This is a genomic window from Salmonella sp. SAL03688 (assembly GCF_046551895.1).
Lineage (GTDB): Bacteria > Pseudomonadota > Gammaproteobacteria > Enterobacterales > Enterobacteriaceae > Salmonella > Salmonella enterica.
Genome location: NZ_JBGDVI010000003.1, coordinates 230,686 through 330,753 on the forward strand (window position 1 = coordinate 230,686; position 100,068 = coordinate 330,753).

Sequence of the window (100,068 nt, forward strand, 5' to 3'; positions counted from 1 at the left end):
GCGCTGGCTACCTCTGGCAGCAACGTTCCGGTAATGTCACTACCTTCAAATAACGCTGGCATCTGCTGTCGGGTTAAATGACAGGCGTTGAGCATAACGTCGCTCCAGTCGCGCTTTTTCACGTCCAGCCACATCGTTCCCGCCGCATCCGACATATCGCTGGCAAAGACGCCCGTCATTCGCAGCCGCAGAAAATCTTTCGGCAGCAGAACTTTGTCTATCTGGCGGAAAATATCCGGTTCGTGGCGCTGCACCCAGACTAATTTGGGCGCGGTAAAACCGGGCATCATCAGATTACCGGTTATCGCACGCGACTGCGGCACCTGTTTTTCCAGCCAGGCGCACTCTTCGCTACAGCGTCCGTCATTCCATAAAATCGCTGGTCGCAGAACCTGCTGACGGCTATCAAGCAATGTCGCGCCATGCATTTGTCCGGCGATGCCCAACGCCCGGACGCCACTTAACGACTGTTGCCGACCTAAACCTTTAACCGCACGATCCGTCGCCTGCCACCACTGCTCTGGTTCCTGCTCCGACCATAAGGGATGCGGACGCAATACGGTCAGTTTTTCAGTATGCGTAGCCAGCACATCGCCCTGCTCATTCAACAGGATAGCTTTTACACCCGATGTACCAAGATCGATCCCGATATACATAGTGTGGGTTCCTTTACTGAAAGCGCCCGGCAGCGCTACGCTTACCGGGCTAATCACGACTACAGGCCGGGCTAACGCGGAGTCGCCCGGTAGATAGGGTTATTTATCAAACAGATAACGGTTAACCAGATTTTCTAACAGCTCCTGATGACCGCTTTGATGTACTGGCGCCAGATTATGCTGCTCCGCATACTGCGCCAGTTCGCCTAAGGAGAGTTGTCCTTTCAGAATCTGCTGCCCCAGCTCGCCATTCCAGCCGGCATAGCGCTTCGCCACGCGTTTATCCAGCTCGCCGTCTTCAACCATACGCGCGGCGATTTTCAGCGACAACGCCATCGTATCCATCGCGCCGATATGACCGTAGAACAGATCGTATTTATCGGTGCTCTGGCGACGAACTTTGGCGTCGAAGTTGAGACCGCCCGTTGTGAATCCGCCCGCTTTCAGGATTTCGTACATCACCAGCGCGTTCTCTTCAACGCTAATCGGGAACTGATCGGTATCCCAGCCCAGTTGCGCATCGCCGCGGTTGGCGTCAACGGAGCCAAAAATACCCAGCGCGATAGCGGTCGCGATTTCATGGTGGAACGAATGGCCCGCCAGCGTCGCGTGGTTCGCCTCAATGTTCACTTTGATCTCTTTTTCCAGGCCGAACTGTTTGAGGAAGCCATAGACCGTTGCAACGTCATAATCATACTGATGTTTTGTCGGTTCCTGCGGTTTCGGTTCAATCAGCAGCGTGCCCTGGAAACCCATTTTATGTTTGTGCTCGACCACCATTTGCATAAAGCGGCCAATCTGTTCGCGTTCCTGGCGCAGATCGGTATTCAGCAACGTTTCATAACCTTCGCGCCCGCCCCACAGCACGTAATTTTCGCCGCCCAGTTTATGCGTGGCGTTCATTGCCGTAACCACTTGCGTCGCTGCCCAGCTAAAGACTTCCGGATCCGGGTTAGTGGCGGCGCCTGCGCCATAGCGCGGGTTGGTAAAGCAGTTCGCCGTTCCCCACAGCAGTTTTACGCCGCTCTGCTCCTGTTTCGCCGCCAGCACATCCACCATCTGCGCGAAGTTGTTTTTATATTCTTTCAGCGACGCGCCTTCCGGCGACACATCCACGTCATGGAAGCAATAAAAAGGCACATTCAGTTTGTGGAAAAATTCAAACGCCACGTCCGCTTTGCGTTTCGCCAGCTCCAGCGCTTCGCCCGGTTGCTGCCACGGACGATTAAACGCGCCTACACCAAACATATCCGCGCCGTTCCAGCAGAAGGTATGCCAGTAACAGGCCGCGAAACGCAGGTGATCTTCCATACGTTTACCTAAAACCAGCTCGTCGGGATTGTAATGACGAAATGCCAGCGGGTTAGTCGATTGAGGGCCTTCATAGCGAACACGATCGAGTTGGTCAAAATAAGCCTGCATAGTGAGCTCCATAATCAGATAAGACGGCAAGTAAACGACATAACGTCATACTGGAATTTCCTGATTTATTGCTCAATTACGTTATTTCACACCGCTATTAAGAGAATCCCCAAATGTGCGCTGGCTCTCAAAAAAACGCTGAAAACCACAGAAGAAAAAAGCGATCGCGATCGAATCCTGGCAAATAAACAAAAAACCGTAATATATAGATAAGAAATGACAATTGTCATCCGCCGTTTGCTGTGATGAATTTCGCATAACGTTTCAGGCGCAAAATAATTTGTCATCATTCGCCAGACCGTTATGTCAGCCGTTTTGATAGTATCCATGAGTCCAGGTTCACTTTTGCAGGATATATCCTCATGTTTGATAAACGTCACCGCATCACTCTGTTATTTAACGCGAATAAAGCCTATGACCGTCAGGTAGTGGAGGGGGTGGGTGAATATTTACAAGCCTCGCAATCCGAATGGGATATATTTATTGAGGAAGATTTCCGTGCCCGTATCGATAACATTAAAGAGTGGTTAGGCGACGGCGTTATTGCCGATTACGATGATGACGATATCGCGCAATTATTAGCCGATGTCGACGTACCCATTGTCGGGGTCGGCGGTTCTTACCATCTTGCTGAAAATTATCCCGCCGTTCATTACATCGCCACCGATAATCATGCGCTCGTTGAAAGCGCTTTCCTGCATTTAAAAGAAAAAGGCGTTAACCGCTTCGCGTTTTACGGTTTGCCCGACTCCAGCCGCAAACATTGGGCGGCGGAACGGGAATACGCCTTTCGCCAGCTGGTCGCCGAGGAAAAATACCGCGGCGTAGTCTATCAGGGACTGGAAACCGCGCCGGAAAACTGGCAGCACGCGCAAAATCGCCTCGCCGACTGGCTTCAGACGCTGCCGCCGCAAACCGGCATCATTGCCGTAACGGATGCCCGCGCCCGTCACGTATTGCAGGCCTGTGAACACCTGCATATTCCGGTGCCGGAAAAACTTTGCGTTATCGGTATTGATAACGAAGAGTTAACCCGTTACCTGTCGCGCGTCGCGCTTTCCTCCGTCGCGCAGGGGGCGCGGCAAATGGGCTATCAGGCGGCGAAACTGCTGCACCGTTTGCTGGCGCGCGAAGAAATGCCGTTACAGCGCATTCTGGTGCCGCCGGTGCGCGTCATTGCGCGCCGCTCGACAGACTATCGCTCCCTGACCGATCCGGCGGTTATCCAGGCGATGCACTTTATTCGTAACCATGCCTGTAAGGGCATTAAAGTCGAGCAGGTGCTGGACGCGGTTGGGATTTCACGTTCAAACCTGGAAAAACGTTTTAAGGAAGAAGTTGGCGAGACGATACATGCGCTGATCCACGCCGAAAAGCTGGAAAAAGCGCGTAGTTTGTTGATTTCTACCACGTTGGCGATAAACGAAATTTCGCAAATGTGCGGCTACCCGTCGCTGCAATATTTCTATTCGGTGTTTAAAAAGGAGTACGTCACTACGCCTAAGGAGTATCGCGACCAGCATAGTGAAGCGTTGTTGTAGTTTATCCAGCCTACAGACGCCTTGTAAGCCGGATAGCGTAGCGCCATCCGGCACACAGAATTACATATGCGCGGCGATCAGACGCTGGTTGTCCTGGTACATCGCGAACAAGTAGTTGTTATAGCGCGACCCCTGGGTAGAGTAACCCTTCAGCTTATGAATCATCGCCGTGGCGGTGACTTCCTGATCCGCCTTACGCAGTTGGGCGCGCGACTTGCGGAAAGAAGAATAAGCCGGATGCGTGTTCAGGTTGGCGACATACGCGCTCACCGACTCCTCAACCGACGCGAATTGCGAGTAACCTTTCACCTTACCCGGCGTATTGGTACAACGCCCTTTCGTGCACTTCATGCCGAACAGGTTATTGTTACTACGCGCCAGTTTAGAGGTTCCCCAGCCGCTTTCCGCCGCCGCCATCGTCGCCACCATGCTGGTTGGGATAATGTCGACGCGCTCCAGCAACGTATTCCACGGAATACGACGCGTGTTGCCGGACCAGCTCACTTTATAGCGCTTCGCGATATCTTTCATACGCGCGCGTTCAGACGGCGACCAGCGGTTCTGGTACTGTTTTGAGATCAGCCAATTACGGTCCGCGGTAATCGCGGCATTTTGGCTGGTGATGTAAGGCATAACGGTCCGGAGAAACGCTTTTTTTCTGGGGGTTCCGGAAGGGTATTTTCGCAAATCAGGAAGTGAACTGCTCTTTGCACTATTGCGAGAATACTCTTGTTTACTGCTAACCTGTTTATAACTTGTCTCAGTTATGTGGGACTTTTGACTCGTTTGTGTTGCGTGCGTCTTTGCCAGCACCTCACCCGAAAATGCGATGGTGAGTAACATAAGAATCATTGCCCCATATCGTCGCATGGGAGTCAATATCATTAGGTCTCCTGGTCGGATTGATACATTCCAACACCTTTTATTTTTCACGAAGTTGAGGTTTGAACCCCAAATTCTAGCAAAAATAGGCTTAAAAAGCACCTCAGGGAATAGTCTTAATCCGAAACTATGTCAACTATTAACGATAACAGGCAGCAATAATGCCAATAAAATGTGGTGCTTATCGCAAATAGAGGCGTTTTTTTGCGCCTCGTCGCTCACCCTCGCGCCTCCTCCTGCGCGACTCTCTGCTGAGGAGGAGTTCATTCGCCTAAAAACCAGGCAAGCTGATGAATATTGCCCACAAAGGATAGCGTGATGAAACTTGCCGCCTTCGCTCTGACGCTGATACCCGGTATCGCGATCGCCTCATCATGGACCTCACCCGGTTTTCCGACGTTCTCGACGCAGGAAACCGGGCGCTTTACCAGCCATGCTGCATTAACAAAAGGTACACGCGCGTTAACGCTCCATATTGACCAGCAGTGCTGGCAGCCCTCCGGCGCCATAAAACTCAACCAAATGTTGTCGTTAAAACCCTGCGAAGGCGCGCCACCGCAATGGCGTTTGTTTAAAGATGGCGACTATACGATAACGGTAGATACCCGCTCCGGTACGCCGACCCTGTTGTTATCGATAAAAACTGAACCTGAACGCACCGCGCAGCTCGCCCGCCAGTGTCCCGTCTGGGATGGTTCGCCGCTCACGCTGGATGTTCGCCAGACCTTTCCGGAAGGGACGGTAGTGCGCGATTATTACAGTGGTCAAACCGATACCGTCCAAAACGGGCAAATCACGCTGCAACCTGCCGACAGCCACGGGCTTTTATTGCTGGAACGCGCGGAAACCCATGCATCAGCGCCTTTTAACTGGCGCAACGCCACCGTTTATTTTGTGCTTACGGATCGCTTTCGCAATGGCGATGCAACCAACGACCACAGCTATGGTCGCCATAAGGATGGTATGCAAGAGATTGGCACTTTCCACGGCGGCGATTTGCGCGGGTTGACGAGTCAACTGGACTATCTACAGCAATTAGGCGTGAACGCCTTGTGGATAAGCTCGCCGTTTGAACAGATCCACGGCTGGGTCGGCGGCGGAACAAAAGGCGATTTTCCTCATTACGCCTATCACGGCTATTACACTCAGGACTGGACGACGCTGGATGCCAATATGGGCAGCGAAGCCGATCTCCGCGCGCTGGTCGACGGCGCGCACCAGCGCGGCATCCGTATTTTATTTGACGTAGTAATGAATCATGCCGGTTACGCCACGCTGGCGGATATGCAGGAGTATCAGTTCGGCGCGCTCTATTTATCCGGCGCGGAACGGCAAAAAATTCTCGGCGATCGCTGGACAAACTGGCGACCCGCCGCCGGACAAAGCTGGCACAGCTTTAACGACTACATCAACTTCAGCGACAGCGCCGCCTGGGAAAAATGGTGGGGGAAAAAGTGGATTCGTACCGATATTGGCGACTACGACAGTCCGGGATTTGACGATTTAACCCTGTCGCTGGCCTTCCTGCCGGATATAAAAACGGAATCTACCACGCCTTCCGGTCTACCCGCGTTCTATGCCAACAAACCCGATACTAAAGCAAAGTTCATTGAAGGCTATACGCCACGGGATTATCTGACTCACTGGTTAAGCCAGTGGGTGCATGATTACGGCATTGACGGGTTCCGGGTCGATACCGCCAAAAACGTTGAGCTTCCTGCCTGGCAACAGCTAAAAACCCAGGCCAGCGCGGCGTTACATGAATGGAAGCAGGCCAATCCGGACAAAGCGCTGGATGATAGCCCGTTCTGGATGACTGGCGAAGCGTGGGGCCACGGCGTCATGAAAAGTGATTATTATCGCTATGGTTTCGACGCGATGATCAATTTTGATTATCAGGAGCAGGCGGCGAAAGCGGTCGATTGCCTGGCGGAAATGGGGCCAGTCTGGCAGCAGATGGCGGATAAAATGCACGATTTCAACGTATTAAGTTACCTCTCCTCGCATGATACGCGCCTTTTCCGTGAGGGCGGTGATAAGGCGGCGGAACTGCTGCTGCTTTCACCGGGCGCGGTGCAGATCTTTTACGGCGATGAATCCGCTCGTCCCTTCGGCCCCACCGGCTCCGACCCGCTGCAAGGCACCCGTTCAGATATGAACTGGCAGGACGTGAGCGGAAAGTCAGCCGCAGCCGTCGCGCACTGGCAGCGTATTAGCCAGTTCCGCGCCAGACATCCCGCCATCGGCGCAGGCCAACAAACCACGCTGACGCTAAAACACGGGTACGGTTTTGTACGCCAGTACGGCGACGATACGGTGATGGTCGTCTGGGCGGGCCGCCGCTAATCGTGGCGCTACCGGTTCCCTTGCGTACCGGTAGCCCCTTCAAAATAAAAAACTAACCTGATAAAAATTTGTAGCATAAAACATCAACACCACCGCCTGACCCCCATTTGCGCCCCGCCATTTGTAGCGTTATGGTTATCCACTTTGACAGACAGTTCGATAGATCACCCGTTATGACATTTTCACTTTTCGGCGATAAATTTACCCGCCATTCAGGCATTACCCGCCTGATGGAGGATCTCAACGACGGCTTACGCACGCCAGGCGCCATCATGCTTGGCGGCGGTAACCCGGCACATATCCCTGCAATGCAGGATTATTTCCAGACGCTACTGACAGATATGGTAGAAAGCGGCAAAGCCGCTGATGCGCTTTGTAATTATGACGGTCCCCAGGGAAAAACGGCGTTACTGAATGCACTGGCCGTACTGCTACGTGAAACGCTGGGATGGGATATCGAACCACAGAATATTGCGCTGACAAATGGCAGTCAGAGCGCGTTTTTCTACTTATTTAATCTCTTCGCCGGACGTCGCGCCGATGGCAGTACGAAAAAGGTACTATTCCCGCTTGCGCCGGAATACATCGGCTATGCGGATTCCGGTCTGGAAGACGACCTCTTCGTTTCGGCGCGCCCAAATATTGAGCTGCTGCCGGAAGGCCAGTTTAAGTATCACGTCGATTTTGAGCATCTGCACATCGGCGAAGAAACGGGGATGATTTGCGTCTCGCGCCCGACCAACCCAACCGGTAACGTTATCACCGACGAAGAGCTGATGAAGCTGGACAGACTGGCGAATCAGCACAACATCCCACTGGTGATTGATAACGCTTACGGTGTACCGTTTCCGGGCATTATCTTTAGCGAGGCGCGCCCGCTGTGGAACCCCAATATTATCCTATGCATGAGCCTCTCGAAGCTGGGGCTGCCCGGTTCCCGCTGCGGGATTATCATCGCCAATGATAAGACGATTTCCGCCATTGCCAACATGAACGGCATTATCAGCCTTGCGCCCGGCGGCATGGGTCCGGCGATGATGTGCGAAATGATTAAGCGTAACGATCTGCTGCGGCTGTCGGAAACGGTTATCAAACCTTTCTACTATCAGCGCGTTCAACAGACTATCGCGATCATTCGTCGCTATTTATCCGAAGAACGCTGCCTGATTCATAAACCGGAAGGCGCAATATTTTTGTGGCTGTGGTTTAAAGATCTGCCGATTACCACCGAGCTACTCTATCAGCGCTTGAAAGCGCGCGGCGTGCTGATGGTGCCAGGCCACTATTTCTTTCCCGGACTGGATAAACCCTGGCCGCACACACACCAGTGTATGCGGATGAACTACGTGCCTGAACCGGACAAAATCGAGGCGGGCGTAAAAATTCTGGCAGAAGAGATAGAACGCGCCTGGCGTGAAGGCTGACGGCTATTCCGGCCATCATGCAGGCCGGAACGACGTTCAGAAAGGTTGAGAATAGAGGCGCTGGCGCTGCACGTGTGCTGCGTCAACGCACTGTAACGCACTGGTCGGGCAGGCTTCCACGCACGCCGGCCCCGCTTCACGATGCCAGCAAAGATCGCATTTAATCGCCTGCGCGCCTGACGCGGACGCCACCACGGTCATCGCACCAAACGGGCAAGCCAGCATACAGCTTTTACAACCAATGCAGCGCGATGGCGTCACGAAGATATGCCCCCGATCACGGCGAATCGCCTGTACCGGGCAGACATTCGCGCACGGCGCGTCCTCACACTGATGGCAGACCGTGGCCGTGGTGAAGCTATCCTCTTTTATCACCCGGATACGCGGCACAAAGTCCGCCGTCGTCACCGCCGCGCTATTCTGCTGTTCCTGGTGCGACACCACGCAGGCGACCTCGCAGGTACGACACCCGATACACGCCGACGCATCCGCCATAATAAACCGGTTCATTGTTCTCCCCCTGCGTTAAAACGCCAGAATGCCAGAGAGCCATTCCCCGCCGCTTTGATCCCACTATGCAAACGGACAAATTTTGTCAGATGCCTGATAAAACCTGGTGAGCTGTCTTATTCGCGAACGGTAAATCCCAGCTCATTAGAGATAGCCTGTGCGGTTTCACGCAACGGTTTGAGCAGATTTTTCTCGCCGATCTGTTTTAGCCGTGACGTCGACAGTGAAATAGAAATGGCGTAAGGCACTCGATGGTGAATATCAAACACAGGCACAGCAATACAGGAAACGCCCAGTTCATTTTCTTCGCGATCCATCGCCATGCTGGTTTCACGAATTTGCGCCAGCTCATCGTACATTGCTGGTAAATCGGTAATGGTATTACGAGTCAGCGGCTGGATCTGATCTTTATGGCTTTCCCAGTAAGACGCCACATAATCCGGCTGACCAAACGCCATATAAATTTTCCCCATCGCCGAGCAGTACAGCGGCATATGCTGGCCAATGTAGGCACGCGTGCGCAGCATACCGGTGGTCGGTTCCAGCTTATAAATCAGGATAGCGTGATCATCTTCACGGCTGGAAAAATTCACCGTCTCGCCGGTGGCCAGGTTGAGCGCCTCAAGGTGCGGTGCCGCAACGTGGATGATATTCAGCGATGACAGGGCTTTTTGGCCGACGGCAATAAACTTTGTCGTCAGACGGTAGCTTCCGGCCGCCGGCGCTGGCGTCACGTATCCGCAGGATTGAAGCCCCTGCAACAACCGATGGACGGTACTCTTGTTCAACCCCGCCAGCTCCGACAGGTGCGCCAGCGGGCAACCGTTCGGGTAGTTACTCAAAATTTCTATCAACATCAGGCCACGAAACAGGCTCTGACTCCCCGCAGGCTTCTCTTTATCGTTGTTCTGGCTCATCAGAAAACTCTCTCCTTTCTTGGGCGATCAGATGGTAGCTCAAAGTGTGTTGCAGTTCACGATATCAGCATAAAAAACATAACCCAATGATTTTAATCGTTTTTAAAAACCTTATCTGGCGTTGCCATGTCAATTTTTGATCTATATATTTGGAACTAGATTTCGCATTATGAAATTTATCGACAAAAAAACATACTAAAATTTCTAACAATCGACCAGGAGAACAGGGATGAAAGTAACTTTCGAAGAGTTAAAAGGGGCCTTCTACCGCGTCTTGCGGTCGCGGAATATTGCGGAAGATACCGCCGACGAGTGCGCGGAAATGTTCGCTCGCACCACCGAGTCCGGTGTCTATTCCCACGGCGTGAACCGCTTTCCTCGCTTCATCCAGCAACTGGATAACGGCGACATTATTCCTGATGCTAAACCGCAGCGGGTTACCAGCCTCGGCGCCATCGAACAGTGGGATGCTCAGCGCGCTATCGGCAACCTGACGGCGAAAAAGATGATGGACCGGGCCATCGAGCTGGCTTCCGATCATGGTATTGGCCTGGTGGCGTTACGTAATGCTAACCACTGGATGCGCGGCGGCAGCTACGGCTGGCAGGCGGCGGAAAAAGGCTATATCGGCATTTGCTGGACCAACTCCATCGCCGTCATGCCGCCGTGGGGGGCGAAAGAGTGCCGTATCGGTACCAATCCGCTGATCGTCGCCATCCCGTCTACGCCGATCACGATGGTGGATATGTCGATGTCGATGTTCTCCTACGGAATGTTAGAAGTTAACCGTCTGGCGGGCCGCGAACTGCCGGTGGATGGCGGTTTCGACGATAACGGTCAGTTGACCAAAGAACCGGGCGTTATCGAGAAAAATCGCCGCATTTTACCAATGGGTTACTGGAAAGGATCTGGTCTGTCGATTGTGCTGGACATGATTGCCACCCTGCTTTCCAACGGCTCTTCCGTTGCCGAAGTGACCCAGGAAAACAGCGATGAATATGGCGTTTCGCAGATCTTCATCGCCATAGAAGTGGATAAGCTGATCGATGGCGCAACCCGCGATGCCAAACTGCAGCGGATTATGGATTTCATCACCACTGCTGAACGCGCCGACGACAACGTCGCGATTCGGCTGCCCGGCCACGAATTTACCAAATTGCTGGATGACAACCGCCGTCACGGTATCACCATTGACGACAGCGTCTGGGCCAAAATTCAGGCGCTGTAAGGAGCCACATCATGATTTTTGGACATATTGCGCAGCCTAATCCGTGCCGGCTACCGTCGGCCATAGAGCAGGCGCTCGATTTCCTGCGCAATACGGACTTTCGCACGCTGGAACCTGGCGTAGTGGAAATCGACGGCAAAAATATCTTCGCGCAGATTATCGATATGACCACCCGCGATGCTGCTGAAAATCGTCCGGAAGTCCATCGCCGCTATCTGGATATTCAGTTTCTGGCATGGGGTGAAGAGAAAATTGGGGTTGCCATTGATACCGGTAATAATCAAATCAGCGAGTCATTATTAGAACAGCGCGATATTATTTTTTATCACGACAGTGAACATGAATCATTCATTGAAATGATACCGGGAAGTTATGCCCTGTTTTTCCCGCAGGATGTTCATCGTCCCGGTTGTAATAAAAGCATTGCTACGCCGATACGGAAAATAGTCGTAAAAGTCGCCATAGACGTTTTATAAAATAGAGTTTACTGGAGCACAAAATGAAGAATAATACCGGTTATATTATCGGTGCGTACCCTTGTGCACCCTCATTTCACCAGAAGAGTGAAGAGGAAGAGACGGAATTCTGGCGGCAACTCTCTGATACTCCGGATATCCGGGGGCTGGAGCAGCCTTGTCTTGAACATCTTCACCCGCTCGGCGACGAGTGGTTATTGCGCCATACACCGGGAAACTGGCAAATCGTGGTCACCGCGATAATGGAAACCATGCGTCGCCGTAGCGAAAACGGCGGTTTTGGATTAGCGTCCAGTGACGAGGAACAGCGTAAAGCCTGCGTGGAATACTACCGTCATCTTTATCAGAAGATAAATAAACTCAATGCGAAAACCCCCGGCAAAGTTATAGCCCTTGAGCTTCATGCCGCCCCGCTGGCGGGCAATCCGAACGTGGCGCAAGCAACCGACGCCTTTGCGCGCTCATTAAAAAAGATTGCCAACTGGGACTGGTCCTGCGACCTGGTGCTTGAACACTGCGACGCGATGACCGGCCCCGCACCGCGCAAAGGATTCTTACCGTTGGTAAACGTACTGGAAACTATTGCCGACTATGACATAAGCGTCTGCATTAACTGGGCGCGCTCGGCTATTGAAGGGCGGGATACCTCTCTACCGCTGATCCACACGCAGCAGGCCAAACAGGCTGGAAAACTCGGGGCGCTGATGTTCTCCGGTACAACGCTGGATGGAGAATACGGCGAATGGCAGGACCTCCATGCTCCGTTTGCACCTTTCTGTCCACAAAGCCTGATGACGGAGAAACATGTTAAAGAACTGATTACCGCCGCAGCTCCCGAACTGTTGCAGTTTACCGGTATTAAATTGTTGGAAATCAATGCCAGCGCCGATATTAATCACCGCATCAATATATTACGCGATGGTATTAACATGATGAAAAAGGCCACACGCCGCTAACCTGAATTAAACATCATCACCTTAATTCTCGGCCTGCAACTCAACGTTGCGCCGACCTAATATAAACCAAACATAAGAAATTAAGTTCCACTATTCAGCATCGAAAGAAATAAGTTTCTATAACCTGATGGAGTCGTTATGAAGCGGGTACTTGAGGGCATACTTGCGGTATTAATTGCCGTACTTTCCTGCATTGTATTTATTAACGTTATTTTACGTTACGGTTTTGAGAGCAGTATTTTGTCGGTAGATGAACTATCACGTTATCTATTTGTATGGCTGACGTTTATTGGCGCCATCGTTGCATTTATGGATAACGCTCACGTTCAGGTCACTTTTGTGGTGGAAAAACTTTCGCCAGCGAATCAGCGTCGACTCTCGCTGCTGACACATTCGCTGATTTTATTGTTATGCCTCGCATTAGGCTGGGGCAGCCTGCAAAAAGCGTTGCAGGACTGGAGCGATCACTCGCCAATCCTCGGTTTACCGATCGGCCTGATGTATATCGCCTGTCTGCCCACAAGCGTTGCTATCGCGTTAATCAAGCTGCGTCGGCTTTATCACTTAATAACGCGTAACGATTCCTTTCAACAACCACAGCAAGGAGCCTAATCATGGCCGTGGTGATATTTCTCTGCTGCCTGCTCGGCGGGATCGCGATAGGTTTACCCATCGCCTGGTCGCTGCTGCTTTGCGGCGCTGCTCTGATGGCATACCTGGATATGTTTGACGTGCAGATTATGGCGCAAACCCTGGTTAACGGCGCGGACAGTTTCTCCCTGCTGGCCATTCCCTTTTTTGTTTTGGCCGGTGAAATCATGAACGCGGGCGGCCTGTCAAAGCGAATTGTCGACCTGCCGATGAAGCTGGTCGGCCATAAGCCCGGCGGCCTGGGCTACGTGGGCGTTATTGCGGCAATGATTATGGCCAGCCTTTCCGGCTCTGCGGTAGCAGATACCGCTGCGGTCGCCGCGCTGCTGGTGCCGATGATGCGCTCCGCAAACTACCCGATCAACCGCTCCGTTGGGTTAATCGCTTCCGGCGGGATCATTGCGCCAATTATTCCCCCCTCGATTCCTTTTATTATCTTCGGCGTTTCCAGCGGCTTGTCGATCAGCAAGCTGTTTATGGCCGGGATCGCACCGGGCATCATGATGGGCGCGGCGCTTATGCTCACCTGGTGGTGGCAGGCCGGGCGATTAAATCTCCCTTCTCAGCCCAAAGCAACACCGCGTGAAATCTGGCAATCATTGGTTTCAGGTATCTGGGCGCTGTTTTTACCGGTGATTATTATCGGCGGCTTCCGTTCCGGACTTTTCACGCCAACGGAGGCAGGGGCGGTCGCCGCGTTTTACGCCCTCTTTGTCGCCGTGGTTATCTATCGGGAATTAACGTTTTCCAGTCTCTACCACGTGCTGGTCAATGCCGCCAAAACGACGTCAGTCGTCATGTTTCTGGTGGCCGCGGCCCAGGTATCCGCCTGGCTGATTACGATCGCGGAATTACCCATGATGGTGTCAGATTTGCTGCAGCCGCTGGTCGACTCTCCGCGACTCTTATTTATCGTCATTATGATCTCAATTATGGTCGTCGGTATGGTGATGGACTTAACGCCAACGGTGTTAATTCTTACCCCTGTATTATTGCCATTAGTTAAAGAAGCCAATATTGATCCGATTTATTTCGGCGTCATGTTCATTATTAACTGCTCTATTGGATTAATCACACCGCCCGTTGGCAACGTCCTCAACGTTATTTCCGGGGTAGCAAAATTGAAATTTGATGACGCGGTAAGAGGCGTATTCCCTTACGTTGTCGTACTGATGTCGCTGCTGGTTTTATTTATTTTTATTCCCGAGCTAATTATCACACCGCTTAAATGGATTAATTAAAGGATAATATTATGAAATTACACGTTATTGCTCGTTCATTATTGATAGCTGGTCTGACGGTTTTCAGCGTGTCGTCTCTGGCGGCGCAATCTTTACGTTTTGGTTATGAAACACCGCAAACTGACTCCCAACATATTGCCGCGAAAAAATTTAACGAATTATTAAAAGAAAAAACCAACGGCGAATTAACGCTAAAACTCTTTCCTGACAGCACATTAGGTAACGCCCAGGCAATGATCAGCGGGGTGCGCGGCGGAACCATTGATATGGAAATGTCCGGTTCGAACAATTTCACCGGTCTGGCCCCTGTATTCAACTTACTTGATGTCCCCTTCCTGTTTCGCGATACCGCGCATGCGCATAAAACGCTCGACGGTAAAGTCGGCGATGAACTGAAAAAATCACTCGATTCAAAAGGGTTAAAAGTCCTCGCCTACTGGGAAAACGGCTGGCGCGACGTCACCAACTCCCGCGCGCCGGTAAAAACGCCGGGCGATTTGAAAGGCTTAAAAATCCGCACTAACAACAGCCCAATGAATATCGCGGCCTTTAAAATCTTCGGCGCGAACCCTATTCCGATGCCATTCTCCGAAGTCTATACCGGCCTCGAAACCCGTACGATTGATGCCCAGGAACACCCTATCAACGTCGTGTGGTCAGCGAAATTCTATGAGGTACAGAAATATCTCTCCCTCACTCATCACGCCTATTCGCCTCTGCTGCTGGTGATCAATAAAGCCAAATTCGACGCTTTAAGCCCGCAGCTCCAGGAGGCACTGCTGAGTTCCGCCAAAGAAGCGGGTGACTACCAGCGCAAACTGGTCGCCGAAGATCAGCAAAAAATTATCGATGGCATGAAAGAAGCCGGAGTTGAAGTCCTGACCGATATCGACCGTAAAGCCTTCAGCGATGCGCTGGGCAGCCAGGTGCGCGATATGTTCCTGAAAGACAACCCGCAGGGCGCTGACCTCCTGAAAGCCGTGGACGAGGTGCAATAAGTCATGAGCAATTACTGGCTGGGGTTAGATTGTGGTGGGAGTTGGCTAAAAGCCGGGTTGTACGATGGCGCAGGCCGGGAAGTAGCGGTGCAACGCCTGCCGCTGCACGCTTTAAGCCCGCAGCCAGGCTGGGTTGAACGCGATATGACCGAACTGTGGCAACAGTGCGGCTCGGTCATCAGCAAACTGCTGGCGCACACGGGGGTGAGCGGCTCACAAATCCGCGGTCTGGGTATTTCCGCTCAGGGTAAGGGCCTGTTCCTGTTAGATAAAAGCGATCGGCCATTAGGTAAAGCGATACTCTCTTCCGACCGTCGCGCCATGGAAATTGTCCAGCGCTGGCAAAAAGAAGCGGTTCCGCAAAAACTCTACCCGCTGACCCGACAAACTCTATGGACCGGGCATCCGGTCTCCCTTTTACGCTGGGTAAAAGAGAATGAGCCGCAGCGCTACGCGCAGATAGGCTGCGTAATGATGACGCATGACTATCTGCGCTGGTGCTTAACCGGCGTGAAAGGCTGTGAGGAGAGCAACATCTCCGAGTCCAACCTCTACAACATGGCGACGGGCCAGTACGACCCGCGTCTGACCGAGTGGCTGGGCATCAGTGAAATCGACAGCGCGCTGCCCCCCGTGGTGGGTTCAGCCGAAATATGCGGGGAGATCACCGCTCAGGCAGCCGCCATCACCGGTCTGGCGGCGGGTACCCCCGTCGTCGGCGGCCTGTTTGACGTGGTTTCCACCGCCCTTTGCGCCGGTATTGAGGATGAATCGACCCTCAATGCGGTGATGGGTACCTGGGCCGTCACCAGCGGCATCGCTCACGGCCTGCGCGACCATGAGGCCCACCCTTACGTCTATGGCCGCTACGTCAATGACGGGCAGTATATCGTTCACGAAGCCAGCCCGACCTCTTCCGGCAACCTTGAATGGTTCACCGCCCAGTGGGGCGACCTCTCTTTTGATGAGATCAACCAGGCGGTTGCCAGCCTGCCGAAAGCCGGTAGCGACCTCTTTTTTCTGCCGTTTCTCTACGGCAGCAATGCCGGGCTGGAGATGACCTGCGGCTTTTACGGCATGCAGGCGCTGCACAACCGCGCGCACCTGCTACAGGCGCTCTATGAAGGCGTGGTCTTCAGCCATATGACCCACCTCAACCGCATGCGTGAACGCTTTACCGAGGTTTGCGCCCTGCGCGTTACCGGCGGACCGGCCCACTCCGACGTCTGGATGCAGATGCTGGCGGACGTCAGCGGCCTGCGCATCGAGCTGCCGCAGGTTGAGGAGACCGGCTGCTTCGGCGCGGCGCTGGCTGCCCGCGTCGGCACCGGCGTATATCGCAATTTCCGCGAGGCCCAACGCGACCTCCGGCACCCGGTGCGCACGCTGCTGCCGGACATGGCCGCGCACGCCCTCTATCAGCGTAAATACCGCCAATACCAGGATTTGATTACCGCACTACAGGGCTATCACGCCCGTATTAAGGAGCACGCATTATGAGCCGACCATTACTGCAACTGGCGCTTGACCACACCAGCCTGGAAGCAGCCCAGCGCGATGTCGCCCTGCTACAGGATCATGTCGATATTGTCGAAGCTGGCACAATCCTCTGTTTAACCGAAGGCCTTAGCGCGGTGAAAGCCCTGCGCGCCCAGTGCCCGGATAAAATCATCGTCGCCGACTGGAAGGTGGCCGATGCCGGTGAAACCCTGGCGCAGCAGGCCTTTGGAGCAGGTGCCAATTGGATGACTATTATCTGTGCTGCTCCGCTCGCCACGGTCGAGAAAGGCCACGCCGTTGCGCAGGCCTGCGGCGGTGAAATTCAGATAGAGCTGTTCGGCAACTGGACGCTGGACGATGCCCGAGACTGGTATCGCGTCGGGGTTCGCCAGGCGATTTACCACCGCGGACGCGACGCGCAGGCCAGCGGGCAGCAGTGGGGCGAGGCGGATCTGGCGCGCATGAAGGCGTTGTCCGACATCGGCCTTGAGCTATCGATTACCGGCGGCATTACCCCTGCCGATCTGCCGCTGTTCCGCGACATTAACGTCAAGGCATTTATCGCCGGACGCGCGCTGGCAGGTGCCGCCCATCCGGCGCAGGTCGCCGCCGAATTCCACGCCCAAATTGACGCCATTTGGGGAGAAAAGCATGCGTAATCATCCATTAGGTATTTACGAGAAAGCACTGGCGAAAGATCTCAGTTGGCCAGAGCGGTTGGTGCTGGCAAAAAGCTGCGGTTTTGATTTTGTCGAGATGTCGGTGGATGAAACGGATGAACGCCTTTCGCGCCTCGAATGGACCTCGGCTCAGCGCGCATCTCTGGTGAGCGCGATGCTGGAAAGCGGCGTCGCCATCCCGTCGATGTGCCTCTCCGCCCATCGTCGATTCCCTTTTGGCAGCCGCGACGAAGCGGTACGCGAGCGGGCGCGTGAAATCATGACCAAAGCCATTCGCCTGGCGCGCGACCTGGGGATCCGCACCATCCAGCTGGCAGGTTACGACGTCTATTACGAAGAGCACGACGAAGGCACCCAGCAGCGTTTCGCCGAAGGGCTGGCGTGGGCGGTGGAACAGGCCGCAGCGGCGCAGGTGATGCTGGCAGTGGAGATCATGGATACCGCGTTTATGAACTCCATCAGCAAGTGGAAAAAGTGGGACGAGATGCTTTCGTCACCGTGGTTCACCGTTTATCCAGACGTCGGCAACCTCAGCGCCTGGGGGAACGACGTGACCGCCGAGCTGAAGCTGGGTATCGACCGTATCGCCGCTATCCACCTGAAAGACACGCTGCCAGTGACCGGTGACAGCCCCGGCCAGTTCCGCGACGTGCCGTTTGGCGAAGGATGCGTTGATTTTGTCGGCATCTTCAAAACGCTGCATGAGCTGAACTATCGCGGTTCATTTCTGATTGAGATGTGGACAGAGAAAGCCAGCGAGCCGGTGCTGGAAATTATCCAGGCCCGCCGCTGGATTGAATCACGGATGCAGGAAGGAGGTTTCACATGTTAGAGCAACTGAAAGCCGAGGTGCTGGCGGCCAACCTGGCCCTCCCGGCGCACGGGCTGGTCACCTTTACCTGGGGCAACGTCAGCGCGATCGATGAGACGCGCAAACTGATGGTCATCAAGCCTTCCGGCGTTGAATATGAGGTGATGACCGCCGACGATATGGTGGTGGTAGAGATCGCCAGCGGTAAGGTCGTTGAAGGCAACAAAAAACCGTCGTCCGATACCGCGACCCATCTGGCGCTCTATCGCCGCTATCCGCAGATCGGCGGGATCGTTCATACCCATTCCCGCCATGCGACGATCTGGTCGCAGGCCGGGCTCGATCTGCCCGCCTGGGGCACCACCCACGCCGACTATTTCTATGGCGCGATCCCCTGTACCCGACTGATGACCGTTGAGGAAATTAACGGCGAGTACGAGTATCAGACCGGCGAGGTGATTATTAAAACCTTTGAAGAGCGCGGTCTGGATCCGGCGCAAATCCCGGTGGTATTGGTTCATTCGCACGGCCCGTTTGCCTGGGGTAAAAATGCCGCCGATGCCGTCCACAACGCCGTGGTGCTTGAGGAGTGCGCCTATATGGGGCTGTTCTCGCGCCAGCTGGCCCCGCAGCTACCGGATATGCAGCCTGAACTGCTCGATAAACACTATCTGCGTAAACACGGCGCGAATGCCTATTACGGGCAGTAATGCCGACAGTCACAGCCTGTGTCGGATGGCGGCTGCGCCTTATCCGACCTACAAGATTTTCAATATCAATACGTTGTGATGAACTCTTGTAGGACCGATAAGCAAAGCGCCATCGGACATTCAGTTTGCAACCGCGTTGTCAGAGGGCCAAAGATTATACTCAAGAATTAACGTGTTCCTTACTGTAGCGCCGCTTCCAGGCGGTAGGCGTCAGGCCGGTGTGCTTGCGGAAGATCTGGCGAAAGTAACCAACGTCATTAAAACCGCACCGCTCCGCCACCTCTTTTAACGAACGCGCGTCGCTAATCAGCAACTTTTCCGCCTCGCGCACCCGCTGGCGGTGGATGGCTTCCGTTAGCGTAAGGTGAAATACCCGCCGATAAACGCGTCCCAGATAATCCACATTGCAATGCAGTTCTTTCGCCAGAACCGAGCTGGAAAGCGGCAGGTGATAGTGCGTTCGAATCAACTGCTGTACTTTCCAGGCCAGCGACACGCCAGCGGCCTCGGCGTTTTCATTCTGCCGGGCATCAACGGTGAGCTGCTGCAAAATCAGCAGCACGATGAACTCCAGCGCCGGGCTGCGCTGGTGCTTTTCCTGCTCGTTCATAAACTGGCGAAAAAGCGCAATCAGCGCCTGCGGATCGGCAACCTGGGTATGCTGCGGCACGGAAAGATGCGTCAGCCAGCGCGGGTCGCTGTCCGGCGCTTTGACCTCAAAATGGAGCCAGTAAAATTTAAGATCGGCGGGAAACTCCTCAACGCCAATATGGCGGCGATGCGGCCAAAGCAACAGGCTTTCCCCGGCTTCGACACAGAAAACACATTCTTCTTCCTGAATTTTCAGGCAGCCTTTTTCCACAAATATAATTTCCCACGATTGCAGACGCCTGGCAGGATGACGCCCAATGCCGCGAGAAATAAATAATCCGCCGTTTTGGACTTTAATCGGTAATGTTATGGATAATTCGAGCATTAATAGGTCATTTCCCGCTCATTCAGCACCGTATTTCATATTAGCTTTTGATTATTAACTAAAAATAGTCATTTCACTCGATCCATCTCACATTTTTAAATACGGGTCGGAATCGTCATCTTTTTTTACTCTTTTATCGCCTTGTCGCTCACCGCTATCCGGGCAAAATGAATCAAGTCATAACGCGAAAATAAAAATTACTGCCATAAAATACCCCGTCAGCGAGGAATATCTATGACCTCTACAGCCTTAAGGAGCACGAAATGAACGTACTGGAAGTCGATCTGCATAAACTGACGGTCAGCGATCCGTTCCTCGGACAGTATCAACAACTGGTTCGCGATGTGGTTATTCCTTACCAGTGGGATGCGTTAAACGATCGTATTCCAGAGGCTGAACCCAGCCATGCCATTGAAAATTTCCGCATTGCCGCAGGCCAGCAGACGGGCGACTTTTACGGCATGGTCTTTCAGGACAGCGACGTGGCGAAATGGCTGGAAGCGGTTGCCTGGTCACTGTGCCAGAAGCCCGATCCCGCGCTTGAGAAAACCGCCGATGAGGTGATTGAACTGGTGGCCGCCGCGCAGTGTGACGATGGCTATCTCAATACGTACTTTACGGCAAAAGCCCCGCAAGAACGCTGGAGCAACCTGGCGGAGTGCCACGAGCTTTATTGCGCCGGACATCTGATTGAAGCGGGCGTCGCCTTCTTTCAGGCCACCGGTAAGCGTCGGCTGCTAGACGTCGTTTGTCGCCTGGCCGATCATATCGACAGCACTTTCGGCCCTGGCGAAAATCAGCTGCACGGCTATCCGGGCCACCCGGAAATTGAGCTGGCGCTGATGCGTCTGTATGAGGTAACAGAGCAGCCGCGCTATATGATGCTGGCAAGCTACTTTATCGGACAGCGCGGCACCCAACCGCACTTCTACGACGAAGAGTACGAAAAACGCGGCCAAACCTCGTACTGGCATACCTACGGCCCGGCGTGGATGGTCAAAGACAAAGCCTACAGCCAGGCGCATCTGCCAATTTCGCAGCAGCAGACGGCCATTGGCCACGCGGTACGTTTTGTCTATCTGATGACTGGCGTGGCGCATCTCGCTCGCCTGAGCAACGATGAAGGCAAACGCCAGGACTGCCTGCGCCTGTGGAAAAATATGGCGCAGCGTCAGCTATATATCACCGGAGGCATCGGTTCCCAGAGCAGCGGCGAAGCCTTTAGCAGCGATTACGATTTACCGAATGATTCGGTCTATGCGGAAAGTTGCGCTTCAATCGGCCTGATGATGTTCGCCCGCCGGATGCTGGAAATGGAAGCCGATAGCCAGTACGCCGACGTGATGGAGCGCGCGCTGTACAACACCGTCCTCGGCGGTATGGCGCTGGATGGCAAGCATTTCTTCTACGTCAACCCGCTGGAAGTGCATCCAAAATCGTTAAAATTCAACCATATTTACGATCACGTTAAGCCCATCCGCCAGCGCTGGTTTGGCTGCGCCTGCTGCCCGCCGAACATCGCCCGCGTGCTCACCTCTCTTGGTCACTACATCTACACGCCGCGTGCGGATGCGCTGTACATCAATATGTACGTGGGTAACAGCATGGAAATACCCGTTGAAAATGGCGCGCTCAAACTGCGAATCAGCGGGAACTACCCGTGGCATGAGCAGGTGAAGATTGCCATCGACTCTGTGCAGCCGGTACGTCACACGCTGGCGCTACGTCTGCCGGACTGGTGCCCTGCGGCAAAAGTGACGCTCAACGGGCTGGAAGTGGAGCAGGATATTCGCAAAGGTTATCTGCATATCCGTCGAACCTGGCAGGAGGGCGATACGATAACCCTGACGCTGCCGATGCCGGTTCGCCGCGTGTATGGCAATCCGCTGGCGCGTCACGTCGCCGGTAAGGTTGCCATTCAGCGCGGGCCGCTGGTCTATTGCCTTGAGCAGGCCGATAACGGCGAAGAACTGCATAATCTGTGGCTACCGAAAGAGAGTGAGTTCCGGGTCTTTGAGGGCAAAGGGCTTTTTGCGCATAAGATGCTGATTCAGGCTGAAGGCGAGAAGCAAAGCGCCCCAGATGCGCAGCATCAGGCGTTGTGGCACTACGATAACGCGCCGTCATCGCGCCAGCCGCAGACGCTAACGTTCATTCCGTGGTTTAGCTGGGCCAACCGTGGCGAGGGAGAAATGCGGATTTGGGTTAACGAGCGGTAATACTGTGCCGGATGGCGGCTGCGCCTTATCCGGCCTACAAGATTTGCAATATCAGTATATTGCGATGAATTTTTGTAGGCCCGATAAGCGAAGCGTCATCAGACATGACCACCAGGCTAATATCAACGCGGTAGGCCCGATAAGCGCAGCGCCATCGGGCATTACCACCAGGCTAATATCAATGCGGTAGGCCTGATAAGCGAAGCGCCATCAGACATGACCACCAGGCTGATATCAATGCGGTAGGCCCGATAAGCGCAGCGCCATCGGGCATTACCTCTTGCGTCAGAACAGCCCCAGCGGCTTATCGGAATAGCTCACCAGCAGGCACTTGGTTTGCTGGTAGTGTTCCAGCATCATCTTATGAGTTTCGCGCCCGATGCCCGACTGCTTATAGCCGCCGAACGCAGCATGTGCCGGATAGGCGTGATAGCAGTTGGTCCATACGCGCCCGGCCTGAATGCCGCGCCCCATCTTATAGGCCAGATTGCCGTTGCGGCTCCAGACGCCAGCGCCCAGGCCGTATTGGGTATCGTTAGCGATTTCCAGCGCCTCCTCCATGGTTTTAAAGGTGGTTACCGCCAGCACCGGGCCAAAGATCTCCTCCTGAAAGACGCGCATATTATTCTTACCAAACAGAATGGTAGGCTCAAGGTAATAGCCCTCTTTAAGTTCGCCATCCAGTTCCTTGCGTCGCCCACCGGTCAGAATATCGGCCCCCTCTTTTTTACCGATATCGATATAATTGAGGATAGTCTCAAGCTGGCCGTGGGAGACCTGCGCCCCCATCTGTGTACCGCTATCTAGCGGGTTCCCGCTGCGAATGCTCTCTACCCGGCGAATAGCGCGCTCCATAAAGCGCTCATAGATGGACTCCTGGACCAGCGCACGGCTTGGACAGGTACACACCTCGCCCTGGTTAAAGGCAAACAGGGCAAATCCCTCCAGCGCTTTATCAAAGAACGCATCTTCCTCATCCATCACGTCGGCGAAGAAGATATTGGGCGACTTGCCGCCTAACTCCAGCGTCACCGGAATAATGTTCTGCGTGGCGTACTGCATGATCTGTTGACCCACTTCCGTCGAACCGGTAAACGCCACCTTCGCGATACGTTTCGAGGTCGCCAGATATTCGCCGATCTCGCCGCCCGCGCCGTTCACGACGTTGACGACGCCCGGCGGTAACAGATCGCCAATGACTTCCATTAACAGCAGAACGGAAAGCGGCGTCAGGCGTGCCGGTTTAAGCACCACGCAGTTACCCGCCGCCAGCGCTGGCGCCATTTTCCAGCTTGCCATCAACAACGGAAAGTTCCACGGGATTATCTGTCCCACGACGCCAAGCGGTTCGTGAAAATGGTAGGCCACGGTTTCGCTATCAACTTCGCTGATCCCGCCCTCCTGCGCACGTATACAGGAGGCGAAATAGCGGAAATGATCGATCGCCAGCGGTACGTCGGCGGCGCTGGTTTCACGAATCGGTTTACCGTTATCCCAGGTTTCCGCTGTCGCCAACAGCTCGAGGTTTTGTTCCATCCGATCGGCGATCTTAAACAAGATAGCGGCACGGTCTTGTACTGACGTATGCGCCCACTTATCTTTCGCCTTATGCGCGGCGTCGAGCGCTAAATCGATATCTTTTTTACCGGAGGAAGCGACTTCACATAGCGGCTGGCCGGTCACTGGCGTCAGGTTTTGATAATATTCGCCGTCGGCGGGCGCAACCCAGTCACCGCCAATAAAATTGTCATAGCGGGCTTTTAACTTCAGTGGGTACCCGTATTCACCTGGCTGAATACGTGTTGAAGGGGGATTGTTCGTCATGACCAACTCCTTATTGTAAAGGTACTCCACAAGGGTAGACGGTACTGGTGAATTTTTCGCCAATGGTTTCCCGCTTTACGACAGCAATCACGAATTACTTTCCTTTACGTTTCTCCGTCTGGTTTTAGCCATACTAAACAGGTGCCTGTTTAACGTACGGAGAACACTATGCAGCAATATATCGGCATTGATGTGGGAGGAACTCACGTCAAATATGGCGTGATTAACAGTGACGGCGAAGAATTAACCCATTATCAATTCGATACGCCAGAGGACGCCTCCACGTTTACCCGCAAATGGCAGGATGTGGTGGCGCGTTGCCAACAGGACTATGACATTGCGGCAATCGGGGTCAGTTTCCCCGGCCATATTAATCCCCATAACGGTCATGCGGCAAAAGCGGGCGCGCTGGCTTACCTGGATGACGTCAACCTGATGGAGTTGTTCAGCGGGCTAACCGATCTGCCGCTGGTCGTGGAGAACGACGCGAACTGCGCGGCGCTGGGCGAAATGTGGCGAGGCGCCGGGCAGCATTATGAAAACATGGTCTGTATCACCATTGGAACCGGCATTGGCGGCGGTATTATCGTCGGACGAGAACTGTATCGCGGCGCACATTTCCATGCCGGTGAATTCGGCGTCATGCCGGTCGGGAATAATGGCGAAAGTATGCATAAAATCGCGTCAACCAGCGGATTAATGGCGTCGTGCCGCCAGGCGCTGGCGCTGCCCGCCGAAGAGATGCCGCCTGCGGATGTGATCTTCGAACGAATGGCGACCGATGTTCATCTGCGTGAGGCGGTCAATGACTGGGCGCGTTATCTGTCACGCGGCGTTTACAGCGTGATCTCTATGTTTGATCCGGGCGTGGTGCTGATCGGCGGAGGAATAAGCGAACAGGAAAAGCTCTACCCGCTCCTGACGCGGCATCTTGAAACGTTTGAAATGTGGGAGGCGCTCCAGGTGCCGATTCAGCCCTGCCAACTGGGAAATCAGGCGGGCAGGCTGGGCGCCGTCTGGCTGGCGCAGCAAAAGCTCGCCCGAAGCTAACGAGTTACGCCTTATCCGGCCTGCATCGTCTACGCAGGCCCGGTAAGCGTCCGCGCCACCGGGCAAAGGCGTTACATTCCCGCGCGATAAATTTCCACAATCTCGTCGTGAGTCGCCTGAGTAAGGCGCATAGAATATGGGTGAAATTATCCTGATAACAGGTTCACGCTGGCTATTTTAAGAAGCCAGAAAAATAAAAAGCAACGCAATAATTGTATTGCTTCATTTGTTATTTAATTTAACCATTTCATTCTTTTTGCGGAAATAATAACGCATCACGTAATAAATGATCATTCCCACGACGTCGTGTAAATCCAATCCGGTCAAAATATTCAAGGATCTGAATGGCCAGTTTCCGCCCTACATTCAGCCTGTCGCGAAAATCCGCCGCACACGTTGATCCTCTCTCTTGATCCAGCTCGCGGATCATATTGGCGAAAGCGACTATCCGATCGTTACGATAGTACCGATCTTTTACGATCGCGGTAATGATGCCTTGCTGTGCCGCCTGCCGCAGCACCAGCCGCATCAATTGTTCTTCCGTTCCGGTCTCTTTCGCCAGATCGCGTACCCACCAGGGCTCATCGCCAAATAGCGGTTCGACTTTTTGCCAGACGGCCTGCTGCTCATCGCTAAATCCTGCTTTATGATCCGGCAGATGCAACCAACCGTGATGGCTATGAATCAGGCCGTCGTCGCGCATCCGCTCGATCAGCATCAGGACCAGCGCTTCATCCTCCATTGGCAGGGCCATGCGGCGTAAACGCTCGCGTCCCGGCCCCGGTTCATCGCGGTGCTGTTCGTGGTAGGTCGCCAGCGTATCAAGAATCTTACGCTGCCAGCGGGCGGCGACGGGCGCGCTTAACAGATTGTCTCCGGCCTGGATAAAACCATGTTGCTCAATAAGCTGACGCATACCGACAGGATTAAGCTGACGCGCCCAACCGAAATCCGGCAGGTTGACGGCGCCGCGTTCCAGATGAATGGCCAACGCCGCGCTATCGTCCTGTGCGGCGGCAAGCGTTGAAAGCCAGTGCAAATAATCTGGCTTACGTTTACCGCGACGCGGCGCGTTAAGCGTCACCACGCGTGCGCCGGCAAGGGTGGCGCGTGCGGAAATATCACGCAGCACCAGTCTGTCATTATCGGCCAGCCACAACGGCGTATCAAAGATCAGCTCGGCCAGTCCGCCTTCCAGCAAAGAGACGCGACCGGTCACATGGCTGGCGGCATGGTGAATATGTAGCGGCTGCCATTGGGAAAGCGGCGCATGAAGCGCCAGAGAAACGATCACCCGGGAAAAAGCCTCCCCCACCGGCGCATCCGAAAGCAGCCAGTCGCCGCGGTTAAGCTGCTCCTTCTCCGCATCGCCCGCAATATTGAGCGCAATACGTTGCCCGGCATACGCATGGTCGGTGGGCTGATTTTGCGCGTGTAGACTTCGTACGCGCATCGGCGTATTAACGCCGGTCAACCATAGCGTATCGCCCACGTTTACCTCTCCGCTCAGCGCCGTTCCGGTCACCACCAGTCCCGCCCCTTTCACCGTAAACGCACGGTCGATAGCCAGACGGAAGCGATGCTGCGCGGCGTGCGAACGTGCAGGAAGCTGCTGTAAATGAGCGCGAAGTTCTGCAATACCGCGTCCTTCATTGGCGGCGGTGACAAATAAAACGGTATCGGCGAAGCCATAGTTGTCGAGCGCCGCCAGTACCTCTTCACGTACTTCACCGATACGCGCCTCGTCCACGCGATCGGCTTTGGTCAGCGCGACGGTGAGCTGGAGATTGCCCGTCAGTTGCAGGATCTGTAAATGCTCGCGCGTTTGCGCCATGACGCCGTCATCACAGGCGACCACCAGCAAAGCGTGATCGATACCGCCTACGCCCGCCAGCATGTTAGAGAGGAATTTTTCATGCCCAGGCACATCGATAAAGCCCAGCACACGACCATCCGGCTGCGGCCAATAGGCGTAGCCCAGATCGATAGTCATCCCGCGTTTTTTCTCTTCCGGCAGACGGTCGGCATTAATGCCGGTAATCGCCTGGAGCAACGTCGTTTTACCGTGGTCTACGTGTCCGGCAGTTGCAATAATCATTTCAGCATCATCTCCATAAACCGGCTTTCGTCTTCAAGACAGCGCATATCCAGCCATAAACGGCCATCATAAATTCGGCCAATGACCGGTACAGGCAGCATGCGCCAGCGGGCCGCCAGCGCCTCCAGCCGACTACCGCGCCCGTCGTGCGGGGTAAAGGTCATGGCGGCGCTGGGAAGGCGGTCTACCGGTAATGAACCGCTGCCGATTTGCGACAGGCAGGGTTTAACCTCCAGCGCAAATTCATCGCCGTAACGTGCCGCCAGCCGCGCCTGTAACCGCTGCGCTTGTTCGCGAATCGACGCTTCACTGCGAGTTAACAGACGCAGCGTGGGTAATTTCTCCGCCAACGCTTCCGGGTGCAGATACAGACGTAACGTTGCCTCCAGCGCCGCCAGCGTCATTTTATCCGCGCGCAGAGCGCGTTTCAGCGGATGGCTTTGCAGTTGGGCAATCATCGCTTTTTTGCCGACGATGATCCCGGCCTGCGGCCCGCCCAGCAACTTATCGCCGGAGAAGCTTACCAGGCTGACGCCTGCGGCAATGAGCTGCTGCGGCATCGGCTCTTTGGGTAAGCCATATTGACTTAAATCCACCAGCGAACCGCTGCCCAGATCCGCCACCACCGGAATATCCAGCTCTCGCCCGATTTCCGCCAGTTCCGCTTCCTCTACCGTTTTGGTAAAGCCCTCAATGCTGTAATTACTGGTATGCACCTTCATCAACAGCCCGGTATTTTCATTTACCGCCTGACGGTAATCTTTCGCGTGCGTCCGGTTGGTGGTGCCCACTTCATGCAACGTACAGCCCGCCTGGCGCATAACATCCGGAATACGAAACGCGCCGCCGATTTCGACCAGTTCGCCACGCGAAACCACTACCTCTTTGCCGCTGGCTGTCGCCGCCAGCATCAGCAATACCGCCGCCGCATTGTTATTGACGATACAGGCGTCCTCCGCCCCGGTGATACGGCATAACAGCGTCGCCAGCGCCCGGTCGCGATGCCCCCGCCCGGCGCCATCTAAATCGTATTCCAGCGTCACCGGCGCGCGCATCGCCTGCGTTACCGCCTCAATCGCTTCTTGCGCCTGCAATGCGCGGCCAAGGTTGGTGTGCAGCACCGTCCCCGTCAGGTTAATCACCGGGCGCAGCGCGCTTTGCGCCGCATTTTCCAGCCGGAGTTTCGCCTCTTGCGCCCAGTCTGCGTACCAGTCGGGAAGCGTTTGCGTATTCCGGATGACGTCGCGCGCGTCGTCAAGCATCCGCCTAAGCAGATCAACCACCTGGGTATGGCCATACCGATCGCGCAGAGAAAGAAAAGCGCTATCGTGCAATAAGCGATCGATAGCAGGAAGCTGGCTGTAGAGTGTACGCGTTTCGCTTGTCATGAAAATGCCTGGCTGTTGGTGGCCCTCTCCTGGCGGGAGAGGGATATCGACATAAGGGGGATTGTAACGTGAGTTTGCTCAGGCGGACATAACGCGCGTCAAGCCTTTGGCGCTTCGGTGCGGGCAAAGCTTTCGCGTTGAAAAAGCGTTTCGACCAGTTTAACCAGGTGGGGGCGGCTAACGCACCAGCCAGGCGCGACCCGGCGGAAGTTGAGATAGCCTACCGCACAGGCAATCGCGATAGTCGCCAGATTGACCGTATCCGTTTTTAGTGTCCCGTCGCTCAGATAACTTTCGAGCATATCCAGGCTGCGGTTGATTTTTTCCCGCTGGCGCAGCAGTTCCGTTTCCGATTGTTGCGCCGCCGGGCGCGCCTGTTCGCGTACAGAAACCAACGCTGCATCCATAATGCCGTCAGCCAACGCTTCAAGCTGGCGAACTTTAAGCGCCGCCATCGGGTCACGCGGGAGCATCGCTGGCGCGATATCCAGCAGCTCAATATATTCCGCGATGATCGGCGAATCGAACCAATACTCGCCCGCATCGGTGACCAACGCGGGTACTTTACCTAACGGGTTATAGCGCGCCACCCCGCTATCCGCGTTGTAGGGAAGTTCATTCACAAATTCGAAGGTGATGCCCTTTTCCAGTAACAGAATCGAAATTTTACGCACAAAAGGGCTGGTATAGCTGCCAATGAGTTTCATGCCGGGTCCTTTTTGCCAACAAAAAAGCGGTGCCCAATGATAGTGGGGCACCGCTTAGTATGGCTCAGGTCACTGAAAATGGCAGGTGATGACGGTCTCAATGATCCAAATAAAGGTAATGCATCCAACTGGTCATGCGCAGCAGTACTTTACGCATTACCGACACGTGGGCGAAATGGTCGGAATAGACTGCGACCTGGGCATAGATACCGTCCGGCAGCGCATCCACATCGGCATTCGGATCCAGCTCAATCGTGGCCAGCACGCCATCGGTACCCGGCACCACCGTTAAGGACTGTAATGCGCCCTGCGCCTGATAAGAACCACCCGGAACGACAGGAAGAATACTGGTCAGCTTGCCGGTGAAAATCTGACCAGGCAGCGCGTTAAACACCACTTCCGCTTCATCGCCTGGTTTAAGGCGCAACAGCGAGTTCTGGCGGAATTGCGCCACGATTTGCCGTTTTTGTTCAGGAATAAACACCATTACCGGACGCAAAGGTAATGCTGCTGCGTAAGTCCCCGGACGAATTAAAATCTGCGTGGCATAACCGTTGCTGGGGGCACGAACTACCGTCTGTTCAAGATTGTATTTAGCCTCGGCAAGCTGGGCACGTAGGGACGCAACCTGAGATTGCTCACCGTTGACCATACTGTCTAATTGGCTCTGAATCTGCGTCTGTTCTGCAACCGAGCCTTTGACCAGCGCATCCTGTGCCAGATAGTTTTGCCGAGCGTTATCGATATCGCTTTCAGAGAACGGGTTAACTTTCGCCTGACTGCCTTTCAAATAGCGTTGATAATCTTTATACAGACGGTCACGTTCAGCAGATACACGGGTGGTATTGGCGACCGCTTCCGACAACTGTGCTTTCAGGTTGTCGATGTTGTGCGTAGCGGTAACCAGATCAGCCTGCAGCCTGTCGACACGCGCCTGATACCGTACCGGATCGAGCTTAAACAGCACATCACCTTTTTTAATTAGCTGATTATTTTTATCTGTTACCTCACTAACAATTCCCGTGACTTGCGGAGTGACCGGAATTGAAATAACCGCTTTTTGCGCCGTAAAAGTATACGGGTGGTTATAGTTCATTAATAAAATCAATCCCGCAACAATGAACACCCCACCTAATGCAGCGGTAGCAAGCGTCCATTGGTTTACCGGAATACGGAATATTTTAAAGATGGCCCAGGCAAAGGCCACATAGGTCAGGACTATCAACAAATCCATGATTAAATCTCCGGAAAGGTGGAGTTATCGTTTTTTTTCTCCCCATCCAGTCTTTTTTCCAACTGGGTGATTCGCGCTGCCAGCGCGGCAATCTCAGGGTCTGACTCCTTTCCGGTCGGTGTGATGTGTGACTGCATTCCCCATCCCTTTTCAGGCTGGTAGAGCGTGGCCCAGATCCACAGGAACGGCCAAATAACATGAAGAGTGAACAGGCTCACCCATCCCGCAGTATGGATGGCATCGGCATGGGGATGGTTACGTTTTTTAGCCATGTTATAGGGAATATCGTGAATGGCGATGATTCCGTAAAACAGAACCAGAAAAACGAAGATCAGCACGCCCAACGCGAAATAATTTAGAAACATGCCTGCCTCGAATTCACGCTAATTAGAGTTTTTTATGCCGGCAGCCGTATGCACCCTGGCTGATGTTTTGAACATAACTGCAGTTTGGGGTTTTCGCCATACCACAAAATAAATATTTTTTCTGGTGAGAAATTGCTTTGTTTTGCAATAAAAAATGTCGGGGGTAGAACCTGCCGCAGATCACATCTGCTCAAATCCAGATGAAAATAATTTGCGATCCACATCACAAAAATTCAACAAACAGCAAAACCAAAAATGTGAATCAGTTCACATTTAATCCTCATTTGCAGCGAATTATTGCACTGTGATGTTTTTTTGTACCGTTATTTTGTGATTAAAATCACATTAACTAACGCCATACACCCTATATTTACGTGACGAATATCACATAAAAGACCGTCGACTGGACAGTTGAACGATTCAGTGCCAGATTGCGCAGTATCTACACTACAGGGTCCGGCTACCTCTGCCGCTACATTAACAAACCTCGGGCTTTCAGCCTGCGCGACAGCAACATAAGAAGGGGTGTTTTTATGTCATCCGATATTAAGATCAAAGTGCAAAGCTTTGGTCGATTCCTCAGCAATATGGTGATGCCTAATATCGGCGCGTTTATCGCGTGGGGTATTATCACCGCATTATTTATTCCAACAGGGTGGTTGCCTAACGAAACGCTGGCGAAACTGGTTGGTCCGATGATCACCTACCTGCTGCCGCTGCTCATCGGTTATACCGGCGGTCGTCTGGTTGGCGGCGAACGCGGCGGCGTGGTGGGCGCTATCACTACCATGGGCGTTATTGTCGGCGCGGATATGCCGATGTTCCTCGGCTCAATGATCGCCGGTCCATTAGGCGGCTACTGCATTAAGAAATTCGACAGTTGGGTAGACGGTAAGATCAAATCCGGTTTTGAGATGCTGGTGAACAACTTCTCCGCTGGCATCATCGGTATGATCCTCGCCATCCTGGCGTTCCTCGGTATTGGTCCGGCGGTTGAAGTCCTGTCCAAAATTCTGGCGGCGGGCGTTAACTTCATGGTGGCGCACGATATGCTGCCGCTGGCGTCCATTTTTGTTGAACCGGCGAAAATCCTGTTCCTTAATAACGCGATTAACCACGGCATCTTCTCACCACTGGGTATCCAGCAGTCCCATGAGATGGGTAAATCCATCTTCTTCCTGATTGAAGCTAACCCGGGTCCAGGGATGGGCGTCCTGCTGGCGTACATGTTCTTCGGTCGCGGCAGCGCTAAACAGTCTGCGGGCGGCGCGGCAATTATCCACTTCCTGGGCGGTATCCATGAGATCTACTTCCCGTACGTGCTGATGAACCCACGCCTGATTCTGGCGGTGATTCTCGGCGGTATGACCGGCGTATTCACCCTGACCATCCTGAACGGCGGTCTGGTTTCTCCGGCTTCTCCTGGCTCGATTCTGGCGGTACTGGCGATGACGCCAAAAGGCGCTTACTTCGCTAACATCGCTGCCATCGTGGCGGCAATGGCGGTCTCCTTCGTGGTTTCTGCAATTCTGCTGAAAACCAGCAAAGTGAAAGAAGAAGATGACATTGAGGCGGCCACCCGTCGTATGCATGACATGAAAGCGGAATCTAAAGGCGCCTCTCCGCTGGCGGCTGGCGACGTGACCAACGACCTGAGCCATGTGCGTAAAATCATCGTAGCTTGCGATGCCGGTATGGGTTCCAGCGCGATGGGCGCAGGGGTACTGCGTAAGAAAGTACAGGATGCGGGCCTGAGCCAGATCTCCGTCACCAACAGCGCCATTAACAATCTGCCGCCGGATGTGGATCTGGTCATTACTCACCGTGACCTTACCGAGCGCGCGATGCGTCAGGTACCGCAGGCGCAGCATATTTCGCTAACCAACTTCCTGGATAGCGGCCTGTACACCAGCCTGACCGAACGTCTGGTTGCTGCACAGCGCCACAATACTAATGAAGAGAAAGTACGCGACCATCTGAAAGACAGCTTTGAAGAGGGTGATAACAACCTGTTCAAACTGGGTGCGGAGAATATCTTCCTGGGCCGTAAAGCCGCTAACAAAGAAGAGGCGATTCGCTTTGCCGGTGAACAACTGGTGAAAGGCGGCTATGTTGAGCCGGAATACGTCGAGGCGATGCTGGACCGCGAAAAGCTGACGCCGACTTACCTCGGTGAATCCATCGCAGTACCGCACGGTACAGTGGAAGCGAAAGATCGCGTGCTGAAAACCGGCGTGGTGTTCTGCCAGTATCCGGAAGGCGTACGCTTCGGTGAAGAAGAAGACGATATTGCCCGTCTGGTCATTGGTATCGCCGCACGTAACAATGAGCACATCCAGGTCATCACCAGCCTGACCAACGCGCTGGATGATGAATCCGTGATCGAACGTCTGGCGCACACCACCAGCGTGGATGAAGTGCTGGAACTGCTGGCAGGTAAAAAAGCTTAACAGTTAAGTATCCCCAAAATAGTTCGAGCTGCAGGAAGGCGGCAACGCAGTGAATCCCCAGGAGCGTACATAAGTACGTGACTGGGGTGAGCGAGGAGAGCCAACGCATCTGCAGTTCGAAATATGAAGGCGATATCCTCTCCCTTGTGGAGAGGGTTAGGTTGAGGGGAAATCTATGCAGTCCCTCACCCCAGCCCTCTCGGGTAAAAACATTAATGAAGGTTAATACTATGAAAGCATTACATTTTGGCGCAGGTAATATCGGTCGTGGCTTTATCGGCAAACTGCTGGCTGACGCGGGGATACAACTGACGTTTGCGGATGTAAACCAGGTCGTACTCGATGCCCTGAATGCCCGTCATAGCTATCAGGTTCATGTTGTGGGTGAAAATGAGCAGGTGGATACGGTTTCCGGCGTCAACGCTGTCAGCAGCATCGGCGATGATGTTGTCGACCTGATTGCCCACGTTGATTTAATCACTACTGCCGTGGGTCCGGTTGTGCTTGAGCGTATCGCTCCGGCCATCGCTAAAGGGCTGGTAAAACGTAAGGCGCAGGGCGTGGATGCCCCGCTGAATATCATCGCTTGTGAAAACATGGTACGCGGCACAACGCAGTTGAAAGGCCATGTGATGAATGCCCTACCGGAAGACGCCAAAGCATGGGTAGAAGAACATGTTGGCTTTGTCGATTCCGCCGTTGACCGTATTGTGCCGCCATCTGCTTCTGCGACCAACGATCCGCTGGAAGTGACGGTAGAAACGTTCAGCGAGTGGATTGTCGATAAAACCCAGTTTAAAGGCGCGTTGCCAAACATTCCGGGGATGGAGTTAACGGATAACCTGATGGCATTTGTCGAACGTAAACTCTTCACGCTGAACACAGGTCATGCTATAACCGCGTACCTCGGCAAATTAGCCGGTCATCAAACCATTCGCGACGCTATTCTCGATGAGAGTATTCGCGCGGTGGTGAAAGGCGCGATGGAAGAAAGCGGCGCGGTGCTGATCAAACGCTACGGTTTTGATGCCGACAAACATGCGGCATACATTCAGAAAATCCTCGGTCGTTTTGAAAACCCGTATCTGAAAGATGACGTCGAACGCGTAGGTCGTCAGCCGCTACGCAAACTCAGCGCGGGCGACCGTCTGATCAAACCGCTGCTTGGCACCCTGGAATATGGTCTGCCGCATGTGAATCTGGTCAAAGGGATCGCGGCGGCGATGCATTTCCGTAGTGATGAAGATCCGCAGGCGCAGGAGTTGGCGGCTCTGATTACCGAAAAAGGCCCGCAGGCCGCGCTGGCGCAAATTTCCGGGCTGGATGCCAATAGCGATGTGGTGGCGGAGGCGGTTAACGCATATAACGCGACCAAATGACGCAGAATCCGGCGCAGGTTAGCCTGCGCCCAAATAACAGATTGTCAGATATGCAGGCAATAATGGAACAAACCCAGGCCTTTGAAAATCGTGTGCTTGAGCGTCTGAATGCTGGCAAAACCGTACGGAGCTTCCTGATTACCGCCGTCGAGTTATTGACCGAGGCGGTGAATATTCTGGTGCTCCAGGTGTTTCGCAAAGACGACTATGCGGTGAAATACGCTGTGGAACCGTTGCTGGACGGCGACGGGCCGCTGGGCGATCTTTCGGTACGTCTGAAACTTATCTATGGTCTGGGCGTACTCAGCCGCACCGAATATGAAGATGCGGAGCTGTTAATGGCGCTGCGCGAAGAGCTGAATCACGACGGCAATGAGTACGCCTTTACCGACGATGAAATCCTCGGGCCGTTTGGCGAACTGCACTGCGTCATGGCGCTACCGCCGCCGCCGCATTTTGATACGTCCGACGCGGCGCTATACGCCATGCAAATTCAGCGATACCAGCAGGCGGTGCGTTCGACGATGGTCCTCTCTCTGACCGAGCTGATTTCTAAAATCAGCTTAAAAAAGGCCTTTCAAAAGTAAATCCCGCCGTTAACCTCTTTCTTCTTCTTTTGGTCGGTACAGCCGTCGGTAATATTCCAGACGCTGCAAATAAATGGGCGCGCTCTCCGACGGCACTTCGGAAGGAACATAATCACGCGGCGGCGTTTTATTCAGGTATTCACGGAACGCCTGGCTGGACGCCATAAAATCGACGGCTTTATCAATAAGAAGTGGTACGTTCTCACCTATTTTTGCCATGATAGATCCTCCATGTGGGACCCGCGTCTGACTCCCGCGGTCGCTTATTTGAGTTTAGGATCAATTTAGCGTTGTCATTGAGGAAAATGTGCTTAATCGCTTTTCTTGCCGACAAAAGGGCGCTTCATCTTTTCTTTCGACAAAAAGGATTTTATTCTCAACGAGATAATTAAATAATGAGCAGTGTAATACTTGCCATAATTGATTATCTTTACGTCATGAGTTGTGAAGAATCACTCACTGCGCGCATACTATAAGGTATCTATCCCATTTCTATCAGAAGCTATCCCATGAAAGAAGTCGAAAAAAACGAAATTAAACGCCTGAGCGATCGTCTTGACGCTATTCGCCACCAGCAGGCAGGTCTCTCTCTGGTTGAATCCGCCGATAAATACGCGGAGCTGGAAAAAGAAAAAGAGACGCTGGAAGCAGAAATTATCCGTCTGCGCGAAGTACACAGCCAGAAACTGAGTAAAGAAGCGCAGAAGCTGATGAACCTGCCGTTTCGCCGCGCGATCACTAAAAAAGAGCAGGCCGATATGGGCAAACTCAAAAAAAGCGTACGCGGCCTGATCGTGGTCCACCCGATGACGGCGCTGGGCCGGGAAATGGGGCTCAAAGAGATGACAGGCTTTAATAAAACAGAATTCTAAAAGTTGACCGGGCGGCACTTTCGCTTACCCGGTTCTTCCTTTCTGACTGACTAAATTATTGGTCCTACCAATTCCCGCTGGATCCGACCACAGGTTCACATTTCATTAAATTAACTCTACAATACCGTTGCCAATAAATAACATCTGGTTAACTATTTGTTGTCATTATCCATACACAACAATATTGGCAGGACCACTTTTACACATAATGTGACCCCAACGAGATGAGCAAAGATTCATCCCATTATGCGTGTGGTTCTCAGGAGACCTGCAATGAACCTCTGGCAACAAAACTATGACCCGGCGGGTAATATCTGGCTTTCCAGCCTGATCGCATCGCTCCCAATCCTGTTCTTCTTTTTCGCCCTGATTAAACTCAAGCTGAAAGGCTATGTTGCCGCTTCGTGGACGGTGGTTATCGCGCTCGCCGTCGCGCTGCTGTTCTATAAAATGCCGGTCGATCACGCGCTGGCATCGGTCGTGTATGGCTTCTTCTACGGGCTATGGCCGATTGCCTGGATAATCATCGCCGCGGTCTTCGTCTATAAAATTTCGGTCAAGACCGGGCAGTTTGACATTATTCGCTCGTCAATTCTGTCGATTACCCCCGACCAACGTCTGCAAATGCTGATTGTCGGCTTCTGCTTCGGCGCGTTCCTTGAAGGCGCGGCGGGTTTCGGCGCGCCGGTGGCGATAACCGCCGCGCTGCTGGTGGGTCTGGGCTTTAATCCGCTGTATTCGGCAGGGCTGTGCCTGATTGTAAACACCGCGCCTGTCGCCTTTGGCGCGATGGGGATCCCGATTCTGGTTGCCGGACAGGTCACGGGCCTGGACAGCTTTGAAATCGGTCAGATGGTCGGTCGTCAGCTACCGTTCCTGACCATTATCGTGCTGTTCTGGATTATGGCGATTATGGACGGCTGGCGCGGCGTGAAAGAAACCTGGCCTGCGGTGATGGTCGCTGGCGGCTCGTTTGCTATCGCCCAGTATCTCAGCTCCAACTTTATCGGGCCGGAACTGCCGGACATCATCTCTTCACTGGTGTCTCTGGTGTGTCTGACGCTGTTCCTCAAACGCTGGCAGCCGGTACGCATCTTCCGCTTCGGCGATATGGGCGCGTCACAGGTCGATCAGACGCTGGCCCGTACCCGCTATACGACAGGGCAAATTGTTCGCGCCTGGTCGCCGTTCCTGTTCCTGACCGCCACGGTCACTCTCTGGAGCATACCGCCGTTCAAAGCGCTGTTTGCCCCCGGCGGCGCGCTGTATGACTGGGTAATTAACGTTCCGGTACCGTATCTCGATAAACTGGTCGCCCGTATGCCGCCGGTTGTACACGAAGCGACCGCTTACGCGGCGGTGTATAAATTTGACTGGTTCTCCGCCACCGGCACGGCGATCCTGTTTGCCGCGCTGTTGTCTATCGTCTGGCTGAAAATGAAACCCTCAGCCGCAATCCAGACCTTTGGCAGCACGCTGAAAGAGCTGGCGTTGCCGATTTACTCCATCGGCATGGTGCTGGCGTTCGCGTTTATCTCGAACTATTCCGGGCTTTCCTCCACGCTGGCGTTAGCGCTGGCGCACACCGGCAGCGCCTTCACGTTCTTCTCGCCGTTCCTCGGCTGGCTGGGCGTCTTCCTGACCGGCTCGGATACCTCATCTAACGCGCTGTTTGCCTCTCTACAGGCTACCGCGGCGCAGCAAATCGGCGTCTCTGATGTGCTGATGGTGGCGGCGAATACCACTGGAGGCGTAACCGGGAAGATGATCTCGCCGCAGTCTATCGCCATCGCCTGCGCGGCGGTGGGACTGGTAGGAAAAGAGTCCGATCTGTTCCGTTTTACCGTCAAACACAGCCTGATCTTCACCTGTATGGTGGGCGTGATCACTACGCTTCAGGCCTATGTTTTAACCTGGATGATTCCGTGATTGTGATGCCAAAACGCCTGTCAGACGAGATTGCCTCTCGCGTGCGGGCGCTGATTGAAGAACAAAACCTGGAAGCGGGCATGAAATTGCCCGCCGAGCGCCAGTTGGCTCTACAGCTTGGCGTATCACGCAACTCTTTACGCGAAGCGCTGGCGAAGCTGGTCAGCGAAGGCGTGCTGGTGAGCCGTCGCGGCGGCGGGACATTTGTCCGCTGGCAGCACGAAACCTGGTCTGAACAGAATATCGTGCAACCGCTGAAAATGCTGATGGCGAACGATCCGGACTACAGTTTCGACATTCTGGAAGCCCGCCACGCCATTGAAGCCAGTACGGCCTGGCACGCCGCCATGCGTGCCACCGCCGCCGACAAAGAGAAAATCAGACTCTGCTTTGATGCGACGCTCAGCGAAGACCCGGATCTCGCCTCCCAGGCCGACGTGCGCTTTCATCTGGCGATCGCGGAGGCCTCGCACAATGTGGTGCTGTTGCAAACCATGCGCGGTTTCTTCGACGTCCTGCAATCCTCCGTCAAACAGAGTCGCCAGCGTATGTATCTCGTTCCGCCCGTATTCTCAAAGCTGACGGAACAACACCAGGCAGTGATGGACGCCATTCTGGACGGTAACGCCGAGGGCGCGCGTAAAGCGATGATGGCGCACCTCAGTTTTGTCCACACCACGATTAAACGATTTGATGAAGACCAGGCCCGCCAGGCGCGTATTACCCGCCTGCCCGGCGACCATAATGAGATGACCAGGGAGAATAAATCATGATTATTTCAGCAGCCAGCGATTATCGCGCCGCAGCTCAGCGCACGTTGCCTCCTTTCCTCTTCCACTACATCGACGGCGGCGCGTATGCGGAATATACCCTGCGCCGAAATGTGGAAGACCTGTCGCAAGTCGCTCTGCGCCAGCGCGTGCTGAAAAATATGTCCGATTTAAGCCTGGAAACGACCCTGTTTAACGAAACGTTGTCGATGCCGGTGGCATTAGCGCCGGTAGGTCTGTGCGGCATGTACGCCCGTCGCGGCGAAGTACAGGCCGCCGCCGCCGCAGACGCAAAGGGCATTCCGTTCACCCTTTCCACCGTCTCCGTCTGTCCGATAGAAGAAGTTGCACCAACCATTAAGCGCCCGATGTGGTTCCAGCTTTATGTGCTGCGTGACCGGGGCTTTATGCGCAACGCGCTTGAACGTGCGAAAGCGGCGGGCTGCTCCACGCTGGTCTTTACCGTGGATATGCCAACGCCGGGCGCGCGCTACCGTGACGCCCACTCCGGGATGAGCGGCCCAAACGCGGCCATGCGCCGTTACTGGCAGGCGGTCATGCACCCTAAATGGGCGTGGGATGTCGGCCTGAACGGTCGCCCGCATGATTTAGGCAATATTTCCGCCTATCTGGGTAAACCGACCGGCCTTGAGGACTATATCGGCTGGCTGGCAAATAACTTCGATCCGTCCATTTCCTGGAAAGATCTGGAGTGGATACGCGAATTCTGGGACGGCCCAATGGTGATCAAAGGGATCCTCGATCCAGAAGATGCCCGCGATGCGGTACGTTTCGGCGCTGACGGTATCGTGGTGTCGAATCACGGCGGCCGCCAGCTCGATGGCGTGCTCTCTTCCGCCCGCGCCCTGCCCGCCATTGCCGATGCGGTGAAAGGCGATATCGCCATTCTGGCGGATAGCGGGATTCGTAACGGGCTGGATGTCGTGCGTATGATTGCGTTGGGGGCCGATACCGTACTGCTGGGTCGGGCCTATCTCTACGCGCTGGCGACGGCAGGAAAAGCGGGGGTCGCCAACCTGCTGGACCTGATCGAGAAAGAGATGAAAGTCGCCATGACCCTGACCGGCGCGAAATCCATTAGCGAAATCAGTGGCGATTCACTGGTGCAGGAACTGGGGAAAAGTTTGCCCGCCGCGCTGGCGCCAATGAGCAAAGGCGATGTCGCCTGAACGCCTGGCGCGTGAGAGCCCGGTAAATTTCTGCTATTCTGCCCCCCGCATTTAAGGGGGCATCATGCTTAACATCGTACTCTTCGAACCAGAAATCCCGCCGAATACCGGCAACATCATTCGTCTTTGCGCCAATACCGGCTTTCGTCTGCACATCATCGAACCGATGGGGTTTACCTGGGATGATAAGCGCTTACGCCGCGCAGGGCTGGACTATCACGAATTCGCCGCGGTTCAGCGCCATCACGATTATGCCGCCTTTGTCGCCGCCGAAAACCCGCAGCGCCTGTTTGCGTTGACGACAAAGGGCACGCCCGCCCATAGCGCCGTAAGCTATCAGGATGGCGATTATTTGATGTTTGGCCCGGAAACGCGCGGCCTGCCCGCCAGCATTCTCGATGCGTTGCCTAAAGAGCAGAAGATTCGCATTCCGATGATGCCGGATAGCCGTAGCATGAACCTGTCGAATGCGGTGTCGGTGGTGGTGTATGAAGCGTGGCGCCAGTTAGGATATCCCGGCGCGGTATTGCGGTCGTAATATATTCAATGCCGGATGGCGGCTAACGCCTGATCCGGCCTGGCCGATCCCGATGGCATGTTCCCGTTTATGCGGACTCTCGCTCAATCAAATGAAAGCCAATATCCACAATAGCTTCTGCGCACGGTTTCTGTTCAATACGATCGGCCAACAGCGTAGCGGCGCGCTGGCCAATGGCGCGTCTGTCAACGCTTACGGTAGTAATTGACGGTCGATTGCTGGCGGCAAAATCAAGGTCGCCAAAACCAATAACCGCTAAATCATGCGGGATGCGCAAACCACGGCTTTCCGCCTCCATCATCGCCCCCTGTGCCAGGGTATCAGAACTGCAAACAATGACATCAAACGTCCCTTCGTCAAAAAGCTGGCTTAAACCGCTGCGCCCCAGCGAAAGCGATGCCGGAAGGGGGACATCTACCTGCGGTACGGCATGAATAGCGTGGCGTTGAAGAACACTACATAACCCCTGCTTACGTTGCGCGGCTCGGCGATCGGCGGTCCACAACAAGCCGGGACGGCGATAGCCCTTACTCAGAAGATACTCCCCCGTCGCCTGCCCGACTTTTTCATGGGAAAAACCGACCAGCATATCAAGCGGCGTGGGCGTTAAGTCCCAAATTTCCACCACCGGAATAGCCGCGTTCAGGATGACCTTTTTCAGTTCTATCGTGTGATGGATCCCGGTAAGCACCACGCCATCGGGGCGGCGGGAAAGCAGTGTCGCCACCAACTCCGCTTCCGTTTGTTCGGTATATCCCGCCACGCACAGCAATATGTGATATCCGCGTCGGGCCAGTTCATCGCTCAGTGACTGGATGGTATCGACAAACATGTTGTTGTTAATTTGCGGCACGACGACAGCGATTAATTTACTCCGTCGCGACGCCAGACCACCGGCTAACGCGTTGGGTATGTAGCCTGTGACGCGAACCGCCTGCATGACTTTCTCAACCGTTTTGGGGCGAACCAGTTGTGGCGAATTCAATGCCCGGCTGACTGTCATCGGAGACAGCCCGGCGCTACGTGCTACATCTTCCAGCGTCGGCGCACGAGGTGATTTGGTTCTCTTCACGTCTGATGCCCCTGCAAAGATTGGCTGATTTATCCGCGCATTATTCATCATGCCTGCGGCTATTGCCAGCTTCGCATCAGGAAAGGCCGTAAATACAGTAGCTTATCAAGCTCAGTCATTACAAAATGATAGCGCCATCATTTTGTATTATGCATTTCCCCAGATATTTTTGGATCGTGATCCATTTTGCAATAAATCCTGCTTTTTATACGACATATGTGATCAAATGTTCAAATCAACATCAACTTTCTGGATCCTGTGTTCGCTTAATAATAAAAATGTTAGCGCAATCATTTTGTGATTATCAGGAGAAAAAAAATGGCTTTAAGCGCGAATTCCGACGCCGTAACGTATGCAAAAGCGGCGAATACCAGAACCGCGGCAGAAACCGGCGATCGTATCGAATGGGTGAAGCTATCACTGGCTTTTCTACCGCTGGCGACGCCAGTGAGTGACGCGAAGGTACTGACCGGTCGCCAGAAACCTTTGACCGAAGTGGCAATCATCATTGCCGAAATCCGCAGTCGCGACGGCTTTGAGGGCGTTGGTTTTAGCTACTCCAAACGTGCTGGCGGCCAGGGTATTTATGCTCACGCCAAAGAGATAGCCGACAATCTACTGGGCGAAGACCCCAATGATATCGACAAAATATACACCAAGCTGCTGTGGGCCGGAGCCTCGGTGGGGCGTAGCGGGATGGCGGTACAGGCTATCTCCCCTATCGATATCGCCTTATGGGATATGAAGGCTAAACGTGCCGGTCTGCCACTGGCAAAACTGTTGGGCGCGCACCGCGACTCCGTTCAGTGTTACAACACCTCAGGGGGGTTCTTGCATACACCGCTCGATCAAGTGCTAAAAAATGTGGTGATTTCCCGCGAAAATGGCATTGGCGGTATTAAGTTGAAAGTCGGACAACCCAACTGCGCTGAGGATATTCGCCGCTTAACCGCAGTACGTGAAGCGCTTGGGGATGAGTTCCCGTTAATGGTTGACGCTAACCAGCAGTGGGATCGCGAAACGGCTATCCGCATGGGGCGTAAAATGGAACAGTTCAATCTTATCTGGATTGAAGAACCATTAGATGCTTACGACATCGAAGGCCACGCCCAGCTTGCTGCCGCGCTGGATACGCCTATCGCCACCGGGGAAATGCTGACCAGTTTCCGGGAACACGAGCAGTTGATTCTGGGCAATGCCAGCGATTTCGTTCAGCCAGATGCGCCGCGTGTCGGCGGTATCTCTCCGTTCCTGAAGATTATGGATCTGGCGGCGAAACACGGGCGTAAGCTGGCGCCGCACTTTGCGATGGAAGTACACCTGCACCTTTCCGCAGCGTATCCCCTGGAGCCGTGGCTGGAACATTTCGAGTGGCTGAACCCATTATTCAACGAGCAACTTGAGCTGCGCGATGGCCGCATGTGGATTTCCGATCGTCATGGTCTGGGTTTCACGCTCAGTGAACAAGCGCGCCGCTGGACACAATTAACATGTGAATTTGGCAAACGCCCTTAACCCGACTGGCGGGAATCCGTCCCGCCTCTCTTACCTTACAGGATGCATTCTGCCCTTATCTGAGGAGTAGATAATGAACACAATAATAAAGCGCACAAAAGTGCGTCATACCATTCTTATATTTTTATTTCTTGCTACCGTATTTAATTATGCGGATCGCGCAACTCTATCCGTAGTTGCCCCAATAATGAGTAAAGAATTAGGTTTTGATCCGGAAGCGATGGGCCTGGCCTTCTCCTCATTTGGTATCGCCTATGTCATTATGCAACTACCCGGTGGTTGGCTATTAGACCGCTACGGTTCACGACTGGTTTACGGTTGCGCATTGATTGGCTGGTCGTTAGTAACCATGTTTCAGGGAACGATCTATCTGTATGGCAGCCCATTAATTGTACTGGTTATTCTACGTCTGCTGATGGGCGCGATTGAAGCGCCTGCCTTTCCGGCGAACAGTCGTTTAAGCGTACAATGGTTTCCCAATAATGAACGAGGTTTCGTTACTTCAGTTTATCAGGCTGCGCAATATATCTCGCTGGGCATTATCACCCCGCTAATGACGATCATTCTGCATAATTTAAGCTGGCATTTTGTCTTCTATTATATTGGCGCTATTGGCGTGATGCTCGGTATATTCTGGTTAATGAAAGTCAAAGATCCGATGCACCATCCAAAAGTTAATCAAGCGGAAATTGACTATATTCGTAGCGGTGGTGGCGAGCCCTCTCTGGGCTGTAAAAAGGAGCCGCAGAAAATAACGTTCGCGCAGATTAAAACCGTCTGTGTTAACCGGATGATGATCGGTGTTTACATCGGGCAATTCTGCGTCACCTCTATCACCTGGTTCTTCCTGACCTGGTTCCCGACCTACCTGTACCAGGCGAAAGGCATGTCGATTCTAAAAGTCGGTTTTGTGGCCAGTATTCCAGCCATTGCCGGTTTTATTGGCGGCCTGCTCGGCGGCGTTTTCTCCGACTGGCTGCTCAAACGCGGCTATAGCCTTACCGTCGCGCGGAAACTGCCTGTTATCTGCGGTATGTTGCTCTCTTGCGTAATTGTGATCGCCAACTACACCTCTTCAGAATTTGTGGTCATTGCGGCGATGAGTCTGGCCTTTTTTGCCAAAGGGTTTGGTAACCTGGGCTGGTGCGTACTCAGCGACACCTCGCCGAAGGAAGTTCTGGGTATTGCCGGCGGCGTATTTAACATGTGCGGCAATATGGCAAGCATCGTTACGCCGCTAGTCATCGGCGTGATTCTTGCCAATACTCAGTCGTTCGACTTTGCCATTTTATACGTTGGCTCGATGGGACTTATTGGTCTCATTTCATATCTGTTTATCGTCGGCCCGCTGGATCGCATCACGCTGACATCATCCGCAGCCTGATTGTCCACATTGCGAATTCTTCGCTCCGCTGTTCCGGGATTGCACTCCATCGGAACAGCGTTTTTTAGTTGTACCGCGCAATTCAGATGCCGTCGCCATACTCAAACGTATGGTGTATCCCGTTGAAATGCTGGTCCATATCCATCGACGGCTTATCGCTGCCCGGCTTGCCGACAATACGCGCCGGAACGCCTGCGGCGGTAGTGTGCGGCGGGACAGGCTGTAAAACGACGGAACCTGCGCCAATTTTCGCGCCGCGCCCCACCTCGATATTGCCGAGAATTTTCGCGCCCGCGCCAATCATCACGCCTTCGCGGATTTTAGGATGACGATCGCCGCTCGTTTTCCCGGTACCGCCCAGGGTGACGGATTGCAGGATCGACACATCATCCTCAATAACCGCCGTCTCCCCCACCACAATACCGGTGGCATGGTCGAGCATAATCCCGCGGCCAATTTTCGCTGCCGGGTGAATATCCACCTGAAACGAGACCGAAACCTGATTTTGCAGGAAGATAGCCAGCGCGCGGCGACCTTTATTCCACAACCAGTGGCCAATGCGGTAGGCCTGTAGCGCATGAAAGCCTTTCAGATATAACAGCGGCGTGGAGTATTTATCCACCGCCGGATCGCGAGTGCGCACGGCCTGAATATCGCAGGCTGCCGACGCGATCATTTCCGGGTCGGCGGCATAGGCTTCTTCAACTACTTCACGGATAGCGATAGCGGGCATGATGGGCGAAGCCAGTTTATTTGCCAGCATATAGCTCAGCGCACTGCCCAGATTTTCATGCTTGAGTAGCGTGGCGTGATAAAAACTGGCCAACATAGGCTCACAGTCAGCTAAAGCGCGGGCTTCAGCTTTAATATTCTTCCAGACGATTTCCAGTTCTTCACACGGCATGGCTTACTCCAGACGGGCAGAAAACGACCAACCCGTTCTGTGCGGGTTGGGTCGTTTATGCAAACAGTTCCTTACGGCTAGTGGCGACTCAGCTCTTCCTTGCGGGCGCGACCTAATAACGTTAATGCTGCCTCGCGCGCGTTTTTTCCGCAATACAATACTTGATAAATTTCCTCGGTTATTGGCATTTCAACACCAAAACGGTGCGCCAATTCACGAACTTCTTTCGTATTGCGATAGCCTTCGACCACCTGGCCAATCTTATCCTGCGCGCCTTTAACGTCCATGCCCTGGCCAAGCATCATGCCAAAACGACGGTTGCGCGACTGGTTGTCGGTACAGGTCAGCACCAGATCGCCTAAGCCCGCCATCCCCATAAAGGTGGCGGGATCGGCGCCAAGCGCTGCGCCAAGCCGCGACATTTCGGTCAGTCCACGCGTGATTAGCGCCGTGCGGGCGTTCGCGCCGAAGCCGATGCCGTCAGACATCCCCGCGCCAATCGCAATCACGTTTTTCACCGCGCCGCCAAGCTGCACGCCGATAAAATCCGCATTGATATAGACGCGAAAACTTTTTCCGCAGTGCAACAGTTGCTGGAGATCGTCGGCAAAGGTCTCATCGGTTGAGGCCAGCGAGATTGCCGTCGGCAAACCCGCCGCCAGCTCTTTAGCGAACGTCGGACCGGAAATCACCGCCAGCGGGATTTGATCGCCTAACGCCTCGCGAGCGACATCCTGCAACAGGCGCCCCGTTTCCGCTTCCAGGCCTTTGGTCGCCCATACCAGACGCGCATCCGGACGCATCAGCGGTTTAATCTGCCGCAGCACGTCGCTGAAAACATGGCTTGGCACCACCACCAGAATGTTACGACTGGCCGCCAGCGCGGTTGCTAAGTCGCTTTCCAGGTGTAACGTATCGGGAAAAGGCACATCGGGAAGGAACGCGACGTTGCAGCGATCGTGCTCCAGGGTCGCGATATGTTTTGGGTCGTGGCCCCACAGGACAACCTGGTGGCCGTTTCTCGCCAGAGTGATGGCAAGAGCGGTGCCGTACGAGCCGGCACCGATGACTGTCATTGACGCATTACTTTGGTTCATCAGGCATCCTGATGTTCTTCAGTACCTTCGCCAGCCTGCTGCTGCAAATAGTTCATGAACAGCGCATCAAAGTTGACCGGCGCAAGGTTCAGTTGCGGGAACGTACCGCGTGAAACCAGGCTGGTGATGCACTCGCGAGCATACGGGAACAGAATGTTCGGGCAGTATGCGCCCAGGCAATGCGCCATCTGAGTACCTTCAATACCGCTGATGGAGAAAATACCGGCCTGCTGAACTTCGCACAGGAACGCGGTTTCTTCCCCCAGGGAAGCCGTTACGGTAACACGCAGCACAACTTCATAAACGTCATCCGCCAGTTGGGAAGATGCCGTATCAAGATCCAGTTTAACCTCTGGCTGCCAATCTTTCTGGAAAACATGCGGTGCGTTTGGCGCTTCGAAAGAAACATCCTTGGTATAGATACGTTGGATCTGGAAAGCCATTTCAGTGTTATTTTGTTCTGACATGTGTAAAACCCTTTAGTGTTGTCCTTAAATACTTGAGTACGCCTTAACGCAACAGCGGATCCAGTCCACCACGCGCATCCAGCGCATACAAGTCGTCACAACCGCCAATGTGCTGTGCATCAATAAAAATTTGCGGAACCGTCGTTCGGCCACTACGTTTGATCATCTCTTCACGCTTCACGGCGTCGCCGTCAATCGCAATTTCCTGGAAACTCACGCCCTTGCTGTTTAACAGCGCCTTTGCACGATGGCAAAACGGACAGGTTGCTTTGGTGTAGATTTCAATATTGGCCATGACTTCGCTCCTGTTTTTTACCCGATGGATTTCATGTCGACGCAAGGGCAAGTCATTCCCCTTGCGTCATGAAAACGACGGGTAATCACTTACCGCGCACCAGAGGCAGATTCTCGCCGCTCCAGCCTGCTACGCCTTCTTTCAACACAAAGACCTTTTCAAAGCCGGCTTTTGTCAGCGCGTTAGCGGATTCCTGGCACTGCATACCAGAACCGTCGACCACGATAATCGGCTTGTCTTTGTGCTTTTCCAGTTCGCCAACATTGTTGGCTTTGATTTCGCTCGGCAGCAAATTGGTCGCGCCAGCGATATGGCCTTTACGGAAATCGTCACGTTGACGTAAATCCACAACAACGGCGTCCTCTTTGTTGATAAGGCGCGTGGCTTCGCCGCGTGTAATCACCTTAACTTTTGAAGTCAGACCTTTGAACGTGGTAAATAAAACCGCCACCAGTAACGCAATCCAGGCGATACTCAGTATGGGATGACGGCCAACAAATTGCATAATTTCTTGCATGGGGGGTAACAACTCCCGACGTAGTGATTAAAAAACCAGGAAAGGAGTATACCTGTGCAGTGGCGCAAATACAGCCAGAGCGTGCACTGGAATGCATTTTTGCGGGGCGCTACGAAAAAAAATCACGCTATTACTTGCCTTCTCACGCCAGCGCGATCCCTTTCTTTGATCTTCTGAGGCTATTTTATCGATTCAGCTGTAGTAAAATTACGCAATTATTTTGTCTATTGAGTATGAGGTTGTCGCAATGTCGGTTTCTAAAAAACCTATGGTACTGGTGATTCTGGATGGCTACGGCTACCGTGAAGAACAGCAGGATAACGCTATCTTAAACGCCAAAACCCCGGTGATGGATGCTCTGTGGGCAAAACGTCCGCATACCCTGATCGACGCATCCGGTCTGGAAGTGGGTCTGCCTGACCGCCAGATGGGCAACTCCGAAGTGGGCCACGTTAACCTGGGCGCAGGCCGCATCGTTTATCAGGACCTGACGCGTCTGGACGTTGAAATTAAAGAACGTACTTTCTTTGCTAACCCAGTCCTGACCAATGCGGTAGACCAGGCGAAAAACGCCGGTAAAGCGGTTCATATTATGGGTCTGCTGTCCGCGGGCGGCGTCCACAGCCACGAAGATCACATTATGGCGATGGTGGAGCTGGCCGCAGAGCGCGGCGCAGAAAAAATCTATCTGCACGCCTTCCTCGACGGTCGCGACACGCCGCCGCGCAGCGCTGAAGCCTCGCTGAAAAAATTCGAAGACAAATTCGCCGCGCTGGGCAAAGGCCGCGTGGCGTCTATCGTCGGTCGTTACTACGCTATGGACCGCGACAACCGTTGGGATCGCGTGGAAAAAGCGTATGATCTGATGACCCTGGCCCAGGGCGAATTCCAGGCGGATACCGCCGTGGCTGGCCTGCAGGCCGCTTACGCTCGTGATGAAAACGATGAGTTTGTCAAAGCGACCGTTATCCGCGCCGAGGGCCAGGCTGATGCGGCGATGGAAGACGGCGACACGCTGATTTTCATGAACTTCCGCGCTGACCGCGCGCGCGAAATTACCCGCGCTTTCGTTAATGCTGATTTCGACGGCTTTGCGCGTAAGAAGGTGGTTAATCTGAACTTCGTGATGCTGACCGAATACGCCGCCGATATCAAAACTGCCGTTGCCTACCCACCAGCGTCGCTGGCGAATACCTTTGGCGAATGGATGGCGAAAAACGACAAAACTCAGCTGCGTATTTCCGAAACGGAAAAATATGCGCACGTAACCTTTTTCTTTAACGGCGGCGTAGAAGAACCGTTTGCTGGTGAAGAGCGCATTCTGATCAACTCCCCGAAAGTGGCCACTTATGACCTGCAACCGGAAATGAGCTCTGCAGAATTGACTGAAAAATTGGTCGCGGCGATCGAAAGCGGTAAGTACGACACCATCATTTGTAACTATCCAAACGGCGATATGGTCGGTCATACCGGCGTGATGGAAGCCGCCATCAAAGCGGTGGAAGCGTTGGATAACTGCATTGAACAGGTAACAAAAGCGGTTGAGTCCGTTGGTGGACAACTGTTGATTACCGCGGACCACGGCAACGCGGAGCAGATGCGCGATCCGGCGACCGGTCAGGCGCATACTGCCCACACCAACCTGCCGGTGCCGCTGATTTATGTCGGCGAGAAAAACGTGAAGGCGGTCGAAGGCGGCAAACTTTCAGACATTGCGCCTACCATGCTGTCGCTGATGGGGATGGAAATCCCGCAAGAGATGACTGGTAAGCCGCTGTTCATCGTGGAATAATCCCTCCCCATGAGGGGAAAGGCGATTAACACCATTCAACAGGCCGTGAAACCAAGAACGTTTTCAGTCAGGCCTTTGTTCTACGCCAGCGTACTTAGCGCTGGCGTATTGTTGTGCGCCTTTTCCGCCCACGCGGATGACCGCGATCAACTCAAATCTATTCAGGCCGATATCGCCGCGAAAGAACGCGACGTACGCCAGCAGCAGCAACAACGCGCCAGCCTCCTGGCACAACTGAAAGCTCAGGAAGAGGCCATCTCGGCCGCAGCACGTAAGTTGCGCGAAACGCAAAGCACCCTGGATCAGTTAAACGCGCAAATTGATGAGATGAACGCCTCAATTGCCAAACTGGAGCAGCAAAAAGCCAGCCAGGAGCGTAATCTTGCCGCGCAGTTGGACGCCGCTTTCCGCCAGGGCGAACACACCGGCATTCAGCTTATTCTTAGCGGAGAAGAAAGCCAGCGTGGGCAACGCCTGCAGGCCTACTTCGGCTATCTGAACCAGGCGCGCCAGGAGACTATCGCCGAACTGAAACAGACTCGCGAACAGGTCGCCACGCAAAAAGCCGAGCTGGAAGAGAAGCAAAGCCAACAACAAACGTTGCTGTATGAGCAGCGCGCCCAACAGGCGAAGCTGGAGCAGGCGCGTAATGAACGTAAGAAAACGCTTGCCGGACTGGAGTCGTCTATTCAGCAAGGCCAGCAACAGTTAAGCGAACTACGCGCCAACGAATCACGCCTACGCAACAGTATCGCGCGGGCGGAAGCGGCGGCCAAAGCGCGAGCGGAGCGTGAAGCCCGCGAAGCGCAGGCGGTACGCGATAAGCAGCAGGAAGCCTCGCGTAAAGGCAGCACCTATAAGCCGACGGAAAGCGAGCGTTCGCTAATGTCCCGCACCGGCGGTCTGGGCGCGCCTCGCGGTCAGGCATACTGGCCGGTACGCGGCCCGATATTGCATCGCTATGGCGAACGGCTGCAGGGTGAGCTACGTTGGAAGGGGATGGTGATCGGCGCGTCGGAAGGCACCGAGGTCAAAGCCATCGCCGACGGCAGGGTGATTCTGGCGGACTGGCTGCAAGGCTATGGCCTGGTGGTGGTCGTGGAGCATGGTAAAGGTGATATGAGCCTTTACGGCTATAACCAGAGCGCGCTGGTCAGCGTAGGCGCGCAGGTGCGCGCCGGACAACCTATCGCCCTTGTGGGCAGTAGCGGCGGTCAGGGCAGACCCTCGCTTTATTTCGAAATTCGTCGCCAGGGTCAGGCCGTCAATCCACAGCCGTGGTTGGGAAGATAAGTTTTGCCTCAGTTTCGTCGCTCCATTCTCACGCTGGCCACTTTGCTGGCGTTTGCACATCCCGTTTTCGCTGGCAAGCTCGCCATCGTGATTGATGATTTTGGCTATCGCCCGCACACGGAAAACCAGGTTCTGGCGCTGCCGCCAAACATCTCCGTCGCCGTACTGCCCAACGCGCCGCACGCGCGCGAAATGGCAACTAAAGCGCACAATAGCGGGCATGAGGTGTTAATCCATCTGCCGATGGCGCCGCTAAGCAAACAGCCGCTGGAGAAGGATACGCTGCGACCAGATATGAGCAGCGATGAGATCGAGCGCATTATCCGCGAGGCGGTAAACAACGTGCCGTATGCCGTCGGGCTTAATAACCACATGGGCAGCGCAATGACTTCCAGCCTGTTCGGTATGCAAAAAGTTATGCAGGCGCTGGAACATTACAATCTCTATTTTCTCGACAGCATGACGATTGGCAATAGCCAGGCGATGCGCGCGGCATCCGGTACGGGTGTGAAAGTGATCAAGCGCAAAGTGTTCCTCGACGATACGCAAAACGAGGCGGATATCCGCCGTCAGTTTAATCGCGCTATCGAACTGGCCCGTCGCAACGGTTCCGCTATCGCGATTGGTCATCCGCATCCCGCAACGGTTCGCGTGCTGCAACAGATGGTTTATCGCCTGCCGGCGGATATCACCCTGGTACGCCCAGGCAGCCTGCTCAACGAACCGCAGGTAGATACGTCCCGACCTGGTGTAACGCCGCAGAAAATTGACGCACCGCGCAATCCCTTTCGCGGCGTGAAGATGTGCAAGCCGAAAAAACCGCTGCAACCGGTCTACGCTACGCGCTTTTTCAGCGTCATCGGCGAGAGCATTACGCAAAGTTCCGTGGTTGTCTGGTTTCAGCACCAGTGGCAAGGCTGGGGGAAAATCGCCGCGCCTAAAAACGTGAGCGCTAAGACAGATTGAGCGCCTTACGGGCCATACGACGGTGTGACAAGGTTTTGTCGCGCCATTGCCACAGCCGGAAAGACCAGAGCAGCGTCTGATAAGCCGCTTTCGCGCTGCGGACGTTAGCCATCATCCGTCTATACATGCCAGAAGTAAAAATTTCGGCAATCATACGCTGGCGGGTCAAAATATCAGGCTCTTTACGTACCGCATGACAAACGCGTAACGCTTCCCAGGTAATTTGCTGGCGAAACTCCGGGTAAATCGGAATACGACGGGCATAATCACGATTGAGCTTTTCTAATAACCGCGTAATTTTAATATAATGCCGCTGATAATTAAGATTTTTATTGCCTTGTCTTTGCAAACGGCTTACCGAATTATCATGCAGGAAATATTTATATAATGATTGTTCGGTATAACGTACGCGCGTGGCATTAAACATAACTTCCGTCGACCATAATATGTCCTGATGATGTAGTCCGGGAACGAAAGTAATATTGTTATCGGTAATTAACGCACGTCGATAAACGCCCATCCAGACAACATGCGTCCAGCGTCGCGAGGCCAACGCCATACGCAACCAATCCGGTCCGCTTAATACCCCGGTGGAACGCAGACGATCGGTCGGAATAGATTGCCAGGCGTGCCCGGTTTTTCGGACGCACCAGTCCGCGTTGCACTGCGCAACGTCCAGATCATCGTTAAGCGCCATGGTCATCAGCGTTTCATACATCTTCGGGTAGACCAGGTCATCTGCATCGACAAAGGCGACATAATCGCCGGTCGCTGCTTGCAGGCCAAGATTACGGGCGACAGATGCGCCAGCATTGGCCTGATGAAGCAGTCGAACATATGGGTAATGTTCCGCGTAATGTTTTGCTATCTCAACGGAATGATCCGTCGATCCATCATTCACAATAATAATTTCCAGCGCCGACCACGTTTGCGCAATTAACGACGCCATGCAAGCATTAAAATCCGCTCCCGCATTATATAACGGGACAATGATACTCACTTTGGTTTTACTATTTTTCATAACGATTACCAGAAAAACCTTAATTTACCCTGCCTTTATACTGCGGCTCTATTAAGAAACTATTAAGCCGCCATAATTAATTTTTACAGTAAAAAGCAAGCACAAAACTCAGATTAGAGCGTGACGTTAGCGAGTAAAATAAGAGTAAAGCGCAATTACGAATGCTTGATGTCTATGACAATTCTTTACGACTTTCCAGATTTTCCCTAACAAAAAAGGTTGGTGAATGACACCAACCTTTTACGATGAAACGTATATCAGACCCGATAAATATCATCGGGTCTCTATACATATTAATCCCAGCTCAGAATAACTTTTCCTGACTGGCCTGAACGCATGGCGTCAAAACCTTTCTGGAAATCATCAATAGAGAAACGATGGGTGATAATCGGTGACAGATCCAGACCGGACTGGATCAGCGCCGCCATTTTGTACCACGTTTCGAACATCTCACGACCATAAATACCTTTAATGAACAAGCCTTTAAAGATAACTTTTGTCCAGTCGATAGACATATCTGATGGCGGAATCCCCAGCATCGCAATACGACCGCCGTGATTCATGGTGTCCAGCATGGTACGAAACGCCGGCGGCGCGCCGGACATCTCCAGACCCACATCGAACCCTTCGGTCATTCCCAGCTCCGCCATGACGTCGTTCAGGCTCTCTTTCGCGACGTTGACCGCGCGGGTGACGCCCATTTTACGCGCCAGCTCCAGACGGTATTCATTGACGTCAGTAATCACCACATGACGCGCGCCGACATGTTTCGCCACTGCGGCGGCCATTACACCGATTGGCCCCGCCCCCGACACCAGTACATCTTCGCCGACCAGATCGAAAGACAGCGCCGTATGCACCGCATTACCAAACGGGTCGAAAATAGAGGCTAAATCATCAGAAATGTTATCCGGGATTTTAAACGCATTGAACGCCGGGATGACCAGGTATTCCGCGAAGCAGCCGGGACGGTTGACGCCCACGCCGGTGGTGTTGCGACACAGGTGAGTACGACCGCCACGGCAGTTGCGGCAATGACCGCAGGTGATATGACCTTCGCCGGAGACGCGATCGCCAATTTTAAAGCCTTTCACTTCCTGACCGATGCCGACCACTTCGCCAACATATTCATGCCCCACGACCATCGGAACCGGGATGGTTTTTTGCGACCAGTCATCCCAGTTATAGATGTGAACGTCAGTACCGCAGATGGCTGTTTTACGGATTTTAATCAGCAAATCGTTATGGCCGACTTCCGGTTCCGGAACGTCGGTCATCCAGATGCCCTCTTCCGCTTTCAGTTTGGATAACGCTTTCATCTTACATCCTCAGGCAATCACGCCCAGTTGTTTACCAATACGCGTGAACGCGTCTACCGCACGCGTAATTTGCTCAGGCGTATGCGCCGCAGACATCTGGGTACGAATACGCGCCTGACCTTTTGGTACGACCGGATAGAAGAAACCGGTAACGTAAATGCCCTCTTTTTGCAGTTCGCGGGCAAATTTCTGCGCGACAACCGCATCTCCCAGCATTACCGGGATGATGGCGTGATCCGCGCCTGCCAGCGTAAATCCCGCGGCAGACATCTGCTCACGGAACTGCCGGGCGTTCGCCCACAAGCGATCGCGCAGTTCTGCGCCCGCTTCCACCATCTCTAACACTTTAATAGAAGCCGCCACGATCGCCGGCGCCAGGGAGTTGGAAAACAGATATGGGCGGGAACGCTGACGCAACCACTCAACGACCTCTTTACGCGCCGCGGTATAGCCGCCGGATGCGCCGCCTAACGCTTTGCCCAGCGTACCGGTAATAATATCTACGCGGCCCATTACGTCGCAGTATTCATGGGAACCACGACCGTTTTCGCCGACAAAGCCTACCGCGTGAGAATCATCAACCATCACCAGCGCATCGTATTTATCGGCCAGATCACAGACGCCTTTCAGATTGGCGATGACGCCATCCATTGAGAACACGCCGTCGGTGGCGATCAGGACATGACGCGCGCCGGCCTCACGCGCCTCTTTCAGCCGCGCTTCCAGCTCTGCCATATCGTTGTTGGCATAGCGATAGCGCTTCGCTTTACACAAACGCACGCCGTCAATGATAGACGCGTGATTCAGCGCGTCGGAAATAATAACGTCTTCCGCGCCCAGCAACGTCTCAAACAAGCCGCCGTTAGCATCGAAACAGGAGGAGTACAGAATCGCATCTTCCATGCCGAGGAAGCTTGCCAGCTTTTGCTCCAGCGCTTTGTGGCTGTCCTGGGTGCCGCAGATAAAACGCACGGACGCCATACCGAAACCGTGGCTGTCCATGCCCGCTTTTGCGGCATTAATCAGCTCAGGGTGATTCGCCAGCCCGAGATAGTTATTGGCGCAAAAGTTAATAACGTGGCTTCCATCCGCCACGGTGATATCCGCCTGCTGCGCAGACGTAATAATGCGCTCTTCTTTAAACAATCCTTCCGCCCGGGCGGTTTCCAGATCGTTGGTTAACTGTTTGTAAAAATCCCCACGCATTGCGATTCTCCAGACTGGGCAAATTTCAGCACATATTACCCAAAGCGATACGTTGATACGAGATGACGCGTCATCACTTCTTTAAAATGCAGCATAAATCACGCGTATCCTCACGGGTTATCAGTGAATGGATGAATAGTGTTATGATAAGAGCATTCATGTCTGAGACAGTCTCTGACACCATAATTCAAAGGTTACAGTTATGATCATCGTTACCGGCGGCGCGGGCTTTATCGGCAGCAATATCGTTAAGGCCCTGAATGATAAAGGTATCACCGATATTCTGGTGGTGGATAACCTGAAAGACGGCACCAAGTTTGTAAACCTGGTGGATCTGAACATTGCTGACTATATGGATAAGGAAGATTTCCTGATCCAGATTATGTCCGGAGAAGAGCTCGGCGATATCGAAGCTATTTTCCATGAAGGCGCCTGCTCTTCCACCACCGAGTGGGACGGCAAGTATATGATGGATAATAACTATCAATACTCCAAAGAGCTGCTGCACTATTGTCTTGAGCGCGAAATCCCGTTCCTCTATGCCTCTTCTGCCGCCACCTATGGCGGTCGCACGTCTGATTTCATCGAATCACGCGAATACGAAAAACCGCTTAACGTTTATGGCTATTCTAAATTCCTGTTTGATGAATATGTGCGCCAGATCCTGCCAGAAGCGAACTCGCAGATTGTCGGTTTCCGCTATTTCAACGTCTATGGACCACGTGAAGGCCATAAAGGCAGCATGGCAAGCGTGGCATTTCATCTGAATACACAGTTAAACAACGGCGAAAGCCCGAAACTGTTTGAAGGCAGCGAAAACTTCAAGCGCGACTTCGTTTACGTGGGCGATGTGGCCGCCGTTAACCTGTGGTTCCTGGAAAGCGGCAAGTCCGGCATCTTTAACCTGGGCACAGGCCGTGCGGAATCTTTCCAGGCCGTCGCCGACGCGACGCTGGCATACCATAAAAAAGGCAGCATTGAATACATTCCGTTCCCGGATAAGCTGAAAGGTCGCTATCAGGCGTTTACGCAGGCGGATTTAACCAATCTGCGCAACGCGGGCTACGACAAACCCTTTAAGACCGTCGCCGAAGGCGTCACGGAGTATATGGTCTGGCTGAACCGCGACGCGTAAGTATGAAAATTTTGGTCATTGGCCCGTCCTGGGTGGGCGACATGATGATGTCGCAAAGTCTCTATCGCACGCTTAAAGCGCGCTATCCCCAGGCGATAATCGACGTGATGGCGCCAGCCTGGTGTCGTCCGTTGTTATCGCGTATGCCGGAAGTTAACGAGGCGATACCCATGCCGCTGGGCCACGGCGCGCTGGAAATCGGCGAGCGCCGTAGATTGGGCCATAGCCTGCGTGAGAAGCGCTACGATCGCGCCTGGGTGCTGCCAAATTCGTTTAAATCGGCGCTGGTTCCTTTCTTTGCCAATATCCCGCACCGTACCGGCTGGCGCGGCGAAATGCGCTATGGCCTGCTGAACGATGCGCGCGTCCTTGATAAAGACGCCTGGCCGCTGATGGTGGAGCGCTACGTGGCGCTGGCCTATGACAAGGGCGTGATGCGCACGGCGAAAGATCTGCCGCAGCCGCTACTCTGGCCACAGCTCCAGGTTAGCGAGGGTGAAAAGTCGCTGATGTGCAGCGACTTTTCACTATCTTCTGAACGTCCTCTGATCGGCTTTTGCCCCGGCGCGGAATTTGGCCCGGCAAAACGTTGGCCGCACTATCACTACGCCGAACTGGCAAAGCAGCTCATTAACGAAGGGTATCAGGTCGTACTGTTTGGCTCGGCAAAAGACCATGAAGCCGGAAATGAGATCCTGGCGGCGCTGAATAGCGAGCAGCAGGCATGGTGTCGCAACCTGGCGGGGGAAACCCAGCTGGAACAGGCCGTCATTCTGATAGCCGCCTGTAAAGCCATCGTCACCAACGATTCCGGACTGATGCACGTCGCGGCGGCGCTCGACCGCCCGCTGGTCGCCTTGTATGGCCCAAGTAGCCCGGATTTCACGCCACCGCTGTCTCATAAGGCCCGGGTGATTCGTCTCATTACGGGTTATCACAAAGTGCGTAAAGGCGATACGGCGCAAGGCTATCACCAGAGCCTGATCGATATCACGCCGCAGCGGGTTCTGGAAGAGCTTCATTCGCTGTTGTCGGAAGAGGGCGTTTAATGCGGGTTTTGATCGTTAAAACATCATCGATGGGCGACGTATTACATACCCTGCCTGCGCTTACCGACGCGCAACAGGCGATTCCGGGGATTCAATTTGATTGGGTTGTCGAAGAAGGGTTTGCGCAAATTCCATCCTGGCACAGTGCTGTCGATCGCGTGATTCCCGTCGCTATTCGCCGTTGGCGCAAGGCCTGGTTTTCCGCGCCCATTAAAGCGGAACGCACAGCCTTTCATCGGGCGGTATGCGCATACCAATACGACGCTGTGATTGATGCGCAGGGGCTGGTAAAAAGCGCGGCGCTGGTGACGCGTCTGGCGCATGGGATAAAGCATGGTATGGACTGGAGTACCGCCCGCGAACCGCTGGCCAGCCTGTTCTATAACCGTAAACACCATATCGCAAAGCAACAACATGCGGTTGAACGGACGCGCGAGCTGTTCGCCAAAAGCCTGGGATACGATAAACCACAGTCGCAGGGCGATTATGCCATCGCAAAACATTTTCTGCATTGCCAGCAGGCGGTTAGCGATCCGTATGCGGTGTTTTTACATGCCACGACCCGCGATGATAAACACTGGCCGGAAGCAAACTGGCGCGAGCTTATCGGCCTGGTGGGCAACACCGGATTACGGATAAAACTTCCCTGGGGCGCGCCTCATGAGGAGGCCCGTGCTAAACGACTGGCCGAAGGCTTTGACTATGTGGATGTGTTACCGCGCATGAGCCTGGAGGAGGTCGCCAGAGTGCTGGCTGGCGCAAAATTTGTCGTATCGGTTGATACCGGCCTGAGCCATCTCACCGCCGCGCTCGACAGACCGAATATTACGCTATATGGCCCAACGGACCCTGGGTTAATTGGAGGTTATGGGAAGAACCAAATGGCATGCTGCTCACCAGAACAGAACCTGGCGAATTTAGATGCCACAAGCGTATTTGGAAAGATTCATTAAAGAGACTCTGTCTCATCCCAAACCTATTGTGGAGAAAAGATGCTAACCACATCATTAACGTTAAATAAAGAGAAATGGAAACCGATCTGGAATAAAGCGCTGGTTTTTCTTTTTGTTGCTACGTATTTTCTGGATGGTATTACGCGTTATAAACATTTGATAATCATACTTATGATTATCACCGCGATTTATCAGGTCTCACGCTCACCGAAAAGTTTCCCCCCTCTTTTCAAAAATAGCGTATTTTATAGCGTAGCAGTATTATCATTAATCCTTGTTTATTCCATACTCATATCGCCAGATATGAAAGGAAGTTTCAAGGAATTTGAAAATACGGTACTGGAGGGTTTCTTATTATATACTTTATTAATTCCCGTACTATTAAAAGATGAAACAAAAGAAACGGTTTCGAAAATAGTACTTTTCTCCTTTTTAACAAGTTTAGGGCTTCGCTGCCTTGCAGAGAGTATTCTGTATATCGAGGACTATAATAAAGGGATTATGCCATTCATAAGCTATGCGCATCGACATATGTCCGACTCCATGGTTTTCTTATTTCCAGCATTATTGAATATTTGGCTGTTTAGAAAAAATGCAATTAAGTTGGTTTTTTTGGTGCTTAGCGCTATCTACCTTTTCTTTATCCTGGGAACCCTATCGCGAGGGGCATGGTTGGCGGTGCTTATAGTAGGTGTTCTGTGGGCAATACTGAACCGCCAATGGAAGTTAATAGGAGTTGGTGCCATTTTATTAGCCATTATCGGCGCTTTGGTTATCACTCAACATAATAACAAACCAGACCCAGAACATTTACTGTATAAATTACAGCAGACAGATAGCTCATATCGTTATACTAACGGAACCCAGGGCACCGCGTGGATACTGATTCAGGAAAACCCGATCAAGGGCTACGGCTATGGTAATGATGTGTATGATGGTGTTTATAATAAACGCGTTATCGATTATCCAACGTGGACCTTTAAAGAATCTATCGGTCCGCATAATACCATTCTGTACATCTGGTTTAGTGCAGGCATATTGGGTCTGGCGAGCCTGGCCTATTTATATGGCGCTATCATCAGGGAAACAGCCAGCTCTACCTTCAGGAAAGTAGAGATAAGCCCCTATAATGCTCATCTCTTGCTATTTTTATCTTTCGTCGGTTTTTATATCGTTCGTGGCAATTTTGAACAGGTCGATATTGCTCAAATTGGTATCATTACCGGTTTTCTGCTGGCGCTAAGAAATAGATAAAAAAACGCGCTGATACTTATTACGGTATCAGCGCGTTTTCCATCGTCCGGACTCAATCACTTATCAAACCAGCTTTTCATTTGTTCCTCGAAACGCTGCGCTACATTTTCCCAACTGTATTTTGAAAACACCAGGGATTTTGCTTTTTCGGCAATCTGGTGGCGTTCCTTATCAGCAAGCGCACGGTTAATATCATTAATTATACTGTCGCTCGACATAGGTTCTGCGAGGTGATAGCCCGTTATGCCATCTAACACAAATTCGCTAATCCCCCCTTTTTTGCTGGCAAGAACCGCTTTTCCTGCTGCCATCGCTTCTACAGCTACCATGCAAAATGCTTCTTCAACCTGAGATGGCACAATAACCAGATCGGCTATATGATAGAAGTTATGCATCTGGTCGGGAGATTGCCCCCCAGCCATAATACAATCCGTTCCAATCTCTTTTGCGGCGTCCAGTACTTTCTTTTGATACTCAGCTTTTTCACCCTTGCGGCTTGCATAAGGGTCGCCAACAACGACAAGTTTAATATTACTTTTTAAGGTACGTAATTTTTTGAACGCCTGCAAAAGCAACAGGATGCCTTTATCAGGCGAAATTCTCCCGGCATATAAGAGAACGGTGGCATCTTCCGCAATATTTAATTGCTGACGGAGGTTATTTTGTGGGTTTCTTTTATAAGTCTCAGCACAAAAACCATTAGGCACAATACTAACAGCAGCGGCGGGCAATCTTTCTTCATAAAACGCTTTAAGAAACTGACTGGGCACGATAATTTTTGCATCGTTATCAGGAAGTTCTGGTTCAAATGCGTTATGCATGTGCATAACCAGTTTTGCATTCGGATTGCGCTCTCTGATCTGCCGATACAGTTTCATACTATTATGAATAACAATGACGCTATCTTCCTGGGTAGTCACTTTATCTCTAATATTAAGGACGCGCTGGGAATAGGGTAGTGGGTCGAGACGAGTCCATTTCTGAAAAAGACGCTTATAAACTTTACTAAACCCAATGTAATGAATATCACAGTTATCGTTTATTTTATTATATTCAGGATAGCCAGCATTTTTTATACAAGCAATAGCACTCGGTATTGATAGTCGTTTTGCAACCTGGTAAATCCAGGTTTCTACCGCAGCCGCGCCACGAGGAGGAATTGAAAATATAGGAGTAACAGTAAATATGATTTTTTTAATCATAATAGCTATAATCCAGAATAGTTAACTTTATAGAAAAAGAAATGTTATAGAAAAAGAAATGCGTGCCAAAGCAACGCAAAATAATGATTTATCTAGTGTCTAGACAATTTTATCGTAATATATTTCATCCTCAAGTTCCGAGGCTGTAATATATGGAATAATATCGTAATGAATTGCAGTATCATCTGATAAATTAAAGATATTTAAATCACTCACATTTTTTCTCATAAAAGTAAAAAATGGCAGTATTTTAAACAGGTCTTTACTAAGCTCAGATGGCATAGGGCTGGTAGATTCGTCATAGAAACGCGGGCAACTGCCTGTTAAGTCAAGCCCAGAACATATAATACGGCTATACTTGAGGGAATAGGCAACCTGAATAGCGGTATAAGCAATAGTATGGCAAGAGCAATAGCCGATGCTGATATCCTTGCAAAATCCAGCCAGTCGTCCTCTTTTCGAAAGAGGAACTGAAATAAGTAATGCTTTATGAACCCGCTTGAGGATATTAAATTTAATTTTCTTTAAAAAGCCCCCTTTTTCTCGGCGATAAAAGGAGCGAATAATTAAACAGTTTTCTTCAATATATTTTTGATCATCTACTGAAGCCTGTTCGTACACATCAAGATTGACGATAGTAAACTGACTGTTACGGCTAAAGTTATAAAAATCTTCGCGCCGGCGATGAAGGAAGCGAACATCCGTCAGAAGGTACAAAAATGGCTTGACGTTATTGTTTAGCAAATATTGAATAGAACCATTGACTGCAATGACATCTTTCATTCGTAACAAGGACAGCGGCGTCTTTCTGGACGTAGGACCAGAAAGAAAAATAATACAATCTTCAGCCGTTCTTTTCGCAATAAGTTGCAGAACATCGGCGTGAGTTATGAAATTAACGCTGCCCATAAAAAACTCGTATGTTTATCATGCAACCTATAAATAAATGTTATATTCAATAACTAATATTACATCTCAAATCCTCTCAAGTATGTCATAACGCTGCAGCAAATAAAAGTCAGTCAGCCCCTTAAATTAAACCAAACGTGCTACATTGGTCAGCGCTTTTCCTTACCCTTAATACGACGAAGGAAATTTCGAAGTTTTTTCTTATAAATCAATAAGTAAAATCCGATATCTCTCACATTATTTTTGATACCATAATGTCTTTCTAAATCAATACGATCCTTTGCTTTTCGTTGCCTGGAAGGTCTTTTTCCGGACAAATCGATAATTCTGATCTCATTGCCTTGCAGGATAAAGTTACCTTTATGGGGATCGCCCGAAACCATACCATGCTGATGCAGGGAATATATCGACTGTTTGATTTTCCCTCTCACCTCGTCAGAAATTTCTGGCATATCCACAAGTTCAATACCTTCAATATACTCAATTATCATCACGTATGTTTTTACATAGCGTAATGTTTTAATTTCCGCCAGCAGGTAAAAATCATTAAGCGCCGCAAACCCTTCACGCCGCACACGATCTGTCTGATGAAAAAGCTTTTCGTAGTAATCTCCTTTTACTAACGATTTGAAAAATCGTTCAGTATTTTTTACTTTTGGACTAAATACTTTGAGAATATATTTTCCGTAGTCTGTATTAATCAATACAACTTTTGTATCTTCTATATTACGGAAGACTTTAATAATCTGATGATTATAAGATAGAAAATCTTTGAATATCTCAATGTATTTTTCACCGTCTTTTTTGACAAAGACGGTATAGTTTTTAACCTTTTTTTCAATAATCATAATGGAGATTTAGGGAAGGAAATTATTTGTGGAAAATTTTACGATAAAGATATGCGCTTCCAGCCAGAAGGCCTTTAAAGTAATGACCTTGCACGAGAAGATGTTTATATCGCTTCTTAAATTCAACTATGGTACGCGCATCTTTTGCGGGAAAATCTTTCCAGGGCGAATTCAGTCGTGCATTTTTATAATAGATAACTGAAGGATAATTTGCCCAGGCATGCCATGGTTTTGTAGCGCCCGTATAATGAATTAAAATAGTATTATCATTAATTATATTGCTATATTTTTTATGTGACTTATCTTTCAACTCACTTTTGATAGTATAAATAGTATTATACGGTCGCGGTAGAAAAATGACTTTATCCTGTAGGAGAATATTCAAAACATCCTGATCGGGATATTTAAAAGAGTCAGCCTCTTTACCTGCCAAAAGTAAAAATGCCTTTTTGGTTAAGGCATTCTCTTTCCATAATTTCAGGTTAACAAAAACCACGCCGGAGTTAAAATAACCACCTTGTAAATTAAAAGCGCTTAATCTCTCATTTACCTTATTCTGGATGGAATCAACATCTTTTACGACCGCAGCGATCTTCTCTGTCAGATCAAGCTGTAAAAGATCTTGCAAAGATCCTTTGCATACAATATCGGCATCCAAATAAAGTAAGGTGTTTACCTTCTTGCTGAGGTAATCGAAAGCAAATAAACGAAAATACATTGCTCTCGACCATACTTTAGTTTGAGGCAATACCTCAAGGCTTTCTACTTTAATAAGATAAAGAGAAATTTTTATGTGATGCTGTACGGCTAAACGCTCTATATATTTTACAAAACACGGGGAGTATGAATCACAAATAATGTGAAAAGCGAGCGGGATATTATTGTTTAATACAACTGAAGCGATTGATACCCCCACACCATCAAGATAGTTTTCATCAACGCCATAAGAAATGTTTAATACGTTATCATCATTATTATTACTTTCATCAAAAACTTTATATTCAGCTATTTCTATCTCAGGAAATGAATCCATTACATCACCTATAGGTTTTATTCAAGAAGTTTACGTTTAAAGTAGGCTATATAATAATTTATACCCGAAGTATAATGCTTCTGATTAAACATATGCTTTGCCGCATAACGTAACTGATGGCTAGTGACTGGATTTAAAAGTGCACAATGAGACCATGGTGAGTTGCTCTTAGCCTGTAAAAAATATTGTGACACAGGGTAAGCCCCCCAACTATGCCAGGGCTTCGTTGGCCCGATATAATGAACAAATACAGTCTCAGCATCGACTGGATTAATAACTGAATCTTTTAATTCATAGTTAAGGCTAAATTGTGTATTAAATTTTTTATCAACAAAACGCGCTTTATTCACTAACAATATATTTAATACATCCTGATCAAGGTGCGTTATGCGCTGTACTACCTCCGGATCTTTTAGCATTTCAATCGCTTTCTTAGAGATATTTTCTGCGGTCCAAAGAGGTATGTTAATTAAAATAAAACCAGCATTAAAATAGCCAGAAACCAGCCCAGGCGTTGCCAGGCTAACCGAGCGCTTAGTCCACCATTCCAACTCGCCTTCAGCAACGACAGCAGCAATCTCATTTTCAGCGAAATTAAGATCAATAAGTTCCTGAATACTCCCCTTACATGCAATATCTGCATCCAGATAAAGTACTCTATCTGTTTTATCTGAAAAATAATCGGCGATAATGAATCTAAAGTATGTTGCATAGGTCCAGTTTTTGGTACTGGGTAGCGATTTTAAGCGCTCACAGTCGATTAGGTAAACAACAATCTGCGTAGCGTACTGTTTTGCTAATGCCTCAAATCGCTGCTGGTCTTCAGAGTCAAAGAAATCGGTAAAAACATGGAAAGCTAACGTCTTCTCTGGGTTAGCGAGGAGAACCGATGCAATAGAGACACCACAGCCAAAAAGAAAGTTTTTATCAATCCCATAAGCTATATTAAATTTATCAGCATCACTATGTTGTGCATAGTTATAATCTAAAGTCTGTTGAATGACTTCTTCTTCAAAATATTTTCTGCTCATAGTGATCACTTTTGTAATTTCGAGAATATTGCATTATTAAAATTTTTAAAATATAGCACATCGTAAAATCTCTCAATCGTGCCGGGAATAATATCATGCTGATATTTTACTTCACCAGAAATAACGCGATTAAGGTGTCCTACAAAATCATCTATAGCCCCCGGGGTGTAAAGCTCACCATTCAAGCCGGGTTTAATCATATCGCGCGGACCAGACATACAATCAGAACTAATACACGGAATTCCATATGACATTGCTTCCAGCAGGGTCATAGGAAATCCCTCAAATGCAGAGGTAAGTAGTAACGCGGTGACATTTTTTATTTTTTGCTGTACGACTTGCCACGGCTCGCTTTGCCAACCATACCAGATCACACGCTGCTCAATACCAAGCTCCCGACTATAGGCCTGGCACTTTTCAAAATCTGAGCCATCACCAATAATATGTAGCTGCCATTCCCCTGTCGTACGAGCTAAGCCATCAAATAGATCTTTAACTCTTTTCTGCCCTTCAAATTTAAGACGCCCTACATAGAGAAATACAGCGGGTTTATCGCGCTCAGGCGGCGGCACAATGATTGTTTTAATAGAGACAGGATTATAAACGACGCTAATATCTTGCGCTGAGATACCCCGTGCCATCATCTGTTCTTTAATACCACTACTGATGGCCAGATGATAATCCGCGTACGTTATACATTCTGCATGTTTTTTATGGTCGAGCGAAAAATGCGGCCACGAGAAAATAGTAAAATGTTTACCACTTTTCTTTCGTGCTTTATTGGCATAAAGACATGAGATGACATCAATACATATCACAATATCCGGTGACGTTTCTTTCAGCCACTGACTAAAATTATAAACATGCTTAGCTCGACGAAGAAAACTTAATTTTATATTTGAGAATGATTGCGCATATTTAATCTCTTTTAGCCATGCTTTATCCATTTTGTCATTACGACAAAAGAAAAACATTTCACAGTTGATCTTCGGAGAGCTATTTTCAAACGTATGGATAACGTTGCTAATAACGGTTTCCATCCCTCCAAAACCAGATACCGCTTCGCCTATAAATGCTATTTTCAATGAAGTCACCATTTGCTGACACTCATGTTATTCGGCTTCCTTCACTTTTAAAATTCTGTAAGAACAAACCCAATCAACACTATATTTATACTGAGACCTGATTAAAATCGAACCCCAGTCCATGATTAAAGCTATCTTTTAGAAAAGGGCTGGTTATTTTATAGTTTTTGATAGTTGAGATATTATTTAGGTTATACTGAACTGTGCTATTAAACCCATATATCTCTAATGATATCCCTTGCTCCAGATATTCTAAAATAATGTCCTCGGCTATCATTTCAGAGTTAACATTCAATACACCATTAAACTGATGAGAGTCATATCGAGGGTGAGGAATATATATATCGACCGCTTCTTTTTTAATAAACCGCTGAAGATGCTGAAGAAAAACACACTCATCTTCTTTATTTTTTAACGCATCAGTATATACAGTTCCCAATAATACTTTTTTAAAGCCATTATTCGTATCAGGAAGACCGTTATGGTGTACCAATATAATTCCTTCGGTCTTTTCAATTATGTTGGTTCTATTAGGAAATAGAGTATAATGTTTTGCGTCTAACTTTAATATTTCATCTTTATGATATTTACGCCCCATCAGCTTTCGTATTAACTTCGATGTGGCGTTTATATTCTTATTTTCATACATTATACTTTTCTGATTGATATTATTTGTACCATCATCAAAGGTTTTTATTTCAGAAAAAGTGATACAAGATAAAATATGGTGTATAAGCGGGACATGAAAATTCGCGAAGAAAACGGTATGATATTCTCTGGCATACTTTTCCATGATTTTTTTAGCATACCGTGTTCTTTGAATCGTTTTAAATGTCGAAAATTTTGCTACCTGCGGGACGATCTCTGAGTGCCGACATAACGGCTGAATTTTTTTTAAATAGTACTGATTTTTTACGTTATCTACATCGCCAATAAATAAAACATCAACTTTTTTCAACCGCTCTTTTTCTATAATTGACCGTGCAATCAATAATTGCAAATTAGTCATGCATATGAATAGAAACATATAGCCTCTAAGCTATTTAAAAATATGATTTTTATATTAAAGATTTTTTCTTATTGTTCTTTCTTTAATTCGAGCGGCTTTAACATCTGCCTGATGAATCAACCCCGATTCTTTTTGCAAAATCTCTCGCAGGGGGAGAGAGAAATACTCACGCATAAACCGGAATATATCTCGCTGAGTCAGGCCAATATTCATTGAAGAAAAATAAAGCCCAATTAAATCTTTGTCACGCCAGCGAAGGGGAACGCGCTGGCGTATCTGCGCGCGATGCAGGTCGATTACGGAGATTTTTAAATCCTCTTCGCGACCAGTGAAAGGTAAATGCAGAAGAAAGTGGCAAATATAACAGTCGCGATGGTTAATTCCCCCGGCGTGCATTTTACGTACCATAGTCGCAACACGCTTAATGATCATCCACTTCACCTGCGCGTCCGGTGGATTAACAGCCCAGTCAGCACAGTAGTCTTCAAGGCTAATGGTAGGCGTTAAATCTTCGGTGATAATAAATGATGTTCTGGTTAGCGGGTTTACGCCTTTTTCACCAAAACCAACGCCGTGCATCGTATCAACGCCCAGCTCATGTAGACGATGAATGGCGTGCCATTCTCTGTCAGCGCCCAGAACAGGCATACGTAACGAAATCAGGTTCTTCACAATTTCTTTCAGCGAAGTGCCTTTATGCCACTTCAGGAAGTAGCTTTTACCGTCCAGCTCAAACCGCAATGTTCGACGCGTCTCCAGCTCTCTGAACACTTCGCCCTGTAACGTTTTTACTTCCTCAAAAGCATCTTTACCGCGCCATAGTGTGGTTAACGGCGCTTTCAGCTCAACCATCTAAATCACCTGTAATAATATCCGCGGCCTTCTCCGGTAAGCTGTATAAATCCTGGGTATCAGCATAATACCGCGCATTTTCAGCCCAGGCGTTGCGTAAGGAAGGCTGTGTCAGCGCTTTGAGTAAAACCTCATTTAGCGCATCCTGGCGGAATGGTTCAGTCATCGCTTCGCCACAGTTTGCATCCACAATATAATGTGCATAACCGCACACCGCGGTTGTCAGCACCGGCAAACCAGCAGTAATGGCTTCCAGCAAAACAATACCAGCAGCTTCCTGATAGGCTGGGTGCAGTAAAAGGTCGGCTGCCGCCATTAACTCCGCGATATCATTACGTCCAGAGAAAAAATGTACATTCGTGCCGACGCCGCTTCTTTCAGCCAGTGCTGCAAACTTCTTCGGCTTATCCTGCCCGACAACATAGAGCACCGTATTTTGCCGTAAAGATTCGGGTAGCGATGCCAGCGCTTCAATAGAGCGATCCACACCTTTACGGGTAAAGTCAGACCCTACTTGCAACAGTAATTTTTGCTGTTCTGAGATACCATTTTTCTGACGATAAATTTGACGACTGTTCGGGATCTGTTGGCTATATTTTCTGTCCGGGTAAATCCCCGGAGGAAGAATCTGGAAACGCTCCGCTTCAGTCTGATAATGTTTTTGGAAGTCAGCAATCTGCTTATTCGTCAGCATTAATAGTTGTGTCTGCTTGCCGTGTTCAAACGTGGCGCGTTCAAAAGCAGCATAATGCCGATAGCGTGATGTCAGGCGATAGAAAAATCCTTTTTCCTGGGCGACTTTTTCGGCGTAACACACGTCTGCGGCGTAATACACATCAAGGCCCGGCATCTTATTGAATCCAACCACCCGATCGACAGGGTGGTCGCGCAAATGGTGTTGCACCCAGGCATAATATTCTGCGTTACGACCGTGGTTCGTCCGGGATTTAACCGGCACGCGGATTAATTCAAAGTTATCCGGGCATTCCCCTTCCCATGACTGAGTATAAACACGAACCTGATGACCTCGCGCCGCCACGGTTTGAGCAATACGCATAAAATCACGCTGCAGACCGCCAAAAGGAAAATATTTATATAAGCAAAAGGCAACTCTCATAGCAGGCTGTCCAAATCTATGGGGCGTGCCTCATGCGGCAGCATTTTTTCCGTCGCGGCGATAACATCTTCAGCCGGAATCACGGAAAGGTATTTTTTATTACGATCAAGCTCATGCCGTTCAGGCATCGGCTGATAATTTCCTGCCCAAAACTGAATGATGTCGTCGGTCCAGGGACGCCAGAATACATGATCCGTCGCGCCAAAAAGACAAATGACCGGCGTTTTGACTGCTGCGGCAATATGACCGGGGGCCGAATCAACGCCGATAAAGAGATCCGCATGGTCAATCAATGCGCCCAATTCAGGAAAGCGAGTTTTACCCGCCAGACCAGTAACCGGTTTTGTCTCACAGCCGCGTGCAATAGCATCCACGCAGGCCATCTCGTCTGCGGCCGGGCCTGACGTCAGTACAACTTGATAACCGCGGCGCTGCACGGCATCAATAACCTGCGAGAATTTATCATTATCCCAGCACTTAAATAGCTGCCGTGCCGTAGGCTGAATAACAACATATTGTCGGGTCACACCAAGTTGTTTGAGCTGTTGTCGCATGTTTTCCCAATGTTCCGGGCGATAGCTCATGGTGGTTTCCGTGACATACTGTTTTAGCGCTAACGGCTTTAGCGCGGATAATGTGCGCTCAACAGCATGTTCTCCCGCATAAGGTACTAAATGTGTAAAGCTTTTTTTCCATAAAGCAGACTGACGATTACCGAAATCTTGCGAGATTTTTATTTTTGCGTTTAAAAAACGCACAATAAGCGCCACGCTCCACTGATCGGTGAGATTGACGACCAGATCATACGAGTTAGCACGCAATTTTTTGATTAACGATAGCGCGTTTTTGATCTTCTCTTTTGTTCCTGCGCCTTTGTTACTGATGCCGTAGAGTGCATTAATCTCCGGATTTTCCGACAATATCGGTATGGTGTTCTGGTAAAGAAGCACATCGATTTTTGCATCGGGATAATTCTGCTTCAGCGTGCTGATGACAGGAGTGGTAAGTAACATGTCTCCATGAAAACGCATTTTTATAATCAGAATTCTTCGAAATGGCTTTTCCACAAGCGACTCTTTGGTTGAAATTGTCCGGATAAATAAGCAGAAAAAAGCACGCTACCGCCCCAGGCTTCACAGCAACCCGATGGCTAATACCGCACTCATTTTAGATGCGCTAGTGTAACACTTCTTTCGCAGCAATCCGATACGAATAATTTTTATACACAATCATTTTTTTAATTATAAATTCAAAGAGATAATAATTTATCCCCCTCTTGTGAATGGTCATTCCCATTGTCTGGGGCGACAAGGGCGGCAAATTTCAATGGATTGCGTAAAAATGCAAAAATAATGGGGTTCAGCGCCTGGAATCCTCCCTTCTGAGCCAATTTGGCGCAAAAATGGGAAAAGTAATGGTAAAGCCCAGGCTAAATACATAGAATCCCCAGCACATCCATAAGTCAGCTATTTACTATGCTCGAATTGCTTTACACCGCTCTTCTCTACCTTATTCAGCCTCTGATCTGGATACGGCTTTGGGTGCGTGGACGTAAAGCGCCGGCCTATCGTAAGCGCTGGGGTGAACGCTACGGATTCTACCGCCGTCCGTTGAAACCGGGCGGAATCATGCTGCATTCCGTCTCGGTGGGCGAAACTCTGGCGGCCATCCCATTGGTCCGCGCTCTACGTCATCGCTATCCCGATCTGCCTATTACCGTAACGACTATGACGCCGACCGGCTCGGAGCGCGTCCAGTCCGCCTTTGGCAACGATGTTCAGCACGTTTACTTGCCTTATGATTTGCCCGATGCGCTCAATCGTTTCCTCAATAAGATTGATCCTAAGCTGGTATTGATCATGGAGACTGAGCTCTGGCCAAATCTGATTGCTGCGCTGCACAAACGTCATATTCCGCTGGTTATCGCTAATGCGCGGCTTTCCGCCCGCTCCGCCGCGGGTTATGCGAAGCTTGGCAAGTTTGTCCGTACGCTCCTGCGCCGTATCACCCTGATTGCCGCGCAAAACGAAGAAGATGGCGAACGCTTTGTGGCATTGGGCGCGAAGAACAATCAGGTCACGGTCACCGGCAGTCTGAAATTTGATATTTCAGTTACGCCGCAGTTGGCGGCTAAAGCCGTTACGCTACGCCGCCAGTGGGCGCCGCACCGTCCGGTCTGGATTGCCACCAGCACCCACGATGGCGAAGAGAGTATCGTTATCGCCGCTCACCAGGCGTTATTACATCAATTCCCGAATTTATTACTGATTCTGGTGCCCCGCCATCCGGAGCGTTTCCCGGATGCTATCAATCTTGTGCGTCAGGCAGGGTTAAGCTACATCACTCGCTCTTCGGGCGAAGTGCCGTCCGCCAGCACCCAGGTCGTGGTAGGCGATACCATGGGCGAATTAATGTTGCTCTATGGCATTGCCGATCTCGCCTTTGTTGGTGGTTCGCTGGTTGAACGCGGCGGTCATAACCCGCTGGAGGCTGCCGCTCATGCGATTCCGGTACTGATGGGTCCGCATACCTTTAACTTTAAAGATATTTGCGCCCGTCTGGATCAGGCGAGCGGACTTATCACGATTACCGATGCGGCTACGCTGGCAAAAGAAGTTTCCTCTTTACTGACCGACGCTGATTATCGTAATTTCTACGGACGTCACGCAGTTGAAGTGCTGTATCAAAATCAGGGCGCGCTCCAGCGTCTGCTGCAACTGCTGGAACCTTATCTGCCACCGAAAACGCATTGAGGACTGTCATGCAAAAACGGGCGATTTATCCAGGTACGTTTGATCCGATTACTAACGGTCATCTCGATATTGTGACGCGCGCAACGCAGATGTTCGACCATGTCATTCTGGCTATCGCCGCCAGCCCCGGCAAGAAACCCATGTTCACCCTGGACGAACGTGTGGCGCTGGCGCAAAAAGCGACCGCACACCTGGGTAACGTAGAGGTGGTGGGCTTTAGCGACCTGATGGCCAATTTCGCCCGCGACAGACAGGCGAATATCCTGATTCGTGGTCTGCGCGCGGTGGCGGATTTTGAATATGAAATGCAGTTGGCGCATATGAATCGCCATCTGATGCCGCAACTGGAAAGCGTTTTCCTGATGCCGTCCAAAGAGTGGTCGTTTATTTCATCGTCGCTGGTCAAAGAAGTGGCACGCCATCAGGGCGATGTGACCCACTTTCTGCCGGACAATGTGCATCAGGCGCTAATGGATAAGTTGAAATAAGTTTCCTTCCTTGCCGGGCCTGGCGTTTTACTTCTGACAGTGACGGCAATAGAACGTCGCACGCTGTGCGTGTTTCGTTGCGACTATCGGCGTACCGCATACCCGACACGGCTCGCCTTTGCGCCCGTACACCTGCAACTCCTGCGCAAAATAGCCCGGTTTCCCATCGCTTTGCAGAAAATCCTTCAGCGTTGTCCCGCCTTGTTCAATAGAGCGCAGCAAAACGGCTTTAATCACCCGTGCCAGCAGGTCGCACTCCTCTGTCGAGAGTGACGACGCCAGGCGGTCAGGGTGAATACCAGCGGCAAACAGCGACTCGCTGGCGTAGATATTCCCCACGCCGACCACCAGCTTGTTATCCATCAGCCAGGGTTTAATCGCCGTCTTCTTCTTCGCGCATTTCTGCTGCAAATATTCGCCATTAAACTCATCGCTTAGCGGCTCCGGTCCCAGATGCGCCAGTACGTTATGCCCTTCCAGCTCTTTGGTCCATAACCAGGCGCCAAAGCGGCGAGGATCGGTATAACGTAGAATTTTGCCATTGCTCATCACCAAATCGACATGGTCGTGCTTTTCCGCCGGCAGCGCTTCCGACAGTATCCGCAAGCTTCCCGACATCCCCAGGTGAATAATTATCCAGCCGTCAGGCAGCTCCAGCAGTAAATATTTAGCACGACGCTGAACGCTAAGGACGGGTGTATCGCTCAGACGATAAATTTCATCTGAAACCGGCCAGCGCAGACGGCCGTTACGGATATGGGCGTGCAGGATAGTAGCGCCAACTAAATGGGGTTCAATACCCCGGCGGCTGGTTTCAACTTCGGGTAATTCAGGCATAACGTCTCCGGCTGTGTGGCAGGTCTCATTAATATGGGGACGGCCAGAAAACAAAAAACCCCGCCGAAGCGAGGTTTTTGTTACATCAAAGCGAGAATTATTTGATTTTCGCTTCTTTGTAGATCACGTGCTGACGGACAACTGGATCGAATTTTTTCAGTTCCAGTTTTTCCGGTTTAGTACGTTTGTTCTTCGTAGTGGTATAGAAGTGACCAGTACCAGCAGAAGAAACCAGCTTGATTTTCTCACGAATACCTTTAGCCATGATTTATTTCCTCTTAGTACTTAGTACTTTTCGCCACGGGCACGCAGTTCAGACAGAACTGTTTCGATGCCTTTTTTATCGATGATACGCATACCTTTAGCAGATACACGCAGGGTGACAAAACGCTTCTCGCTCTCAACCCAGAAACGGTGAGAGTGCAGGTTAGGCAGGAAACGGCGTTTAGTCGCGTTCAGTGCGTGGGAACGGTTGTTACCGGTCACCGGACGCTTGCCAGTAACTTGGCAGACTCGGGACATGTCTATTCTCCAAAAATCAAATTAGCTCGAGCTTCGTATGGGGTATCGGCGCCTCGTCAGGCTTTACAGCCTGGTCATCGCGCAGTTCTATTGAACTCTCGATTGCCAGGCCCAAATGCCAAACCCGAGATTCTCAAAGGTGGCGTAGTATACGCTGACCCGGCGATATGCTCAAGTCCCGAACAGACAAAGATCCCGATGGATCGCGCAAAGAATCTTAAATCCAGCCGCGTTCGGCAAAAGAAACGTACTCTCCGCGCCCAATTATCAGGTGATCGAGCACCCGGATATCCATAAACTGGCAACACTTTATCACGCGCTCAGTGATAAGTTTATCTGCTTTACTTGGCTCTGCGCAGCCTGAAGGGTGGTTATGCGCCAGAATGACCGCTGAAGCATTGAGTTTAATCGCTTCCCGAACAATCTCACGCGGATGCACCTCTACGTGGTTAAGCGTGCCGGAAAACAGGCGGCTGTGCTGAAGCACCCGGTGCTGGGCATCGAGGAAGATCACCAGAAAGATCTCACGCTCTTCGCCCGTCAGTTGGCTTTGCAGAAATTCCCGCGTCATTTCCGGACTCAGCAACGCACTTTCCTCATTCATGCGCACGCTGTAATAGCGCCTTGCCAGCTCAGCAATGCCTTTCAACTGCGCGAATTTCGCCAGGCCGATGCCGTTTACGCCACGAAACTGCGCAAAGTCCGCCGACAGCAGGCCATACAGCGACCCAAAGTGCTGCAATATCTCTTTTGCCAACGTCATAACATCTTTTCCCGGCGTGCCGGTACGTAAAAAAAGCGCCAGCAACTCCACGTCGCTGAGGGAAGCAATGCCGGATCTGAGCATTTTTTCACGCGGTAATAATTCGTCCAACGTATCCATACGCGCACCTCCTTTTTTAAGGAAGCGGCATAGTGGCACAGCCTTTGGGAGAGATCGACGCCCCGATTTTGTTCTTGCGTAGCGCCTCGCAAAGTGGAGCGCAGGCAAAGACACGACGCCGTAGAGATTGTGATAAAATAGCCGCCTTTCAAAGTCACCCAACAGGAAAGACATGATGAGCCTGGCCGGTAAAAAAATTGTTCTCGGCGTTAGCGGCGGTATCGCTGCGTATAAAACGCCGGAGCTGGTGCGCCGTTTACGTGAGCGCGGCGCTGACGTGCGCGTGGCAATGACCGAGGCGGCAAAAGCCTTTATTACCCCCCTGAGCTTACAGGCAGTGTCGGGCTATCCCGTATCCGACAGTCTGCTTGACCCTGCCGCTGAAGCCGCGATGGGGCATATCGAGTTGGGGAAATGGGCCGACCTGGTGATTCTTGCCCCCGCGACCGCCGACCTGATCGCCCGTGTAGCATCGGGTATGGCTAATGATTTAGTCTCCACCATTTGCCTGGCGACGCCAGCCCCGGTGGCCGTGCTTCCGGCCATGAACCAACAGATGTACCGCGCTGCCGCCACGCAACATAATCTGGAGGTGCTCGCCTCTCGCGGCCTGTTCATTTGGGGGCCGGATAGCGGCAGTCAGGCGTGCGGCGACGTAGGCCCAGGCCGAATGCTGGACCCATTAGTTATCGTTGATAAGGCCGCCGCGCATTTCGCCGCCGTCAACGATCTGCGACATCTTAATATCATGATTACGGCAGGCCCGACGCGCGAACCGCTCGACCCGGTGCGTTATATTTCCAACCACAGCTCAGGTAAAATGGGCTTCGCTATTGCGGCGGCCGCCGCGCGTCGCGGCGCAAATGTCACGCTGGTCTCCGGTCCCGTTTCGTTACCGACGCCGCCTTTTGTAAAACGGGTTGATGTCATAACCGCGCTGGACATGGAAGCCGCTGTTCAGGCCGCCGTTCAACAGCAGCACATTTTCATTAGCTGCGCCGCCGTGGCTGACTATCGCGCAGAGACTATCGCCAGTGAAAAAATCAAAAAACAGGCGGCGCAAGGTGATGAATTACTAATAAAAATGGTCAAAAACCCGGACATTGTCGCCGGGGTGGCCGCACTCAGTGACAATCGACCCTACGTTGTTGGGTTTGCCGCGGAAACGAATAATGTGGAAGAATACGCCCGGCAAAAACGTATCCGTAAAAACCTTGACCTGATTTGTGCAAATGATGTTTCACTTTCAAATCAAGGATTTAATAGCGATAAAAACGCTTTACACCTTTTCTGGCAGGATGGAGATAAAGTCTTACCGCTTGAGCGAAAAGAACTCCTGGGCCAATTATTACTCGACGAGATCGTGACCCGTTATGATGAAAAAAATCGACGTTAAGATTCTGGACCCGCGTGTTGGTCAGCAGTTTCCGCTGCCGACTTATGCTACTTCTGGTTCTGCCGGGCTTGACCTGCGCGCCTGTCTCGACGACGCCGTAGAACTGGCGCCTGGCGCAACGACGTTGGTGCCTACCGGATTGGCCATTCATATCGCCGATCCATCACTGGCGGCAGTCATGTTGCCGCGTTCTGGCCTGGGCCATAAACATGGTATCGTGCTGGGCAACCTGGTCGGGCTGATTGATTCCGATTATCAGGGGCAACTGATGGTTTCGATCTGGAACCGTGGTCAGGACAGTTTTACCATTGAACCGGGCGAACGTATCGCGCAAATGGTGTTTGTTCCGGTCGTTCAGGCCGAATTTAATCTGGTGGAAGCATTTGACGCCACCGAACGTGGCGAGGGCGGCTTCGGTCATTCTGGCCGTAAGTAAATTTTACGCATCCCCATAACGTCATAATACTGCCGCAAGCGCTGAGTTTGCGGTTATAGCGTGGGTGCTCGCCTGGCAAGTGCTTATTTTCAGGGGTATTTTGTAACATGGCAGAAAAACAAACTGCGAAAAGGAATCGTCGCGAAGAAATACTTCAGTCACTGGCGCTGATGCTTGAATCCAGCGATGGAAGCCAACGCATCACGACGGCAAAACTGGCGGCTTCGGTCGGCGTTTCCGAAGCGGCGCTATACCGCCATTTTCCCAGCAAGACCCGCATGTTCGATAGCCTGATTGAGTTTATCGAAGATAGTCTGATTACCCGTATCAATCTGATTTTAAAAGATGAAAAAAACACCAGCACGCGTTTGCGCCTGATTGTGTTGCTGATTCTGGGTTTTGGCGAACGCAACCCTGGCCTGACGCGCATTCTTACCGGGCACGCGCTGATGTTTGAACAGGATCGCCTGCAGGGGCGCATTAATCAGCTTTTTGAACGCATCGAAGCGCAGCTCCGCCAAGTGCTACGAGAAAAAAGAATGCGTGAAGGCGAAGGCTACACGACGGATGAAAATCTGCTGGCAAGCCAGCTGTTAGCCTTCTGTGAAGGTATGCTTTCACGGTTCGTGCGTAGCGAATTTAAATACCGCCCAACGGACGATTTCGACGCCCGCTGGCCGCTCATTGCCGCTCAGCTACAGTAACGCTGACTGGATAGTGGATCACGCCTTATCCAGGCGACAGAAACATAGGCCCGGTAAAGCACCACCGGGCAATTCGCTTACACGCCAAATTCTTCCCGGTATGCTCGCACAGCCGCCAGATGCTCAGCCATATCAGGTTTTTCTTCCAGATAGGCAATCAGGTCTTTCAGCGTAATGATGGAGATAACCTTACAGCCATAGTCGCGCTCCACTTCCTGAATCGCGGAAATCTCGCCGCGGCCACGTTCCTGACGATCCAGCGAAATCAGTACGCCAGCCAGTGTAGCCCCGTGCGCCTGAATAATCTCCATCGACTCGCGAATCGCCGTACCTGCGGTAATCACGTCATCCACCAGCATCACGCGGCCCTGTAGCGCGCTGCCCACCAGACTCCCGCCTTCGCCATGATCTTTTGCCTCTTTGCGGTTAAAGCAGTACGGCAGGTCTTTATCGTGATGTTCCGCCAGCGCAACCGCCGTCGTCGTCGCGATCGGAATACCTTTGTACGCGGGGCCAAACAGCAGATCAAATTCAATACCGGAATCCACCAGCGCTTCGGCATAAAAACGGCCTAACAACGCCAGGTCGCGCCCGGTATTAAACAGCCCGGCGTTGAAGAAATAGGGGCTTTTGCGCCCGGATTTCAGCGTAAACTCGCCAAACTTTAGTACCTGCTTGTTAAGCGCAAACTCAATAAACTGGCGCTGATACGGTTTCATGGATTCGCTCCTTTTCTTACTTTCATCATTTACGAAATTTACGGACAAAAAAAAGGCGACTTTTCAGTCGCCTTAAAATCAATTTTCTAACGCCGCCTTCTGCGTCGCCACAATGGATTCAATTCCCCCTCGGGCCAGCGCCAACAAAGTGAGAAGTTCTTCATGGCTGAACGGCTCGCCTTCCGCGGTACCCTGTACTTCAATAATGCGGCCGTCTTCAGTCATCACGACGTTCATGTCGGTTTCTGCGGCGGAATCTTCAACATATTCCAGATCGCAGATCGCTTCGCCGTTAACGATGCCTACGGAAACCGCCGCCACCATGCCTTTCATCGGATTGGTTTTCAGCTTACCGTTGGCAACCAATTTATTCAGCGCATCCGCCAACGCCACGCAGGCGCCGGTAATAGACGCTGTACGCGTACCGCCATCGGCCTGGATTACATCGCAGTCCAGCGTAATGGTAAATTCGCCGAGCGTTTTCAGATCGACCGCCGCACGCAGCGCACGCGCGATCAAACGCTGAATTTCCATAGTACGACCGCCCTGCTTACCCTTTGCCGCTTCGCGCGCGTTACGGGTATGGGTAGCGCGAGGCAACATGCCATACTCTGCGGTGATCCACCCCTGGCCTTGTCCTTTCAGAAAACGTGGAACGCCCTCTTCAATGGAGGCGGTGCACAACACTTTGGTATCTCCAAATTCGACCAGTACCGAGCCTTCAGCGTGTTTTGTATAGTTACGGGTCAGGGTTACGGGACGCACCTGATTAGCGCTACGGCCTGCTGGACGCATATTGAGATCTCCGGCTTAAAACGAATGTGGCTGCGCATTATACGGACTTCCGATGGTTATTCCTATCCTGACAAGGCCTGGATAGCTATAATCCCCTCATCTCTCCTTTAAAAACGGGAACATCTATGATCCGCAGTATGACCGCCTACGCCCGGCGTGAAATCAAGGGTGAATGGGGTAGCGCGACCTGGGAAATGCGCTCGGTAAACCAGCGTTATCTGGAAACTTACTTTCGTCTGCCGGAACAGTTCCGTAGTCTTGAACCCGTCGTGCGCGAACGCATTCGTACACGCCTGACGCGCGGCAAAGTCGAATGTATGCTGCGTTTTGAACCCGATGCCAGCGCGCAAGGCGAGCTTATTCTGAATGAAAAGCTCGCGAAACAATTAGTTAGCGCCGCAAACTGGGTCAAAATGCAGAGCGACGAAGGGGAAATCAATCCGGTTGATATTTTGCGCTGGCCAGGTGTCATGGCGGCGCAAGAGCAGGATCTGGACGCGATTGCCGCAGAAATTTTAGCCGCACTGGACGGTACGCTGGATGACTTTATCGTCGCGCGCGAAACGGAAGGCCAGGCGCTGAAAGCGCTGATTGAACAACGTCTGGAAGGCGTCAGCTCCGAAGTAGCGAAAGTCCGCGCGCATATGCCGGAAATCCTGCAATGGCAGCGTGAACGCCTGGTCGCGAAGCTGGAAGATGCTCAGGTTCAGTTGGAAAACAACCGTCTGGAGCAAGAGCTGGTGATGATGGCGCAACGCATTGATGTGGCGGAAGAGCTGGATCGTCTGGAAGCGCACGTCAAAGAGACTTACAACATTCTGAAGAAAAAAGAGGCGGTAGGTCGCCGTCTGGACTTCATGATGCAAGAATTTAACCGTGAGTCGAACACCCTGGCCTCCAAATCCATCAACGCTGATGTAACTAACTCCGCTATTGAATTAAAAGTGTTGATCGAGCAAATGCGCGAGCAAATCCAGAATATTGAATAATTCTGGCGCTCAATATGTCACAGAGCCCGCCTTATGCGGGCTCTCGCGTTTATCGGTAGTACGTTTTTAATTTCCGGCGAATAGCGTCGATAAGGCGTCGCTTCCACTCTACCGTTGAAGCCCGATACTGCATAAAAATAGCTCCTTCCGCCTGCTCCCCGGCAAGCGGCAGGACAAAAAGACCGCGCTTATCGGATAAATTTTCATACCAGGGGCGCGGTACAATCGCCATTAGCGGCGCCGACTGGACAGCAGGCGCAAGTTGACTGTAATCATGACAAACAAACGTCAGCGGACGTTCAAACCCGGCACGAGCCTGCTGCCTGTCCAGTTCGTTGTTCTCTTTTGTCCACGGCAAACAGTAAATGTGTTGATAATGCTGTAGATCAGCAAAATTCAACGCTGTGGCATTCTCCAGACGTGAACGCAATGGCGCGCCATAAACCGCGATCAAACGCGTCGTCCCCACCCGCTCGTAATGCAGAGCGCTGACCTGCTTTTGATGGTCGCCAATTGCCAGCACCAAATCAACCGAGCTATCCAACAGTTCATCACGCCAGGGTCGGCGGGCAAAAGGAAGGCACTCGATCACCGCCTGATGAAGATGACCTTTCTCTGCGAGAACGGGCGTAAGCAGCGCGTTCAATGCGGGAGGAAGTACCACCCGAAAACAACGGGAGCCGTTCTCTTTATCGCCAAACAGCTCCTCATTAAGCGAAACAAACACAGGCGCCAATTTGTCACGCAGCGCCTGCGCATAAGGCGTAGCAATCTGGCGGTTCCCTTCCCGTCGAAACAACGGATCGTTTAGCGCATCGCGCAATCTCATTAGCGCATGACTTACCGCAGAAGGCGACAAAGCCAGCTTTTGCGCCGTTTTCCCCGTAGAGCTCGTCTCCAGCAGCACATACAGTACTTTTAACAGGTTCATATCCATTTGCAGCAAGTTCATTAAACGTCTCTCTTATTGAACCTGGCTAAATTACTGCCAGGTATACTGCGGGCGCTTCAATCAGGAGAACATTATGAATCGCTATGCATTATTCTTTGTATGTATATTTTCAACATCAGCACTTCCTGCCATGGCGGCATTAGATCCTTCACAACCGTTATCACCCGCGCCTCCGTTATCACTGTTTAAAGCGTGGGCTAAGCCTATAAAGCCGTTTCAAATCACAGAAGGCGTGTGGTATGTCGGCACGGAAAATCTCTCTTCTATTCTGCTGACCACTCCGGCAGGGCATATTCTTATTGATGCGGGGTTGGATGAAAGCGCACCGCAAATTAAAGCGAATATTGAAGCGGCAGGATTCCGCCTCACAGACGTGCGCTATCTGTTGAATAGCCATGCGCGGCTGGATCAAGCGGGGGGCATGGCACGTTTGAAAGCGTGGAGCGGCGCACAATTGGTCGCCAGCCAACCCAACGCCGATCAGATGGCGAGGGGTGGACGAGAGGATTTTGCGCTTGGCGATGCGCTCCCCTTTCCGCCCGTCACCACCGATAAAATTATCCACAACCAGGAAAGCATCAGCCTCGGAGGGATAACCGTGACAGCGCTATTCACGCCTGGACATCTACCCGGCTCAACCTCCTGGCGCGTAACGCTCCGCAACGGCAAGACGCTAATTTACGCAGATAGTCTCGCCACACCTGACTATCTGCTGATTAACAACAAAAATTACCCTGACCTGGTTACTGATATTCAGAGCAGCTTTAAGACACTGGCCGCCCAGCGTGTTGATATCTTTATTGCCAACAAAGGTGACCGCTTCGGGCTACTGGAGAAACGACAGCAACTTCGCAACGGCGATACACACGCATTCTTTGATTCCAATGGGTTGCAACAGTATGTGGAACGCTCGCGTCAGCGCTTCATCACACAACTTACCGCACAGCAGCCATAATGAAATGACTCACCGGCGGCGCGTCCAGGGCGCCGTTATTTTAATTTATCTAAGTCAAAACAGAAAAACCCCGCATACAATAAACCACAAAAATGATGTTCAATTTATTGATATTTATAATAAATAATTATTAATTATAAATTTAAAATCATTACTAAAATTTATTAATCGTGTAATGCCTTAGAAAATCTCAATCGTGATACAGCGCACAAATCGTTAATCTTCGCCCCCAGTAAATTAGGGGGAAATCATGCTGTTGCACGTTCTTTATTTAATTGGCATCACTGCCGAGGCCATGACGGGCGCACTCGCTGCGGGTCGTCGTCGCATGGATACATTCGGCGTAATTATTATTGCTACCGCCACCGCCATTGGTGGAGGCTCGGTTCGCGACATTCTGCTCGGTCACTATCCGCTGGGTTGGGTGAAGCATCCCGAATATGTCATTATTGTGGCGACTGCCGCTGTATTGACCACCATTGTTGCCCCCGTCATGCCCTATTTACGCAAGCTTTTCCTGGTACTTGACGCGCTGGGGTTGGTGGTTTTCTCTATTATTGGCGCTCAGATAGCCCTTGATATGGGCGAAGGGCCAATTATCGCCGTGGTGGCTGCCGTCACTACCGGCGTCTTTGGCGGCGTGCTCCGCGATATGTTCTGCAAACGCATTCCACTGGTGTTTCAAAAAGAGCTATATGCCGGCATTTCGTTCGCCTCGGCGGTGCTCTATATTGCGCTGCAACATTACGTCATGAATCCGGATGTCGTCGTTATCTCTACGCTACTGTTTGGCTTTACAGCAAGGTTATTAGCGCTACGTCTTAAACTTGGCCTGCCGGTATTTTATTACCGCCATGAAGGGCACTAAGACCCAAATCCGGGAATATGCTGAGCAGCCAGCCATCTGCTCAGCGCTTTGATCTGCAGATTATTCCGCCAGTCGATGACTCTCCCGGCACGACGCTCGCCCGTCGCTGGCAACTGCCGCCAGTGTTGCTCTGTTCGCATTAATAACTGCTCCCATGAACGATCGCCGCTGGCCTGTAATGCGGCCTGCGTTAAGGGGATATCCATCGCCATGATCCAGCGGGTAAACGGCTGCCGGCGCGCCAGGTTAAATTGCCGCCATATCTGCTCGCTTTTTCCTTTAGCAAAGCCTGGCGTGTTGGCTATTTGCGCTGACGTCAGGGCAAGCCAGGAGAAGATATGCTCAAAGCGATGCGTCTGATGCAAGGCCCGCCAGCTGGCTTCACCCATTCCGTCCAGACCCAACGCCGACCGTGACCCCAGCCATACCAGCCTGGAGATAAACTGTTCCTGACACGTTGCCGACGCGTAAAAGCAGGTCAGCGAGTTGAAATGGCTATCAGGCGGTACAGGTTTACTCCGCTCACGACTCCGCCAGACGACCTCATCAAGCCGGGGAATGCCTTGCCCCGCCAGACTCACCAGGATCTGATCGCCCGGCGCGATATCCCACGCTTCCCAACGTTTCACAGAACCGATATTGACCCGCTGAACCCGCTTATCATCCAATATAACGGGGACAAGCGACGCTACTACGGTAATTTTGCCGCTTTTCCCCACCGAGAACTGAATAGCGCTCACTTGCGCGACCTGCGCTACTGGCGGATATTTCCATGCTGCCAGCCAGTCGCCCTGCCCGGGTCGCCAGTATTGTGCCGCGGGCTCTTTAGCCATGCGTATCACTACGCCATCCGTCACAAAGGGCAACGCTGACGTCAGCCATGACTGGCGCGCCCGCTCGACCTCGCTGGCATCTTTTACCGCCAGGGAATATTTCTTCGTCAGACTGAATCCAGCCTTAGCAAGTTGGCTTAATCTTTCGGGCATATTTGCCGGACCGTCCGGCCACGCCCAAATAAAAATACCCAACGAATTTAGCGCGGAGGCGTTATCCTGGCGCATTAACATTCCTGCGACTTTCGAGCGCGCATTCATCCCGCCCATCCGTTGCTGGATATGCCCCTCGCGCTGTAGAAAGATTTCGCCCTGCAACACCGCGTTAGCTAGCGCGCCTTGTGTTGTCTGCGGTATAGAGGGGATCAGGCGAATTTTTGGCGTCCAGTCCTCGCCTTGTAGTCCGTTACCCCGGCTGATAGCCCTGGCCAGTTTACCGTTTTGATAAACCAGCGTTACCGCTACGCCATCCACTTTTGGTTGTATCCAAAGCTCGCTGCGCCCGCGCATCCACTGTTCTACCGCCTGCCGGTCCGCGAGTTTGCGTACGCCCGTATGCGCAACAGGATGCATTGTTGTACCGTTTAACGGCGGTGAAACCGGAGTAGATGAAACATCCTGACCAACACAGCGTTGCCACTGAACCAGCCTTGCGCTGAGTTGGTCGTACACACTATCGTCAACCGCGCTAACACCTTGTTTCCAGTAGATGTCATTCCAGTCAGCGAGCTGTTGCTGTAAACGGGCGATTTCTTCAGCGGCCCTTGCTGGCGGCCAGGCCGGGCAAAGCGCCCCACTCTGCGAATGCCACAATAAAATTCCCCACGCCATACTTTTCCATAATCTCATCACGACCTCCTGCGCACATTGCCCGGCAGGTATAGCGCTTTAGTGAATAAAAACTGACAGGTAAAAATGCATCATCCGAGCCGCTTTCCAGATTTTTTGGTGGGTTGCTGCAACGACGCGATAAAAGCGGAAAAAGGGACGCAAAATGCAATAATCTGGCGCAAAAAGTGTGACAAAGACTACGTCGCATAACGGCGATGTGTATAATAAGCCCGTATCAAGGCTCTATTTCGATAATCACAGACGTAAGATACTCATGGCTCAAGGTACGCTTTATATTGTTTCTGCCCCCAGTGGCGCGGGTAAATCCAGCCTGATTCAGGCTTTATTAAAAACCCAACCGTTGTATGACACTCAGGTTTCCGTTTCACATACCACGCGCGCGCCGCGTCCGGGTGAAGTGCACGGTGAGCACTATTTCTTTGTAAATCATGATGAGTTTAAAACCATGATTGGCAGGGAGGCGTTTCTGGAGCACGCGGAAGTGTTTGGCAATTACTACGGCACTTCGCGCGAAACCATTGAGCAAGTGCTGGCAACCGGCGTTGATGTTTTTCTGGATATCGACTGGCAGGGCGCCCAGCAAATTCGCGAAAAGATGCCGCAAGCACGCAGCATTTTTATTTTGCCGCCATCAAAGATCGAATTGGATCGCCGTTTACGCGGCCGCGGGCAAGATAGCGAAGAAGTCATTGCCAAACGAATGGCGCAAGCGGTTGCAGAAATGAGCCATTACGCCGAATATGATTATCTTATTGTGAATGACGACTTTGATACCGCGTTAAGCGACTTGAAAACCATCATTCGCGCTGAACGTCTGCGTATGAGCCGCCAAAAGCAGCGTCATGACGCTTTAATCAGCAAATTGTTGGCAGACTGAACCCACTTTCAGTATCATGCCCAGTCATTTCTTCACCTGTGGAGCATTTTAAGTATGGCACGCGTAACTGTTCAGGACGCTGTAGAGAAAATTGGTAACCGTTTTGACCTGGTACTGGTCGCCGCGCGTCGCGCTCGTCAGATGCAGGTAGGCGGAAAGGATCCGCTGGTACCGGAAGAAAACGATAAAACTACCGTTATCGCGCTGCGCGAAATCGAAGAAGGTCTGATTAACAACCAGATCCTTGACGTCCGCGAGCGCCAGGAACAGCAAGAGCAGGAAGCCGCTGAATTACAAGCCGTTACCGCTATTGCTGAAGGTCGTCGTTAATCACAAAGCGGGTCGCCCTTGTATCTGTTTGAAAGCCTGAATCAACTGATTCAAACCTACCTGCCGGAAGACCAGATTAAGCGTCTTCGGCAGGCGTATCTCGTTGCACGTGACGCTCACGAGGGCCAGACACGTTCAAGCGGTGAACCCTATATCACGCACCCGGTAGCGGTGGCCTGTATTCTGGCCGAGATGAAACTCGACTACGAAACGTTGATGGCCGCTCTGCTGCATGACGTGATTGAAGATACCCCCGCCACCTATCAGGACATGGAACAGCTTTTCGGTAAAAGCGTTGCCGAGCTGGTAGAGGGGGTGTCGAAACTTGATAAGCTCAAGTTCCGCGATAAGAAAGAGGCGCAGGCCGAAAACTTTCGCAAAATGATTATGGCGATGGTGCAGGATATCCGCGTCATTCTTATTAAGCTTGCTGACCGTACCCATAACATGCGCACGCTGGGCTCGTTACGCCCGGATAAACGTCGTCGTATTGCCCGTGAAACGCTGGAAATCTACAGTCCTCTGGCGCACCGTTTAGGTATTCATCACATCAAAACCGAGCTGGAAGAGCTGGGTTTTGAAGCGCTGTATCCCAATCGTTACCGCGTCATCAAAGAAGTGGTAAAAGCGGCGCGCGGCAACCGTAAGGAGATGATCCAAAAAATCCTCTCTGAAATCGAAGGACGTTTGCAAGAGGCGGGAATTCCGTGTCGCGTTAGCGGTCGCGAAAAACATCTTTACTCGATCTACTGCAAAATGGTGCTCAAAGAGCAGCGTTTTCACTCGATCATGGACATTTACGCTTTCCGCGTCATCGTTCATGACTCCGATACCTGCTATCGCGTACTCGGCCAGATGCACAGTCTCTATAAGCCGCGTCCGGGACGGGTGAAAGACTATATTGCCATTCCCAAAGCGAACGGCTATCAGTCTTTGCACACCTCAATGATCGGCCCGCACGGCGTTCCTGTTGAAGTCCAGATCCGTACCGAAGACATGGATCAGATGGCGGAAATGGGGGTCGCGGCGCACTGGGCGTATAAAGAACACGGTGAGACCAGCACCACGGCGCAGATCCGCGCCCAGCGCTGGATGCAGAGCCTGCTGGAGCTACAACAGAGCGCCGGTAGTTCGTTTGAATTTATCGAAAGCGTAAAATCCGATCTCTTCCCGGATGAGATTTACGTTTTCACCCCGGAAGGACGCATTGTCGAACTGCCCGCTGGCGCTACGCCGGTGGATTTTGCCTATGCAGTGCATACCGACATCGGCCACGCCTGCGTCGGCGCGCGTGTTGACCGGCAGCCTTATCCACTGTCGCAGCCGCTTAGCAGCGGTCAGACCGTCGAAATTATTACCGCGCCGGGCGCGCGTCCCAACGCCGCCTGGCTGAACTTTGTCGTCAGCTCTAAAGCGCGCGCTAAAATTCGTCAGTTGCTGAAAAACCTCAAACGTGATGACTCCGTAAGCCTGGGCCGTCGTCTGCTTAACCATGCCTTAGGCGGTAGTCGTAAGCTGGCGGAAATTCCGCAGGAAAATATTCAGCGCGAATTGGATCGTATGAAGCTGGCAACGCTTGACGATCTGCTGGCGGAAATCGGTCTCGGCAACGCGATGAGCGTAGTGGTCGCGAAAAATCTGCAGCAAGGCGAAGCCGTGGTGCCGACCGTTGCGCAATCGAATCACGGCCACCTGCCGATTAAAGGCGCGGATGGTGTGCTTATCACCTTTGCGAAGTGTTGTCGTCCGATCCCAGGCGACCCGATCATCGCTCACGTCAGCCCAGGTAAAGGACTGGTGATCCACCATGAATCCTGCCGTAATATCCGTGGATACCAGAAAGAGCCAGAGAAATTTATGGCGGTCGAATGGGACAAAGAGACGGAGCAGGAATTCATTACCGAAATCAAGGTGGAAATGTTTAACCATCAGGGCGCGCTGGCTAACCTGACGGCGGCGATTAATACCACCACCTCCAATATTCAAAGCCTGAATACTGAAGAGAAAGATGGTCGCGTCTATAGTACCTTTATTCGCCTTACCGCACGCGATCGCGTACATCTGGCGAATATCATGCGCAAAATCCGCGTGATGCCAGACGTCATTAAAGTCACCCGTAACCGAAACTAGCACTATGAATCCAAAACGTTATGCGCGTATATGCGAAATGCTCGCCAGGCGTCAGCCTGATCTCACGGTCTGCATGGAGCAAGTCCACAAACCTCATAACGTTTCTGCAATCATTCGTACCGCAGATGCCGTTGGTGTCCATGAAGTCCATGCCATCTGGCCTGGTAGCCGGATGCGCACCATGGCTTCCGCAGCGGCGGGCAGCAACAGTTGGGTACAGGTGAAAACTCACCGTACCATTGGCGATGCGGTAGCCCATTTGAAAGGACGGGGAATGCAGATTCTGGCAACCCATCTTTCTGATAAGGCCGTAGACTTTCGCGAGATTGATTACACGCGCCCGACCTGTATTCTGATGGGTCAGGAGAAAACCGGTATTACTCAGGAAGCATTAGACCTGGCGGATCGGGATATCATCATTCCGATGATCGGCATGGTACAGTCGCTGAATGTTTCCGTCGCCTCCGCGCTCATTCTTTATGAAGCCCAGCGCCAGCGACAGAACGCGGGCATGTATCTGCGTGAAAATAGCATGTTGCCGGAAGATGAACAGCAGCGCCTGCTGTTTGAGGGTGGTTATCCGGTGCTGGCGAAAGTCGCTAAACGTAAAGGTCTGCCTTATCCTCGCGTCAATCAGCAGGGCGAAATCGACGCCGATGCTGACTGGTGGGCGACGATGCAGGCGGCAGGGTAATCACCATGTCAGGCCGCTTGTTAGACGCTGTTCCGCTCAATTCCCTGACAGGCGTCGGCGCAGCGCAAAGCAGTAAACTGGCGAAAATTGGCCTGCATACCGTGCAGGACCTCCTGCTCCACCTCCCTCTGCGTTACGAAGACCGTACCCATCTCTACCCCATTGGCGAACTGCTGCCTGGCATCTACGCCACCGTTGAAGGTGAAGTGCTGAACTGCAATATCACTTTCGGCGGTCGTCGGATGATGACCTGCCAGATTAGCGACGGTTCCGGCATTCTTACCATGCGCTTTTTCAATTTTAACGCGGCGATGAAAAACAGCCTGGCGACGGGACGACGTGTGCTGGCCTACGGGGAAGCGAAGCGCGGCAAGTATGGCGCAGAGATGATCCATCCGGAATATCGCCTGCAGGGCGATCTCAGCACGCCGGAACTTCAGGAAACGCTCACCCCCGTCTATCCGACCACCGAGGGCGTGAAGCAAGCGACACTGCGCAAGCTTACCGATCAGGCGCTGGAGTTGCTCGACACCTGCGCCATTGCCGAACTACTGCCGCCGGAACTGGCGCAGGGTATGATGAGCCTGCCGGAGGCGCTACGTACCTTGCATCGCCCGCCGCCGACACTCCAGCTCGCCGATTTAGAAACCGGCAAACACCCGGCGCAGCGGCGGCTTATTCTTGAAGAGCTACTGGCGCATAACCTCAGTATGCTGGCGCTTCGCGCAGGCGCGCAGCGCTACCACGCTCAGCCGCTAAGTACCAACAACATATTGAAAGACAAGCTGCTGGCGTCGTTGCCGTTTAAACCCACCAGCGCGCAGGCGCGGGTGGTGGCAGAGATCGAACGTGATATGGCGCTGGATGTGCCGATGATGCGTCTGGTTCAGGGCGACGTCGGTTCAGGGAAAACGCTGGTTGCCGCCCTGGCGGCGCTACGCGCCATCGCTCATGGTAAGCAGGTGGCGCTGATGGCGCCGACCGAATTGCTGGCTGAACAGCACGCAAATAATTTCCGCAACTGGTTCGAACCGTTGGGCGTTGAAGTGGGTTGGCTGGCAGGTAAGCAAAAAGGTAAAGCGCGTCAGGCGCAGCAAGAGGCTATTGCCAGCGGTCAGGTGCAGATGATTGTCGGCACCCACGCTATCTTTCAGGAACAGGTGCAGTTTAACGGGCTGGCGCTGGTCATTATCGATGAGCAGCACCGCTTTGGCGTCCACCAGCGGCTGGCATTGTGGGAAAAAGGCCAACAACAGGGCTTTCATCCGCATCAGTTGATTATGACCGCAACGCCCATTCCGCGCACCCTGGCGATGACTGCCTACGCCGATCTCGATACCTCGGTGATTGACGAGCTACCGCCGGGCCGTACCCCTGTCACTACCGTTGCGATTCCGGATACCCGTCGCCATGAAATCATTGATCGTGTGCGCAACGCCTGCACAACCGAAGGCCGTCAGGCCTACTGGGTCTGTACGCTGATTGAAGAGTCCGACCTGCTGGAAGCGCAGGCGGCGGAAGCCACCTGGGAGGAGCTCAAGCTGGCGTTACCGGAGTTGAATATCGGCCTGGTACACGGCCGCATGAAGCCCGCCGAAAAACAGGCGGTGATGCAGGCCTTTAAGCAGGGTGAACTGCATCTGCTGGTCGCCACTACGGTGATTGAGGTGGGGGTCGATGTTCCTAACGCCAGCCTGATGATTATTGAAAACCCGGAGCGACTGGGCCTGGCGCAATTACACCAGCTCAGAGGACGCGTTGGCCGTGGCGCGGTCGCATCGCACTGCGTGCTGCTCTATAAATCGCCGTTGTCGAAAACGGCGCAGAAGCGTTTACAGGTATTGCGCGACAGCAACGACGGCTTTGTGATTGCACAAAAAGATTTAGAGATTCGCGGCCCGGGGGAATTACTGGGCACGCGCCAGACGGGTAATGCCGAATTTAAAGTAGCTGATTTGCTGCGCGATCAAGCCATGATCCCCGAAGTTCAGCGTATTGCCCGTCATATTCACGAACGTTATCCGCAGCAGGCACAAGCGCTGATTGAGCGCTGGATGCCGGAAACCGAACGTTATTCCAACGCCTAATCCTATTCGCCGCGCGACAGAGCCGACAGAAGATCCTCAATCTGGATAGCGATAACGTCCTGGGCTGCCAGGGCATCGCGCGAGATACGCGTTGCCATCGCACTCTCCGGCTCGTCCCGCAGCATTGCCGCCGCCTTCTGCACCCCGTCGAGGATCATCTCCGACGTTAACTGCCGGGTTAAAAACGCCAGATTATTTTCCAACCACGGTTCTTCCGTCGCACCTAATGGCGGTTGCCACTGCCACGAGCCTTCTGGCCAAAGCGGGTTAACCTCTACCGGATAAATTAAATGCGCGGCGTACTGCAACGCGCATACCGCTTTACCCGGCGTATCCAGTGACCACCACTGATTCCAGAGCGAACGGATAAACGGCGCAACGCCGCCGAGAACATTGAAGGTATCCAGCCAGGTCAGCGGAGAATTGAAACCGCGCTCGTGATTGATTCGCGCCAGCATGGTCTCCAGCAAAAAATGCCGTACCTGCTGGCGCTGAGCGGCATCCATCATTTCCCGCCAGAGATAAGGCCGCCGTAACGCGCGCAGGAAAGACTCCTCGAAGTGATCGCCATAGCCATGGGTTAACAGCGTTTCGCGCCAACAGGCAAGGCATAGAGGAAACAGATAACGAAACAATTCCGGCTGCATCGGCTCGTGGTAAACCAGATTCAGCACATAATAAACGCTCAGATGCCAATCGGTAATCTGCCGCCAGTCCGTCGCCGCCAGCGCCTGCAACTCAGCATCGGCATAGTCAAACTCCGCTTCCCATACGTTAAGAACCGGCGGCTCATCGCCAAAAATATGACGACAGCGTTCACGCAGGGTTTCAGGTTGACGGCAACGTTTTTTCATCTTTATCCGGCAAACATTGGCAGCATCAGGTACAGCTTGATCACCAACGCATTGACGATATCGATAAAGAACGCGCCGACCATCGGCACCACCAGGAACGCCATATGCGAGGGGCCAAAACGGTCGGTAATCGCCTGCATATTAGCAATGGCGGTCGGCGTTGCGCCAAGGCCAAAACCACAGTGACCCGCCGCCAGCACCGCCGCATCGTAGTTTTTCCCCATCATGCGCCAGGTGACGAAGATCGCGTACAGCGCCATGAAGATGGTCTGTACCACCAGAATCGCCAGCATCGGCAGCGCCAGCGACGCCAGTTCCCACAGCTTCAGGCTCATCAGCGCCATTGCCAGGAACAGTGACAAACTCACGTTCCCCAGTACCGAAACAGCACGCTCAAATACGCGATAAAAACCCACCAGCGCCAGGCCATTGCTGAGGATCACCCCAACAAATAGCACACAAACGAAGACCGGCAGTTCAAGCACCGTTCCCGCCAGTAGCTGCGCTACGATTTTGCCCACGGTCAGACAGATAGCAATCAGGGCGATAGTTTCGATTAGCACCAGAGAGGTGATCATACGGCCCACATCCGGCTTTTCAAAGGCTGTCGGCACGGCCTGATCGTCAGGCATTCCATCCGGCGTGGTGGAGTGTTTCACCAGATAACGCGCTACCGGGCCGCCAATCAACCCGCCCAGCACCAGGCCAAAGGTTGCACATGCCATCGCAACTTCGGTGGCATTGGCAAAACCATAACGTTCGACAAACAGTTTACTCCACGCCGCGCCGGTACCGTGTCCGCCGGACAGCGTAATTGACCCGGCAATCAGCCCCATTAACGGGTCCAGCCCCAACAGACTCGCCATGCCGATACCGATGGCATTCTGCATCAGCAGTAATCCGACCACGACTACCAGGAAGACGCCAACAACGCGTCCCCCCTTGCGCAGGCTGGCAAGGTTAGCGTTAAGGCCGATCGTCGCGAAAAACGCCAGCATCAACGGATCGCGCAGGGTCATATCAAAGTTGACCTCCCAACCGACGCTTTTTTTCAGCACAAGCAGAGCAACCGCGACCAGTAACCCCCCCGCCACCGGTTCCGGAATCGTATATTTCTTCAGTAAGGAGACAGACTGGACCAGCTTGCGACCCAGTAGCAGCACCAGCGTGGCGGCGACAAGGGTCGATAAGGTATCGAGTTCAAACATTTAAAGCTCCTGTAGTGCGCTGTGACATGTGCGCACAAATCATTTCCTGAGTCAGTTTTTTAGCTCTTTGCGAGTCTTCGGCATGGATTTTAAGCAGAAAAAGGCAAAAAGTTATATAAAAAGGTGCATTTATCTTTTTTAAATATTAAGAATATTCGCTAGCAATCGTTTGCTTTTACCATCTGGTCAGATAAAATCACCGCTTTTCCACCACGAGAATGTCCCTGATGTCCGTTAACGCCATCGAGCCGGCAGATGCGCAACCGGTTGCGCAGACGCAAAACAGCGAATTAATTTACCGTCTTGAAGATCGACCGCCGCTCCCTCAAACCCTTTTTGCCGCTTGTCAGCATCTGCTGGCTATGTTTGTCGCGGTAATCACGCCAGCGCTGTTAATCTGCCAGGCGTTGGGTTTACCGGCGCAGGATACGCAGCACATTATCAGCATGTCGCTGTTCGCCTCCGGCGTAGCCTCTATTATTCAAATCAAAGCGTGGGGGCCGGTAGGATCGGGGCTGTTATCCATCCAGGGAACCAGTTTTAACTTTGTCGCCCCGCTGATTATGGGCGGTACCGCGCTGAAAACCGGCGGCGCGGATGTCCCGACGATGATGGCGGCGCTGTTCGGCACGCTGATGCTGGCAAGCTGCACCGAGATGGTGCTTTCTCGCATTCTACATCTGGCGCGCCGGATTATCACGCCGTTAGTCTCCGGCGTCGTGGTGATGATTATTGGCCTGTCGCTGATTCAGGTGGGGCTAACCTCCATCGGCGGCGGCTATGCCGCCATGAGCGACAACACCTTTGGCGCACCGAAAAACCTGCTGCTGGCCGGCGTCGTCCTGGCCATTATTATCCTGCTGAATCGGCAGCGTAATCCCTACCTGCGCGTGGCTTCTTTGGTTATTGCCATGGCGGCTGGCTATCTTTTGGCCTGGTTTATGGGCATGTTGCCTGAGAATAACGCGCCGGTCTCACAGGACATCCTGATGGTGCCGACCCCGCTGTATTATGGTCTGGGCATTGACTGGAACCTGTTACTGCCGTTGATGCTGGTCTTTATGATTACGTCGCTGGAGACCATCGGCGACATCACCGCCACCTCTGATGTCTCCGAGCAGCCGGTATCCGGCCCCTTGTACATGAAACGGCTAAAGGGCGGCGTACTGGCTAACGGCCTGAACTCATTTGTTTCAGCGGTATTTAATACGTTCCCGAATTCCTGTTTCGGTCAGAACAACGGCGTAATTCAGTTGACTGGCGTCGCCAGTCGCTATGTGGGATTTGTCGTCGCGCTGATGCTGATTGTACTCGGCCTGTTCCCGGCGGTAAGCGGTTTTGTGCAGCATATCCCGGAACCGGTGCTCGGCGGCGCCACGTTGGTGATGTTCGGCACCATTGCCGCCTCCGGGGTGCGTATTGTCTCGCGTGAGCCGCTGAACCGCCGCGCGATTCTGATTATCGCCCTGTCGCTGGCCGTGGGTCTTGGCGTCTCGCAACAGCCGCAGATCCTGCAGTTCGCGCCGGAATGGGTGAAAAATCTGCTCTCATCCGGAATTGCCGCTGGCGGCATCACGGCTATCGTGCTGAACCTGATTCTCCCGCCGGAAAAACCGTAAAAACCCTGCGGCGGCGACACGATTCGCCGCTGCTGTAACGCTCTTTCACCATTCCTGTCTTGAGGATTGCACGCAAATCGTGCATAAATCCCCTATGTGCATTTCACGGGATGGAAGACCATGAAATTGATTGGGAGGTTGCTTCTCTACGTGCTGATCGCCTGTTTAGTGGTGATTTTCGGCTTTTATTTTCTGCTGCAAACGCGCTGGGGCGCAGATCATGTCAGCAACTGGATATCAGAGAACAGCGGTTATCACCTTACATTCGACGTGATGGATCATCGTTTTTCCGCCCCATCCCATCTTTTACTGGAGAATGTGACCTTTGGTCGTGATGGTCAGCCTGCTACCCTGGTCGCGAAAACCGTAGATATCGGTCTGAGCATTCGCCAGTTAACCGCGCCGCTGCATGTCGACACGATTCTGTTACAGGACGGCACGCTGAATATTTCAGTGCAAACCGCCCCTTTCCCGTTTGAGGCCGACCGCCTGCAACTTCGCAATATGGCGCTCAATAGTCCCGGCAGCGAATGGCGGTTGAGCGCCCAGCGCGTTAACGGCGGCGTTATGCCCTGGCGCCCCGAAGCCGGTCGGGTATTGGGCAATAAAGCCCAGATCCAACTGAGCGCTGGTTCGCTGACGTTAAACGACGTTCCCGCCACTAATGTGCTTATTGAAGGCAGTATCGACCATAATCAGGTGATGTTAAACACCGTCGGCGCCGATATGGCGCGCGGAGCGTTAACCGGCGTCGCCCGGCGTAACGCTGACGGTAGTTGGGTCGTTGAAAATCTGCGGCTGAATGATATTCGGTTACAAAGCGATAAATCCCTGAGCGAGTTTTTCGCGCCGCTTACTACGGTTCCATCTTTGCAGATTGGTCGTCTTGAAGTGACGGACTCCAGCCTGCAAGGACCAGACTGGGCAGTCACCGATCTTGACCTGAGTTTGCGCAATCTGACTCTGCGCAAAGAAGACTGGCAAAGTCAGGAAGGTAAATTATCGATGAACGCCAGCGAGTTTATTTACGGCTCGCTGCACTTGCTCGATCCAATCCTGAACGCCGAATTTTCACCACAGGGCGTTGCGCTACGCCAGTTCACTACCCGCTGGGAAGGCGGTATGGTCAGAACTTCCGGCGCCTGGTTACGCGAAGGCAAAGCGCTTATTCTGGACGATACCGCTATCGCCGGGCTGGAGTATACGCTGCCGGAAAACTGGAAGCAGTTATGGATGAAGCCGCTGCCCGACTGGTTGAACAGCCTGACGCTGAAAAAATTCAGCGCCAGCCGCAATCTGGTGATTGATATCGACCCGGCCTTCCCGTGGCAAATCACCGCTCTGGACGGCTACGGCGCAAACCTGGAGCTGGTACAACATCATCAATGGGGCGTCTGGAGCGGCAATGCGACCCTCAACGCCGCAGCGGCAACCTTTAACCGTGTGGACGTGCGCCGCCCGTCGCTGTCGTTGACGGCTAATGCCAGCACGGTCAACATCAGCGATCTGAGCGCGTTTACTGGAAAAGGGATACTGGAAGCCACTGCCAGCGTATCGCAACTGCCGCAGCGTCAGACGCAAATCAGCCTGAACGGACGCGGCGTACCAATGGATGTGCTACAGCAGTGGGGCTGGCCGGCATTACCGATTGCTGGCGATGGCAATATTCAGCTCACGGCCAGCGGCAATATTCAGGCCGATGCGCCGTTGAAACCGACGGTAAACGGGCAATTACACGCGGTCAACGCACAAAAGCAGCAGATAACGCAGACGATGCAAGCGGGCGTGGTGTCCGGCGGGGAAGTTACGTCAACGGAGCCAGCGCTGTAATTGAGGGCTTGCCCGGTGGCGGTGGCGCTTACCGGGCTTACGGTTCTTGCTCATTTGTAGGCCGGATGGCGCAGCTCACGGCGCCATCCGGCGATTCAGATTTAAAGCGTAATTACCACTTCATTTCCCTGCGGGGTGACCACTACGCCCAGTTCACTTCCCGCATATGAACCGCATTTGGTACCGCTAATCTGCGTAATATTACGCAGACACAGCGTCCAGTTGCGCGCCTCGCCTTCGCCGCTCACCGTAATGGTATTGCCTGTGCGTTTCGCCTGCAGCGTAAAGATTGTCGAACCATCCGTAGCAGGGACTTCGCAGACCGCTTCGCAGCCGTCATCCAGATGGAATAACTGGAAGGCCGTACCCTCATGCCAGGCGTAATCGGGCTTCTGGCTATTGTTGCCCAGCGCCAGTAGTGTATTGTCACGCACGTACACTGGCAGACTCAGGAAGTCATGTTGCTGTTTATGCCAGCGGCTGCCCTGCACTTCATCGTTGCGCCACAGGTGCGTCCAGCGGCCTTCTGGCAGATAGAACTCCACGTCGCCCGCTTCACTAAATACCGGCGCTACCATGACCGCATCTCCCAGCATGTACTGGCGATCAAGATAATCACACGCCGGATCGTCCGGGAACTCCAGCATCATCGCCCGCATCATTGGCGTACCGGCTTCGTTGGCACGCGCCGCTTCCCGATACAGATATGGCATCATCCGGCACTTCTGTTCGGTGAAGAAGCGCACCACGTCACAGGACTCGTCGTCATAGGCCCACGGAACCCGGTAGGATTTGCTACCGTGCAGGCGGCTGTGGCTGGAGAGCAAGCCGAATGCGCACCAACGCTTGTAGACATGCGCCGGCGCGGTATTCTCGAATCCGCCAATATCATGACTCCAGAAGCCAAACCCTGACAGGCCGATGGACAGCCCGCCGCGCAGGCTTTCCGCCATCGATTCGTAGTTGGCGTAGCAGTCGCCGCCCCAGTGCACCGGGAACTGTTGCGCGCCCACCGAGGCGGAACGGGCGAACAGCACCGCCTCTTCAACGCCGACGGTCTCTTTCAGCACGTTCCACACCAGTTCGTTGTAGATGTAGGCATAATGGTTGTGCATTTTCTGTGGTTCTGAACCATCAAACCACTGCACATCCGTTGGAATGCGTTCGCCGAAGTCAGTTTTGAAGCAGTCCACTCCCATCTCCACCAGGCCCTTCAGCTTGTCGGCATACCATTCGCAGGCTTGCGGGTTGGTGAAGTCGTAAATCGCCAGTCCCGGCTGCCATTTATCCCACTGCCACAAGGAGCCGTCCGGGCGTTTTAGCAAATATCCTTTCTCTTTCAGCTCCTGGAAGACCGGGGATTTCTGGCCGATGTAGGGGTTAATCCACACGCAGACTTTCAGCCCTTTCGCTTTCAGGCGGCGAATCATCCCTTTCGGATCGGGGAAAGTCACCGGGTCCCATTCAAAATCGCACCACTGAAAAGCTTTCATCCAGAAACAGTCGAAGTGGAAGACGTGCAGCGGCAGATTGCGCTCGGCCATACCGTCGATAAAACTGTTAACGGTCGCTTCGTCGTAGTTGGTGGTGAATGAGGTGGTCAGCCACAGGCCAAACGACCAGGCGGGCGGCAGCGCCGGACGACCCGTAAATTGGGTATAGCGGTTCAGCACGTCTTTCGGGGGCGGGCCGTCGATGACGAAGTATTCCAGATACTCGCTCTCGACGCTGAACTGAACTTTGGAGACTTTCTCGGAGCCAATTTCAAACGACACGCACTGCGGATGATTCACCAGCACACCGTAGCCACGGTTGGTGATATAGAACGGGATATTCTTGTACGATTGCTCGGTGCTGGTGCCGCCGTCGCGGTTCCAGGTCTCCACCGTCTGACCGTTACGCACCAGCGCGGTAAAGCGCTCGCCAAGCCCGTAGACGGTTTCGCCCACGCCGAGATCCAGACGCTCGAACATGTAGTTGCGCCCGCTATTGGTGTCCTGCACATAGCCGTTATTTTTCAACTGACTACCGGTGATACGTACACCGTTACGCAGAAAATCCAGTGACCAGATCTCGCCTTTGGTGACGCGCACGCTCAGGCTGCCGCTCTTGAGTTCGGCAAATTCGGCGTTGTTCCGCATCTCCACGTTGATATCTTGCAAGACATTGAGCGGATAATGTGGGCCGTTATCCAAAGCGCCCTGGAAGTGTTCCATCCGTACACCTATCACTCCTTCCTGCGGCGAGAAAAAGCGTAGGTTAAACAACGGGGTATCCAGTTGCCAGGTTCGTTCGCGGACATCGCGCGGCGCGGCATAGATCACCATCTCATTCCCGTGCTGTTCAACGTCGAACACCTGAACCGGGTGAATCAAATTAAGGCCAGGCTGGATCAGCCAGTTTCCGTCGCTAATTTTCATAGTCTGTTCCTTTAGTTTTGCAATTCTTTATGGGTAAATTCTTGTTCGTTGCGGTGTGCGCCCTGCGCCAGTTGTTCCAGAATGGTTTTCAGGAACGGGCTTTTCAGGGTGTAGTAGCGTTTAGCGATCGCGGCGCTCAGCAGATAACAGATGGCCGGAACGATAGTGAACAGAGCGATGATGATGCTGATCGTGGCGCTGTTTTGCGTTTTCGCCGCCGCGTCGTAACCGCCGCCTGCCAGCATCCAGCCAATCAGCGCCCCGCCGAGGGCAAGACCCAGTTTCAGCACGAACAACGTGCCGGCAAAACTGATCCCCGTCAGGCGTTTGCCGTTACACCATTCGCCGTAGTCGACGGTGTCAGACATCATCACCCACTGGATAGGCGTGACTAACTGGTGCAATACGCCAATCACAAAGATAAAGACGAACATAGCGATCGTGGCGTGCATCGGTACGAAGAACATCGCCACGCTGATTACTGCGAGTAAAGCATTGGTCCACCAGAAAACGCTCACTTTGCATTTCCAGTCGGTCAACGGTTTTGCCAGCGCCGAGCCAATCAGGTTGCCGACGCAATAGGTGGTGAGGAAGGCGACAAACACGCCCGGTTTGCCCAATATCCAGGTGACGTAATACATCATCGCCCCGCCGCGCACGCATACCGCCAGAATATTCAGGATGGTGAGCAGGCCGACTATGCGCCACTGGTCGTTGTGCCAGATATCACGCAGGTCTTCACGCATGGAGGTATGGGTGGCAGGCGCTTCAACGCGCTCTTTGGTGGTAAAGAAGCAGAACGCCAGCATCAGGAACGCCACCACCGAGAGCGCCGCGATACCCCCCTGGAAGCCCAGCGCCTTATTCTCGCCGCCAATCAGTTTCACCAGAGGCATCATCAGTACGGTAGAAAGCATTCCGCCCGCCGTTGCCAGCACAAAGCGCCAGGATTGCAGGGAGATACGCTGCGTTGGGTCATTGGTTATTTATTACACCCCCCAACGCGCAGTAAGGGATGTTGACCACAGTGTACAGAAGGGTGAGCAACGTGTAGGTGATGGCGGCATAAATCATTTTGCCGTTCAGACTGAGATCCGGCGTGCTATAAGCCAGCACACAAACGATACCAAACGGCAACGCGCCAAACAGCACCCAGGGTCGGAATTTGCCCCAGCGAGAGCGGGTACGGTCGGCCAGCAGGCCCATGCAAGGATCGGAGATGGCATCAAGCGCACGCGCCAGTAAAAACATGGTGCCGACAAAACCAGCGGGAATGCCGAAAATATCGGTATAGAAGAACATCATATATAACATGACGTTATCAAAGATGATATGGCTCGCGGCATCGCCCATACCATAGCCAATCTTCTCCTTAACGGAGAGAATCTCACTTTTCATTACGCATCCTTAACGCTCACAACGCTCACTGATACCGGTTACAGTTTTTGTAAACCTTCCCTGCGAGCGTGAATATTCCGTTATTTGGTTATCAAATTACGATTCTTGTTTTCTGTGATCAGGGTAGCGCCAAAAAGTGTGATGAAATGTAACTAATGGATTTTATGGGGGTTTATATGAAACCGATCATGGCAGAAGGAAAGGGAAGTTAAAAAAGCACGGGAGGGGATGTGGAAACGTCAGGAAGTAGCTATAATGCGCGCGCCTCCATGTAGCAATCAAGGCGCGGAAGATCGTCGTCTCCGGTGAGGCGGCTGGACTTCAAATCCAGTTGGGGCCGCCAGCGGTCCCGGGCAGGTTCGACTCCTGTGATCTTCCGCCAACATCCTTCTCTCATGCCCACCATTCGTCCTCTATTTCGGGACAAAGTATTTGCTTATTATTAAGACTAGTTCTTGCATATAATACGAAAGGAAAGGTGGATAGAGAAAGTGGAATATTATTTTATTAATCACCATTTACCGATTGCTAAAACCGAACGTCCATTTATTGTGGGATATCGTCTGCAAAGAAGGGATAAAAGTACGCCAGGACTAACGCGGGCGGGACTTAACTAATCACCAAACGAACTTGTGGGTCATACTTACAGGCTCATCCTTTCTCAAAAGAGATACGCTTACCAGGCCAAAAGGGAGTGTTAGAAATTCTGTGTCATTCCAGTAATATACAATCAAAAAGGAATGACACATGTCCCAGCCCTTCGATTTCGATAAAGCGCTTAAGGCACTC

Annotated in this window: 90 protein-coding genes, 1 tRNA gene and 1 pseudogene (1 of these 92 only partly in view); 48 read left to right on the forward strand and 44 right to left on the reverse strand. The window is 52.2% G+C overall.

Features of this window, described 5'->3' with window-relative positions:
• Together xylB and xylA are read right to left on the reverse strand one after the other, a co-directional pair.
• Window positions 1-656 carry the beginning of a xylulokinase gene (xylB, locus tag ACLJR2_RS04525; RefSeq protein WP_000275307.1) on the reverse strand. Its footprint begins 799 nt before the window's first position, so only the first 656 of its 1,455 coding nucleotides appear in the window; its start codon is at window positions 654-656; its stop codon lies beyond the left edge, outside the window.
• Between the two features lie 99 nt (window positions 657-755).
• Window positions 756-2,078, reverse strand: coding sequence for a xylose isomerase (gene xylA / locus ACLJR2_RS04530; protein ID WP_001149561.1), 1,323 nt, complete (start codon window positions 2,076-2,078; stop codon window positions 756-758).
• A gap of 362 nt (window positions 2,079-2,440) precedes the next feature.
• On the opposite strand from xylA, the gene xylR reads away from it, so the two are divergent.
• Window positions 2,441-3,619: a D-xylose utilization transcriptional activator XylR gene (gene xylR / locus ACLJR2_RS04535; RefSeq protein ID WP_000459824.1), complete on the forward strand. Its 1,179-nt coding sequence runs from the start codon at window positions 2,441-2,443 to the stop codon at window positions 3,617-3,619.
• A gap of 60 nt (window positions 3,620-3,679) precedes the next feature.
• Here the strand turns inward: xylR and ACLJR2_RS04540 are convergent, their stop codons facing one another.
• The gene (locus ACLJR2_RS04540) at window positions 3,680-4,504 is read right to left on the reverse strand and encodes a protein bax (protein ID WP_001575119.1); all 825 of its coding nucleotides are present in this window, start codon (window positions 4,502-4,504) and stop codon (window positions 3,680-3,682) included.
• A 315-nt stretch (window positions 4,505-4,819) separates the two neighbouring features.
• On the opposite strand from ACLJR2_RS04540, the gene ACLJR2_RS04545 reads away from it, so the two are divergent.
• Both ACLJR2_RS04545 and avtA read left to right on the forward strand, forming a co-directional pair.
• Window positions 4,820-6,847 carry an alpha-amylase gene (locus ACLJR2_RS04545; RefSeq protein ID WP_000761299.1) on the forward strand — a complete coding sequence of 676 codons (2,028 nt, stop codon included), beginning with the start codon at window positions 4,820-4,822 and terminating at the stop codon, window positions 6,845-6,847.
• A gap of 173 nt (window positions 6,848-7,020) precedes the next feature.
• The gene (gene avtA / locus ACLJR2_RS04550) at window positions 7,021-8,271 is read left to right on the forward strand and encodes a valine--pyruvate transaminase (protein ID WP_000144379.1); all 1,251 of its coding nucleotides are present in this window, start codon (window positions 7,021-7,023) and stop codon (window positions 8,269-8,271) included.
• A 36-nt stretch (window positions 8,272-8,307) separates the two neighbouring features.
• Here the strand turns inward: avtA and ACLJR2_RS04555 are convergent, their stop codons facing one another.
• Both ACLJR2_RS04555 and yiaJ read right to left on the reverse strand, forming a co-directional pair.
• Window positions 8,308-8,781 (reverse strand): 4Fe-4S dicluster domain-containing protein, encoded by a 474-nt coding sequence (locus tag ACLJR2_RS04555; RefSeq protein ID WP_001078817.1) that lies wholly within the window; start codon window positions 8,779-8,781, stop codon window positions 8,308-8,310.
• 116 nt (window positions 8,782-8,897) lie between these two features.
• Window positions 8,898-9,698 carry an IclR family transcriptional regulator YiaJ gene (gene yiaJ / locus ACLJR2_RS04560; RefSeq protein ID WP_000081338.1) on the reverse strand — a complete coding sequence of 267 codons (801 nt, stop codon included), beginning with the start codon at window positions 9,696-9,698 and terminating at the stop codon, window positions 8,898-8,900.
• 229 nt (window positions 9,699-9,927) lie between these two features.
• Here yiaJ and yiaK point away from each other — a divergent pair, with 229 nt between their 5' ends.
• From yiaK to araD, 10 genes are all read left to right on the forward strand, one after another.
• On the forward strand, window positions 9,928-10,926 hold the full coding sequence (yiaK, locus tag ACLJR2_RS04565; protein ID WP_000869012.1) for a 3-dehydro-L-gulonate 2-dehydrogenase: 999 nt from the start codon (window positions 9,928-9,930) through the stop codon (window positions 10,924-10,926).
• An 11-nt stretch (window positions 10,927-10,937) separates the two neighbouring features.
• Window positions 10,938-11,402 (forward strand): YhcH/YjgK/YiaL family protein, encoded by a 465-nt coding sequence (locus ACLJR2_RS04570; RefSeq protein WP_000576100.1) that lies wholly within the window; start codon window positions 10,938-10,940, stop codon window positions 11,400-11,402.
• 23 nt (window positions 11,403-11,425) lie between these two features.
• Window positions 11,426-12,358, forward strand: coding sequence for a DUF4862 family protein (locus ACLJR2_RS04575; protein WP_000794987.1), 933 nt, complete (start codon window positions 11,426-11,428; stop codon window positions 12,356-12,358).
• 138 nt (window positions 12,359-12,496) lie between these two features.
• Complete coding sequence (gene yiaM / locus ACLJR2_RS04580; protein ID WP_000832317.1) at window positions 12,497-12,970, forward strand: 2,3-diketo-L-gulonate TRAP transporter small permease YiaM; 474 nt, start codon at window positions 12,497-12,499, stop codon at window positions 12,968-12,970.
• Between the two features lie 2 nt (window positions 12,971-12,972).
• On the forward strand, window positions 12,973-14,250 hold the full coding sequence (yiaN, locus tag ACLJR2_RS04585; protein WP_000301822.1) for a 2,3-diketo-L-gulonate TRAP transporter large permease YiaN: 1,278 nt from the start codon (window positions 12,973-12,975) through the stop codon (window positions 14,248-14,250).
• Window positions 14,251-14,261: 11 nt separating this feature from the next.
• Window positions 14,262-15,248: a 2,3-diketo-L-gulonate TRAP transporter substrate-binding protein YiaO gene (gene yiaO / locus ACLJR2_RS04590; RefSeq protein WP_000766341.1), complete on the forward strand. Its 987-nt coding sequence runs from the start codon at window positions 14,262-14,264 to the stop codon at window positions 15,246-15,248.
• Window positions 15,249-15,251: 3 nt separating this feature from the next.
• Window positions 15,252-16,748 carry an FGGY-family carbohydrate kinase gene (locus ACLJR2_RS04595; protein ID WP_000074080.1) on the forward strand — a complete coding sequence of 499 codons (1,497 nt, stop codon included), beginning with the start codon at window positions 15,252-15,254 and terminating at the stop codon, window positions 16,746-16,748.
• Window positions 16,745-17,407, forward strand: coding sequence for a 3-keto-L-gulonate-6-phosphate decarboxylase UlaD (gene ulaD / locus ACLJR2_RS04600; protein WP_000089524.1), 663 nt, complete (start codon window positions 16,745-16,747; stop codon window positions 17,405-17,407). Before ACLJR2_RS04595 ends, ulaD begins: the two co-directional genes overlap by 4 nt.
• Complete coding sequence (locus ACLJR2_RS04605; protein WP_001244040.1) at window positions 17,400-18,260, forward strand: L-ribulose-5-phosphate 3-epimerase; 861 nt, start codon at window positions 17,400-17,402, stop codon at window positions 18,258-18,260. Before ulaD ends, ACLJR2_RS04605 begins: the two co-directional genes overlap by 8 nt.
• The gene (gene araD / locus ACLJR2_RS04610) at window positions 18,254-18,949 is read left to right on the forward strand and encodes an L-ribulose-5-phosphate 4-epimerase (protein ID WP_000893163.1); all 696 of its coding nucleotides are present in this window, start codon (window positions 18,254-18,256) and stop codon (window positions 18,947-18,949) included. The genes ACLJR2_RS04605 and araD overlap by 7 nt, the downstream gene beginning before the upstream one ends.
• 160 nt (window positions 18,950-19,109) lie before the next feature.
• Here araD and ACLJR2_RS04615 read toward each other — a convergent pair whose 3' ends face one another.
• Window positions 19,110-19,925, reverse strand: a complete 816-nt coding sequence (locus ACLJR2_RS04615) for a helix-turn-helix domain-containing protein (RefSeq protein ID WP_000891808.1) — start codon at window positions 19,923-19,925, stop codon at window positions 19,110-19,112.
• A 263-nt stretch (window positions 19,926-20,188) separates the two neighbouring features.
• Between ACLJR2_RS04615 and ACLJR2_RS04620 the strand changes: the two genes are divergently transcribed.
• The gene (locus tag ACLJR2_RS04620; RefSeq protein ID WP_001101505.1) at window positions 20,189-22,144 is read left to right on the forward strand and encodes a glycoside hydrolase family 127 protein; all 1,956 of its coding nucleotides are present in this window, start codon (window positions 20,189-20,191) and stop codon (window positions 22,142-22,144) included.
• A 285-nt stretch (window positions 22,145-22,429) separates the two neighbouring features.
• Here ACLJR2_RS04620 and aldB read toward each other — a convergent pair whose 3' ends face one another.
• Window positions 22,430-23,968, reverse strand: coding sequence for an aldehyde dehydrogenase AldB (gene aldB, locus ACLJR2_RS04625; protein ID WP_000183988.1), 1,539 nt, complete (start codon window positions 23,966-23,968; stop codon window positions 22,430-22,432).
• Window positions 23,969-24,136: 168 nt separating this feature from the next.
• Here aldB and ACLJR2_RS04630 point away from each other — a divergent pair, with 168 nt between their 5' ends.
• A complete protein-coding gene (locus ACLJR2_RS04630) occupies window positions 24,137-25,018 on the forward strand; it encodes an ROK family protein (protein ID WP_001188282.1) in 882 nt (293 codons plus the stop codon).
• Window positions 25,019-25,265: 247 nt separating this feature from the next.
• Here ACLJR2_RS04630 and selB read toward each other — a convergent pair whose 3' ends face one another.
• From selB to ACLJR2_RS04655, 5 genes are all read right to left on the reverse strand, one after another.
• Window positions 25,266-27,116, reverse strand: coding sequence for a selenocysteine-specific translation elongation factor (gene selB, locus ACLJR2_RS04635; protein WP_000582373.1), 1,851 nt, complete (start codon window positions 27,114-27,116; stop codon window positions 25,266-25,268).
• On the reverse strand, window positions 27,113-28,504 hold the full coding sequence (selA, locus tag ACLJR2_RS04640) for an L-seryl-tRNA(Sec) selenium transferase (RefSeq protein WP_000200187.1): 1,392 nt from the start codon (window positions 28,502-28,504) through the stop codon (window positions 27,113-27,115). Before selA ends, selB begins: the two co-directional genes overlap by 4 nt.
• A gap of 98 nt (window positions 28,505-28,602) precedes the next feature.
• The gene (locus ACLJR2_RS04645; protein WP_000766677.1) at window positions 28,603-29,211 is read right to left on the reverse strand and encodes a glutathione S-transferase; all 609 of its coding nucleotides are present in this window, start codon (window positions 29,209-29,211) and stop codon (window positions 28,603-28,605) included.
• Window positions 29,212-29,308: 97 nt separating this feature from the next.
• Window positions 29,309-30,445 (reverse strand): HlyD family secretion protein, encoded by a 1,137-nt coding sequence (locus ACLJR2_RS04650; protein WP_000364909.1) that lies wholly within the window; start codon window positions 30,443-30,445, stop codon window positions 29,309-29,311.
• Window positions 30,446-30,447: 2 nt separating this feature from the next.
• Window positions 30,448-30,810, reverse strand: coding sequence for a DUF3302 domain-containing protein (locus ACLJR2_RS04655; protein WP_000479642.1), 363 nt, complete (start codon window positions 30,808-30,810; stop codon window positions 30,448-30,450).
• A gap of 533 nt (window positions 30,811-31,343) precedes the next feature.
• Between ACLJR2_RS04655 and mtlA the strand changes: the two genes are divergently transcribed.
• From mtlA to mtlR, 3 genes are all read left to right on the forward strand, one after another.
• Entirely contained in the window at window positions 31,344-33,260 is a 1,917-nt protein-coding gene (gene mtlA / locus ACLJR2_RS04660) for a PTS mannitol transporter subunit IICBA (protein ID WP_000093287.1), read from the forward strand.
• Window positions 33,261-33,490: 230 nt separating this feature from the next.
• Window positions 33,491-34,639, forward strand: coding sequence for a mannitol-1-phosphate 5-dehydrogenase (gene mtlD, locus ACLJR2_RS04665; RefSeq protein ID WP_000645397.1), 1,149 nt, complete (start codon window positions 33,491-33,493; stop codon window positions 34,637-34,639).
• Complete coding sequence (gene mtlR, locus ACLJR2_RS04670) at window positions 34,636-35,226, forward strand: mannitol operon repressor MtlR (protein ID WP_000193201.1); 591 nt, start codon at window positions 34,636-34,638, stop codon at window positions 35,224-35,226. Before mtlD ends, mtlR begins: the two co-directional genes overlap by 4 nt.
• Window positions 35,227-35,235: 9 nt before the next feature.
• On the opposite strand, the gene ACLJR2_RS04675 is transcribed toward mtlR, so the two are convergent.
• A complete protein-coding gene (locus tag ACLJR2_RS04675; protein ID WP_001062558.1) occupies window positions 35,236-35,445 on the reverse strand; it encodes a hypothetical protein in 210 nt (69 codons plus the stop codon).
• 290 nt (window positions 35,446-35,735) lie between these two features.
• Here ACLJR2_RS04675 and ACLJR2_RS04680 point away from each other — a divergent pair, with 290 nt between their 5' ends.
• From ACLJR2_RS04680 to trmL, 5 genes are all read left to right on the forward strand, one after another.
• Window positions 35,736-36,098 carry a YibL family ribosome-associated protein gene (locus ACLJR2_RS04680; protein WP_000665688.1) on the forward strand — a complete coding sequence of 121 codons (363 nt, stop codon included), beginning with the start codon at window positions 35,736-35,738 and terminating at the stop codon, window positions 36,096-36,098.
• Window positions 36,099-36,371: 273 nt separating this feature from the next.
• Window positions 36,372-38,027 (forward strand): L-lactate permease, encoded by a 1,656-nt coding sequence (gene lldP, locus ACLJR2_RS04685; RefSeq protein WP_001055312.1) that lies wholly within the window; start codon window positions 36,372-36,374, stop codon window positions 38,025-38,027.
• Entirely contained in the window at window positions 38,024-38,800 is a 777-nt protein-coding gene (gene lldR, locus ACLJR2_RS04690) for a transcriptional regulator LldR (protein ID WP_000636696.1), read from the forward strand. Before lldP ends, lldR begins: the two co-directional genes overlap by 4 nt.
• Window positions 38,797-39,987: an FMN-dependent L-lactate dehydrogenase LldD gene (lldD, locus tag ACLJR2_RS04695; RefSeq protein ID WP_000586989.1), complete on the forward strand. Its 1,191-nt coding sequence runs from the start codon at window positions 38,797-38,799 to the stop codon at window positions 39,985-39,987. Before lldR ends, lldD begins: the two co-directional genes overlap by 4 nt.
• 64 nt (window positions 39,988-40,051) lie before the next feature.
• The gene (gene trmL, locus ACLJR2_RS04700; RefSeq protein ID WP_000932335.1) at window positions 40,052-40,525 is read left to right on the forward strand and encodes a tRNA (uridine(34)/cytosine(34)/5-carboxymethylaminomethyluridine(34)-2'-O)-methyltransferase TrmL; all 474 of its coding nucleotides are present in this window, start codon (window positions 40,052-40,054) and stop codon (window positions 40,523-40,525) included.
• Window positions 40,526-40,592: 67 nt separating this feature from the next.
• Here the strand turns inward: trmL and ACLJR2_RS04705 are convergent, their stop codons facing one another.
• Window positions 40,593-41,597 carry a LacI family DNA-binding transcriptional regulator gene (locus tag ACLJR2_RS04705; RefSeq protein WP_001537635.1) on the reverse strand — a complete coding sequence of 335 codons (1,005 nt, stop codon included), beginning with the start codon at window positions 41,595-41,597 and terminating at the stop codon, window positions 40,593-40,595.
• 318 nt (window positions 41,598-41,915) lie between these two features.
• Here ACLJR2_RS04705 and ACLJR2_RS04710 point away from each other — a divergent pair, with 318 nt between their 5' ends.
• Window positions 41,916-43,112, forward strand: coding sequence for an L-talarate/galactarate dehydratase (locus tag ACLJR2_RS04710; protein WP_001218249.1), 1,197 nt, complete (start codon window positions 41,916-41,918; stop codon window positions 43,110-43,112).
• Between the two features lie 73 nt (window positions 43,113-43,185).
• Window positions 43,186-44,496: an MFS transporter gene (locus tag ACLJR2_RS04715; RefSeq protein ID WP_001092104.1), complete on the forward strand. Its 1,311-nt coding sequence runs from the start codon at window positions 43,186-43,188 to the stop codon at window positions 44,494-44,496.
• Between the two features lie 82 nt (window positions 44,497-44,578).
• Here the strand turns inward: ACLJR2_RS04715 and cysE are convergent, their stop codons facing one another.
• The 5 genes from cysE to ACLJR2_RS04740 form a co-directional block, all read right to left on the reverse strand.
• The gene (cysE, locus tag ACLJR2_RS04720; RefSeq protein WP_001112113.1) at window positions 44,579-45,400 is read right to left on the reverse strand and encodes a serine O-acetyltransferase; all 822 of its coding nucleotides are present in this window, start codon (window positions 45,398-45,400) and stop codon (window positions 44,579-44,581) included.
• A gap of 77 nt (window positions 45,401-45,477) precedes the next feature.
• Window positions 45,478-46,497, reverse strand: coding sequence for an NAD(P)H-dependent glycerol-3-phosphate dehydrogenase (gene gpsA, locus ACLJR2_RS04725; RefSeq protein ID WP_001076596.1), 1,020 nt, complete (start codon window positions 46,495-46,497; stop codon window positions 45,478-45,480).
• Window positions 46,497-46,964 carry a protein-export chaperone SecB gene (gene secB, locus ACLJR2_RS04730; protein WP_000003370.1) on the reverse strand — a complete coding sequence of 156 codons (468 nt, stop codon included), beginning with the start codon at window positions 46,962-46,964 and terminating at the stop codon, window positions 46,497-46,499. The genes gpsA and secB overlap by 1 nt, the downstream gene beginning before the upstream one ends.
• Before the next feature lie 43 nt (window positions 46,965-47,007).
• Window positions 47,008-47,259, reverse strand: coding sequence for a glutaredoxin 3 (grxC, locus tag ACLJR2_RS04735; protein ID WP_001273795.1), 252 nt, complete (start codon window positions 47,257-47,259; stop codon window positions 47,008-47,010).
• Between the two features lie 85 nt (window positions 47,260-47,344).
• Window positions 47,345-47,776, reverse strand: a complete 432-nt coding sequence (locus ACLJR2_RS04740) for a rhodanese-like domain-containing protein (RefSeq protein WP_001156179.1) — start codon at window positions 47,774-47,776, stop codon at window positions 47,345-47,347.
• 247 nt (window positions 47,777-48,023) lie between these two features.
• Here ACLJR2_RS04740 and gpmM point away from each other — a divergent pair, with 247 nt between their 5' ends.
• The 3 genes from gpmM to ACLJR2_RS04755 are packed head-to-tail and all read left to right on the forward strand — an operon-like array spanning window position 48,024 to window position 51,827.
• The gene (gene gpmM / locus ACLJR2_RS04745) at window positions 48,024-49,568 is read left to right on the forward strand and encodes a 2,3-bisphosphoglycerate-independent phosphoglycerate mutase (RefSeq protein ID WP_000116576.1); all 1,545 of its coding nucleotides are present in this window, start codon (window positions 48,024-48,026) and stop codon (window positions 49,566-49,568) included.
• 33 nt (window positions 49,569-49,601) lie between these two features.
• Window positions 49,602-50,861: a murein hydrolase activator EnvC gene (envC, locus tag ACLJR2_RS04750; protein WP_058814511.1), complete on the forward strand. Its 1,260-nt coding sequence runs from the start codon at window positions 49,602-49,604 to the stop codon at window positions 50,859-50,861.
• 3 nt (window positions 50,862-50,864) lie between these two features.
• Entirely contained in the window at window positions 50,865-51,827 is a 963-nt protein-coding gene (locus ACLJR2_RS04755; protein ID WP_001135519.1) for a divergent polysaccharide deacetylase family protein, read from the forward strand.
• On the opposite strand, the gene ACLJR2_RS04760 is transcribed toward ACLJR2_RS04755, so the two are convergent.
• From ACLJR2_RS04760 to kbl, 3 genes are all read right to left on the reverse strand, one after another.
• Window positions 51,814-52,848, reverse strand: coding sequence for a glycosyltransferase (locus ACLJR2_RS04760; RefSeq protein WP_000798208.1), 1,035 nt, complete (start codon window positions 52,846-52,848; stop codon window positions 51,814-51,816). The genes ACLJR2_RS04755 and ACLJR2_RS04760 overlap by 14 nt on opposite strands.
• Window positions 52,849-53,141: 293 nt before the next feature.
• A complete protein-coding gene (gene tdh, locus ACLJR2_RS04765) occupies window positions 53,142-54,167 on the reverse strand; it encodes an L-threonine 3-dehydrogenase (RefSeq protein WP_000645990.1) in 1,026 nt (341 codons plus the stop codon).
• Between the two features lie 9 nt (window positions 54,168-54,176).
• On the reverse strand, window positions 54,177-55,373 hold the full coding sequence (gene kbl, locus ACLJR2_RS04770; RefSeq protein WP_001213795.1) for a glycine C-acetyltransferase: 1,197 nt from the start codon (window positions 55,371-55,373) through the stop codon (window positions 54,177-54,179).
• 202 nt (window positions 55,374-55,575) lie between these two features.
• On the opposite strand from kbl, the gene rfaD reads away from it, so the two are divergent.
• Genes rfaD through rfaL form a run of 4 tightly spaced genes read left to right on the forward strand, consistent with a single transcriptional unit; the run spans window position 55,576 to window position 59,764 of the window.
• Window positions 55,576-56,508 carry an ADP-glyceromanno-heptose 6-epimerase gene (rfaD, locus tag ACLJR2_RS04775; RefSeq protein ID WP_000587774.1) on the forward strand — a complete coding sequence of 311 codons (933 nt, stop codon included), beginning with the start codon at window positions 55,576-55,578 and terminating at the stop codon, window positions 56,506-56,508.
• Window positions 56,509-56,510: 2 nt separating this feature from the next.
• A complete protein-coding gene (rfaF, locus tag ACLJR2_RS04780) occupies window positions 56,511-57,557 on the forward strand; it encodes an ADP-heptose--LPS heptosyltransferase RfaF (RefSeq protein ID WP_000699202.1) in 1,047 nt (348 codons plus the stop codon).
• Window positions 57,557-58,510, forward strand: coding sequence for a lipopolysaccharide heptosyltransferase RfaC (gene rfaC, locus ACLJR2_RS04785; RefSeq protein ID WP_001264614.1), 954 nt, complete (start codon window positions 57,557-57,559; stop codon window positions 58,508-58,510). The genes rfaF and rfaC overlap by 1 nt, the downstream gene beginning before the upstream one ends.
• 39 nt (window positions 58,511-58,549) lie before the next feature.
• A complete protein-coding gene (gene rfaL, locus ACLJR2_RS04790; RefSeq protein WP_000958440.1) occupies window positions 58,550-59,764 on the forward strand; it encodes an O-antigen ligase RfaL in 1,215 nt (404 codons plus the stop codon).
• Between the two features lie 56 nt (window positions 59,765-59,820).
• Here the strand turns inward: rfaL and ACLJR2_RS04795 are convergent, their stop codons facing one another.
• The 10 genes from ACLJR2_RS04795 to rfaQ all read right to left on the reverse strand — a co-directional run bounded on the left by ACLJR2_RS04795 (window position 59,821) and on the right by rfaQ (window position 69,917).
• Window positions 59,821-60,966, reverse strand: coding sequence for a lipopolysaccharide N-acetylglucosaminyltransferase (locus ACLJR2_RS04795; protein ID WP_000591835.1), 1,146 nt, complete (start codon window positions 60,964-60,966; stop codon window positions 59,821-59,823).
• A 99-nt stretch (window positions 60,967-61,065) separates the two neighbouring features.
• Complete coding sequence (gene waaZ / locus ACLJR2_RS04800) at window positions 61,066-61,875, reverse strand: 3-deoxy-D-manno-oct-2-ulosonate III transferase WaaZ (RefSeq protein ID WP_106086753.1); 810 nt, start codon at window positions 61,873-61,875, stop codon at window positions 61,066-61,068.
• Window positions 61,876-62,024: 149 nt separating this feature from the next.
• Window positions 62,025-62,723: a lipopolysaccharide core heptose(II) kinase RfaY gene (gene rfaY / locus ACLJR2_RS04805; RefSeq protein WP_000582812.1), complete on the reverse strand. Its 699-nt coding sequence runs from the start codon at window positions 62,721-62,723 to the stop codon at window positions 62,025-62,027.
• Between the two features lie 22 nt (window positions 62,724-62,745).
• Complete coding sequence (gene rfaJ / locus ACLJR2_RS04810) at window positions 62,746-63,756, reverse strand: lipopolysaccharide 1,2-glucosyltransferase RfaJ (RefSeq protein ID WP_000376860.1); 1,011 nt, start codon at window positions 63,754-63,756, stop codon at window positions 62,746-62,748.
• A gap of 17 nt (window positions 63,757-63,773) precedes the next feature.
• Window positions 63,774-64,787, reverse strand: coding sequence for a lipopolysaccharide 3-alpha-galactosyltransferase (waaO, locus tag ACLJR2_RS04815; RefSeq protein WP_000088489.1), 1,014 nt, complete (start codon window positions 64,785-64,787; stop codon window positions 63,774-63,776).
• 5 nt (window positions 64,788-64,792) lie between these two features.
• Window positions 64,793-65,872 carry a lipopolysaccharide 1,6-galactosyltransferase gene (gene waaB / locus ACLJR2_RS04820; RefSeq protein WP_023201726.1) on the reverse strand — a complete coding sequence of 360 codons (1,080 nt, stop codon included), beginning with the start codon at window positions 65,870-65,872 and terminating at the stop codon, window positions 64,793-64,795.
• An 85-nt stretch (window positions 65,873-65,957) separates the two neighbouring features.
• Window positions 65,958-66,830 (reverse strand): glycosyltransferase family 52, encoded by an 873-nt coding sequence (locus ACLJR2_RS04825; protein ID WP_227490999.1) that lies wholly within the window; start codon window positions 66,828-66,830, stop codon window positions 65,958-65,960.
• 105 nt (window positions 66,831-66,935) lie between these two features.
• Window positions 66,936-67,733, reverse strand: a complete 798-nt coding sequence (gene rfaP / locus ACLJR2_RS04830; protein WP_000229830.1) for a lipopolysaccharide core heptose(I) kinase RfaP — start codon at window positions 67,731-67,733, stop codon at window positions 66,936-66,938.
• Window positions 67,726-68,850 carry a glycosyltransferase family 4 protein gene (locus ACLJR2_RS04835; protein ID WP_001261585.1) on the reverse strand — a complete coding sequence of 375 codons (1,125 nt, stop codon included), beginning with the start codon at window positions 68,848-68,850 and terminating at the stop codon, window positions 67,726-67,728. The genes rfaP and ACLJR2_RS04835 overlap by 8 nt, the downstream gene beginning before the upstream one ends.
• Complete coding sequence (gene rfaQ, locus ACLJR2_RS04840) at window positions 68,847-69,917, reverse strand: lipopolysaccharide core heptosyltransferase RfaQ (protein WP_001522125.1); 1,071 nt, start codon at window positions 69,915-69,917, stop codon at window positions 68,847-68,849. Before rfaQ ends, ACLJR2_RS04835 begins: the two co-directional genes overlap by 4 nt.
• A 408-nt stretch (window positions 69,918-70,325) precedes the next feature.
• On the opposite strand from rfaQ, the gene waaA reads away from it, so the two are divergent.
• Both waaA and coaD read left to right on the forward strand, forming a co-directional pair.
• On the forward strand, window positions 70,326-71,603 hold the full coding sequence (waaA, locus tag ACLJR2_RS04845; protein WP_000891582.1) for a lipid IV(A) 3-deoxy-D-manno-octulosonic acid transferase: 1,278 nt from the start codon (window positions 70,326-70,328) through the stop codon (window positions 71,601-71,603).
• Window positions 71,604-71,611: 8 nt separating this feature from the next.
• Window positions 71,612-72,091, forward strand: coding sequence for a pantetheine-phosphate adenylyltransferase (gene coaD, locus ACLJR2_RS04850; RefSeq protein WP_001171884.1), 480 nt, complete (start codon window positions 71,612-71,614; stop codon window positions 72,089-72,091).
• Window positions 72,092-72,118: 27 nt separating this feature from the next.
• Here the strand turns inward: coaD and mutM are convergent, their stop codons facing one another.
• The 4 genes from mutM to radC all read right to left on the reverse strand — a co-directional run bounded on the left by mutM (window position 72,119) and on the right by radC (window position 74,333).
• Window positions 72,119-72,928 (reverse strand): bifunctional DNA-formamidopyrimidine glycosylase/DNA-(apurinic or apyrimidinic site) lyase, encoded by an 810-nt coding sequence (gene mutM, locus ACLJR2_RS04855; protein ID WP_001114515.1) that lies wholly within the window; start codon window positions 72,926-72,928, stop codon window positions 72,119-72,121.
• 97 nt (window positions 72,929-73,025) lie between these two features.
• The gene (rpmG, locus tag ACLJR2_RS04860; RefSeq protein ID WP_001051798.1) at window positions 73,026-73,193 is read right to left on the reverse strand and encodes a 50S ribosomal protein L33; all 168 of its coding nucleotides are present in this window, start codon (window positions 73,191-73,193) and stop codon (window positions 73,026-73,028) included.
• 20 nt (window positions 73,194-73,213) lie between these two features.
• The gene (gene rpmB / locus ACLJR2_RS04865) at window positions 73,214-73,450 is read right to left on the reverse strand and encodes a 50S ribosomal protein L28 (RefSeq protein ID WP_001519051.1); all 237 of its coding nucleotides are present in this window, start codon (window positions 73,448-73,450) and stop codon (window positions 73,214-73,216) included.
• Window positions 73,451-73,667: 217 nt separating this feature from the next.
• Window positions 73,668-74,333: a RadC family protein gene (gene radC, locus ACLJR2_RS04870; protein ID WP_000380129.1), complete on the reverse strand. Its 666-nt coding sequence runs from the start codon at window positions 74,331-74,333 to the stop codon at window positions 73,668-73,670.
• 175 nt (window positions 74,334-74,508) lie between these two features.
• On the opposite strand from radC, the gene coaBC reads away from it, so the two are divergent.
• From coaBC to slmA, 3 genes are all read left to right on the forward strand, one after another.
• Window positions 74,509-75,729 carry a bifunctional phosphopantothenoylcysteine decarboxylase/phosphopantothenate--cysteine ligase CoaBC gene (gene coaBC, locus ACLJR2_RS04875; RefSeq protein WP_000050176.1) on the forward strand — a complete coding sequence of 407 codons (1,221 nt, stop codon included), beginning with the start codon at window positions 74,509-74,511 and terminating at the stop codon, window positions 75,727-75,729.
• A complete protein-coding gene (gene dut, locus ACLJR2_RS04880; protein ID WP_000976078.1) occupies window positions 75,707-76,165 on the forward strand; it encodes a dUTP diphosphatase in 459 nt (152 codons plus the stop codon). The genes coaBC and dut overlap by 23 nt, the downstream gene beginning before the upstream one ends.
• A gap of 107 nt (window positions 76,166-76,272) precedes the next feature.
• Window positions 76,273-76,869: a nucleoid occlusion factor SlmA gene (gene slmA / locus ACLJR2_RS04885; RefSeq protein ID WP_000818607.1), complete on the forward strand. Its 597-nt coding sequence runs from the start codon at window positions 76,273-76,275 to the stop codon at window positions 76,867-76,869.
• 77 nt (window positions 76,870-76,946) lie between these two features.
• Here slmA and pyrE read toward each other — a convergent pair whose 3' ends face one another.
• Both pyrE and rph read right to left on the reverse strand, forming a co-directional pair.
• On the reverse strand, window positions 76,947-77,588 hold the full coding sequence (gene pyrE / locus ACLJR2_RS04890; protein WP_000806167.1) for an orotate phosphoribosyltransferase: 642 nt from the start codon (window positions 77,586-77,588) through the stop codon (window positions 76,947-76,949).
• Between the two features lie 78 nt (window positions 77,589-77,666).
• Complete coding sequence (gene rph, locus ACLJR2_RS04895; RefSeq protein ID WP_001247078.1) at window positions 77,667-78,383, reverse strand: ribonuclease PH; 717 nt, start codon at window positions 78,381-78,383, stop codon at window positions 77,667-77,669.
• Window positions 78,384-78,508: 125 nt separating this feature from the next.
• Here rph and ACLJR2_RS04900 point away from each other — a divergent pair, with 125 nt between their 5' ends.
• Window positions 78,509-79,372 (forward strand): YicC/YloC family endoribonuclease, encoded by an 864-nt coding sequence (locus tag ACLJR2_RS04900; RefSeq protein ID WP_000621353.1) that lies wholly within the window; start codon window positions 78,509-78,511, stop codon window positions 79,370-79,372.
• A gap of 49 nt (window positions 79,373-79,421) precedes the next feature.
• On the opposite strand, the gene ACLJR2_RS04905 is transcribed toward ACLJR2_RS04900, so the two are convergent.
• The gene (locus tag ACLJR2_RS04905; RefSeq protein WP_001050867.1) at window positions 79,422-80,324 is read right to left on the reverse strand and encodes a LysR family transcriptional regulator; all 903 of its coding nucleotides are present in this window, start codon (window positions 80,322-80,324) and stop codon (window positions 79,422-79,424) included.
• 73 nt (window positions 80,325-80,397) lie between these two features.
• Here ACLJR2_RS04905 and ACLJR2_RS04910 point away from each other — a divergent pair, with 73 nt between their 5' ends.
• Entirely contained in the window at window positions 80,398-81,279 is an 882-nt protein-coding gene (locus ACLJR2_RS04910; RefSeq protein WP_001082959.1) for an HARLDQ motif MBL-fold protein, read from the forward strand.
• Window positions 81,280-81,529: 250 nt separating this feature from the next.
• On the forward strand, window positions 81,530-82,147 hold the full coding sequence (locus ACLJR2_RS04915; RefSeq protein ID WP_000924334.1) for a trimeric intracellular cation channel family protein: 618 nt from the start codon (window positions 81,530-81,532) through the stop codon (window positions 82,145-82,147).
• On the opposite strand, the gene ligB is transcribed toward ACLJR2_RS04915, so the two are convergent.
• Window positions 82,144-83,829, reverse strand: coding sequence for an NAD-dependent DNA ligase LigB (gene ligB, locus ACLJR2_RS04920; RefSeq protein WP_001241822.1), 1,686 nt, complete (start codon window positions 83,827-83,829; stop codon window positions 82,144-82,146). The two genes, ACLJR2_RS04915 and ligB, sit on opposite strands and share 4 nt — an antisense overlap.
• A gap of 256 nt (window positions 83,830-84,085) precedes the next feature.
• On the opposite strand from ligB, the gene gmk reads away from it, so the two are divergent.
• From gmk to recG, 5 genes are read left to right on the forward strand one after another with little or no spacing between them, the layout of a single operon-like run.
• Window positions 84,086-84,709 (forward strand): guanylate kinase, encoded by a 624-nt coding sequence (gene gmk, locus ACLJR2_RS04925; RefSeq protein WP_000046966.1) that lies wholly within the window; start codon window positions 84,086-84,088, stop codon window positions 84,707-84,709.
• Window positions 84,710-84,763: 54 nt separating this feature from the next.
• Window positions 84,764-85,039: a DNA-directed RNA polymerase subunit omega gene (gene rpoZ, locus ACLJR2_RS04930; RefSeq protein WP_000135058.1), complete on the forward strand. Its 276-nt coding sequence runs from the start codon at window positions 84,764-84,766 to the stop codon at window positions 85,037-85,039.
• A gap of 18 nt (window positions 85,040-85,057) precedes the next feature.
• Complete coding sequence (gene spoT / locus ACLJR2_RS04935; RefSeq protein ID WP_000280481.1) at window positions 85,058-87,169, forward strand: bifunctional GTP diphosphokinase/guanosine-3',5'-bis pyrophosphate 3'-pyrophosphohydrolase; 2,112 nt, start codon at window positions 85,058-85,060, stop codon at window positions 87,167-87,169.
• A 4-nt stretch (window positions 87,170-87,173) separates the two neighbouring features.
• Window positions 87,174-87,863, forward strand: a complete 690-nt coding sequence (gene trmH, locus ACLJR2_RS04940; protein ID WP_001068436.1) for a tRNA (guanosine(18)-2'-O)-methyltransferase TrmH — start codon at window positions 87,174-87,176, stop codon at window positions 87,861-87,863.
• Window positions 87,864-87,868: 5 nt separating this feature from the next.
• Entirely contained in the window at window positions 87,869-89,950 is a 2,082-nt protein-coding gene (recG, locus tag ACLJR2_RS04945) for an ATP-dependent DNA helicase RecG (protein ID WP_000016748.1), read from the forward strand.
• 2 nt (window positions 89,951-89,952) lie between these two features.
• Here recG and ACLJR2_RS04950 read toward each other — a convergent pair whose 3' ends face one another.
• Together ACLJR2_RS04950 and gltS are read right to left on the reverse strand one after the other, a co-directional pair.
• Window positions 89,953-90,804: a hypothetical protein gene (locus ACLJR2_RS04950; protein WP_000745469.1), complete on the reverse strand. Its 852-nt coding sequence runs from the start codon at window positions 90,802-90,804 to the stop codon at window positions 89,953-89,955.
• A 2-nt stretch (window positions 90,805-90,806) separates the two neighbouring features.
• The gene (gene gltS / locus ACLJR2_RS04955) at window positions 90,807-92,012 is read right to left on the reverse strand and encodes a sodium/glutamate symporter (RefSeq protein WP_000462251.1); all 1,206 of its coding nucleotides are present in this window, start codon (window positions 92,010-92,012) and stop codon (window positions 90,807-90,809) included.
• A gap of 227 nt (window positions 92,013-92,239) precedes the next feature.
• On the opposite strand from gltS, the gene xanP reads away from it, so the two are divergent.
• Together xanP and ACLJR2_RS04965 are read left to right on the forward strand one after the other, a co-directional pair.
• Window positions 92,240-93,631 carry a xanthine/proton symporter XanP gene (gene xanP, locus ACLJR2_RS04960; protein ID WP_000115428.1) on the forward strand — a complete coding sequence of 464 codons (1,392 nt, stop codon included), beginning with the start codon at window positions 92,240-92,242 and terminating at the stop codon, window positions 93,629-93,631.
• A gap of 120 nt (window positions 93,632-93,751) precedes the next feature.
• On the forward strand, window positions 93,752-95,461 hold the full coding sequence (locus tag ACLJR2_RS04965) for an AsmA family protein (RefSeq protein ID WP_000766654.1): 1,710 nt from the start codon (window positions 93,752-93,754) through the stop codon (window positions 95,459-95,461).
• A 101-nt stretch (window positions 95,462-95,562) separates the two neighbouring features.
• Here ACLJR2_RS04965 and yicI read toward each other — a convergent pair whose 3' ends face one another.
• Together yicI and ACLJR2_RS04975 are read right to left on the reverse strand one after the other, a co-directional pair.
• Entirely contained in the window at window positions 95,563-97,881 is a 2,319-nt protein-coding gene (gene yicI, locus ACLJR2_RS04970) for an alpha-xylosidase (RefSeq protein WP_000702983.1), read from the reverse strand.
• An 11-nt stretch (window positions 97,882-97,892) separates the two neighbouring features.
• Window positions 97,893-99,279 (reverse strand): annotated as a pseudogene (locus tag ACLJR2_RS04975) (glycoside-pentoside-hexuronide family transporter).
• Between the two features lie 287 nt (window positions 99,280-99,566).
• Between ACLJR2_RS04975 and ACLJR2_RS04980 the strand changes: the two are divergent.
• A tRNA-Sec gene (locus ACLJR2_RS04980) sits at window positions 99,567-99,661 on the forward strand.
• Window positions 99,662-100,068: the final 407 nt, after the last annotated feature.

Excerpts from the sequence above, each read along its gene's own strand:
- xylA (WP_001149561.1), bottom strand. The coding sequence starts at position 2,078 with ATGCAGGCTTATTTTGACCAACTCGATCGTGTTCGCTATGAAGGCCCT.
- xylR (WP_000459824.1), top strand. The coding sequence starts at position 2,441 with ATGTTTGATAAACGTCACCGCATCACTCTGTTATTTAACGCGAATAAA.
- ACLJR2_RS04540 (WP_001575119.1), bottom strand. The coding sequence starts at position 4,504 with ATGATATTGACTCCCATGCGACGATATGGGGCAATGATTCTTATGTTA.
- ACLJR2_RS04545 (WP_000761299.1), top strand. The coding sequence starts at position 4,820 with ATGAAACTTGCCGCCTTCGCTCTGACGCTGATACCCGGTATCGCGATC.
- avtA (WP_000144379.1), top strand. The coding sequence starts at position 7,021 with ATGACATTTTCACTTTTCGGCGATAAATTTACCCGCCATTCAGGCATT.
- ACLJR2_RS04555 (WP_001078817.1), bottom strand. The coding sequence starts at position 8,781 with ATGAACCGGTTTATTATGGCGGATGCGTCGGCGTGTATCGGGTGTCGT.
- yiaJ (WP_000081338.1), bottom strand. The coding sequence starts at position 9,698 with ATGAGCCAGAACAACGATAAAGAGAAGCCTGCGGGGAGTCAGAGCCTG.
- yiaK (WP_000869012.1), top strand. The coding sequence starts at position 9,928 with ATGAAAGTAACTTTCGAAGAGTTAAAAGGGGCCTTCTACCGCGTCTTG.
- ACLJR2_RS04570 (WP_000576100.1), top strand. The coding sequence starts at position 10,938 with ATGATTTTTGGACATATTGCGCAGCCTAATCCGTGCCGGCTACCGTCG.
- ACLJR2_RS04575 (WP_000794987.1), top strand. The coding sequence starts at position 11,426 with ATGAAGAATAATACCGGTTATATTATCGGTGCGTACCCTTGTGCACCC.
- yiaM (WP_000832317.1), top strand. The coding sequence starts at position 12,497 with ATGAAGCGGGTACTTGAGGGCATACTTGCGGTATTAATTGCCGTACTT.
- yiaN (WP_000301822.1), top strand. The coding sequence starts at position 12,973 with ATGGCCGTGGTGATATTTCTCTGCTGCCTGCTCGGCGGGATCGCGATA.
- yiaO (WP_000766341.1), top strand. The coding sequence starts at position 14,262 with ATGAAATTACACGTTATTGCTCGTTCATTATTGATAGCTGGTCTGACG.
- ACLJR2_RS04595 (WP_000074080.1), top strand. The coding sequence starts at position 15,252 with ATGAGCAATTACTGGCTGGGGTTAGATTGTGGTGGGAGTTGGCTAAAA.
- ulaD (WP_000089524.1), top strand. The coding sequence starts at position 16,745 with ATGAGCCGACCATTACTGCAACTGGCGCTTGACCACACCAGCCTGGAA.
- ACLJR2_RS04605 (WP_001244040.1), top strand. The coding sequence starts at position 17,400 with ATGCGTAATCATCCATTAGGTATTTACGAGAAAGCACTGGCGAAAGAT.
- araD (WP_000893163.1), top strand. The coding sequence starts at position 18,254 with ATGTTAGAGCAACTGAAAGCCGAGGTGCTGGCGGCCAACCTGGCCCTC.
- ACLJR2_RS04615 (WP_000891808.1), bottom strand. The coding sequence starts at position 19,925 with ATGCTCGAATTATCCATAACATTACCGATTAAAGTCCAAAACGGCGGA.
- ACLJR2_RS04620 (WP_001101505.1), top strand. The coding sequence starts at position 20,189 with ATGAACGTACTGGAAGTCGATCTGCATAAACTGACGGTCAGCGATCCG.
- aldB (WP_000183988.1), bottom strand. The coding sequence starts at position 23,968 with ATGACGAACAATCCCCCTTCAACACGTATTCAGCCAGGTGAATACGGG.
- ACLJR2_RS04630 (WP_001188282.1), top strand. The coding sequence starts at position 24,137 with ATGCAGCAATATATCGGCATTGATGTGGGAGGAACTCACGTCAAATAT.
- selB (WP_000582373.1), bottom strand. The coding sequence starts at position 27,116 with ATGATTATTGCAACTGCCGGACACGTAGACCACGGTAAAACGACGTTG.
- selA (WP_000200187.1), bottom strand. The coding sequence starts at position 28,504 with ATGACAAGCGAAACGCGTACACTCTACAGCCAGCTTCCTGCTATCGAT.
- ACLJR2_RS04645 (WP_000766677.1), bottom strand. The coding sequence starts at position 29,211 with ATGAAACTCATTGGCAGCTATACCAGCCCTTTTGTGCGTAAAATTTCG.
- ACLJR2_RS04650 (WP_000364909.1), bottom strand. The coding sequence starts at position 30,445 with ATGGATTTGTTGATAGTCCTGACCTATGTGGCCTTTGCCTGGGCCATC.
- ACLJR2_RS04655 (WP_000479642.1), bottom strand. The coding sequence starts at position 30,810 with ATGTTTCTAAATTATTTCGCGTTGGGCGTGCTGATCTTCGTTTTTCTG.
- mtlA (WP_000093287.1), top strand. The coding sequence starts at position 31,344 with ATGTCATCCGATATTAAGATCAAAGTGCAAAGCTTTGGTCGATTCCTC.
- mtlD (WP_000645397.1), top strand. The coding sequence starts at position 33,491 with ATGAAAGCATTACATTTTGGCGCAGGTAATATCGGTCGTGGCTTTATC.
- mtlR (WP_000193201.1), top strand. The coding sequence starts at position 34,636 with ATGACGCAGAATCCGGCGCAGGTTAGCCTGCGCCCAAATAACAGATTG.
- ACLJR2_RS04675 (WP_001062558.1), bottom strand. The coding sequence starts at position 35,445 with ATGGCAAAAATAGGTGAGAACGTACCACTTCTTATTGATAAAGCCGTC.
- ACLJR2_RS04680 (WP_000665688.1), top strand. The coding sequence starts at position 35,736 with ATGAAAGAAGTCGAAAAAAACGAAATTAAACGCCTGAGCGATCGTCTT.
- lldP (WP_001055312.1), top strand. The coding sequence starts at position 36,372 with ATGAACCTCTGGCAACAAAACTATGACCCGGCGGGTAATATCTGGCTT.
- lldD (WP_000586989.1), top strand. The coding sequence starts at position 38,797 with ATGATTATTTCAGCAGCCAGCGATTATCGCGCCGCAGCTCAGCGCACG.
- trmL (WP_000932335.1), top strand. The coding sequence starts at position 40,052 with ATGCTTAACATCGTACTCTTCGAACCAGAAATCCCGCCGAATACCGGC.
- ACLJR2_RS04710 (WP_001218249.1), top strand. The coding sequence starts at position 41,916 with ATGGCTTTAAGCGCGAATTCCGACGCCGTAACGTATGCAAAAGCGGCG.
- ACLJR2_RS04715 (WP_001092104.1), top strand. The coding sequence starts at position 43,186 with ATGAACACAATAATAAAGCGCACAAAAGTGCGTCATACCATTCTTATA.
- cysE (WP_001112113.1), bottom strand. The coding sequence starts at position 45,400 with ATGCCGTGTGAAGAACTGGAAATCGTCTGGAAGAATATTAAAGCTGAA.
- gpsA (WP_001076596.1), bottom strand. The coding sequence starts at position 46,497 with ATGAACCAAAGTAATGCGTCAATGACAGTCATCGGTGCCGGCTCGTAC.
- secB (WP_000003370.1), bottom strand. The coding sequence starts at position 46,964 with ATGTCAGAACAAAATAACACTGAAATGGCTTTCCAGATCCAACGTATC.
- grxC (WP_001273795.1), bottom strand. The coding sequence starts at position 47,259 with ATGGCCAATATTGAAATCTACACCAAAGCAACCTGTCCGTTTTGCCAT.
- ACLJR2_RS04740 (WP_001156179.1), bottom strand. The coding sequence starts at position 47,776 with ATGCAAGAAATTATGCAATTTGTTGGCCGTCATCCCATACTGAGTATC.
- gpmM (WP_000116576.1), top strand. The coding sequence starts at position 48,024 with ATGTCGGTTTCTAAAAAACCTATGGTACTGGTGATTCTGGATGGCTAC.
- ACLJR2_RS04760 (WP_000798208.1), bottom strand. The coding sequence starts at position 52,848 with ATGAAAAATAGTAAAACCAAAGTGAGTATCATTGTCCCGTTATATAAT.
- tdh (WP_000645990.1), bottom strand. The coding sequence starts at position 54,167 with ATGAAAGCGTTATCCAAACTGAAAGCGGAAGAGGGCATCTGGATGACC.
- kbl (WP_001213795.1), bottom strand. The coding sequence starts at position 55,373 with ATGCGTGGGGATTTTTACAAACAGTTAACCAACGATCTGGAAACCGCC.
- rfaD (WP_000587774.1), top strand. The coding sequence starts at position 55,576 with ATGATCATCGTTACCGGCGGCGCGGGCTTTATCGGCAGCAATATCGTT.
- rfaF (WP_000699202.1), top strand. The coding sequence starts at position 56,511 with ATGAAAATTTTGGTCATTGGCCCGTCCTGGGTGGGCGACATGATGATG.
- rfaC (WP_001264614.1), top strand. The coding sequence starts at position 57,557 with ATGCGGGTTTTGATCGTTAAAACATCATCGATGGGCGACGTATTACAT.
- rfaL (WP_000958440.1), top strand. The coding sequence starts at position 58,550 with ATGCTAACCACATCATTAACGTTAAATAAAGAGAAATGGAAACCGATC.
- ACLJR2_RS04795 (WP_000591835.1), bottom strand. The coding sequence starts at position 60,966 with ATGATTAAAAAAATCATATTTACTGTTACTCCTATATTTTCAATTCCT.
- waaZ (WP_106086753.1), bottom strand. The coding sequence starts at position 61,875 with ATGGGCAGCGTTAATTTCATAACTCACGCCGATGTTCTGCAACTTATT.
- rfaY (WP_000582812.1), bottom strand. The coding sequence starts at position 62,723 with ATGATTATTGAAAAAAAGGTTAAAAACTATACCGTCTTTGTCAAAAAA.
- rfaJ (WP_000376860.1), bottom strand. The coding sequence starts at position 63,756 with ATGGATTCATTTCCTGAGATAGAAATAGCTGAATATAAAGTTTTTGAT.
- waaO (WP_000088489.1), bottom strand. The coding sequence starts at position 64,787 with ATGAGCAGAAAATATTTTGAAGAAGAAGTCATTCAACAGACTTTAGAT.
- rfaP (WP_000229830.1), bottom strand. The coding sequence starts at position 67,733 with ATGGTTGAGCTGAAAGCGCCGTTAACCACACTATGGCGCGGTAAAGAT.
- ACLJR2_RS04835 (WP_001261585.1), bottom strand. The coding sequence starts at position 68,850 with ATGAGAGTTGCCTTTTGCTTATATAAATATTTTCCTTTTGGCGGTCTG.
- waaA (WP_000891582.1), top strand. The coding sequence starts at position 70,326 with ATGCTCGAATTGCTTTACACCGCTCTTCTCTACCTTATTCAGCCTCTG.
- coaD (WP_001171884.1), top strand. The coding sequence starts at position 71,612 with ATGCAAAAACGGGCGATTTATCCAGGTACGTTTGATCCGATTACTAAC.
- mutM (WP_001114515.1), bottom strand. The coding sequence starts at position 72,928 with ATGCCTGAATTACCCGAAGTTGAAACCAGCCGCCGGGGTATTGAACCC.
- rpmG (WP_001051798.1), bottom strand. The coding sequence starts at position 73,193 with ATGGCTAAAGGTATTCGTGAGAAAATCAAGCTGGTTTCTTCTGCTGGT.
- rpmB (WP_001519051.1), bottom strand. The coding sequence starts at position 73,450 with ATGTCCCGAGTCTGCCAAGTTACTGGCAAGCGTCCGGTGACCGGTAAC.
- radC (WP_000380129.1), bottom strand. The coding sequence starts at position 74,333 with ATGGATACGTTGGACGAATTATTACCGCGTGAAAAAATGCTCAGATCC.
- coaBC (WP_000050176.1), top strand. The coding sequence starts at position 74,509 with ATGAGCCTGGCCGGTAAAAAAATTGTTCTCGGCGTTAGCGGCGGTATC.
- dut (WP_000976078.1), top strand. The coding sequence starts at position 75,707 with ATGATGAAAAAAATCGACGTTAAGATTCTGGACCCGCGTGTTGGTCAG.
- slmA (WP_000818607.1), top strand. The coding sequence starts at position 76,273 with ATGGCAGAAAAACAAACTGCGAAAAGGAATCGTCGCGAAGAAATACTT.
- pyrE (WP_000806167.1), bottom strand. The coding sequence starts at position 77,588 with ATGAAACCGTATCAGCGCCAGTTTATTGAGTTTGCGCTTAACAAGCAG.
- rph (WP_001247078.1), bottom strand. The coding sequence starts at position 78,383 with ATGCGTCCAGCAGGCCGTAGCGCTAATCAGGTGCGTCCCGTAACCCTG.
- ACLJR2_RS04900 (WP_000621353.1), top strand. The coding sequence starts at position 78,509 with ATGATCCGCAGTATGACCGCCTACGCCCGGCGTGAAATCAAGGGTGAA.
- ACLJR2_RS04905 (WP_001050867.1), bottom strand. The coding sequence starts at position 80,324 with ATGAACTTGCTGCAAATGGATATGAACCTGTTAAAAGTACTGTATGTG.
- ACLJR2_RS04910 (WP_001082959.1), top strand. The coding sequence starts at position 80,398 with ATGAATCGCTATGCATTATTCTTTGTATGTATATTTTCAACATCAGCA.
- ACLJR2_RS04915 (WP_000924334.1), top strand. The coding sequence starts at position 81,530 with ATGCTGTTGCACGTTCTTTATTTAATTGGCATCACTGCCGAGGCCATG.
- ligB (WP_001241822.1), bottom strand. The coding sequence starts at position 83,829 with ATGAGATTATGGAAAAGTATGGCGTGGGGAATTTTATTGTGGCATTCG.
- gmk (WP_000046966.1), top strand. The coding sequence starts at position 84,086 with ATGGCTCAAGGTACGCTTTATATTGTTTCTGCCCCCAGTGGCGCGGGT.
- rpoZ (WP_000135058.1), top strand. The coding sequence starts at position 84,764 with ATGGCACGCGTAACTGTTCAGGACGCTGTAGAGAAAATTGGTAACCGT.
- trmH (WP_001068436.1), top strand. The coding sequence starts at position 87,174 with ATGAATCCAAAACGTTATGCGCGTATATGCGAAATGCTCGCCAGGCGT.
- recG (WP_000016748.1), top strand. The coding sequence starts at position 87,869 with ATGTCAGGCCGCTTGTTAGACGCTGTTCCGCTCAATTCCCTGACAGGC.
- ACLJR2_RS04950 (WP_000745469.1), bottom strand. The coding sequence starts at position 90,804 with ATGAAAAAACGTTGCCGTCAACCTGAAACCCTGCGTGAACGCTGTCGT.
- gltS (WP_000462251.1), bottom strand. The coding sequence starts at position 92,012 with ATGTTTGAACTCGATACCTTATCGACCCTTGTCGCCGCCACGCTGGTG.
- xanP (WP_000115428.1), top strand. The coding sequence starts at position 92,240 with ATGTCCGTTAACGCCATCGAGCCGGCAGATGCGCAACCGGTTGCGCAG.
- ACLJR2_RS04965 (WP_000766654.1), top strand. The coding sequence starts at position 93,752 with ATGAAATTGATTGGGAGGTTGCTTCTCTACGTGCTGATCGCCTGTTTA.
- yicI (WP_000702983.1), bottom strand. The coding sequence starts at position 97,881 with ATGAAAATTAGCGACGGAAACTGGCTGATCCAGCCTGGCCTTAATTTG.